The 113,992-nt window shown below is 72.8% G+C and carries 95 protein-coding genes and 1 pseudogene (1 of these 96 cut by a window edge); 46 read left to right on the forward strand and 50 right to left on the reverse strand.

The genetic code is table 11. The features are described from left to right. Nucleotides 1–295 precede the first annotated feature (295 nt). The 7 genes from ACFYUZ_RS17205 (at nt 296) to icmF (ending at nt 11,138) form a co-directional block, all read left to right on the forward strand. A complete protein-coding gene (locus ACFYUZ_RS17205) occupies nt 296–3,091 on the forward strand; it encodes an alpha/beta hydrolase family protein (RefSeq protein WP_389309889.1) in 2,796 nt (931 codons plus the stop codon). 300 nt (nt 3,092–3,391) lie between these two features. Beyond that, nucleotides 3,392–3,907: a hypothetical protein gene (locus tag ACFYUZ_RS17210; RefSeq protein ID WP_389309892.1), complete on the forward strand. Its 516-nt coding sequence runs from the start codon at nt 3,392–3,394 to the stop codon at nt 3,905–3,907. A 96-nt stretch (nt 3,908–4,003) separates the two neighbouring features. Then, complete coding sequence (locus ACFYUZ_RS17215; RefSeq protein WP_389309895.1) at nt 4,004–4,846, forward strand: DUF4097 domain-containing protein; 843 nt, start codon at nt 4,004–4,006, stop codon at nt 4,844–4,846. Nucleotides 4,847–4,922: 76 nt separating this feature from the next. Then, complete coding sequence (locus ACFYUZ_RS17220; protein ID WP_389309897.1) at nt 4,923–5,921, forward strand: ATP-binding cassette domain-containing protein; 999 nt, start codon at nt 4,923–4,925, stop codon at nt 5,919–5,921. Then, nucleotides 5,918–6,703, forward strand: a complete 786-nt coding sequence (locus ACFYUZ_RS17225) for an ABC transporter permease (RefSeq protein WP_389309899.1) — start codon at nt 5,918–5,920, stop codon at nt 6,701–6,703. Before ACFYUZ_RS17220 ends, ACFYUZ_RS17225 begins: the two co-directional genes overlap by 4 nt. 145 nt (nt 6,704–6,848) lie before the next feature. Then, nucleotides 6,849–7,679 (forward strand): glycoside hydrolase domain-containing protein, encoded by an 831-nt coding sequence (locus ACFYUZ_RS17230; protein WP_389309901.1) that lies wholly within the window; start codon nt 6,849–6,851, stop codon nt 7,677–7,679. A gap of 228 nt (nt 7,680–7,907) precedes the next feature. After that, complete coding sequence (gene icmF / locus ACFYUZ_RS17235) at nt 7,908–11,138, forward strand: fused isobutyryl-CoA mutase/GTPase IcmF (protein WP_389309904.1); 3,231 nt, start codon at nt 7,908–7,910, stop codon at nt 11,136–11,138. Between the two features lie 81 nt (nt 11,139–11,219). Here the strand turns inward: icmF and ACFYUZ_RS17240 are convergent, their stop codons facing one another. Then, nucleotides 11,220–12,401, reverse strand: a complete 1,182-nt coding sequence (locus ACFYUZ_RS17240; protein ID WP_389309906.1) for a low temperature requirement protein A — start codon at nt 12,399–12,401, stop codon at nt 11,220–11,222. 173 nt (nt 12,402–12,574) lie between these two features. Between ACFYUZ_RS17240 and puuE the strand changes: the two genes are divergently transcribed. After that, nucleotides 12,575–13,483, forward strand: a complete 909-nt coding sequence (gene puuE, locus ACFYUZ_RS17245; protein ID WP_389309908.1) for an allantoinase PuuE — start codon at nt 12,575–12,577, stop codon at nt 13,481–13,483. A 51-nt stretch (nt 13,484–13,534) separates the two neighbouring features. On the opposite strand, the gene ACFYUZ_RS17250 is transcribed toward puuE, so the two are convergent. The 3 genes from ACFYUZ_RS17250 to ACFYUZ_RS17260 form a co-directional block, all read right to left on the reverse strand. After that, nucleotides 13,535–13,720: a CsbD family protein gene (locus ACFYUZ_RS17250; protein ID WP_389309911.1), complete on the reverse strand. Its 186-nt coding sequence runs from the start codon at nt 13,718–13,720 to the stop codon at nt 13,535–13,537. A 120-nt stretch (nt 13,721–13,840) separates the two neighbouring features. Continuing rightward, entirely contained in the window at nt 13,841–14,722 is an 882-nt protein-coding gene (locus ACFYUZ_RS17255; protein ID WP_389309914.1) for a diacylglycerol/lipid kinase family protein, read from the reverse strand. Between the two features lie 73 nt (nt 14,723–14,795). Next, the gene (locus tag ACFYUZ_RS17260) at nt 14,796–16,391 is read right to left on the reverse strand and encodes an FAD-binding oxidoreductase (RefSeq protein ID WP_389309916.1); all 1,596 of its coding nucleotides are present in this window, start codon (nt 16,389–16,391) and stop codon (nt 14,796–14,798) included. A 74-nt stretch (nt 16,392–16,465) separates the two neighbouring features. Between ACFYUZ_RS17260 and ACFYUZ_RS17265 the strand changes: the two genes are divergently transcribed. The 3 genes and pseudogenes from ACFYUZ_RS17265 to ACFYUZ_RS17275 form a co-directional block, all read left to right on the forward strand. Next, nucleotides 16,466–17,065, forward strand: coding sequence for a TetR/AcrR family transcriptional regulator (locus ACFYUZ_RS17265; RefSeq protein WP_389309919.1), 600 nt, complete (start codon nt 16,466–16,468; stop codon nt 17,063–17,065). Further along, nucleotides 17,062–18,630 carry a glycerol-3-phosphate dehydrogenase/oxidase gene (locus ACFYUZ_RS17270; protein ID WP_389309922.1) on the forward strand — a complete coding sequence of 523 codons (1,569 nt, stop codon included), beginning with the start codon at nt 17,062–17,064 and terminating at the stop codon, nt 18,628–18,630. Before ACFYUZ_RS17265 ends, ACFYUZ_RS17270 begins: the two co-directional genes overlap by 4 nt. Before the next feature lie 165 nt (nt 18,631–18,795). Next, a pseudogene (locus ACFYUZ_RS17275) lies at nt 18,796–19,079 on the forward strand (VOC family protein); the annotation flags it as partial. A gap of 252 nt (nt 19,080–19,331) precedes the next feature. On the opposite strand, the gene ACFYUZ_RS17280 reads toward ACFYUZ_RS17275, so the two are convergent. Together ACFYUZ_RS17280 and ACFYUZ_RS17285 are read right to left on the reverse strand one after the other, a co-directional pair. Next, nucleotides 19,332–19,751, reverse strand: a complete 420-nt coding sequence (locus tag ACFYUZ_RS17280) for a molybdopterin-binding protein (protein ID WP_389309925.1) — start codon at nt 19,749–19,751, stop codon at nt 19,332–19,334. Between the two features lie 159 nt (nt 19,752–19,910). Then, complete coding sequence (locus ACFYUZ_RS17285) at nt 19,911–20,444, reverse strand: DUF3291 domain-containing protein (protein ID WP_389309927.1); 534 nt, start codon at nt 20,442–20,444, stop codon at nt 19,911–19,913. Between the two features lie 277 nt (nt 20,445–20,721). Here ACFYUZ_RS17285 and ACFYUZ_RS17290 point away from each other — a divergent pair, with 277 nt between their 5' ends. Continuing rightward, entirely contained in the window at nt 20,722–20,952 is a 231-nt protein-coding gene (locus ACFYUZ_RS17290) for a hypothetical protein (RefSeq protein WP_389309929.1), read from the forward strand. Between the two features lie 176 nt (nt 20,953–21,128). After that, nucleotides 21,129–21,326 carry a hypothetical protein gene (locus ACFYUZ_RS17295; RefSeq protein ID WP_389309932.1) on the forward strand — a complete coding sequence of 66 codons (198 nt, stop codon included), beginning with the start codon at nt 21,129–21,131 and terminating at the stop codon, nt 21,324–21,326. Nucleotides 21,327–21,473: 147 nt separating this feature from the next. On the opposite strand, the gene ACFYUZ_RS17300 is transcribed toward ACFYUZ_RS17295, so the two are convergent. Continuing rightward, on the reverse strand, nt 21,474–23,162 hold the full coding sequence (locus ACFYUZ_RS17300; RefSeq protein ID WP_389309935.1) for a protein kinase: 1,689 nt from the start codon (nt 23,160–23,162) through the stop codon (nt 21,474–21,476). Nucleotides 23,163–23,398: 236 nt separating this feature from the next. Then, a complete protein-coding gene (locus tag ACFYUZ_RS17305) occupies nt 23,399–24,322 on the reverse strand; it encodes an NADP-dependent oxidoreductase (protein WP_389310292.1) in 924 nt (307 codons plus the stop codon). Nucleotides 24,323–24,451: 129 nt separating this feature from the next. Between ACFYUZ_RS17305 and ACFYUZ_RS17310 the strand changes: the two genes are divergently transcribed. Both ACFYUZ_RS17310 and ACFYUZ_RS17315 read left to right on the forward strand, forming a co-directional pair. Continuing rightward, nucleotides 24,452–25,516 carry a GlxA family transcriptional regulator gene (locus tag ACFYUZ_RS17310; RefSeq protein ID WP_389309938.1) on the forward strand — a complete coding sequence of 355 codons (1,065 nt, stop codon included), beginning with the start codon at nt 24,452–24,454 and terminating at the stop codon, nt 25,514–25,516. Nucleotides 25,517–25,755: 239 nt separating this feature from the next. Next, the gene (locus ACFYUZ_RS17315) at nt 25,756–26,748 is read left to right on the forward strand and encodes a glutathione S-transferase family protein (RefSeq protein WP_389309941.1); all 993 of its coding nucleotides are present in this window, start codon (nt 25,756–25,758) and stop codon (nt 26,746–26,748) included. A gap of 37 nt (nt 26,749–26,785) precedes the next feature. Here ACFYUZ_RS17315 and ACFYUZ_RS17320 read toward each other — a convergent pair whose 3' ends face one another. Next, nucleotides 26,786–28,063, reverse strand: a complete 1,278-nt coding sequence (locus tag ACFYUZ_RS17320; RefSeq protein WP_389309943.1) for a geranylgeranyl reductase family protein — start codon at nt 28,061–28,063, stop codon at nt 26,786–26,788. Between the two features lie 224 nt (nt 28,064–28,287). Between ACFYUZ_RS17320 and ACFYUZ_RS17325 the strand changes: the two genes are divergently transcribed. Beyond that, a complete protein-coding gene (locus tag ACFYUZ_RS17325; RefSeq protein ID WP_389309946.1) occupies nt 28,288–29,481 on the forward strand; it encodes a hypothetical protein in 1,194 nt (397 codons plus the stop codon). 123 nt (nt 29,482–29,604) lie between these two features. Here ACFYUZ_RS17325 and ACFYUZ_RS17330 read toward each other — a convergent pair whose 3' ends face one another. Then, entirely contained in the window at nt 29,605–30,570 is a 966-nt protein-coding gene (locus ACFYUZ_RS17330) for a pirin family protein (protein ID WP_389309949.1), read from the reverse strand. Nucleotides 30,571–30,674: 104 nt separating this feature from the next. On the opposite strand from ACFYUZ_RS17330, the gene ACFYUZ_RS17335 reads away from it, so the two are divergent. From ACFYUZ_RS17335 to ACFYUZ_RS17345, 3 genes are all read left to right on the forward strand, one after another. Further along, nucleotides 30,675–31,019: a tetratricopeptide repeat protein gene (locus ACFYUZ_RS17335; protein WP_389309952.1), complete on the forward strand. Its 345-nt coding sequence runs from the start codon at nt 30,675–30,677 to the stop codon at nt 31,017–31,019. 51 nt (nt 31,020–31,070) lie between these two features. Continuing rightward, a complete protein-coding gene (locus ACFYUZ_RS17340) occupies nt 31,071–31,523 on the forward strand; it encodes a DUF6153 family protein (RefSeq protein WP_389309955.1) in 453 nt (150 codons plus the stop codon). A gap of 98 nt (nt 31,524–31,621) precedes the next feature. After that, nucleotides 31,622–32,275: a DUF305 domain-containing protein gene (locus tag ACFYUZ_RS17345; protein ID WP_389309958.1), complete on the forward strand. Its 654-nt coding sequence runs from the start codon at nt 31,622–31,624 to the stop codon at nt 32,273–32,275. Between the two features lie 239 nt (nt 32,276–32,514). Here the strand turns inward: ACFYUZ_RS17345 and ACFYUZ_RS17350 are convergent, their stop codons facing one another. After that, nucleotides 32,515–34,176, reverse strand: coding sequence for an amidohydrolase (locus ACFYUZ_RS17350; RefSeq protein WP_389309961.1), 1,662 nt, complete (start codon nt 34,174–34,176; stop codon nt 32,515–32,517). Nucleotides 34,177–34,298: 122 nt separating this feature from the next. Beyond that, complete coding sequence (locus ACFYUZ_RS17355) at nt 34,299–35,702, reverse strand: purine-cytosine permease family protein (RefSeq protein WP_389309964.1); 1,404 nt, start codon at nt 35,700–35,702, stop codon at nt 34,299–34,301. Nucleotides 35,703–35,863: 161 nt separating this feature from the next. Between ACFYUZ_RS17355 and ACFYUZ_RS17360 the strand changes: the two genes are divergently transcribed. After that, nucleotides 35,864–36,490 (forward strand): TetR/AcrR family transcriptional regulator, encoded by a 627-nt coding sequence (locus tag ACFYUZ_RS17360; RefSeq protein WP_389310294.1) that lies wholly within the window; start codon nt 35,864–35,866, stop codon nt 36,488–36,490. Nucleotides 36,491–36,497: 7 nt separating this feature from the next. Here ACFYUZ_RS17360 and ACFYUZ_RS17365 read toward each other — a convergent pair whose 3' ends face one another. Further along, on the reverse strand, nt 36,498–37,940 hold the full coding sequence (locus tag ACFYUZ_RS17365; protein WP_389309967.1) for a dihydrolipoyl dehydrogenase family protein: 1,443 nt from the start codon (nt 37,938–37,940) through the stop codon (nt 36,498–36,500). Between the two features lie 113 nt (nt 37,941–38,053). Here ACFYUZ_RS17365 and trxA (ACFYUZ_RS17370) point away from each other — a divergent pair, with 113 nt between their 5' ends. Continuing rightward, on the forward strand, nt 38,054–38,422 hold the full coding sequence (trxA, locus tag ACFYUZ_RS17370) for a thioredoxin (RefSeq protein WP_389309970.1): 369 nt from the start codon (nt 38,054–38,056) through the stop codon (nt 38,420–38,422). Between the two features lie 133 nt (nt 38,423–38,555). Here trxA (ACFYUZ_RS17370) and ACFYUZ_RS17375 read toward each other — a convergent pair whose 3' ends face one another. Then, nucleotides 38,556–38,723: a hypothetical protein gene (locus tag ACFYUZ_RS17375; protein ID WP_389309973.1), complete on the reverse strand. Its 168-nt coding sequence runs from the start codon at nt 38,721–38,723 to the stop codon at nt 38,556–38,558. Between the two features lie 158 nt (nt 38,724–38,881). On the opposite strand from ACFYUZ_RS17375, the gene ACFYUZ_RS17380 reads away from it, so the two are divergent. Then, a complete protein-coding gene (locus ACFYUZ_RS17380; RefSeq protein WP_389309975.1) occupies nt 38,882–40,882 on the forward strand; it encodes a hypothetical protein in 2,001 nt (666 codons plus the stop codon). A gap of 55 nt (nt 40,883–40,937) precedes the next feature. Here the strand turns inward: ACFYUZ_RS17380 and ACFYUZ_RS17385 are convergent, their stop codons facing one another. Next, nucleotides 40,938–41,147: a hypothetical protein gene (locus ACFYUZ_RS17385; protein ID WP_389310312.1), complete on the reverse strand. Its 210-nt coding sequence runs from the start codon at nt 41,145–41,147 to the stop codon at nt 40,938–40,940. On the opposite strand from ACFYUZ_RS17385, the gene ACFYUZ_RS17390 reads away from it, so the two are divergent. Next, a complete protein-coding gene (locus ACFYUZ_RS17390; protein WP_389310296.1) occupies nt 41,056–41,574 on the forward strand; it encodes a DUF6479 family protein in 519 nt (172 codons plus the stop codon). The genes ACFYUZ_RS17385 and ACFYUZ_RS17390 overlap by 92 nt on opposite strands. A 387-nt stretch (nt 41,575–41,961) precedes the next feature. On the opposite strand, the gene ACFYUZ_RS17395 is transcribed toward ACFYUZ_RS17390, so the two are convergent. Further along, nucleotides 41,962–42,468, reverse strand: coding sequence for a TspO/MBR family protein (locus ACFYUZ_RS17395; RefSeq protein WP_389309977.1), 507 nt, complete (start codon nt 42,466–42,468; stop codon nt 41,962–41,964). Nucleotides 42,469–42,728: 260 nt separating this feature from the next. Between ACFYUZ_RS17395 and ACFYUZ_RS17400 the strand changes: the two genes are divergently transcribed. The 3 genes from ACFYUZ_RS17400 (at nt 42,729) to ACFYUZ_RS17410 (ending at nt 45,197) form a co-directional block, all read left to right on the forward strand. Continuing rightward, a complete protein-coding gene (locus ACFYUZ_RS17400; protein ID WP_389309978.1) occupies nt 42,729–43,367 on the forward strand; it encodes an RNA polymerase sigma factor in 639 nt (212 codons plus the stop codon). 37 nt (nt 43,368–43,404) lie between these two features. Next, complete coding sequence (locus ACFYUZ_RS17405) at nt 43,405–44,106, forward strand: SDR family NAD(P)-dependent oxidoreductase (RefSeq protein WP_389309981.1); 702 nt, start codon at nt 43,405–43,407, stop codon at nt 44,104–44,106. An 86-nt stretch (nt 44,107–44,192) separates the two neighbouring features. Then, the gene (locus ACFYUZ_RS17410; protein ID WP_389309984.1) at nt 44,193–45,197 is read left to right on the forward strand and encodes a MerR family transcriptional regulator; all 1,005 of its coding nucleotides are present in this window, start codon (nt 44,193–44,195) and stop codon (nt 45,195–45,197) included. A 58-nt stretch (nt 45,198–45,255) separates the two neighbouring features. On the opposite strand, the gene ACFYUZ_RS17415 is transcribed toward ACFYUZ_RS17410, so the two are convergent. Together ACFYUZ_RS17415 and ACFYUZ_RS17420 are read right to left on the reverse strand one after the other, a co-directional pair. Continuing rightward, a complete protein-coding gene (locus ACFYUZ_RS17415; RefSeq protein WP_389309986.1) occupies nt 45,256–46,065 on the reverse strand; it encodes an anti-sigma factor domain-containing protein in 810 nt (269 codons plus the stop codon). Nucleotides 46,066–46,255: 190 nt separating this feature from the next. Then, complete coding sequence (locus ACFYUZ_RS17420) at nt 46,256–48,511, reverse strand: glycosyltransferase (protein WP_389309989.1); 2,256 nt, start codon at nt 48,509–48,511, stop codon at nt 46,256–46,258. 228 nt (nt 48,512–48,739) lie between these two features. Between ACFYUZ_RS17420 and ACFYUZ_RS17425 the strand changes: the two genes are divergently transcribed. From ACFYUZ_RS17425 to ACFYUZ_RS17435, 3 genes are all read left to right on the forward strand, one after another. Beyond that, nucleotides 48,740–50,137, forward strand: a complete 1,398-nt coding sequence (locus tag ACFYUZ_RS17425) for a glycosyltransferase (RefSeq protein WP_389309992.1) — start codon at nt 48,740–48,742, stop codon at nt 50,135–50,137. A gap of 356 nt (nt 50,138–50,493) precedes the next feature. After that, nucleotides 50,494–51,672: a lycopene cyclase family protein gene (locus ACFYUZ_RS17430; RefSeq protein ID WP_389309994.1), complete on the forward strand. Its 1,179-nt coding sequence runs from the start codon at nt 50,494–50,496 to the stop codon at nt 51,670–51,672. Nucleotides 51,673–51,690: 18 nt separating this feature from the next. Next, nucleotides 51,691–53,250 (forward strand): FAD-dependent oxidoreductase, encoded by a 1,560-nt coding sequence (locus ACFYUZ_RS17435; protein ID WP_389309997.1) that lies wholly within the window; start codon nt 51,691–51,693, stop codon nt 53,248–53,250. A gap of 78 nt (nt 53,251–53,328) precedes the next feature. Here the strand turns inward: ACFYUZ_RS17435 and ACFYUZ_RS17440 are convergent, their stop codons facing one another. The 4 genes from ACFYUZ_RS17440 to ACFYUZ_RS17455 all read right to left on the reverse strand — a co-directional run bounded on the left by ACFYUZ_RS17440 (nt 53,329) and on the right by ACFYUZ_RS17455 (nt 58,260). Beyond that, nucleotides 53,329–54,306: a DUF5914 domain-containing protein gene (locus ACFYUZ_RS17440; RefSeq protein ID WP_389310298.1), complete on the reverse strand. Its 978-nt coding sequence runs from the start codon at nt 54,304–54,306 to the stop codon at nt 53,329–53,331. A 248-nt stretch (nt 54,307–54,554) separates the two neighbouring features. Continuing rightward, on the reverse strand, nt 54,555–55,604 hold the full coding sequence (locus ACFYUZ_RS17445; RefSeq protein WP_389309999.1) for a phytoene/squalene synthase family protein: 1,050 nt from the start codon (nt 55,602–55,604) through the stop codon (nt 54,555–54,557). Beyond that, nucleotides 55,601–57,091, reverse strand: a complete 1,491-nt coding sequence (gene crtI, locus ACFYUZ_RS17450; RefSeq protein WP_389310001.1) for a phytoene desaturase family protein — start codon at nt 57,089–57,091, stop codon at nt 55,601–55,603. The genes ACFYUZ_RS17445 and crtI overlap by 4 nt, the downstream gene beginning before the upstream one ends. Further along, complete coding sequence (locus tag ACFYUZ_RS17455) at nt 57,088–58,260, reverse strand: polyprenyl synthetase family protein (RefSeq protein ID WP_389310004.1); 1,173 nt, start codon at nt 58,258–58,260, stop codon at nt 57,088–57,090. The genes crtI and ACFYUZ_RS17455 overlap by 4 nt, the downstream gene beginning before the upstream one ends. Before the next feature lie 199 nt (nt 58,261–58,459). Between ACFYUZ_RS17455 and ACFYUZ_RS17460 the strand changes: the two genes are divergently transcribed. After that, the gene (locus ACFYUZ_RS17460) at nt 58,460–59,188 is read left to right on the forward strand and encodes a class I SAM-dependent methyltransferase (RefSeq protein WP_389310007.1); all 729 of its coding nucleotides are present in this window, start codon (nt 58,460–58,462) and stop codon (nt 59,186–59,188) included. Between the two features lie 14 nt (nt 59,189–59,202). On the opposite strand, the gene ACFYUZ_RS17465 is transcribed toward ACFYUZ_RS17460, so the two are convergent. Then, on the reverse strand, nt 59,203–59,550 hold the full coding sequence (locus ACFYUZ_RS17465) for a DUF3140 domain-containing protein (protein ID WP_389310010.1): 348 nt from the start codon (nt 59,548–59,550) through the stop codon (nt 59,203–59,205). Continuing rightward, nucleotides 59,547–59,798 (reverse strand): DUF2945 domain-containing protein, encoded by a 252-nt coding sequence (locus ACFYUZ_RS17470; protein WP_389310012.1) that lies wholly within the window; start codon nt 59,796–59,798, stop codon nt 59,547–59,549. The genes ACFYUZ_RS17465 and ACFYUZ_RS17470 overlap by 4 nt, the downstream gene beginning before the upstream one ends. A 181-nt stretch (nt 59,799–59,979) precedes the next feature. Here ACFYUZ_RS17470 and ACFYUZ_RS17475 point away from each other — a divergent pair, with 181 nt between their 5' ends. The 3 genes from ACFYUZ_RS17475 (at nt 59,980) to trxA (ACFYUZ_RS17485) (ending at nt 62,390) form a co-directional block, all read left to right on the forward strand. Next, nucleotides 59,980–60,465, forward strand: coding sequence for a hypothetical protein (locus ACFYUZ_RS17475; RefSeq protein WP_389310015.1), 486 nt, complete (start codon nt 59,980–59,982; stop codon nt 60,463–60,465). A 174-nt stretch (nt 60,466–60,639) separates the two neighbouring features. Beyond that, nucleotides 60,640–61,758, forward strand: a complete 1,119-nt coding sequence (locus ACFYUZ_RS17480) for a spore photoproduct lyase family protein (protein WP_389310300.1) — start codon at nt 60,640–60,642, stop codon at nt 61,756–61,758. Between the two features lie 266 nt (nt 61,759–62,024). Next, a complete protein-coding gene (gene trxA / locus ACFYUZ_RS17485; protein ID WP_030692309.1) occupies nt 62,025–62,390 on the forward strand; it encodes a thioredoxin in 366 nt (121 codons plus the stop codon). A gap of 133 nt (nt 62,391–62,523) precedes the next feature. Here trxA (ACFYUZ_RS17485) and ACFYUZ_RS17490 read toward each other — a convergent pair whose 3' ends face one another. From ACFYUZ_RS17490 to ACFYUZ_RS17500, 3 genes are all read right to left on the reverse strand, one after another. Continuing rightward, nucleotides 62,524–63,711 (reverse strand): thiolase family protein, encoded by a 1,188-nt coding sequence (locus tag ACFYUZ_RS17490; RefSeq protein ID WP_389310018.1) that lies wholly within the window; start codon nt 63,709–63,711, stop codon nt 62,524–62,526. A gap of 153 nt (nt 63,712–63,864) precedes the next feature. After that, entirely contained in the window at nt 63,865–64,134 is a 270-nt protein-coding gene (locus ACFYUZ_RS17495; protein ID WP_389310021.1) for a hypothetical protein, read from the reverse strand. 155 nt (nt 64,135–64,289) lie between these two features. Further along, on the reverse strand, nt 64,290–65,324 hold the full coding sequence (locus tag ACFYUZ_RS17500) for a LacI family DNA-binding transcriptional regulator (protein ID WP_389310023.1): 1,035 nt from the start codon (nt 65,322–65,324) through the stop codon (nt 64,290–64,292). 155 nt (nt 65,325–65,479) lie between these two features. On the opposite strand from ACFYUZ_RS17500, the gene ACFYUZ_RS17505 reads away from it, so the two are divergent. The 4 genes from ACFYUZ_RS17505 to ACFYUZ_RS17520 all read left to right on the forward strand — a co-directional run bounded on the left by ACFYUZ_RS17505 (nt 65,480) and on the right by ACFYUZ_RS17520 (nt 69,296). After that, nucleotides 65,480–66,760, forward strand: coding sequence for an MFS transporter (locus tag ACFYUZ_RS17505; RefSeq protein ID WP_389310026.1), 1,281 nt, complete (start codon nt 65,480–65,482; stop codon nt 66,758–66,760). A gap of 79 nt (nt 66,761–66,839) precedes the next feature. After that, nucleotides 66,840–67,547 (forward strand): alpha/beta fold hydrolase, encoded by a 708-nt coding sequence (locus tag ACFYUZ_RS17510; RefSeq protein ID WP_389310029.1) that lies wholly within the window; start codon nt 66,840–66,842, stop codon nt 67,545–67,547. A gap of 14 nt (nt 67,548–67,561) precedes the next feature. Further along, nucleotides 67,562–67,792: a hypothetical protein gene (locus ACFYUZ_RS17515; RefSeq protein ID WP_225802569.1), complete on the forward strand. Its 231-nt coding sequence runs from the start codon at nt 67,562–67,564 to the stop codon at nt 67,790–67,792. An 82-nt stretch (nt 67,793–67,874) separates the two neighbouring features. Continuing rightward, a complete protein-coding gene (locus ACFYUZ_RS17520) occupies nt 67,875–69,296 on the forward strand; it encodes a flotillin family protein (protein ID WP_389310031.1) in 1,422 nt (473 codons plus the stop codon). A gap of 64 nt (nt 69,297–69,360) precedes the next feature. On the opposite strand, the gene ACFYUZ_RS17525 is transcribed toward ACFYUZ_RS17520, so the two are convergent. Continuing rightward, nucleotides 69,361–69,531, reverse strand: a complete 171-nt coding sequence (locus ACFYUZ_RS17525) for a hypothetical protein (protein WP_177181548.1) — start codon at nt 69,529–69,531, stop codon at nt 69,361–69,363. A 77-nt stretch (nt 69,532–69,608) separates the two neighbouring features. Then, complete coding sequence (locus ACFYUZ_RS17530; RefSeq protein WP_389310034.1) at nt 69,609–70,439, reverse strand: TIGR02452 family protein; 831 nt, start codon at nt 70,437–70,439, stop codon at nt 69,609–69,611. A 210-nt stretch (nt 70,440–70,649) separates the two neighbouring features. Between ACFYUZ_RS17530 and egtA the strand changes: the two genes are divergently transcribed. From egtA to egtD, 4 genes are read left to right on the forward strand one after another with little or no spacing between them, the layout of a single operon-like run. After that, complete coding sequence (gene egtA / locus ACFYUZ_RS17535) at nt 70,650–71,909, forward strand: ergothioneine biosynthesis glutamate--cysteine ligase EgtA (protein ID WP_389310036.1); 1,260 nt, start codon at nt 70,650–70,652, stop codon at nt 71,907–71,909. Beyond that, complete coding sequence (gene egtB, locus ACFYUZ_RS17540) at nt 71,906–73,225, forward strand: ergothioneine biosynthesis protein EgtB (protein ID WP_389310039.1); 1,320 nt, start codon at nt 71,906–71,908, stop codon at nt 73,223–73,225. The genes egtA and egtB overlap by 4 nt, the downstream gene beginning before the upstream one ends. After that, nucleotides 73,225–73,977: an ergothioneine biosynthesis protein EgtC gene (egtC, locus tag ACFYUZ_RS17545; RefSeq protein WP_389310041.1), complete on the forward strand. Its 753-nt coding sequence runs from the start codon at nt 73,225–73,227 to the stop codon at nt 73,975–73,977. The genes egtB and egtC overlap by 1 nt, the downstream gene beginning before the upstream one ends. Next, nucleotides 73,974–74,939 carry an L-histidine N(alpha)-methyltransferase gene (gene egtD, locus ACFYUZ_RS17550; RefSeq protein ID WP_389310044.1) on the forward strand — a complete coding sequence of 322 codons (966 nt, stop codon included), beginning with the start codon at nt 73,974–73,976 and terminating at the stop codon, nt 74,937–74,939. Before egtC ends, egtD begins: the two co-directional genes overlap by 4 nt. Here the strand turns inward: egtD and ACFYUZ_RS17555 are convergent. The 3 genes from ACFYUZ_RS17555 to ACFYUZ_RS17565 all read right to left on the reverse strand — a co-directional run bounded on the left by ACFYUZ_RS17555 (nt 74,834) and on the right by ACFYUZ_RS17565 (nt 78,069). Beyond that, nucleotides 74,834–75,883: a lysophospholipid acyltransferase family protein gene (locus tag ACFYUZ_RS17555; RefSeq protein ID WP_389310046.1), complete on the reverse strand. Its 1,050-nt coding sequence runs from the start codon at nt 75,881–75,883 to the stop codon at nt 74,834–74,836. The genes egtD and ACFYUZ_RS17555 overlap by 106 nt on opposite strands. Continuing rightward, the gene (locus tag ACFYUZ_RS17560) at nt 75,880–76,680 is read right to left on the reverse strand and encodes a GNAT family N-acetyltransferase (protein ID WP_389310049.1); all 801 of its coding nucleotides are present in this window, start codon (nt 76,678–76,680) and stop codon (nt 75,880–75,882) included. Before ACFYUZ_RS17560 ends, ACFYUZ_RS17555 begins: the two co-directional genes overlap by 4 nt. Before the next feature lie 138 nt (nt 76,681–76,818). After that, complete coding sequence (locus tag ACFYUZ_RS17565) at nt 76,819–78,069, reverse strand: extracellular solute-binding protein (protein ID WP_389310052.1); 1,251 nt, start codon at nt 78,067–78,069, stop codon at nt 76,819–76,821. Between the two features lie 281 nt (nt 78,070–78,350). On the opposite strand from ACFYUZ_RS17565, the gene ACFYUZ_RS17570 reads away from it, so the two are divergent. Beyond that, on the forward strand, nt 78,351–78,575 hold the full coding sequence (locus tag ACFYUZ_RS17570) for a dodecin (RefSeq protein WP_190156326.1): 225 nt from the start codon (nt 78,351–78,353) through the stop codon (nt 78,573–78,575). Between the two features lie 212 nt (nt 78,576–78,787). Here the strand turns inward: ACFYUZ_RS17570 and ACFYUZ_RS17575 are convergent, their stop codons facing one another. After that, nucleotides 78,788–79,276 (reverse strand): hypothetical protein, encoded by a 489-nt coding sequence (locus ACFYUZ_RS17575; protein ID WP_389310055.1) that lies wholly within the window; start codon nt 79,274–79,276, stop codon nt 78,788–78,790. 331 nt (nt 79,277–79,607) lie between these two features. On the opposite strand from ACFYUZ_RS17575, the gene ACFYUZ_RS17580 reads away from it, so the two are divergent. Next, on the forward strand, nt 79,608–80,276 hold the full coding sequence (locus ACFYUZ_RS17580) for a deoxynucleoside kinase (RefSeq protein ID WP_389310058.1): 669 nt from the start codon (nt 79,608–79,610) through the stop codon (nt 80,274–80,276). 297 nt (nt 80,277–80,573) lie between these two features. Here the strand turns inward: ACFYUZ_RS17580 and ACFYUZ_RS17585 are convergent, their stop codons facing one another. From ACFYUZ_RS17585 to ACFYUZ_RS17605, 5 genes are all read right to left on the reverse strand, one after another. Next, nucleotides 80,574–81,272, reverse strand: coding sequence for a transcriptional regulator (locus ACFYUZ_RS17585; protein WP_389310060.1), 699 nt, complete (start codon nt 81,270–81,272; stop codon nt 80,574–80,576). A gap of 61 nt (nt 81,273–81,333) precedes the next feature. Further along, nucleotides 81,334–82,758 (reverse strand): nucleobase:cation symporter-2 family protein, encoded by a 1,425-nt coding sequence (locus ACFYUZ_RS17590; RefSeq protein WP_389310063.1) that lies wholly within the window; start codon nt 82,756–82,758, stop codon nt 81,334–81,336. 1,052 nt (nt 82,759–83,810) lie between these two features. Further along, nucleotides 83,811–86,438, reverse strand: coding sequence for an RICIN domain-containing protein (locus ACFYUZ_RS17595; RefSeq protein ID WP_389310066.1), 2,628 nt, complete (start codon nt 86,436–86,438; stop codon nt 83,811–83,813). Nucleotides 86,439–86,477: 39 nt separating this feature from the next. Next, nucleotides 86,478–88,847, reverse strand: coding sequence for a non-reducing end alpha-L-arabinofuranosidase family hydrolase (locus ACFYUZ_RS17600; protein WP_389310069.1), 2,370 nt, complete (start codon nt 88,845–88,847; stop codon nt 86,478–86,480). A gap of 399 nt (nt 88,848–89,246) precedes the next feature. Beyond that, nucleotides 89,247–90,827 (reverse strand): sigma-70 family RNA polymerase sigma factor, encoded by a 1,581-nt coding sequence (locus ACFYUZ_RS17605; protein ID WP_389310072.1) that lies wholly within the window; start codon nt 90,825–90,827, stop codon nt 89,247–89,249. A 300-nt stretch (nt 90,828–91,127) separates the two neighbouring features. Here ACFYUZ_RS17605 and ACFYUZ_RS17610 point away from each other — a divergent pair, with 300 nt between their 5' ends. After that, the gene (locus tag ACFYUZ_RS17610; protein WP_389310075.1) at nt 91,128–91,490 is read left to right on the forward strand and encodes a DUF1304 domain-containing protein; all 363 of its coding nucleotides are present in this window, start codon (nt 91,128–91,130) and stop codon (nt 91,488–91,490) included. A gap of 474 nt (nt 91,491–91,964) precedes the next feature. On the opposite strand, the gene ACFYUZ_RS17615 is transcribed toward ACFYUZ_RS17610, so the two are convergent. Together ACFYUZ_RS17615 and ACFYUZ_RS17620 are read right to left on the reverse strand one after the other, a co-directional pair. Beyond that, nucleotides 91,965–92,417 carry a hypothetical protein gene (locus ACFYUZ_RS17615; RefSeq protein ID WP_389310076.1) on the reverse strand — a complete coding sequence of 151 codons (453 nt, stop codon included), beginning with the start codon at nt 92,415–92,417 and terminating at the stop codon, nt 91,965–91,967. A 32-nt stretch (nt 92,418–92,449) separates the two neighbouring features. Further along, nucleotides 92,450–92,731, reverse strand: a complete 282-nt coding sequence (locus ACFYUZ_RS17620) for a restriction endonuclease fold toxin-2 domain-containing protein (protein ID WP_389310079.1) — start codon at nt 92,729–92,731, stop codon at nt 92,450–92,452. A 202-nt stretch (nt 92,732–92,933) separates the two neighbouring features. On the opposite strand from ACFYUZ_RS17620, the gene ACFYUZ_RS17625 reads away from it, so the two are divergent. Next, nucleotides 92,934–93,461: a DUF2398 family protein gene (locus ACFYUZ_RS17625; RefSeq protein WP_389310081.1), complete on the forward strand. Its 528-nt coding sequence runs from the start codon at nt 92,934–92,936 to the stop codon at nt 93,459–93,461. Nucleotides 93,462–93,911: 450 nt separating this feature from the next. Here ACFYUZ_RS17625 and lepB read toward each other — a convergent pair whose 3' ends face one another. The 3 genes from lepB to ACFYUZ_RS17640 form a co-directional block, all read right to left on the reverse strand. Further along, nucleotides 93,912–94,571 carry a signal peptidase I gene (gene lepB, locus ACFYUZ_RS17630; protein WP_389310084.1) on the reverse strand — a complete coding sequence of 220 codons (660 nt, stop codon included), beginning with the start codon at nt 94,569–94,571 and terminating at the stop codon, nt 93,912–93,914. 15 nt (nt 94,572–94,586) lie between these two features. Then, nucleotides 94,587–95,102: an SMI1/KNR4 family protein gene (locus ACFYUZ_RS17635; RefSeq protein WP_389310087.1), complete on the reverse strand. Its 516-nt coding sequence runs from the start codon at nt 95,100–95,102 to the stop codon at nt 94,587–94,589. A gap of 85 nt (nt 95,103–95,187) precedes the next feature. Beyond that, the gene (locus tag ACFYUZ_RS17640) at nt 95,188–103,887 is read right to left on the reverse strand and encodes a DNRLRE domain-containing protein (protein ID WP_389310089.1); all 8,700 of its coding nucleotides are present in this window, start codon (nt 103,885–103,887) and stop codon (nt 95,188–95,190) included. 332 nt (nt 103,888–104,219) lie between these two features. Here ACFYUZ_RS17640 and ACFYUZ_RS17645 point away from each other — a divergent pair, with 332 nt between their 5' ends. Then, a complete protein-coding gene (locus tag ACFYUZ_RS17645; protein ID WP_389310092.1) occupies nt 104,220–104,660 on the forward strand; it encodes an MmpS family transport accessory protein in 441 nt (146 codons plus the stop codon). 276 nt (nt 104,661–104,936) lie between these two features. Here ACFYUZ_RS17645 and ACFYUZ_RS17650 read toward each other — a convergent pair whose 3' ends face one another. From ACFYUZ_RS17650 to ACFYUZ_RS17680, 7 genes are all read right to left on the reverse strand, one after another. Further along, on the reverse strand, nt 104,937–106,187 hold the full coding sequence (locus ACFYUZ_RS17650; RefSeq protein ID WP_389310094.1) for a recombinase family protein: 1,251 nt from the start codon (nt 106,185–106,187) through the stop codon (nt 104,937–104,939). 84 nt (nt 106,188–106,271) lie between these two features. Continuing rightward, on the reverse strand, nt 106,272–106,694 hold the full coding sequence (locus tag ACFYUZ_RS17655) for a YjbQ family protein (RefSeq protein ID WP_389310097.1): 423 nt from the start codon (nt 106,692–106,694) through the stop codon (nt 106,272–106,274). Between the two features lie 68 nt (nt 106,695–106,762). Further along, a complete protein-coding gene (locus ACFYUZ_RS17660) occupies nt 106,763–109,699 on the reverse strand; it encodes a type 2 lanthipeptide synthetase LanM family protein (protein WP_389310100.1) in 2,937 nt (978 codons plus the stop codon). Between the two features lie 183 nt (nt 109,700–109,882). Continuing rightward, nucleotides 109,883–110,086, reverse strand: coding sequence for a DUF6229 family protein (locus ACFYUZ_RS17665; RefSeq protein ID WP_389310102.1), 204 nt, complete (start codon nt 110,084–110,086; stop codon nt 109,883–109,885). 616 nt (nt 110,087–110,702) lie between these two features. After that, nucleotides 110,703–111,872: an agmatine/peptidylarginine deiminase gene (locus ACFYUZ_RS17670; RefSeq protein WP_389310104.1), complete on the reverse strand. Its 1,170-nt coding sequence runs from the start codon at nt 111,870–111,872 to the stop codon at nt 110,703–110,705. A gap of 59 nt (nt 111,873–111,931) precedes the next feature. Beyond that, nucleotides 111,932–113,383, reverse strand: coding sequence for a purine-cytosine permease family protein (locus ACFYUZ_RS17675; protein ID WP_389310107.1), 1,452 nt, complete (start codon nt 113,381–113,383; stop codon nt 111,932–111,934). Nucleotides 113,384–113,578: 195 nt separating this feature from the next. Next, nucleotides 113,579–113,992, reverse strand: partial view of an agmatine deiminase family protein gene (locus ACFYUZ_RS17680; protein ID WP_389310109.1) — the 3' portion only. It continues 330 nt past the right edge of the window; 414 of the gene's 744 nt are visible here — the last part of the coding sequence; its start codon lies off the right edge, out of view; the stop codon is at nt 113,579–113,581.

Consider the following 113,992-nt stretch of genomic DNA (forward strand, 5'->3'; position numbering starts at 1 on the left):
CCCCGGTTTGTTTATTTTGTTTTTGGTTTTGTTGGGGGGGGGGTAATTGGTTTTCACCGTGCCCGGTTACGAAAGCGCTTTACCCCCCCGGCCCCCGGGGGCGGGCGGGGGGGGCTCCCCCCCCCCCGGGCCCGGCCCCGTTCGTGACGACACCGTTCCCCGTCTCCTTTCTGACGCCGCATGAGACAACCGACGGGTGTCCGTCACCGTCCTCACGGAACGAGAGGGGCAGCGGGGAGGACCGGAATCCGGCCTCCCCGTCGCCCCGACGAGACCGATCGTGAGGAAGACCGCTTTGATACGTGTCACACGCGGCGTGACCACCGCCGTGGCGTTACTCGCACTGACCGCGGCGTCGCCCTGGCCGGCGTCCGCGCAGCCCTCACCCGCGTCACCGCGGGCCGGATCCCCGGAGAGCCGGTCCGGCGACCTCACCCTCCCCGAGGGCTGGCAGGTCACCGGGGACGGCGCGGGCAGGCAGCTGGTCTGGACCTCGCCCGAGCGCGTGCCCGCGGGCGACGCCCGGATCGAGTTCCACGCCGGCGAGCGGCTCCTCGGCCGGCCGCTCCCCCGGCCGGACGGCCGCTCCTTCGCCCTGCCCCTCGGCGGCCTCCGGCTCGAAGAGAGCATGGAACTGCGGGTGACGGCCGGGGGCCGCCGGCTCGACGCGGCCGGACGCGCCGGCGCCGCGCGCGAGCGTCCCCCCGTCCCCGCCGCCGTGCCGGAGGCGCCGCTTCCGGCGAACCCGGTCGACCCGGGGGCGCCGGGCCGCTACCGGACCGTCAGCGGCGAGTACGCCCTCAGGTCCGTACGCCTGCCCGGCCTCCCGCAGCCCGTCGAGATGCGCGCCACCGTCGTCGGCCCGGCCGGAGCACCCGGCAGGCGGCCGGTCGCCCTCTTCCTGCACGGCCGCCACGACACCTGCTACACCCCCGGGACGGAGGACGTCCGGATCACCTGGCCGTGCCCGGCGGGCACCCGGCCGATCCCCAGCGAGCAGGGCTATCTGCGCGCCCAGCGGCTCCTGGCCTCCCAGGGGTACGTGACGGTGTCCATCGCCGCGAACGGCGTCAACGGGCAGGACGGGAACCTCGAGGACGCCGGCGCCCAGGCCCGCTCCTCCCTGGTCCGGCTCCACCTCGCCCGCTGGGCGGACTGGTCCGCGCACCCGGCCTCCGCCCCGGCGGCCGTACGGAGGACCGCGCCCGCCGACCTCTCGCGGGTCCTCCTCGTCGGGCACTCCCGGGGCGGCGAGGGCGTCAACCGGGCCGCGCTCGACAGCCTGAACCCGCCGCCCGCCGCCCAGGACGGCTACCGGGGTCCCGTGCGGTGGAAGATCCGCGGCAACGTCCTGATCGGGCCCACCGTGTTCGGCCAGAACCCGGCCCCCGACGTGCCCTCCACCACCATCCTGCCGGGCTGCGACGGCGACGTGTCCGACCTCCAGGGCCAGATCTACGTCGACGGCACCCGTGGCGTCAGCCGGGGCACCGCCCTGCACAGCGCGGCCTACGTCGTCGGCGCCAACCACAACTTCTTCAACTCCGAGTGGACTCCGGGGCAGGCGAAGGCACCGGCCATCGACGACTTCTCGTCCGACGACGGGACCGACCCGGTCTGCTCCCCCGGCACGGCGACCCGTCTGACGGCGACCCAGCAGCAGGCCGTCGGCGCCACCTACGTCGCCGCGTCCGCCCGGCTGTTCGTCGGGGGCGACGACGCGGTCCGGCCGCTGCTCGACGGCACCGGCCGCCGGGCGCCGTCGGCGGGACCGGCACGGGTCCTCACCCACGCGGTCGGCGCGCACCGCACGCCCGCGTTCCTTCCGGGCCCCTCGGTCACCGTCACCGGCGGCGGCCGGCTGTGCGCCCAGATCGACCCCGACGCCGCCCGCGCCTGCCTGTCGCCCGAGGAGGGGTGGTCGCCGCACTTCGCGTTCTGGGAGACCTCCCCGGAGCCCGGCCGCGACGCCGTCGCGATGAAGTGGACGGGCCGGGGAGGCCCGGTCGCGGTGCGCCCGGCCCGGCCGGTCTCCCTCGCGGGCGCCGGGTCCCTGGCCCTGCGCGTGATCGTCCCGCCCAACAGCAGCGGCACCGAGCTCGACGTCGCCGTGACCGACGCCTCGGGCCGCCGTGCGCACCTGGGCCGTGCCCGCGTCGACGGACTGCCCGGCAGCCCGCGCACCACCGCGTACTGGAGCCGCGAGCTCCGCGTACCGCTGGCCGCCGCCGTCCGGGCGGGCCTGGACCTGAAGCGGATCGGCACGCTCGAACTGACCCCGCGCGGCGGCGTCGGCCGCGCCTGGCTGATGGACGCCTGGGGCTGGCGCCCCGGCACCCCGGCGGCGGCCCCCGCACCGCTCGCGCGCGTCGACATCGGCCGCCTGACGGTCGCGGAGGGCGACTCCGGGGTCCGGACCTACCGGGTGCCGGTGACGGTCTCCGGCCGGGGCAGCGGCCAGGTCCGTCTGTTCGTCCCCGTACCCGGCACCGACGGGGTCACGTCCCGCACGGTGACGGTGCGTCCGGGACGCCACGACATCGACGTGCCGGTCGAGGTGCGGGGCAACACGCGCTACGGCTACGACGTGACCCACGACGCGTTCGTCAAGGCGGTCCGCGGCACGGTGGTCGGCTCGCACCGGGGCGGCGTGACCGCGCGGAACGACGACGCCATGCCGACCGTGCGCCTGACGCCCGTCGCGGACGACGTGGCCGAGGGCTCCGCGCTGGTGTGGCGGGTGACGCTCTCCGCGCCGGCCGACGCAGAGATCTCCGGCGGGATCCGCCTCGAGGCGGTGACCGACGGTCCGGAACTGTCCACGACGGATGTCGACCGGGCCTGGCTGGAGGCGCAGTTCGGCGAGGTGACGGAGCCCGGCAGGCCGCTGTCCGCAACGCTGGAGGGCGGCACGAACCTGTGGTTCTCCGTCCCCGCGGGCCGGACGACCACGGAGGTGACCGTCCCCACGGCCCGGGACGGGCTGGCGGAACCGACGGAGCTCCTCCGCGGCTCGTCGTACACGTACGACGGGTCCTGGGAGCCGGTCCCGGGCCCGGAGGTCACGGGCAGGGTGCGGGACGCGTCGTGAGCTGACCCGAGGTGACGGAAGCGGGGCGGCCGGCGGATTCCTTCGGGGGCGCCGGTCGCCCTGCGCCACGCCATGGCACCGCGTGGCACCGCGTGGCGCCGCGTGGCACCGCGTGGCACCGCGTGGCGCCACACGGTGCCACGTAACACCGGCCACCACGGCAGGCCCCACCTGGCACCATGCCCACCCCGCAAGACACCACGAAGTTTCCGCAGTTCACAGGCGGTTCAGCCAGGAAAGGCGCCACCCCCTCCCCCGCGGCGCTTGCGCATGGCGCCATAGTGGTGCCATCATGACGTCATGGACCTCACCCCGTATGTCGAGAACCTCCGCCGCGAGCTCGCGGTGGCCGCCGAAGCCGGCGGCGAGGAGGCGCGCGAGCTGGCCGAGCGGCTCACCGCCCCCCTGGAATCGGCGGCCCGGCTGACCCTGCTCAACGCGCTCTCCGCCGCGACGGACGAGATCACCCGTGAACTCGCCCCCGGTTCGGTCGACGTACGGCTCCGGGGCCTCGACCCCGACTTCGTGGTGACGCCCCCGCCCACCACTGGTGGCACCCCGAAGCCGGACGCCGCCACCGAACCGCTCCCGGCCCCGGCACCCGGCGAGGGCGACGAGGGCGGCACCGCCCGCGTCAACCTGCGCCTGCCGGCCCACCTCAAGACCCGCGCCGAGGAGGCGGCGGCGCGCGAGGGCCTGTCGGTCAACGCCTGGCTGGTGCGGGCCGTGTCGGCCGCGGTCGGCGGCGGCACCCGGCCGCGTACGCCGGAGAGGCCCCAGAGCGTCGGACAGAGCATCACCGGCTGGGTGCGCTAGCCGCACCCCGGGCCCCGCCGCTCCACCCGCACCACCTCACCCACACCGCGTCCCACCTGCGGGGACGACCTGAAGACTCAAGAGGACGGGACAGCCATGCCTTCTTTCGACACCCCCGAACCGATCTCGGCCACGGCGCGCGTGGAGGCCGGTTCCATCCAGTTCATCGCGGGTGACCGCACCGACACCGTGGTCGAGGTGCGGGCGCGCAACCCGCAGAAGGACCTGGACGCGCGGACCGCGGACCAGACGGAGGTCACGTACGCGAGTGGCGTGCTGACCGTCAGGACGCCGAAGTCCACCATGTTCGGCCGCACCGGCGTCGTCGACGTCACGGTCGAGCTGCCCGCCGGCTCGCGGATCGACCTGACCGGCGCCTGGACCCAGGTGCTCGGCGAGGGCCGGCTCGGCGAGGTCCGCGTGAAGACCTCGGCGGGCGACGCCCGCTTCGACACCACCGGCCCGCTGCACCTGACCGCGTCGCACGGCTCGATCACCGTGGACCGGGTCGAGGGCAAGGCCGAGATCACCACGAGCTCCGGCAGCCTGCGGGTCGGCCTCGTCGACGGCCCCGCCGTCCTGAAGAACTCGCACGGCACCACGACCCTCGGTGCCGCGACCGGCGACCTGCGGGTGAGCGGCGCCAACGGCGACATCGAGATCGGCCGCGCCGAGGCCTCGGTCGCCGCCACGACCGCCCACGGCACCCTGCGCGTCGGCGAGGTGGCGAGCGGCACCGTCCAGCTGGAGACCTCGTACGGCGCCATCGAGGTCGGCATCCGCGAGGGCGTGGCCGCCTGGCTCGACGCCCACTCGATTTCCGGCCAGGTGCGCAACGGGCTCACCGCGTCCGAGGCCCCCGGGAAGGCGGAGGACACCGTCGAGGTCCGCGCCCGCACCCGCCACGGCAACATCGACATCCGCCGCGCCAAGGCCTGAGCGCCGGCTCCGCACCCAGTCGCACCCCTTCTCCCCTCCTCCCCTCCTCCCCTTCCCCCTTCGATCGGAGGGCCCCATGCCTTCTTCTGTCATGCCCATGACCAATCAGACGGACGGGCGACCGCCGTCGGCCGCCATCACCGCCGTCGGCCTGCGCAAGTCCTACGGAGACAAGACCGTCCTGGACGGCATCGACCTGCACATCCCGACCGGCTCGATCTTCGCCCTGCTGGGTCCGAACGGGGCGGGCAAGACGACGGCGGTGAAGATCCTGTCCACGCTGATCACGGCGGACGGCGGTCAGGTGCGGGTCGGCGGCCACGACCTCGCCACCGAGGCCCAGGCGGTACGGGCCGCGATCGGCGTCACCGGCCAGTTCTCGGCGGTGGACGGCCTGATCACGGGCGAGGAGAACATGCTCCTGATGGCGGACCTGCACCACCTGTCCAAGCAGGAGGGCCGGCGGGTGACCGCCGAACTCCTTCGGCGCTTCGACCTCACCGAGGCGGCGAAGAAGCCGGCGTCCACCTACTCGGGCGGCATGAAGCGCCGCCTGGACATCGCGATGACCCTGGTCGGCAGCCCGCGGATCATCTTCCTGGACGAGCCGACCACCGGCCTGGACCCCCGCTCCCGCCACACCATGTGGGGCATCATCCGCGAGCTCGTCACCGGCGGGGTCACGGTCTTCCTCACCACCCAGTACCTGGAGGAGGCCGACCAGCTCGCCGACCGCATCGCCGTCCTCAACGGCGGGAGGATCGCCGCCGAGGGCACGGCGGAGGAACTCAAGCGCCTGATCCCCGGCGGGCACGTGCGGCTGCGCTTCACCGACCCGACCGCGTACCGCGCCGCCGCCACCGCCCTCACCGGCGCCGCACGCGACGACGAGGCCCTCGCCCTGCAACTGCCCAGCGACGGAAGCCAGCGCGAACTGCGCTCCGTCCTCGACTGGCTGGACTCCACGGGCATCGAGGCGGACGAACTCACCGTCCACACGCCCGACCTGGACGACGTCTTCTTCGCCCTCACCGCCACCACCGTTCCCGCCCAGCCGAAGGAGTCCGCCCGATGAGCACCCTGTCCCTGGCCGTCCGTGACACGACCACGATGCTGCGGCGCAACCTCCTGCACGCCCGCCGCTATCCCTCCCTCACCCTGAACCTGCTGCTCACCCCGGTCATGCTCCTGCTGCTGTTCGTCTACATCTTCGGCGACACGATGAGCGCGGGCCTGGGCGGCGGCGACCGCTCCGACTACATCGCCTACCTCGTCCCCGGCCTGCTGCTGATGACGATCGGCTCCACCACCATCGGCACCGCCGTCTCCGTGTCCAACGACATGTCCGAGGGCATCATCGCCCGCCTGCGGACCATGGCCATCCACCGCGGCTCGGTCATCACCGGCCACGTCATCGGCAGCGTCCTGCAGTCCGTGATCAGCGTGGTCCTGGTCGGCGCGGTCGGGGTGGCCATCGGCTTCCGCGCCACGAACGCCACCGCCGTGGAATGGCTCGCGGCCCTCGGTCTGCTGGTCCTGTTCGCCCTGGCGCTGACCTGGATCGCGGTCGGGATGGGCATGGTCAGCCCGAACGCCGAGGCCGCCAGCAACAACGCGCTCCCGCTGATCTTCCTCCCGCTCATCTCCAGCACCTTCGTCCCCATCGACGCCATGCCCGGCTGGTTCCAGCCCATCGCCCAGTACCAGCCCTTCACCCCCGCCATCGAAACCCTCCGCGGCCTGCTCCTGGGCACCGAGATCGGCCACAACGGCTGGCTCGCCCTCGCCTGGTGCCTCGCCCTCGCCGTCCTCGGCCACCTCTGGACCAAGAAGGTCTTCAACCGCGACCCCAAGTGACCGGGACACACCGAGCGGGCCGCTCCCCCGGGCGGCGCACACCGACACCCCGTCGGCGTGCGCCGCCCGTTCGGTCCCGCCCGGCTCCCCCAGTAGAGTGAGCGGGCTCCGGGAGGCCGGAGCCCGATCGTGTGTGGGGTGGGGAATGGCGAAGCACCGGCTGTCCAGGAAAGGCCGTCGCATGGCGCTGGCGACGACGGCCGTCGCGGTCGTGGCGGGTGCCGGGGTCGCGGCGCAGACCTCGATGGCGGCCACCGCGTGGCCGGCCCAGCGGACGTACACGGGCCGGGCGTTCGACGCCTGCACGGCGCCCTCGCTCACCGCGATGAAGGCGTGGAAGAAGGACGCGTACTACGGCGGCGTCGCGGTCTACGTCGGCGGGAAGAACCGCGGCTGCGCCCAGCCCAACCTGACCAGGTCGTGGGTGAAGTCGGTCGACACGCTCGGCTGGCGGGTCATCCCGCTGTACGTCGGCGCCCAGCCTCCCTGCCAGAAGAGCGGGAACAAGGAGAGGTTCACCGCGGCCACCGCGGTCTCGGTCGGGGCGAGCAACGCCGACGACGCGGTCGCCAAGGCCTCGGCGCTCGGCATGAGGCCCGGCAGCCCGGTCTACCTCGACATGGAGCCGTACGACACCGCCGACAAGGCGTGCAACGACGCCACCCTCGCCTACGTGCGGTCCTTCACCAAGACCCTGCGCGCCAAGACCTACCGCGCCGGCCTCTACGGCTTCAGCAGCTCCAGCGCCAAGGCGGTCGCCACGGCCAAGGACCGCACGGACCTGCCGGGCAACCTCTGGTACGCCCTGTGGAACGGCCAGGAGACCACCACCAAGGACTGGCCCTGGGACCCGAAGCTGTACACCGACCACAGCCGCGGCCACCAGTACAAGGCGAACAGCAGGGAGACCCGCGGCGGCCACACCATCACCGTCGACCGCAACGCCTGGGACGCCCCGGTCGCCATCGTCGGCTGACCGGCCCCGGGGGCCCGACACCCCCGTCCCCGCACGACACGGGCGTCCGCCACCCACCGGCGGACGCCCTTCTGTTTCCCCAGGTGGACGGCGTGTTCCCCGCCCCGCGCCGATCTCCGGGACCGCCCCCGCCGGTGTGCACCCGGTCACACCGGTCTCACCTTCTGCGAAACTAGTAGGACGTCCTACTATCTGTGGGGTCCCACTTACCTCCCCGGGAAGGTCCACATGACCGCTCTGCACCGGCCCGTGCACCCCGTCCGTCTGGTCACCGCCTCGGCGCTCTTCGACGGACACGACGCCTCGATCAACATCATGCGGCGGATCTTCCAGTCCCAAGGCGCCGAGGTGATCCACCTCGGGCACAACCGGTCCGTGCAGGAGGTGGTGGACGCGGCGCTCGAGGAGGACGTCCACGGCGTCGCGGTCTCGTCCTACCAGGGCGGGCACGTGGAGTACTTCGAGTACCTGGTCCAGTCGCTGCGCGAGCGCGGCGCGGACCACATCCGCGTGGTGGGCGGCGGGGGCGGCGTCATCGTGCCCGAGGAGATCACCCGGCTCCGCAACAGCGGGGTCACCATCTTCTCCCCCGAGGACGGCCAGCGGATGGGCCTCGCCGGGATGATCAACTCGGTGATCGAGCAGTGCGACTTCGACCTCTGGGACGGCGGTCCGGCCGACGCGGCGGCGGTCCTCGCGGGCGACCGGTTCGCGATCGCCCGCGCCATCACCGGCGCCGAGCTCGGCAAGCTGTCCCCCGACTTCCTGGACCGGCTGCGAGCCGCCGCGGCGGCTCGCGTCACGCCCGTCCTCGGCATCACCGGCACCGGCGGCTCCGGCAAGTCGTCCCTGACCGACGAGCTCGTCCGCCGGCTCCGCGTCGACCAGCAGGACAAGCTGCGCATCGCGGTGATCGCGGTCGACCCGACCCGCCGCCGCGGCGGCGGCGCGCTGCTCGGCGACCGGATCAGGATGAACTCCCTCGACGGGGACCGGGTCTTCTTCCGCAGCCTGGCCACCCGCGGCAGCCACGAACTGCCCGAGCACCTGGCCGACGTGATCGACGTCGTCAAGGCCGCCGGATTCGACCTGGTGATCGTGGAGACGCCGGGCATCGGCCAGGGCGACGCGGCGATCGTTCCGTTCGTCGACACCTCGCTGTACGTGATGACGCCGGAGTTCGGCGCCGCCTCGCAGCTGGAGAAGATCGACATGCTCGACTTCGCCGACGTCGTGGCCATCAACAAGTTCGAGCGGCGCGGTGCCAAGGACGCCCTGCGCGACGTGGCCCGTCAGCTGGTCCGCAACCGCGAGGCGTTCGACAAGCGGCCCGAGGACATGCCGGTCTACGGCACCTCGGCGGCCACCTTCAACGACGACGGCGTCACCGCGCTCCACCAGCACCTCAAGACCGCCCTCGCCGAGAAGGGGCTCACGCTCGCCCCGGGCACGCTGGCGCCGGTCGACGTGCGCCACTCCTCCGGCATCCGGCAGGTCGTGCCCGCCGACCGGGTCCGCTACCTCACCGAGATCAGCGAGACCGTCCGCACGTACCACTCGGAGACCGAGCGCCTCGTCGAGGCGGCGCGCCGGGTGCAGCGCCTGGACACGGTCAAGGCCGAGCTCGCCCGGGCCGAGTACGACGAGGCCGGCGTGGACGCGCTGCTCACGGACGCCCGCAAGCGGCTCCCCCACGAGGTGGCGGACCAGATCGAGAAGTGGCCGGCCGTCGTGGAGTCGTACTCCGGCGACGAGCAGGTCGTGCGGATCCGGGACAAGGAGATCCGCACCAAGCTGACCCGCGAGTCGCTGTCCGGCAACAAGATCCCGCGCGTGGCCCTGCCCCGGTTCGCCGACCACGGCGAGCTGGTGCGCTTCTGGCGCCGCGAGAACCTGCCCGGTCACTTCCCCTTCACCGCCGGGGTGTTCCCCTTCAAGCGCGACGGCGAGGACCCCGCGCGGATGTTCGCCGGCGAGGGCGACCCGTTCCGCACCAACCGCCGGTTCAAGCTGCTGTCCGAGGGCCAGCCGGCCACCCGGCTCTCCACCGCCTTCGACTCGGTCACGCTGTACGGCCGCGACCCCGGCGAGCGCCCCGACATCTACGGCAAGGTCGGCACCTCCGGCGTCTCGGTCGCGACCCTCGACGACATGAAGACGCTCTACGACGGCTTCGACCTGATCGCGCCGACGACCTCGGTGTCCATGACGATCAACGGGCCGGCCCCGACGGTGCTCGCGTTCTTCCTCAACACGGCCGTCGACCAGCAGCTCGACCGGTTCCGCGCCGCCGAGGGCCGCGAGCCGTCCGCCGAGGAGGCGGCCGAGCTGCGCGCCCACGCGCTCGCCACCGTGCGCGGCACCGTCCAGGCGGACATCCTCAAGGAGGACCAGGGCCAGAACACCTGCCTGTTCTCCACCGAGTTCTCGCTGCGGATGATGGCCGACATCCAGGAGTGGTTCATCGCGAACAAGGTCCGCAACTTCTACTCGGTGTCCATCTCCGGCTACCACATCGCCGAAGCCGGCGCGAACCCGATCAGCCAGCTCGCCTTCACGCTCGCCAACGGCTTCACCTACGTCGAGACCTACCTGGCCCGCGGCATGGACGTCGACGACTTCGCCCCGAACCTGTCGTTCTTCTTCTCCAACGGCATGGACCCCGAGTACTCCGTCCTCGGCCGCGTCGCCCGCCGCATCTGGGCGGTGGCGATGAAGGAGAAGTACGGCGCCAACGAGCGCTCCCAGAAGCTGAAGTACCACGTCCAGACCTCCGGACGCTCCCTGCACGCCCAGGAGATGGACTTCAACGACATCCGCACCACCCTCCAGGCGCTCATCGCCATCTACGACAACTGCAACAGCCTGCACACCAACGCCTACGACGAGGCCGTCACCACCCCCACCGAGGAATCGGTCCGCCGCGCCCTGGCCATCCAGCTGATCATCAACAGGGAGTGGGGCCTGGCGATGAACGAGAACCCCCTGCAGGGGTCGTTCGTCATCGACGAGCTCACCGACCTGGTCGAGGAGGCCGTGCTCCAGGAGTTCGAGCGCATCAGCGAGCGCGGCGGCGTGCTCGGCGCGATGGAGACCGGCTACCAGCGCGGCCGCATCCAGGACGAGTCGATGCTCTACGAGCAGCGCAAGCACGACGGCACCCTGCCCATCATCGGCGTCAACACCTTCCGCAACCCCCACGCGGACACCGCCGAACCCGGCACCGTCGAACTCGCCCGCGCCACCGAGCACGAGAAGCGGTCCCAGCTGGAGCGGGTGCAGGACTTCCAGACCCGCCACCACGACCAGGCCCACACGGCCCTGGCCGCCCTCAAGGAGGCCGCGGTCAGCGGCGAGAACGCCTTCGCCGTCCTCATGGACGCGGCCAGGGTCTGCACCCTCCAGCAGATCACCGAGGCGTTCTTCGAGGTCGGCGGCCAGTACCGCCGCAACGTCTGACGCGCTCCCGCGCCGCACGCGGGTGCGGCGGTCCGGTCCGGCGGAGCACCGCCGGACCGGGCGGCGGTCGGGTCGGACCGGCTACGCGGTGCCGGCGGCCCGACGGCGGGACAGCACGGTCCTGGCGTACAGGAGGTGGGCGATGGCCTCGGCCGCGAGGAGGAGGACCACCAGCCACGGGGCGAGCACGTCCGTGCCGAGAACGACCAGGAGGGGGACCGCGACTCCGGGCAGCGCCCAGACGGCCACCTGACGCGGCGGACGGCCGAACCGGAGCGCGATCAGGGCGTGCGCTCCGTGGTAGACCGCCAGCCCGCCGGCGAGGGCCCAGACCGCGCCCCGCGCCAGGTGCTCGTGGCCGGACTCCTCCACGGCCGTGGCCAGCCCGGCGGCCATGGAGATGACGGCGGCGGTGACGAAGAAGTGGAGGAAGCCGCCCACGTCCCGGGCGAGGAAGTAGGCCTCGCGGGTGCCGGCGGCGCCCATGACGCGCTCCGCCGCCGTCGAGGCGAAGTCGAAGTAGGACCACCAGAGGGCGGCCAGCAGGACGAACCCGAGCAGCGCCACGACCCCGGCCCGGGCGGTCCACGTGTGGTCGGTGGACGTGATGAGGGCCAGCACCGACTCGCCGAGGACGATGATCACGAACAGGCCGACCCGCTCGACCAGGTGACCGGTGTGGACCCGGCCCGGGAGGCCTCGCCCCCGGGCGGTCAGCAGCAGGACCGTCTCCGCCAGCAGCAGGGCCGCCCACATCCCGTAGCGCCAGGGAGCGGGGACCGCCGCCGAGCCGGCCCAGAGCGCCCCGGAGAGCAGGCAGTAGGTCAGCGGCCGCCAGCGGGGCAGCGTGCGGGGCGCGGGATAGCGCGTGGCGGGCCACCACAGGGCGAGCAGGACGAGGCGGGTGCCCGCGTAGCCGAGGGCGTAGGCGGGGGCACGGTCGCCGTCGGCCTCGGGCACCGCGGCGGCCATCACGGCGAGGCACAGCATCGCCGTCAGCATGACGAGGCGGCGGCGGGCGCTGTCGTCCTGGAAGAGGTTCGCGGAGACCGTGAGGTTCGCCCACATCCACCAGGGCGGGAAGTAGAGGCCGAGGAAGACGGCGAACTCGCGCGGGCCGGGATCGCCGTGGAGGCCGTGCGAGAGCTGGGCGACGACGGCGACGAAGACCAGGTCGAAGAAGAGTTCCAGCCATCCGGCGTGCCGGGGCTCCGGCTCCGGCGTGCGCGACGGCGATGACGCCGGGGTGTGCGGAGTGCTCATCGGGCCATCCGAGGGGATTCGACAACGGCACGGGCTGGGTGCATCAGATCACGGATCCGGGCCCGCGCCGCCGAGGCGGGGGCGGCCCGGGGGGTCGTGCCGCCCCCGTCTCCGCCGAGGCGGCTTCGCCGCGCCTCGGCGGGAGGGCGGCCGTCCGGCGGTAGGGTGCCGCCGTGTCCGAGCAGCAGCGCGACCTCGTCGGCTACGGCGCCGAGCCGCCGCGTGCCGCCTGGCCGGGCGGTGCCCGTGTGGCCGTCAGCCTCGTCCTCAACTACGAGGAGGGCGGCGAGCGCAACGTCCTCGACGGCGACCCGGCCTCGGAGGGTTTTCTGCACGAGGTCGTCGGCGCGCCGCCGGTCACCGGCGGACGTGATCTGAACGTGGAGTCGATGTTCGCCTACGGCGCGCGGGCAGGGTTCTGGCGCGTCCACCGCACGGTCGTCGCGCACGGTGCGCCGCTCACCGTGCACGCCGTGGGACAGGCCCTCGAACGCCATCCGGACGCTGCGCGTGCGATGGGCGCCGCCGGGTGGGAGGTGGCCGGCCACGGCTGGCGCTGGATCGACTACCGCGACGTGCCCGAGGATGTCGAGCGCGCCGACGTCGCGCGCACGGCCGCGACGATCGAGCGGCTCGTCGGACGCCGGCCCGTGGGGTGGTACACCGGCCGGACGAGCTCCGCCACGCGGCGCCTCGTCGTCGAGGAGGGCGGTTTCCTCTACGACTCCGACGACTATTCGGACGATCTCCCCTTCTACGTGGAGACCGCCGGGCGCCCGCACCTCGTGGTGCCGTACAGCCTCGACGCGAACGACTTCAAGTTCTTGATCGTCCACGGGTTCACGACCGCGGACGACATGCTCGCCTATCTCGTCGACACGTTCGACGCCCTGCACGCGGAAGGTGCCGAGCGCCCCCGCATGATGAGCGTCGGCCTGCACTGCCGGATCATCGGCAGGCCCGGCCGCGTCCGCGCCCTCGACGGATTCCTTCGGCACGTCGCACGGCGCGGCGGCGCGTGGGTCGCCACGCGCGAGCAGATCGCCCGGCACTGGCTGGCCACTCACCCTCCGTCGTCCTGAGCCCCGCGGCGGGGCGTCGGCGCGGACGCCCCGCAGGCATCCGTGCCCGCCCTAGGAACGGTCGTGTCTGAACGAGTCCCTGATGCCTTCGGCCCGACGACGAACGCTCGTCGCCTTCTGACGGATCTTGGCTCTCACCTGGTCCGTCCTGCCCTCGGCCTCGAGGCGCTCGTGGCCGGTGATCTTTCCGGCGATCTCCTTGAGCCTGCCCTTGGCCTTCTCCACTCCGGCGTTCATGCCCGTGGTCCCTCCGTGACGTCGGTTCCCACCCCTCCACGCTAGGTTCGCGCGGCCCGGGGTGCTCGTCGACGCCCGGCCCCGGCGTCCCCACCGGTCGGGGGAGGTCCCGCGCCGTGCTCAGGCCAGCACGCGGAGAGCGGCGGGCCTCACCCTGAGGGTCACCGGCAGGGTCGCGTCGACCTCGCCGTCCGCGCCGTACGGGAGGGGGCGGTCGGCCTCGATGCGAATCTCCCTGCCCCGCAGGATCTCGATCTGGGGGCGGTTCACGTGCGCGCCCGTCTTCAGCTCGTTCATCATGGCGAAGAAGAGACGCTTGGGCGCCTCCTTGATGACCACGACGTCGAGGAGGCCGTCGTCGACCCGGGCGCCCGGTGCGACGTTCCTTCCGAATCCGTAGAAGCCGGAGTTGGCCGCGACCACGGTGTAGCCGGTGCGCTCGTGCCGGATCCCGTCGATCGTGATGCGGTACGCGGCGGGCTTCCAGGCGAGGACCGCCCGGAGGCCGCCGGCGTAGTAGGAGGCCGCGCCGCGCAGCAGACGGGAGGCGTTGGCGTGGCGGTTGGCCACCGCGTCGACACCCGCGTACACGCTGCCGAGGACGTGGGTCCCCGTGTGCCCGGCGGACTCCACCTCGATGGTGTCGACGGCCCGCGGTTCGCCGTCGAGCAGCACCTTCGCGAGGCCCGGGGCGTCCGTGGGAAGCCCCAGGGCGCGCGCGAAGTCGTTGCCGCGGCCGGCGGGGACCAGGCCGAAGACCGTGTCCGTGCCGCTGAGCGCGCCGCCGACGGTGCCGGCCATGCCGTCACCGCCGACGGCGAGCACGACGTGCCCCTTCGCCCCGGCGTCCCGGGCGAGTTCCCGTGCGTGTTCCAGGCTGCGGCTGTAGACGGTGTCGAGCCGCGCGCCCGCCTCCCGCAGCAGCCGGGCCAGCGGGAGCAGACCCGCCGTGCCGCTGGAACCCCCTGCGGTGGGGTTGACGACGGCGGTGAACTGTCGCATGGATCTGGCCTCCGGGCGGCAGAAGAAGGAGTTCGGGAGGAAGGGGTTCAGCGGGTGGGGTTCAGCGGGAGGATCAGCGGACGGGGATGAGGACCCCGGGGCTGAGCACGCCGGACGGGTCGATCTCGGCCTTGACCGCCTGGAGCATGCGGATGCCGAGGGGACCGACCTCCCGGGCGTACCAGTCGCGGTGGTCGGTGCCGACGCCGTGGTGGTGGCTGATGGTGCCGCCCGCCGCCAGGATCGCGTCGTTGGCCGCCCGCTTCGCCGGCGCCCAGTGCGCGACGGGGTCCTCGCCCTGTGCGGAGACGACGGTGAAGTACAGCGAGGCGCCGTTCTCGTAGGTGTGCGAGATGTGGCACATGACGAGCGGCGGGGTGCCGGCCTCGGTGAGGGTGCGGGTCAGCGTGTCGCGTACCGCCGCGTACAGGCCGGGGATCGCGGACCAGAAGGCGGCCGTCTCCAGCGTCTCGGCGAACGCCCCGGCGTCGAGCAGCGCGTCGCGCAGGTAGGGCGCGTCGTAACGGCCGTGCTCCCACTTGTCGCCGGCCTCCTCGCCGAGGAACTCGCCGTCGCAGGCGAGGAGGACCTCGCGGGCGGCGGCGCGGCGGGCGGCCGTGTCGGCCTCGGTGCCCTCGAAGCCGACGACGGCCATGCAGCCGGGGTTCTGCGGGAGCTCGGTGTCGCCGATGGCATCCGGCTGCGCCAGTCCGATGAAGGTCTCGGACTCGTCCGACAGCCGCAGCACCGTGGGGCGCGGGCCGTCCTGGGCGAGTCGGCGCAGTGCCGCCGTGCCCGCTTCGAAGGAGGCGAAGCGCCAGGCCTCGTAGATCCGCTTCTGCGGCAGCGGGCGGATGCGTACGGTCACCGAGGTGATCACGCCGAGGGCGCCTTCGGAGCCGAGGATCAGCTGGCGCAGGTCGGGGCCGGCCGCGGAGCGCGGGGCCCGGCCGCTCCACAGCGTGCCTTCGGGGGTGGCGACCTTCAGGCCGAGGACCATCTCGTCGAAGCGGCCGTAGCCGGCCGAGGCCTGGCCGCTGGAGCGGGCCGCGGCGAAGCCGCCGATGGACGCCCATTCGAAGGACTGCGGGAAGTGGCCGAGCGTCCAGCCCCGCTCGTTGAGCAGCGCCTCGCACCGGGGGCCGCGCAGGCCGGGGTGGAGGGTGGCGGTGCGCGACACCTCGTCGATGGCGAGGAGCTGGTCGAGGCGCCGCAGGTCGAGGGCGACGAAGGGCCGCTTCGTGGTGGGCGCGAGGCCGCCGACGACGGAGGTGCCGCCGCCGAACGGGACGACGGACAGGCCGTGCTCCGCGCAGGCCCGCAGCACGGCGAGGACCTCGTCGTGGCCGGCGGGCAGGACGACGGCGGCCGGGATGTCGTCGACCTCGCCCGCGCGGATGCGCAGGAGGTCGGGGGTCGACTTGCCGCGGGTGTGCCGGATGCGGCTCTCGGCGTCGTCCCGCAGGGCGTCGGGGGCGGCGACGGCGGCGCGCAGCGCCCTGGTCGCCTCGTCGGTCAGCGCCGGGGCGGGCACTTCGATGTCGGCGAGGTCGGACGGGCCGCTCTCGCGCGGCGTGACACCGAGCAGGTCCCGCAGCAGGCCGGTCACCGATTCGGGCAGGGGCGCCGCCTTGGCCGGGTCGCCCCAGCCACTCCACAACATGTCCACTTCGAGAGGTTCCTCACGGTCTGTTTCACGGACAGCGCTGCCGCTCGGCCCGCACTGGCATTACACTGTGACAGATGACGCCCATTCGTCACAACCATGCGGACGCAGATCCCGTACTCGACGCCGCACGCGACTGCGTGCTCGCCGTCGGCGTGCGGCGAACCACCCTCACCGACGTCGCCCGGCGCGCCGGCGTGTCCCGGATGACGCTGTACCGACGCTGGCCCGACGTGCGCACCCTCGTCGGCGACCTGATGACCCGTGAATGGATCGCCGTCGCCGCCGACGCCATGCCGCCCCCCGGGGACGACCGCCCCGAACGGGCCCGGATCGTCGAGGGACTGGTGGCGGGAGTCGCCGCGTTCCGGTCCCATCCGCTGTTCCGGAAGATCCTCGACGTCGACCCCGAGCTGCTGCTGCCGTACGTCCTCGACCGGCGGGGCGCCAGCCAGGACGCCCTGCTCGGGCTCCTCGTCACGGCACTGGACGAAGGACACGAGGACGGTTCCGTACGACGCGTCCACCCCGACCTGCAGGCCCGGTCCCTGCTGCTCGTCGTCCAGTCCTTCACGCTCTCCCTGCGCACCATGGCCGACGAGGACGATCCCGAACTGAGCGAAGCCGCCTTCCTCGAAGAGCTGCGCACCCTGCTGGAGAGGACCCTCGCCCCATGAACCCCACGAGCAGCACCGCCCTGCCCGGCTCCTCGCTGAACGCCGAGCGGCGCCGGCGCGCACTGGACCGGCTCGCCGACGGCGACACGGTCGACGTGCTCGTCGTCGGGCTCGGCGCCACCGGAGCCGGAGCCGCGCTCGACGCCGCGACCCGCGGGCTCAGCGTCGCCGCGATCGACGCCCACGACCTCGCGTTCGGCACCTCCCGCTGGAGCTCCAAGCTGATCCACGGCGGACTGCGCTACCTCGCGTCCGGGCAGCTCGACGTCGCCCACGAGAGCGCCGTCGAGCGCGGCATCCTCATGGAGCGCACCGCCCCCCACCTCGTCCGCGCCCAGCCCTTCGTGCTCCCCCTCACCCCGCTGGTCAGCCGCGGCCAGGCCGCCCTCGCCCGCGCCGGATTCGTGGCGGGCGACCTGCTGCGCGTCGGCGCCCGCACCTCGCGCCGCACGCTGCCGCAGCCGCGCACGCTGTCCGCCGTCGAGACCCGCCACCTCGCCCCGGCCCTGCGCCCCGTCGGCCTGCGCGGCGGACTGCTCTCCTGGGACGGACGGCTCTCCGACGACGCACGCCTGGTGACCGCGATCGCCCGCACCGCGGCCGCCTACGGCGCCCACGTCCTCACCCGCGTCCGGGCCCTGGAACTCCGCGGCGACGGCGCGCTGGTGCGCGACGAGACCACCGGCCAGGAGCTGCGCGTCCGCGCCCGCACCGTCGTCAACGCGACCGGAGTCTGGGCGGGCGGCCTCGTCGACGACGTGCGTCTGCGGCCCTCGCGCGGCACCCACCTCGTCCTGCGGTCGGAGACCCTCGGCCGCCTCTCCGCCGGACTGCACATCCCGATCCCCGGCGAGACGAACCGCTTCGTCCTGGTCCTGCCCCAGGGCGACGGACGCGTGTACGTCGGCCTCACCGACGAGCCCGTCGACGGCGACGTCCCCGACGTTCCGGAGGTCCCCGAGACCGACATCGGTTTCCTCCTCGACGTCCTCGGCTCCGCCCTCGACGTCACCGTCCACCGCTCCGACGTGGTCGGGGCCTTCGCCGGACTGCGGCCCCTGCTCGACACCCGGGACCCGGAGGGCCGCACCGCCGACATCTCGCGCAAGCACGCCGTGCTCACGTCGCCCGACGGCGTCGTCACCGTCGTCGGCGGCAAGCTGACCACCTACCGCCGCATGGCCCAGGACGCCGTCGACGCGGCCGTCGCCGTCCGCGGCCTGACCGCCGGCGCGTGCCGCACCGCGTCCGTCCCCCTCGTCGGCGCGGCCCGCCCGGAGACCCTCGCCGGTCTCGACGTCCCGCCCCGCCTCGTACAGCGCTACGGTTCCGAGGCCCCGGCCGTCCACGCCCTCGCTCTCGAAGACCCCGCCCTCGCCGAGCCCGTCGTGCCCGGCCACCCCGTCACGGGCGCCGAACTGGTGTGGGCGGTCCGCCACGAAGGCGCCCTCGACACCTCCGACCTCCTCGACCGCCGCACCCGCATCGGCCTGGTCCCGGAGGACCGCGCCCTCGCCGAAGAAGCGGCCCTGGACGCCCTCGCCCGTACGGCCCCGGTGGGGTGAACGGCACGGGGCCCCGTCCGGCCCCGTGATCGGCGGAGCCGCCGCACCCGCCCTCGGCGGGAGGGTGCGGCGGCTCCTCGTGCGCGGAACGAGCGGAACGCGCCCTACGGTGCGACCAGGGCCCAGCCCGATGGAGGCGCCAGGAGATGCCCTTGGAGGCGTTCCTTGTCGGTCGAGTTGGATCACACGATCGTCCACGCCGGGACAACCGGGAGTCGGCGGAGTTCTTCGCCGACCTGCTGGGCCTTGAGATCACCGCCGAGGGGGGTCCGTTCGTCGCGGTCGACCTGAGCAACGGCGTCACGCTGGACTTCGCCACGGCCCCGGCGGACAGGACAACTCCCCAGCACTATGCCTTCCTCGTCTCCGAGGAGGAGTTCGACTCCGCGTACGCGAAGATCGCACAGCGCGGCATCGAGCACTACGCCGATCCCGCCGGAAACGGCCCGAACGAGACGTTCGGTACGGCCTGGCGCCGGCACAAGCGGATGTCCGGTCCGGACCGCACATCCTGCTCCCCTACGAGGCGAGCCCGCCGGGCCGCATCACCGGGCGGCGGTTGTACGCGGAGGTCGGGCGCGGCGCGGGACGGGTCCGGCAGGGGGCGGTCGAGGGCAGGGCCCTGGCACGCTTCGCCGAGGAACGAGGGAGGGCCGCGCTCTTGTCCTCGGGAGCGCGGCCCTCTCGCGCGGCGCGAGTGATCAGGCGGCGGAGAGGGAGATCTCGGTCGACTTGATCAGGGCGACGACGGACGTGCCGGCGTTCAGGCCGAGCTCCTCGACGGCGTCCTTGGTGATGGCCGCGGTCAGCTCGCCGCCCCCGACGGAGACCTTCACCGAGCCCATGGCGCCGCCGGTCGACACCTCGGTGACGGAGCCGGCGAGCTGGTTGCGGATGGAGATGCCCTCCACCGGGCCGGTCGCGAGGGCGACTTCGGTCGACTTCACCAGGGCCTGGACCGCGGAGCCCTCGGCCAGACCCAGGTCCTTGACGGCGTCGGCGGTGATGGCGGCGGTGATGTCCTGACCGCCGGCCAGGCGCACCTTCACCGACGCCATGGCCTCGCCCGTGGTGACGGCGGTGACCGTGCCGGGGAGCCGGTTACGAATGGACAGGGTCATGGGAACACGCCTCGCAAGAACCGGGAATGAGCAACCGTCACTTCTGTGACCTGCACTGTCGCCGACGCTACCCGAGGAAAATCCCCTGTCGTCATCATGCGTCGCATCCACCAGCCGAACGGACGAATTCCCTCGCCCGTTCCAGGAGGGCCCCCGACGTCAGTCTTTCAAGCCCGTACGCGGAGTTCCGTCCGGGGCGAACGCGTGGTGGAAGGTGAAGGCGTGCGGCGCGGAGCCGTGGTCGTGGAGGTGTTCCAGCCTGGAGACGCCGTCCTGCCAGGTGGGTGTCACGCCGTCGGAGACCCACCAGAACACGTGACTCGGGTGTCCCGTCCTCTCGAACCAGTCGTAACGCCGGTTCAGCGCCTCACGGTGCAGACCGGTGTAGACGGCGTCGAAGGCGGAGCGCAGGTCGGTCCAGAGCGAGAGGGTCGTGGCCAGGGCGGTGGTTTCCACCGTACGGCCCTTGTCGTACCACGTCGGTACGGCGAACTCTCCCCATGCGCCCCAGTCGGCGTCGAAGAGCCGGCCCCGGTCACCGCCCGCCGCTTCGGCACGAGCGAGGTACCCGGGGTGCCGGCCGATCTTCCGGTAGACGGCCTCACCCCTCTCGTAGAACTCGCGCGTGAGGGGTCCGGGATCGGAGAGGGGCGACTTCAGGACGCCGAACGTATACAGGGCAAGAAAGGGCATGCGTCTCTTCCTGGTGGGGGTGCCTGGTGCGGATCCGGTTCGGTGGCTTGGGCATGGGCGAGGATTCGTGGGGCGCGGCCGGCTCGTCCCGTCGCGGACGACTCGGCCTGAAGGAACTCCCGTACGACCGTGGGCGATCGCCGAGGACCAGGTGAAGGTAGCCGCCTCCGCGGTCCCTGTCGAACTTGCGTTTTCCCTGCCCAAGTGGCCTCTCGCACAGGTCATCACGGGGCTGGGGCGGTGACGGGCGGGCATGCTGCGAGGGGCCGCTCGCCGCGTGGTCCTCGGTCGGTACCTCGGTTTCGCGACCTTCCTGGCCGTCGCCGTGGCGGCGGCGTCCGGCGCCGGCGCGATGGCGGTGTACGTGGCCGTCTTCCTCGTCCTGATCGCGATCGGGCCGCTGATCCTCGTCGAGGGCGGAGCCTTCGGCATGTGGCCGGCGTGTCGGACCGCTCGACACGAAGTCGCATGCACCAGACCTGATCTGGCGCACACCTCGCAGATGTGACCCTCGCCCTTTGATTTCCTCTTGGATGATCATCCGTACCCAGGCCGCCCGCGAGGGTCCGTTTCCGTGTCTCGGTCCCATCGCCCTTCACCGCGAAGCCTGTTTGACTGCTCACACCGGCCCAGCGCGGAGGAGTGGCTCTCGCCGCGAAGGACAACCGGCCAGGAGGCCCCCGCGTGCCGCTCGCGGTGTTCGGCGCGCGGGGGCCCTGCCGTGGCCGCGCCCCGTTCCGCGCGCCTGCCGTCCCCGCGTCTCACGACCACCTCCTCGCCGAGAACGACCTCCGTCCCGCCCTGGAGACGACGGGCCGGCACCTGGACGAGCACGAGGACGCTCCCCGCCGCTTCCCGGTCAGGACCGTCCTGGGCGGCTGACACGCCCGCGGGCGTGCGACGCCTGCCACTGGGCCACGCCACGGGGGCATCCCCTTGGACGCCCGCTGGACGCCTGCGCACGTGACCGGCCCGCAGAGGGCGTCCCCGCACGGGGCGTCGGAGGCGGATGGCGCCGCAGGCGAGCGGTCAGGGCTGTTGCGTGATCGGCCGGCGTAGGTCGTCGCGGATCTTGCGGGTCTCCGCCGCGGCCACTTCCAGCGAGCTGGTCGGGGTGAACGCGATCGCGACGGTGGTGTTGTCGTCGCCCCAGCCGCACACGGTCTCGTCGTCCACCGTCGTGCAGCGGAAATCGACGTCCGAGCCGGGAGGGCGGATCGTCCTGGGCGGCTCGCCGACGGTCTCGCTGCCCGTGACGGTCATGGCTCTCATCAGGCCGTCCCGGTCCCCCTCCGGATCCTTGTACCGTCCGGACGAGCCGTACACCTGCACCGTGCGGAACACGACCCCCTTCTCCCTGCCGGTACTGGTGACGGTGTAGTCGGCGGAGTAGTGCGTCGAGCCCCTCTGGCCTCCGTTGTCCGGCTGCGGGTCCGGGGGGAGGCGGTGCTCGATGTCGCGCCCGTACGCGCCGTCCACCATCGACTCGGGAAGGACGAGTTCGTGCGTGGCCCTGGGGAAGGACGCGTCCGAGCCCGAGCCCCGGCCCGAGGCTCCGGACGCGTAGACGCCGTAGCCCGCGCCGCCGAGCACGAGCAGGGCCCCGGCCACCACCGCGACTGCCCGTCCGGTGGGCTTCCTCCCCGGCGGTGCGGTCTCCGCCTCCCGGCTCGGGGACGGTTGCCGCGGGAACCCGGACGGGGAGTCGGCGTGCGGGGACCCGGCGCCTCGGGACTCGGCGTGCGGGGCCGCGGCGACGGTCGCGGCACCGGCGACGCCCTCGGCGGTCGGTGCCGCGGCCGACACGACGGTCGGCGTCGGCACGGACGGGGCGGACGGAGCGGTCGGGGCAGGCAGGACGGACGGGGCGGGCGGGGACGCCGTCGTCGGCGGGTGGGCGGGCGCGTCGGCCGCCGGCTCCCCGGCGGTGCGAGGGGCCAGCAGGTCCAACAGCCTTTGGGCGGTCGGCCTTCGCGCCGGATCCTTGGCCAGGCAGGCGGCGACCACCGGGCGGACGCCCTCGGGCACGGCGGACAGGTCCGCCGGCTCGTGCACGGCCCGGTACATCAGCATCATCGGGGTGCCCTCCCCGAACGCCTGCCCACCGGCCGCCGCGACCAGCACCGCGCCCAGCGCGAACACATCGGCGGCGGCGCCCACTTCGAGGCCCTGGGCCTGCTCGGGGGCCAGGAAGCCGGGGGTGCCGAAGGTCGCGCCGGTTGAGGTCAGCCGGGTCGCCTCCAGGGCCCGGGAGATACCGAAGTCGAGCACGCGCGGACCGTCGTCGGCCATGATGATGTTGCCCGGCTTGAGGTCACGGTGGACGAGGCCGCAACCGTGGATGGCCTGCAGCGCCTCCGTCAACGCCGCGCCGAGCAGCCGCAGTCGGGCCTCGTCCATCGGCCCCCGCTCGGCGAGCAGTCCCGACAGCGTCGGCCCCGCGATGTAGGCGGTCGCCAGCCAGGGGGCCGGCGCGTCGGGGTCGGCGTCCACGACCTGCGCCGTATGGAACCCGCCGACCCTGCGCGCGGCGTCGACCTCGGCGCGGAACCGGGCGCGGAAGTGCGGATCGGCGGCCAGCTCGGGACGGGCCACCTTGACGGCCACGGTACGTCCGCCCCGGGACCGCGCCAGGTACACCGTCCCCATGCCACCCGCGCCCAGCGCACGCTCCACGGCGTAGTCGCCGATGCGTTCCGGCAGGTCCACGCCGTCCACGCTCCACCCCCTGTGTCGCACGTCCCCCGCTGAAATGCCGCGGATCAGTATGGCCGCCCTCTCCGCCGCGCGTCACGCGCGGACCCGCACCCGGGCGCCACCTCGTGGATCATGTGATTCCCGGGGTCGCGGAAGGCGCGGCCGCGCGCCGTGCGAGCACGCCCGCCGACCGCGACCGGGAGGGGGCGCGGTTCGCGCGGGCCGCCCGCGGGCGGCCCGCAGGGCGGGGGACGGGGTCAGGCGACCGACAGGACGATCTTGCCCGTCGTACGGCCCCGCTCACCGATCGCGTGGGCCTCCGCGGCCTCGGCGAGCGGCAGCACGGTGTCGACCACCGGCCTCAGCGCGCCCCGCTCCACCAGGGCCGCGATCTCGCGCAGGCCGAGGTGGTCGGGTTCGACCAGGACCCACGCGGCCAGTACGCCGTCCCGGGCGGCGGGCACGTCGTCCGGGCCCGGCAGCGTGATGAGCCGGCCGCCGTCACGGAGCACCTTCAGGGAGCGCTCGGCCGTCTCCCCTCCGAGACCGTCCAGCACGACGTCGATGTCGGAGACGACGTCCTCGAAGCGGGCCGCGCGGTAGTCGACCACCTCGTCGGCGCCCAGCTCCCGCACCAGGTCGTGCTTGGCCGCGCTCGCGGTGCCGACGACGTACGCGCCGCGGGCCTTGGCGATCTGCACGGCGAGGTGCCCGACCCCTCCGGCCGCGGCGTGCACCAGTACGCGCTCGCCGGGGCGGACGTCCGCCGCGTCGACGAGAGCCTGCCAGGCGGTCAGGGCGGCGAGCGGCAGCGCGGCCGCCTCCACGTGCGTGAGGGACGACGGCTTCGGCGCGAGATGGCGCGCCGGTGCCACCACGTACTCGGCGTATCCGCCCGCCTGGCGCGGGAACAGCGGCATCCCGAAGACCTCGTCGCCGGGGCGGAAGATCCCCACGCCGGGGCCGACGGCCTCGACCGTGCCGGACACGTCCCAGCCGAGGACGGGCACGTCGCCCCATCCTATGAGGGCGCCGCTCGCGCGGGTCTTCCAGTCCACCGGGTTCACCCCCGCCGCGCGCACCCGCACCAGGACCTCGTTCAGGCCCGGCTCGGGGCGCTCCACCTCGCGCTCGACCAGGTTCTCGGGTCCGCCCCACTGCTCCACGACCACCGCACGCATGCCGTCCGCCTCGCTTCCGTCTCTCATCGGGATGCCGCCGGATCCCTTCCGGCGGCGACCGCTCCACGATCGGACATTCCGCCCCGGCGAGGTGTTGGCCTCCTAGCCACTATGTGACAGGATCTGGCCATGGGTGAGATTCCGGTGACGACCGGGGGAGACGAGCGGGCGGAGGAACGGACGGGCCCGCACCGCATCGCCGTGCTCGCCCTCCCGGGCGTGCCCCCCTTCGAGCTGGGCATCCCCTCCCGGGTCTTCGGAAGCGTGGAGGACGCCGAGGGCGGGCCCCTCTACGAGGTCACCGTCTGTACGGCCGACGGCGCCCCCGTCCTCAGCGACGCCGGTTTCACCGTGCAGCCCGCGGCCGGCCCGGAGGCGCTCGCCGAAGCCGACACCGTGATCGTCCCGCCCACGCACGCCATGCCCGAGCTGAGCCGCGGAGGCCCGCTGCCGCCCGAGGTCGGCGCCGCCATCGCCGGGATCAGGCCGGGAACCCGACTGGTGTCGATCTGCTCCGGGTCGTACGTGCTCGCCGCCGCCGGTCTCCTCGACGGCCGGCCGGCCACCACCCACTGGAACCTGGCCCCGGAGTTCCGCCGGGCCTTTCCCGGGGTCAAGCTGGACGAGGAGGTGCTGTTCGTCGACGACGGCGACGTGCTCACCTCCGCGGGCGTGGCCGCCGGTGTCGACCTGTGCCTGCACATGATCCGCCGCGACCACGGCGCGGCGGCCGCCAACCGCGCCGCCCGCATGTGCGTCGTACCGCCCTGGCGAGACGGCGGGCAGGCCCAGTTCATCGACCGCCCGGTCCCCGAGCCCACCCTGGCCAGCACCACCGCCACCCGTGCCTGGGCCCTCGAACACCTCGCGGAACCGCTCACGCTGGCCCGGCTCGCCGAACACGCCCGGATGAGTCTGCGCTCCTTCACCCGCCGGTTCCGCGACGAGGTCGGCGTGACGCCCGGGCAATGGCTCACGGCCCAGCGGCTCGAACTCGCCAAGCAGCTCCTGGAGACGACCGACCTTCCGATCGACCTGGTGGCGCACCGTGCCGGGCTCGGTTCCGGGAACTCCCTGCGCGTCCACATGAGGACCGCGTTCGGCATCTCCCCCACCGCCTACCGCCGTGCCTTCGGCGGCGACGGCGCCGGCGACGAGGTCGGCGTCGTCGGGGCAGGGGCCTCCCGCCCCTGACGTCGGGGCTCTCCGGTGAGCCGGCCGGAGCCGGGCGAGGCCCTCGCCGCCGTGCCGGGGCGGCCTACTCGGTCCGCGACCGGTCGTCTCGCGCCTCGGGGCGGGCGTAGTACGGGCCGGCGCGGGTAATCGCCGGTGCATGGCCCGTCGAGAAGCCCCTCATGGAGACCGTGCGGCAGCCGCCGCAGCCGTCCGCACCCCCCGAACGGCTCCGCGGCACACGGGGAAGGTCTGGAACGATGACCGGTGACGGCGCCTTCGAGCGCGACCGCACGTACCTCACGACCAGGATCACGGCCGACGGGCGCGACGGCTATCCCGTGGAACCCGGGCGCTACCGGCTGGTCATCGCCCGGGCCTGCCCCTGGGCGAACCGCAGCGCGATCGTCCGGCGGCTGATGGGCCTGGAGGACGTGCTCTCGATGGGACTCGCCGGGCCCCTGCACGACGAGCGCAGCTGGTCCTTCCACCTGGACCCGGGCGGCCGGGACCCCGTCCTCGGCATCGAAAGGCTGCAGGAGGCGTTCTTCCGGCGCGAACCGGGCTATCGGAGCGGCATCACCGTGCCCGCGATCGTCGACGTCCCCACCGGCGAAGTGGTGACCAACGACTTCGAGCAGATCACGCTCGACCTGGGCAGCCAGTGGGCGGCCCATCAGCGGGACGGCGCGCCGGACCTCTACCCGGAGAGGTGGCGCGACGAGATCGACGACGTGGCCGCCAAGGTGTACCGGGACGTCAACGACGGCGTCTACCAGTGCGGTTTCGCCGGCGGCCAGAAGGCGTACGACGAGGCGTACCGGCGCCTGTGGGAGCGGCTGGACTGGCTGGAGCGGCGGCTCGGCGGCCGGCGCTACCTGGTCGGCGACACCCTCACGGAGGCCGACGTCCGCCTCTTCCCGACCCTCGTGCGCTTCGACGCGGTCTACCACGGCCACTTCAAGTGCAACCGGCAGAAGCTGACCGAGCTCCCGGCCCTGTGGGCCTACGCCCGGGACCTGTTCCAGACGCCGGGCTTCGGTGACACGATCGACTTCGCGCAGATCAAGGCCCACTACTACGTCGTCCATCACGACATCAATCCGACCGGGATCGTTCCCCGGGGCCCGGACACGCGGGACTGGCTCTCGCCGCACGGACGGGAGGAGCTCGGCGGCCGGCCGTTCGGCGACGGCACCCCGCCCCCACCGCCGCCCCCGGCCGAGCGCGTGCCGCCGCTCATCGGCGCCTGACCCCCGCGCGGAAGCCCGGCCGGTGCGCCCGCCCGGGTCAGGCGGCGGGGACCGCGCGCTGAAGGGCGGCGATGACGCGGTCGAGGGCGTCGGGACTGTACGGGTCCGTGAGGTTGGCCCAGAGCTTGAACATGAAGCGCTGCGTCACGGGCCGCCTCAGGCTGTGGGTGGCGACGAGCCGCATGACCTGGGGGTGGTTCAGGGCGCGCACGACGAGCCGGCCCACCGTGAAATAGCGTCCGTAGGCCTCGCGGATGACTTCGGGGTAACGCAGCAGGGCCTCCTCGCGGGTGTGGGCGGTGGGACGGGCGAGGGCACGGGCCACGGTTTCCGCGGCCAGACGGCCGGATTCCATCGCGTAGTCGATCCCCTCACCGCTGAGTGGATTGATCATTCCGCCGGCGTCGCCGGTCAGGAGCAGACCGCGGGTGTACTGCGGACGCCGGTTGAGCCCGGCGGGAAGCGGTGCGCCGCGCAGCGGGCCGTCGGCGTGCTCCTCGTCGAAGTGCCAGGCGGCGGGGAGGCGGGCGGTCCACTGCCGGAAGAGCCGCCGGTGGTCGACGTCGGGCCGGCGCCCGACGTGGAAGGTGCCGAGACCGACGTTGAAGCCGCCGTCGCCGACGGGGAAGACCCATCCGTAGCCGAACGGCATGGAGGCCCGCCCGCGACCGTCCCGGGTCTCGAGGTCGATCCAGGCCTCGAGGTGATCCCGGTTCCGGTGCGGTGAGGTGTAGTAGCGGCGTACGGCGACGCCCATGGGCCGGTCGGTGCGCTGGTGGATGCCGAGAGCGACGGCCGATCGGCTCGACGCGCCGTCGGCGGCGACCACCACCGGCGCGCGGAAGGTGCGGCGGGCGCCGTCCCGCTCCGCGACGACGCCCCCGACCCGGCCGGTGGCCGGGTCGAAGACCGGCCCGGTGACCTTGGTCCCCTCCAGGAGACGCGCCCCGGCGGCCACGGCCTGCCGGGCGAGCAGCCGGTCGAGGTCCTGCCGGGTCCGTACGAGGCCGTAGTCGGGGCAGGACGCGACGACGGGCCACGGCATCTCCACCGTCGTGCCGGAGCCGTGGACCCGCAGACCGCGCGTTCTCACCCAGCCGTCCCCCTCCACGTCGACGCCCATGCCGAGGAGTTCCCTGACGGCACGCGGTGTGAGGCCGTCCCCGCAGACCTTGTCTCGGGGGAAGACGGCCTTCTCGACCAGCAGAACGTCGTGCCCCGCCCGTGCCAGGTGGTAGCCGGCGCTGCAACCGGCGGGGCCCGCGCCGACGACGATGACGTCGGCCTCTTCGTCGCGGTGGGGGGACGGGTCCATGGGATCTTCCTCTGCTCGGCTCGTCGGAAGCGGAACGACTCCTCATCCGTACCCACGCACCGGGGATTTCGCTCGCCCCTCTTCGGAGTGACGCCGCCCGTGGGAGGGAGTGCCCGCCCCGGCGGCCCGGGATCCGGTTCACGACGGCGAGTACGGGGTACCGCTTCCCTCGTTCGTGCCGCGGACCATACTGGTCGGGCCCTGATCGCCCACTGAATGGTTCCATGGCCAAGAACAGCGCTTCATCGACCACCGTCCCCGACACCGTCTGGCTCGGGCGCGGGCGTCACCTCGGGCCCGAGCCCGAGCAGGACGTCCGGCGCAACCTGCTCGCCCTCAAGGCGGCCCGGGTGATCGACGACTTCCTGGAACTCGACCCCGTCGAGGCGGCGCGTTCCACCGACCTGTACCCCCGGGACGAGTCCGCGGACCCCGGCCCGTCCGCCCGCCGCCTCTTCGAGGCCCGCTGGTGCGTGGCCGACGGCGTCACGGTGCGCGCGCAGCTGACCACGTACGACCCCGAGTCCCGCCGCACGAAGAGCGAGGGCGTCACCTGGGTCCTCGCCGCCGAGGCCGAGCGGGCGTGGGAAGCGAGCTGGCCGTCACCCGCCACCGTGTTCTGGCCCGACAGCGACCGGGTCGCATGGGACCACGAGACGGTGCCGGGCGTGCGCCTGCGGACGGCGAACCACCTGCCGAAGGACGACGACGAGTTGCGCCGCCTGCTGCGGGCCTGCACCCGGCAGAGCTGGTTCATCCATGTCGTGGTGCACGAGGCGATGACGCCGGACGTCCTGGGACGCCGGCCGGTCACGGCGTTCCTGCCACCGAGCCTGCGGCACCGGGTGGTCGAACACCGGGCCACGCCGGAGCAGGCGCTGATCGCCGACTTCGTGATGAAGCGTGAGCTGGGTGTGGGGATACCGCGCGGCGGCGCCGTCGTCCTGCCCCCGACGCCTCAGGCCCTCGACGACGACGCGGAGCGCTTCACGGTGCGCAACGTCTTCCTGGACGGCACGGAGCCCACCGAACTCCTCCGCAAGATCGTGGAGTTCGCCTCGCTGCCCCAGCCGCTGCCGGCCGACGCCGAACCGGTCCTGACACGGCTGCGTCAAGGCTGGCACCTGTTCACCCCCGCCGAGGAACTGGCCCACGCGCGGGCCATGGTCACCAAGTACGCCAAGGCGCTCGAAGCCATGACGGCCTCCTGCGACCTGTACCGGGAGGCCGCCGAGGCGGCGCTCGAAGCCCTCGCCGAGGCGACCGGCGGCGACGGCACACCCCGGACGGCCCCGCCGACGGCGGCCAAGGAGGACTCCTCGCCCTGGAGGACCCTCACGAAGACGCTCACCCGCTTCCGGGGCCCGAACCCCCAAGCGCCGGACGCGGAGGTCCAGCAGCGTCCGCACGGCCAGTGAGAGGTACGGGAGGACGGACCGACCGGGCTCCGCGCCCGGTGCGGCCAAGTGCGGCGCCGGCGCGCCGGCGGGCGGGACGAGCAGACCTCCTGCCGGCAGCGGCCGGCAGGAGGGAAGGCCGGGTCAGCGCACCCGACCCCGCGCCTTCAGCTGGGTCGGGGGGACCTCCGGGGCGTCGAGGCGGTCGCCGTCGTAGCCCTTGACCTCGCCGAAGCGGTCGGAGGTCATCCAGTCGTCCCTCGCCTTGCGGATCTCCTCGTCCGTGCGGCCCACGAAGTTCCACCACATCACGATCTCCTCCTCGAAGGGTTCCCCGCCGAGGAGCATCAGGCCCGCGTCGGAGTCGGCGCGGAGGGGGAGTTCCGTGCGGCCGCAGCCGAGGTAGAGCATGGAGCCGGGCAGGACGGGGACGCCGTCGACGTGGGCCTCGCCGGACATGCCGAGGACCGCGTACTCGAAGTCGGGCTCCAGGGGCAGGCTCGTCTCGGCCCCCGCCGTGAGGGCGAGGTCCGCGCCGATGAGCGGGGTGTACGTGGTGCCCGGCGAGGCCGCTCCGTCGAGGGCGCCGAGGATCACCGTGGCGGTGAGGCCGGGCGCGGTGACCCGGGGCAGGTCGGCGTGGTGCTGGAAGTGCGGCTCCACGTGCCGGTGGGCGTCGGGGAGGGCGACCCAGAGCTGGGCGCCGTGCAGGAAGCGGGCGTGCGGCCGGGGGCTCTCCTCCGAGTGGGAGATCGCGCGGCCCGAGGTCATGAGGCCCAGTTCGCGGGGGCGGATGGTCTGCAGGCTGCCGGTGGAGTCGCGGTGGAGCACCTCGCCCTCGTGGAGCCAGCTGACGGTCTGCAGGCCCATGTGCGGGTGGGGCGGGACCTGCATGCCGGGCTCGTCGGCGATGTCGTCGGGGCCGTAGTGGTCGACGAAGGCCCAGGCTCCGACCATGCGCCGGCCGAGGTTCGGGAGCAGTCTGCGGACCTCGGTCGACTCGCCGAGCCGGACGCGGCGGGGGCTGAGCAGCTCCCGTACCGGTTCGGCGACGACGAAGCCGCGGCCGCCGCACACGGACAGAGTGGCCTGACGATCGAGATTGCTCATGACGCTCAACCCATCCTTGATGGAATGTTCAACTAACCGGCGGTGTTGACGTGGTCGACCACCTCCCAGGGTGGCAGATCGGAAGCTCTGGAAAGGGAGCGCAAGTGAGCGACACGTACTACGAGTTCGGCACGGCCGGGGAACGCTGGGAGCGGGCGCAGCTGTTCTTCGACGCGAAGGAGTACGGAACCGCCGTCCGCATCCTGCGGGGCCTCGTCGCCGAGCACCCGGAGCAGACGGCCCAGCGCCTCCTCCTCGCCCGGGCCTACTACCACTCCGCGCAGCTCTCCCGCGCCGAGTCCGAGCTGCGCGCCGTCCTGGAGCGCGACCCGGTCGAGCACTACGCCCGTCTGATGCTCGGGCGCACCCTGGAGCGCCTGGGCCGCCGGGACGAGGCCGCGCCGCACCTGCGGATGGCCGCGGCCATGACGGGCGAGAGCCCGTCCTGACGCGCCGCTGATACCCCCGCGCGGTATATTCGCCGCCAGGAGGTCCTGGCTGTGCGTACACACCGAGCGGAACGCGGTGAGCGAGCGGGAGGTGCCATCGGGCACCTCCTGCTCGTCGTCGTGCTCGCGCTCGGGGTGTTCCTGATGCACGCCGTCGGCCACCCCGAGGGCTCCGGCGGAGGCATGGACACGGGCACGGGCACGGATGCCGTGTCCGTCCCGCACCATGGCTCCCCCGCGCACGACCCCGCGCCGCACGCCGGCTCGTCGCACTCCGGTGGGGGCTCCGACGCCCGGCACGAACCGGGTACGGGGATGGACATGACCACCCTCTGCGTGGCCGTCCTCGGCGCCTGGCTGCTCGCGGGACTCGTCCGGGCCGCGCTCGGACGCCGCCCCGACCGGCTCGCCCTCCCCCTCGCGCGGCTCGTCCGCGCCGTCGGGCCGCACGCCCCTCCCCCAGGGCCTCCCGACCTCGCCCAGCTGTCCGTGCTGCGGATCTAGACCGAACCCGACGCGCCCGGGCCGCTCCACGCCGCCCCCGCGCGCCGCCGGTCGTTCCCTTCTCACCCGTACGTACAGACAGCACACGAGGTGTCCCCATGCACGCCTTCACGCACCGCACCATCCGCAAGCTCGCCCTGGCCGGGGCGCTCGCCGGGGCCGGACTGCTCCTGACCGCCTGCGGCACCGACGCCGGCATGAACGGGATGGACCACGGCGGTACGTCCGCCACGTCCTCCGCCGCCCCTTCCGCCGTCGCCTCCGCTCCCGCCGCCGGCGCGGACTCCGCCCCCGGGCGCTTCAACGACGCGGACGTCATGTTCGCGCAGATGATGATCCCCCACCACGAGCAGGCCCTGGAGATGGCGGAGCTCGCCGACGGCCGGGCCGAGGACCCCGAGGTCAAGAAGCTGGTCGCCGCGATCGAGGGGGCCCAGGACCCGGAGATCCGGAAGATGAGGACCTGGCTGAAGGGCTGGGGCAAGCCGGAGTCCGCCGGCCACGGCTCCGGGCACGGCATGGCCGGGATGATGTCCGACCAGGACATGAAGGACCTGGCCGCCACGAAGGGCAGGGCCTTCGACCGGAAGTTCGCGGAGCTGATGATCGCCCACCACGACGGCGCCGTCGCCATGGCGAAGGACGAGCAGAAGAACGGCGCCAACGCCACGGCCAGGGAGCTCGCCGACGACGTCGTGCGGACCCAGTCCGCCGAGGTCGACCAGCTGCGGAAGATCCTCGACCGCCTCTGAGGCCGTCCGGCGCCGGGGCGGCCCGTCCCTCCTCGGACGGGCCGCCCCCGCCGTCGTGCCCGCGCCTCCCCCGCCTTCGACCGGACGGCCCCGGCCGGAAGCCGTGGAGGCGCGGTACGAGCGGTACAGGGTCCCGGCGGCCGTTCCGTCACACCCGTCGGGACCTTCACACCGGTCGGGATCCGTCGTACCGGTCGGGATCCGTCACGCTCCGGCCGCCGGCCCTGGAGCGCGGATCGTCACGCCCCCGGTCGCCGGTCCACGACCACCTCGCCGCCCACCACGACCGTCTCTGCCACCGTGCCCGGGATCTCCTCGGGGGCGATGCGGAGGATGTCGCGGGAGAGGACGACGAAGTCGGCGAGCTTGCCCACCGTCAGCGAGCCGCGCTCGTGCTCCAGGAAGTTGGCGTAGGCCGAGCCCATCGTGTAGCCCTCGACGGCGGTGGCGACGTCGATGGTCTCGCCGGCCGTCCAGGCCTCGCCGCCGCCGGGCGGCCGGCGGGTGACGGCCGCGTGGATGCCGACCATGGGGTCCATCTCGGCGACGTTCCAGTCGCTGGAGAGGGCGAGGACGGCGCCGGCCGCGTGCAGGCTGCGCAGCGGCCAGGCCTTGTGCCAGCGCTCGGGGCCGACGTTCTCGGCCCAGTCCTGGCCGGGCCCGGCGATGTCGGGGGCGGCGTGCCGGGGCTGCATGCAGGCGACGACGCCGAGCTCGGCGAAGCGCGGGGTGTCGGCCGGGTCGAGGCACTCGACGTGGACGACCTGGTGGCGGGCGTCGCGCGGCCCGTTGACGGCGCGGGCCCGCTCGACGGCGTCGAGGACGGTGCGGATGCCCCGGTCGCCGGTGGCGTGGACGAAGCACTGGAAGCCGCGCGCGTCGAGCCGGGTGAGCAGCTCGGCGAACTCCTCGGGCGGGTAGAAGGTGTCGCCGCGGTGGTGGGAGCAGCCGGCGTACGGCTCCAGGAGGGCGGCGGTGCGGGGCTCGACGACGTCGTCGATGTACAGCTTGAGCGGCCCGACCCGCAGCCGGTCGTCGGCGTACTCGTCGGCCGCCGTCTCGAAGTCGTCCAGGTCCGCCTCGGTGGTGCCGCGCGGGTGGAAGAGCGCGGCGACGATCCGTGAGCGGAGCCGGCCCTCGGCGCGGGCGCGCTCGAAGAGGGCGAGGTCGTCGAGGGAGTTCTGCGGTTCGACGACGGTGGTGATGCCGAAGCCGATGGCGTCGTCCAGGCTCTTGGCGAGCCGCCCGTACTGCCGGTCGGGCGAGGCCCAGGGCAGGCCGAGCTCGCGCAGGGCGCGGTGGCCCTCGCGGGAGAGGCCCTTGACGGCGAAGTCCTTGACGAAGCCGGTGGGCTCGCCGGTGGCGGGGTCGGTGACGGCCCGTCCGAAGGGGAGGTCGGTGTGGTCGCGGTCGACGCCGAGTCGGCGGAGGGCGGCGGTGTTGAGCCAGGCGGTGTGGACGTCGTAGCTGAGGACGAGGGCGGGGGTGTCCCCGGTGGCCGGGTCGAGGTCGGCGGCGGTGGGCATCCGCCCGTCGGGGATCGCGGAGTAGTCGAAGGCCTCGGCCTCGATCCACCCGGCGTCCGGGTGGGCCGCGTGCCAGGTGCGGACGCGCGTGTGGATCTCGTCGAGGGTGCGGGCTCCGGCGAGCTGGACGCAGGCGTCGTCGGAGCCGAGGCGGACGTGGTTGTGGGCGTCGACGAAGCCGGGCAGGACGAGTCGCCCGCCGGCGTCGAGGATCCGGGTGTCGGGGCCCGTCCAGTCGGCCGCTCCGGCGGCGGCGCCGATCCAGACGACGCGTCCGGCGCGGACGGCGAGGGCTTCGGCCTCGGGGAGCGCCGGGTCGACGGTGTGGATGCGGGCGCCGGTGAGGACGAGGTCGGCGGGGGCGGTGGGGTTCATGGGGCGGTGCTCCGTGTCGTGCGGGAGGAGGGTCAGGGGGGAGGGGGACGGTTACTGGGCGGGGGCGGTTACCGGACGGGGAGCCGGTTACCGGACGGGGAGCCGGTTACCGGACGGGGCGGTCACCGGACGGGGGTCACGGTGCGGCGGGCGAGGAGCACGTACACCAGGGCGGAGACGACGGCGCCGAGGAGCGTGAGGTCCGCGCCGCCGAGCGGGGCGACGAGGGGGCCGGTCCACAGCTCGGAGTCGCAGGTGAGCGCGGAGAAGAGGAGGCCCGCGAGGAGGGCGGTCATGCCGGCCGGGTGCCAGCCGGAGCGGTACCAGTAGGCGCCGCCGGTGTCCGCGTGCAGGGCGGCGGAGTCGTAGGTGCAGCGGCGGAGCACCATGTCGGCGAGGAAGACGCCGCCCCAGGGGGCGAAGACGATGATCAGGAGGGAGAGGAAGGAGAGGAGGGAGGTGGTGAAGTCGGTGAGGAAGAGGGCGCCGAGGGAGCCGGCGGCGGTGACGGCCGCGCTGATGACGATGGCGCGGGACCGGCTCCAGGGAATGCCGAGGACCTGGAGGTTCAGGCTCGACGAGTAGAGCGTGATGATCGAGTTGGTGACGGAGCCGCCGAGCACCAGGGCGAGGAAGAGCGGCTGGAACCAGCCGGGGAGGAGGCTCTCGGTGCCCGCGACGGCGTCGGTCATGTCGACCTGGGTCGCTGCGGCCACCCCGGCGACGCCGAGGGCGACGGAGGAGACGAAGCCGCCGAGGGCGCCGCTCCAGGTGACGGCCCTGAGGCTGGTCGTGCGGGGCAGGTAGCGGGTGTAGTCGGCGGGCATGGGGAGGTACGAGAAGGGGCCGGCCAGCATGACGACGAAGGCGAGGCTCCAGCCGGAGGCGCCGGGCGCGGCGGCGGGGGCGGAGGTGTCGGCGCCGGGCAGGACGAGGACGAGCAGGGCGGCGAAGCCCGCGGCGAGGACGTACGCCATCCAGCGCTCGGCGAACTGGACGGTGGCGTGGCCCCAGAGGGCGACGGCGAAGGTCAGCGCGAGGGTGACGGCGAGCGCGAGGGCGCGGGCGGTGTGGCCGCCGTTCCAGCCGAGGTCGGTGAAGAAGGCTTCGAGGGCGAGGGTGCCGACCACGGTGTTGACGATGGTGTAGCCGATGCTGACGATCCAGTTCAGCAGGCCGGCGGGCCAGTTGCCGCGGCGGCCGAAGGCCGCGCGGGAGATGACGAGGGTGGCGGTGCCGGTGCGCACGCCGCTGAGGCCCGCCGCCCCGATGGCGGCGAAGGAGAGGCCGCCGAGCACCACGACGGCGGTGGCCTGCCAGAAGGAGAGTCCGAAGGCGACGGCGAGGGCGCCGTTGATGACGTAGGTGAAGGTGAGGTTCGAGCCGAACCAGAGCCAGAAGACGTCCTTGGCCCCGCCGTGCCGTTCGGCGTCGGGGATGGGGTCGATCCCGTGCTCCTCGACCTGGAAGACCTCGTCGGTCGCCGGCCGGCCCGTGGTCACGGGCGCCGTCTCGTGTTCGAGCACATCGCACTCCTGTCATGGATGCCGTCTTGAATGCCGTTCTAAATTTAGAACGGCATTCAAGATGGGCGAGGGGCCCGGGCCGCGTCAAGACCTCCGGAGGTTGCGGTTAGGGTCGACCCCGGACACGGGACGCGATGGAACGGCAGGACGGGACGGCAGCGGTGGCAGGCGCGGCACGACGGCGGGACGGGAACGTCACCCAGGAGCGGATGCTGGAGGAGGCCATGGCGGCGATCGCCGAGGACGGCCTCGCCTCCCTCACCATGTCGGCGCTCGCCGAGCGGCTCGGCACCAGCGGCGGCCACATCCTGTACTACTTCGGCAGCAAGGACCTGCTGCTGCTCGCCGCCCTCCGGTGGAGCGAGGCCGCGCTCGCCGAGGAGCGGCGCGCGCTCCTCGGCCGGCGGATCACGGCCGAGCGCAAGCTCGACCTCTTCCTGCGGCTCTACCTCCCGCGCGGCCCGCGCGATCCGCGCTGGACCCTGTGGATCGAGCTCTGGGCCCGCACCCCCGGCAACACGGCGCTCCGCGAGGCACAGGCCGAACTGGACACGGGCTGGCAGGAGGACCTGGAGGCCCTGCTCACGACGGGCGCGGCGCGACGGCGTTTCGCCCCGCTGGACGCCGCCGCCCGCGCCTCCGAACTCCTGGCCCTCCTCGACGGGTTGAGCACCCGGGTGGTCCTCGGCCAGGAGCCGGGCCGGGACCCCCGGTCCGCCGTCGAGGCCGCTCGTTCGGCGGCGCGCGCCCTGATCCCTCCGTACTCCCCCGATTCCACGACCGGTTGACGGAGCATCAGCCCCGGTAGGCCTCCAGGAGGCGCAGCCACGCCTCGCTCAGCGTCGGATAGGCGGGGACGGCGTGCCACAGCCGGGCGATCGGCACCTCGCCCGTGACGGCGACGGTCGCCGAGTGGAGGAGCTCCCCGATGCCGGGCCCCACGAAGGCGGCGCCGAGGACCACCTCCCGGTCCAGGTCGACGACCATCCGGGCGTGCCCCCGGTACCCCCGGGCGTAGAGTCCGGCCCCGGCGACCTGCCGCATGTCGAGGTCCACGGCCCGGACCCGGTACCCGGCGCGCTCCGCCTCGGCGAGGGTGAGCCCGACGGAGGCCGCCTCCGGGTCGCTGAACACGACCTGCGGCACGGCGGCGTGGTCGGCGGTGGCCGCGTGCGCGCCCCACCGCCCGGTGTCCAGGGAGGCGTCGCCCCGCGCGCGGGCGGCGATCGCGGCACCCGCAATGCGGGCCTGGTACTTGCCCTGGTGGGTCATGAGCGCGCGGTGGTTGACGTCCCCGACGGCGTAGAGCCAGTCGCTCCCGGTGACCCGGAGGCTGTCGTCGACGTCCAGCCAGGAGCCCGGTGTCAGACCGACCGTCTCCAGGCCGATGTCCTCGGTGCGCGGCCTGCGGCCGGTCGCGAAGAGGACCTCGTCGCCCTCGACGTGGTCGCCGCCCTCCAGGACCACGGTGACCGGGCCGGTGCCCCCGTCGCGCACCACCGCGCTCACCGTCACGCCCGTCCGGACGTCCGCGCCGCGCGTGCCGAGCGCGGCGGCCACGTGCTCGCCGAGGAACGGCTCCATGCGCGGCAGCAGCCCCCCGCCCCGTACGAGCAGGGTCACCTTCGACCCGAGGGCCTGCCAGGCGGTGGCCATCTCCACGCCCACCACTCCCCCGCCGACCACGACGAGCCGCTCGGGCACCCGGTCGGAGCTGGTCGCCTCCCGGCTGGTCCAGGGATGCGCCCCGGGCAGTCCCGGCAGCTCCGGCAGGAGGGCGCGGGTGCCGGTGCAGACGGCGACGGCGTGCCGGGCGGTGAGCACGTGCCGCTCGCCCTCGGGGCCCGCGACCTCGACCCGGCGCGGCCCGAGGAGCCGTCCATGGCCCCGGAACACCCGGACGCCCACGGAGTCCAGCCAGTCGAGCTGCCCCTCGTCCTTCCAGTGCCCGACGACCTCGTCCCGGTGGGCGAGGACCTCCATCGCGTCCAGCGGGCCGTAGACCGACTCGCGCAGCCCGGCGACCTTGCGGGCGTCGGAGCGGGCGATCGCGGGGCGGAGCAGCGCCTTGCTGGGCATGCAGGCCCAGTAGGAGCACTCGCCGCCGATCAGCTCGCTCTCGACGATCGCCGCGGTGAGGCCGCCGGCCCGCACGCGGTCGACGACGTTCTCGCCGACCGGGCCCGCGCCGATCACGACGACGTCGTAGGTGTGCTCGTCTTCCACCGTTCGTGTCATGGGTCCCAGTCTGGTGCCGGAGGCACGGAATAGCGCGGCTCGATACGCCGTTGTGCCGGGCGAGTCCCCGGGGGACCGTGAGGACACGCCAGGAGACCCGAAAGGCAGGCAGCATGAGCACCGTAGAGCTCACCAAGGACAACTTCGACGAGATCGTGAGCGGGAACGAGTTCGTGCTCATCGATTTCTGGGCTTCGTGGTGCGGCCCCTGCCGTCAGTTCGCCCCCGTCTTCGAAGCGGCCTCCGAGCGGCACCAGGACCTCGTCTTCGCCAAGGTCGACACCGAGGCCCAGCAGGAACTGGCGGCGGCGTTCGAGATCCGCTCGATCCCGACCCTGATGATCGTCCGCGACAACGTGGCCGTCTTCGCACAGCCCGGCGCCCTGCCGGAGACCGCACTCGAAGACGTCATCGGACAGGCCCGACAGCTGGACATGGACGAGGTCCGCAAGTCCATCGCGGACGCCCAGCAGCAGAAGTGACCCACCACGGGAGGGGTACGGGAGACCCTCCCGCACCCCTCCCGCCGGTCCGAACCCCGCCACGGGACCCGTCACAACCCCTGACCGACCCGCCACCGCTCTTCGCGGGCCCGCCACGGCTTTCCGCGGGCCGTCAGCGCTCCAGAACCAGCGCGAGGCCCTGACCCACGCCGATGCAGAGCGCCGACGGGTACGGGGTGCGGTCCGACAGGGTCGTGGTCGCCCCGGGCAGCGGACCGCGGCGGAGCTGCTTCCGGGCCCGCGCGTTCCGGACGGACGGACCGTCAGCACGCCGCACCACGCGGTCGACCGGTCCCGTCGCTCCCCCGCGACCGGACGTACGCGCGTCGGGTCACGCGTCCGGGCCGGACGGGGCCCGGACGGGGCCCGGACGGGGCCCGGACGGGGCCCGGTCAAAGATGCGAGGTGACACCACCCTCGCGGGGTCGTTCCCCCTGTATGCGGTCCCTTCAGACGAACGGCTCATCCGACCTCACGGCCCCCATACCCGCCCGGCGTGCCTCCTCCCGCACGGTCGCGGAGGCGGTCCTCGTCGAGCAGTACCCCGCCCTGGTACGGCTGGCACACCTGATCCTGCCGCCGGACCTCGGCCGTCACGGCAGGGTCCTCGCCGCCCACGCCGTCGTACAGCGCAGCCTCACCGCCGGAGGCGGCGCGGGGCGTCCGCGGTTCCCCGGGCGCGGTGCCGGAACGGATCCCGGCTCCGGCGGCGGCGTGCTCCGGTTCCCCGCACCACGATCCGGGGAGACGCCCGGGCGGTCCGCTCACGACCGGCTGCGCGCCGGCGTCGTGCGCGCCGCCCTGCGGCCGCCGCTCCGCGTGTCGTGGGGAGCGGCCCTGCCGAAGGCTCTCGGACTGCGGATCTTCCCCCCGGCCGGGGGGACGGACGAGCTGGCACTGGACCGCGCACTCTCGGCGGCGGCGCCCGCGACGCGCGCGGCGCTGGCCCTCACGGCATGGGAGGGCCTGGCCCGGGAGCCCGTCCTCGCCCTGCTGCGCGAGGCCCGTGCGGCCGATCCGGAGCGGGCCGTGGCTGAGGCGGAACGGCTGCGCGCGGCCGCCGCTTTCGATGTGGCCGAGCTGCTGCGGCGGCCGGAGTTCGACCCCTGCACGGTCCATCTGCGGCCCACCGATCTGCTGCGCCGTCGTCGGCGCACCCGGGTCGCCGCCCTCTGCGGCGTCCTGGCGCTCCTCACCGGAACGATCGGGGGCGCGCTGGTCCGGGAGCACGAGACCCCGCGCCCCCCGATGTCCGCGGCCCCCGGCGGGACGACGCCGGTGCGCGTCCCCGCCGAGCGGTGGGCGGACACCTCACGCGTCGACTTCACGGCCTGGCCCGCCCGCGGCGACCGGTCCTCCGACCGGCCCCTGCTGCGGCGCGCGGTCACCGCATGGACGCGGGGCGCGCCCCTCGGGCCGGGATCCGGGGCCCGGCGGCCGTCGCTGCTGTTCGCCGGCACCGTGGACGGCGCGTCCGTCGTCCTGCTGCACACGGGCCTGACCCTGGTCCGCTACACCGAACCGGGCACCGGGCGGGGGCGCCCCTCTCTGGTGGAGACCCGCGCCGACGACAGCGACGTGACGACGGCGGCGGCCGTCGTCCTCACCCGTGAGGACCATCTGACCCGCTATCTCCTCGCGCCCTGGATCGCCGAGGCGGGGGTGCGTGATCTGCGCGCTCCCGGTGCGGCCGCGCGGCCCCTTCCCGTGACCGCGGACGGGGTCACCGGGCCGGTGGCCGGCTCCGGGCCGGCGGGTGGAGCCGGCCCCGGCACCACGGCCGGCTCCTGCGGCGAGGTGCCGGCCCTCCGGCTGCGGTCCTCCACGAGGATCGTGGAGGACCACGCGTTCCTCGTCGCCGATCTGGGCGGGCTCGTCCCGGCTCATCTGACCTGGACTCCCCTGCCGACGCCCGGAGACCCCGCGCGTCGCCCGCGGGAGGCCACGGGTCCCCTCGGCCTCGCGGCGTGGGCGCGCTCGGCGTGTTCCCTCGCGGCGCTGCGGGACGGCGGTGTCCGCTCGGTCAACCGCTGGGAGTTCGCGGCCCAGCGGCTTCCGGAGGGTGCGGGACGAGCGCTGTGGGTGTGTGCGCGCGCCGACACCTGGGAGGGCCGCGGCCGGGCGGACGTCACCCTGGAGGCGGCCGGCCGCTCGGTCCCCGTCACCACGGTGCGGAACACCGGCGCCTGCGGACGGTTCGGTCAGGACGTCCTCGCCGGAACGGTCTGGTCCGCACCGAGCGGGGCGCGCCACCTCCTGGCCGCGGGCAGCCGGCGGGTCGTGGGCGTGACCGCCGCCGGCGCCGTGGACGCCGCCGCGCGGGGGCCCGTGCTCGCCGCGCGCGCGGGAGCCGCGGGACGGGTGCGTCTCACCGGCAGGCTCGTGGACGGCTCGTCGCTGCCGGGATGGACGGCCCGCACGGGCGAGGGCGGAGGGTGAGCGGTCCGGCTCGGCTCTGCGCCGAACCGGATCCGCACGGCGGGCCCGGCGCGACTCAGGGGAGCGGATCGGACTCGGTGCCCGCGGGCTCCGGGGCGGTCGCGTCCCGCTCCCGCCACGAACGACCGGAACAGCCGGGCGGGAAGGCGGGAAACAGATGGCCGGCGATGTCGATGCGCCAGAGGTGGGCGCTGGAGCAGTCGCAGACGAAGGTTCCGGCCTTCGGCGTGTACGCGCCGGGTGTGTGCTGCTCGGTGGGGGTCACGGGGATCACCTCGTCGAATCGGAGGGTGCGGTTCGACACTGATTGGCCGGGTTCCGACCGCCCGGATGCACGGTGCGCCCGAACGGGTCCCTTTTCCGGCAGGCGCATCCACGGGGGGCGGGAGAAGCGGAATCAGCCGGGCAGAGCCACCCCCTACGAGGAGGCAGTCATGCAGATCCTGATCGGCGTGGTCGTGGTCGCCGTGCTCATCGGTGCCTTCGTGCTCGGATCCAAGGTCCGGGACGGCGAGAGCGGGCCCCCGTCCCCCTCGTCCCATCCGCTGCGGCCCTCCACGGACAGGCTGCCGGGCAGGATGTCGGAGTACCGTCGGCCGGCCGAAGTGCCGCGTACCGACGGAACGCGTCGGCTCCGCCCGTATCAGCTGAGGGCCGGCACGGAGACCTCCCCGGTCCCCCCGCGGGAGTAGGCGCCGCACCCGCCCCCGGGGCGGGGCGCGCCGTCCGCGCCCGTGTCGGTTCGGTCGCCGCGGGGCATCGGGCCGGCGGTGGGTGTCCCCGCGGCTCGTCGCCCTCCCCTCAGCGGAGCGGGCGACGAGCGGTGGCCTCGATTCCCCCGGGCGCGACACGGGAGCGCCCCCGTTCCGGGGACGTCGGTCACCCGTGCGAGCCGCTGCCGACCCGGAGGTCCCGCCCCGTGACCAGGCTCCCGCCCGGACCCTTCGGGCGGGAGCCCTCGGGTGTCCGGGCGGGGCGAGCGTCTGCTGCTCGGGGGGTCACAGCACGCTCGACGTCCCCTTCCGCCGCCGGTGCCCGTGCGGATGCACGCGGAGGACACGCGCCTCCGCCGCCACGGCTCATCGATCGAGGCGGACGAGGGAGGCGTTCAGCACGGTGGCGAAGGCGCACCAGGCCGCGTAGGGCCACAGGGCGCGTGCGGCGACCGGGTCGGTGCGGGCGGTGCGGCGGATGAGCTCGGCGTTGCCCAGGTCGAGCAGCACGGTGCCGACCAGGCCCGCCCGGGGGCTGCGCAGACGGAAGAACAACCAGTTCCAGGCGGCGTTGAGCGTCAGGTCGACGGCCAGGCTCACGGCGAGCCGGCGTCGCTCACGGCCGTGGGCGCGGCCTGCGGCATGGCCGCCCGCGAAGGCCACGGACGCGTACAGCGGGGTCCACACGGCACCGAAGACCCACGCGGGCGGCTGCCACGCGGGCTTGCGCAATGAGCGGTACCAGGGGGTGTCCGGATCGACGGCGGCGGCACCGGCCGCCGCCGCCGCGGCCACCGCGATCGCGGCCGCCGCGTAGCGCCGTGCCGGTGCGTCCGCCGGCCGGTGGGCGGGGCCGCCGCTGGTGAGCCTCATGGGGAGGTCCTTCCTGCCGCGTCGCCCCGCCGGGCCTTCCGTCCGACCCGGGTGGCGGGGCGCGCCTGCGCGTTCGCGTTCGTGGAGGCGCTTCCTGTCCTCGTGTACCCCTGCCCCGGCTTCGTACCCCGTCGCCCGGGACGACGGGGGCCCTGCGCACGGACATCGGACAAGCCAATGCAGAAACGATGCGTGTTGCCCCCCCGCGTCGTTTCTTCCATTGTCGGGAGGGCGGCGCACCAGCCACTGAGGAGTACGCCATGAACGCTGTTCTGCAGGCCCCTTCCACCGCACCCGACCGGCTCGCCACCCCGCAGGCGCCCGCCTGGCCGTCGTCCCCCGAGGTGACGGGCACCGAGCAGGACGACGCGGCGCTGGCCGCCAGGTTCCGCGACGGCGACGAGGACGCGCTGCGGGAGACCTACCACCGCTGGGCTCCGACGGTCCACGCGCTGGCTCGGCGATCACTGGGCAACGCACAGGACGCCGAGGACGTCACCCAGCAGGTGTTCCTGTCCGCCTGGCGCAGCCGGGAACGTTACCGGCCCGATCGCGGCGCCCTCGGCGGCTGGATCGTCGGCATCACCCGGCACGTCGTCTTCGACGCGATCTCCGCCCGGGCCCGCCGCTCCCGCATCGAGCAGTCGGTCGCCCGGACGCAGCACGACGACATCGAGCAGCACCACGCCGACGAGAGCCAGAACGCCGTGGACCGGATCCTCGTCCAGCACGGGCTGGCCGAGCTCTCCCCGGTGCAGCGGCGACTCCTGGCGCTCGCCGTCTACGACGACCTCACCCACGCGCAGATCGCCGAACGGACCGGTCTTCCCCTGGGCACGGTCAAGAGCCACATCCGCCGCGGCCTCCTGGCGCTCCGCCGCATCCTCCAGGAACGCTGAAAAGGCCGGTGCGGGATTTCTCGGACGGGAGGACGTCATGACGCACGGCACGACGGCGGGCAGCACGGACGGCCCGACGGGTGGCGGCAGAGTGCTCGTCGTGGGCGCGACCGGTGCCGTCGGAGGCCTGGCGGCCGGGATGCTGGCCGACCGCGGGGCGTCCGTCGCGCTGGCGGGCCGCGACCGGACCCGCCTGGAGGAGCGCTCCGGCCGGCTGGGAGGCTGTCCGGCGCGCTCGTTCGACGCCTACGACCTCGACGCCTGTACGGACCTGGCGCCCTGGGCGGCACGGTCCCTTGGCGGTCTCGACGCCGTGGTCGTCGCCGTGGGCGTCGCGGGTTTCGGCCCGGCGGAGGACGTCCCCGACACGGCCGCCGAACATCTGATGACGGTCAACGCGCTCGCGCCCATGGCCGTGGCGCGGGGAGCCCTCCGGGTCCTCGGGGCGGCGAGCGCCCTCGCGGTCGTCACCGGCGCCGTCGTCGACAGGCCGATGCGGGGCACGGCCGACTACACGGCCGCGAAATCCGCGCTCGCGGCCTGGCTCGGAGTGGTGCGCCGGGAGCAGCGCGGCCGGGGGATCTCCGTCATGGACGTGCGCCTGCCCCATCTCGACACGGGCTTCGCCGACCGCGCGGTGATCGGCAGACCTCCCGTGCTCCCCCCGGGGCTCGACGCGGCCGCGGAGGTCGACCGGCATCTCGTCACGCCGGTCCTGACCCACGAGGAGCCGAAGTGACGGACGCCCCGGCGCCGCACGCGCCCCTGCCCCCCGAGCGCATCGAAGAGCCTCTCGCGTCGTTGTCGCGTCCTATGGTGGACGACATGGCCGAAGTCGAAGCTGCCCATGGCATCACCACCGGCGCCGTCGCCCGTCGCCTCGGGGTCTCTCCGACCACGGTGCGCTCCTGGGAGCAGCGCTACGGAATCGGCCCCGCCGTTCGGAGGAGCGGGCGGCACCGGCGGTGGATGCCGCAGGACATCGCCCTGCTCGAGGAGATGTGCCGCCTGACGGCGACCGGCGTGCCTCCCGGCGAGGCCGCGCGCGCGGTCCTCGGGAGCAGCCCCTCCGCGGCGGGCGACGGAGCCCCGCCTTCCGCCGCGGAGCCCTGGGACGGGCCCCGTACGGACGGACGCCAGCCCGGCTCGGGCAACGGGCTGCCGCTCGGTGACGTGCGTCAGGAGTGCCGCGGTCTGGCCCGGGCGGCGGTCCGGCTCGACGCGCCGTCGATGGAGACGCTGCTGGACCAGGTCATCCGGGACCACGGCCTCGTCACGGCGTGGGAGGAGGTGATGGTCCCCACCCTGCACGCCGTCGGACGCAAGTGGGAGTCGTCGGCCGACCGTTACGTGGAGGTGGAACACCTGCTGTCGTGGCAGGTGTCGACCGCCCTGCGGCGCGCGACGGTCACCGCGCCCTCAGCGGCGAAGCAGCCCCCCGTACTGCTGGCGTGCATGCCCTCGGAGTCCCACACCCTGCCGCTGGAGGCGCTCGCCGCCGGACTGGCCGAACGGGGGCTGCCCCTCAGGATGTTCGGGGGCGCGGTTCCCGCCGAAGCCCTGGACGCGGCGGTACGCCGGTCGGGCCCCGCGGTGGTCGTGCTGTGGTCGCAGGCGCGCTCGACGGCGAGCCAGGCGTTGGCACTGCACGTGGCCGGCACCGCGTTCGGGACCCGAGGCGCCCGGACGACCCCCCTCGTCCTGCTGGCGGGCCCCGGCTGGGCGGGGCCCGTACCCGGCGGCGGCCTGCTGAGGCCCGGAGGCCTGCGGGAGGCGCTCGACGTGATCTCCGGCGTGTACGGGGAGGCCGCCCGCCCCGGCGAGAGGTGAGCGGCACCGTCCGGCGAAGCGACGGACGCCCGGGGCCCGCCCGGTCCGGCGGGCCTGACTATCCGTCGAGGTCGCCCCGGGCGACGCTCGCGCCGGAATGGGCCGGGTTTCCGTCGTACCGCTGTGCCGAGACGTCGATCACCGGGTAGCCGGACAGGTCGACGCCCTCGGGGAGGGGCAGGGTCGCGCCGCCGTCGGGTCCCAGTGTCCCGATGGCGATGAGCTTCTTGTGGCTCCGGTCCATGAGCCACACCTCGAAGTACCCGTCGGTCACGGGCAGTCCGCTGACGGACACCCGCACCTCGCGCCCGGTGTCGGGACCCCCGACCACCTGCGCCGTACCGGTGACGGCCGGCGTTCCCGGGGAGGTGAGCCGGCTGAGCGGCGCGGCGGCGACTCCCGGCCGGTCGTCGTCGAGCTGCCACCGGGTCGTGGCGCTTCCGGCCGCGGCCCCCACGGCCAGGCACACGGCGGCCGGCAGGAGGGCCCGGCGGGACAGCCACGTCCTTCGGCGCCGGGGCGGGAGACCGGTGCCGGGCGGCCGGTCGCGTGCGGTGTCCACCGGTGTCGGCTCCTCGTCCCGGCGCTTCTTCCGCGGGTCGGCCGGGTGCGGGTTCGACGGTCCGCGGCGGTGCGCCGCGCCGAGGTCCAGTTCGGCGGCGATGGCCTGCCACACCCGATCGGGCGGGGGCGCCAGGACGTCCTCGGTCGCCACCGCCCGTGCCGCGCGCACCACCCCGCGCAGCTCGTCGAGTTCACGACGGCAGCGCGGGCACCGGTCGAGGTGTTCTCGTGCCCGCGGGAGAAGCGGGCCGTCCGGCGCGAGCACGAGGTCGATGAGTTCGTCGGCGCCGAGGTGTTCGGCCATGTCCGCCTCCTGGGAGCCTTCGGCCTTCCTGTCGGCGGACTACAGGGGGACCGCCGTGACGACGAGGTTCTTCGGGTGGCCGCCGGCGTCGGGGCCGTACGGCGGCGCGCAGGTGACGAGCGTCAGCACCGGTCTGCCCCTCCCGGCGAGGGCGGACGGGGAAGGCGTTCCCCGTCCACCCGGGCACCGCTCACCACGCGGTGGAGGACGGACGGCGCACCGGTCCCGTGGACCACCCTCCGGTCCCCGGGCCGGACGCCGACGAGCGCGGCGGAGGCTCCGGGGTCTCCCGTGCGCGGGTCGACGTGCCCCGTGAGGACCGCGGGCCCCTCGGGGCCGCCCGGGGCGGCGCCGCCCTCCCGGAGAGGGACGCCGGGACCGGTGGAGCACCCTCGCGCGCGTCCTCCCTCCGGTCGGCCGTGTCGCGGTAGTGGTCGCCGAGCGCGCGGGCCATGGCCCCCACCGAATAGGAACTCCCGACCAGCAGCCTCGCCCTGCGGGCGAGTTCCGCGGCGCGTCGATCGTCCGTCCTCACCAGACGTGTCAGACCGGCGCCGAGCGACCGCACGGAAGAGGTGTCGATCAGCAGGCCGTTGTGTCCGTCGACGAGGTAGTGCGGAACTCCGCCGCGCAGGGGACCCGCGACGAGCATTCCGGCGTCCATGGCCTCCAGGACCGCCAGCCCGAATTCCTCCTTGGCGCTCGGGCAGACGTACCGTGCCCGGATTCCGCTCGACGGATCGGCGAGGGTCCGTTCGAGCAGCCGCACATCGGAGTTGGACAGGGCGGGCAGCATGAGGATCCGGTTCCTGGCGTCGGGGCAGGAGGCGAGGGCCTCCTCGACGCCGGTGCGCACGCGGTCCTCCGCCGGCCCCGGCGTCCCCGGGCTCCCGCCCACGAGGACGAGGAGCGATTCCTCGTGGCAGCCGGACTCGATCCAGGCACGGACCAGGACGTCCTGCTGCTTCACGGGATGCAGCCGTCCGACGCTCAACAGCACGGTCGGCGCCGGCACGCGGGCGTCCTCCAGGGCGGCCGCGATCGGCTCGACCAGCCGCCGGCAGCGGGCATCGGCGCCGGGCCCGGGCCGGTACGGCGCAATGCCCTCGGGCGGCGCGCCGATGCCGGCGGTTCCCCGGCCCCCGGCCAGCTGGGGAAAGTGGGACAGCAGCTCGGCCGCTCCGCCGTCGCGTCCCGCGATGCCGACCACGCGGTCGGCCCGTGCGACCAGGCAGTCCCCCAGGAACACCCGGTGCAGATCGTGCCGGACGGCGACGGGATCCGCGCCCGGCGCGCCGTGGCGCTCGGTCATCTGCCGGTGCGGGTCGGGAGTGGCGGTGAAGACCAGGCGGGCGCCGATCCTCCGGGCGGCTTCGGCGAGGGCGAGGGAGCCGTCGTCGGAGTAGCGGACGTGCAGGACGTCGATCCGGGGCCGCAGGGAGCCGAGAAGCCGGGCCGCCCACCACGCCGTCTCCTCGCGGTGGCCCCCCATGTCCTCGGGACCCGGCGGGCGGTCGCTGTCGACCGGCAGCCTCAGGATCCAGTGGCCGCGCGACCGCCGGCGCAGCAGCACCGGGTCGGCTTCGAGTTCCGGTCGGCACGCGGTGACCGCGGTGACGACTCCCGCGATGCCGTCGGTGCGGGCGAGGGAGTCGCCGAGCGCGCCGAGGAGGACGCCCAGCCCGCCGCTCAGCCCCTCTCCCGGCCGGTCCAGGCTGCCCATCAGCATGGCCTGGGCGACGAGGACGCCGGGCCGCCCGCCCGTCGTTCCGGGCCCGGCCGCACCCGGGTGGCGCAGGGCGTCCAGGAGCAACCGCTCGTAGGCGTCGTGCTCCCCCGCGGCGGACGTCGGCTCGGGCAGCTCGTGCCCGGAGGAGACGAGCAGACGCCACGCGGCGTGCCGGACCCGCCGGTGCGGGCTGCGGGCGAAGCGTGCGAGGTCCTCCCCCGGCAGGGGCAGAAGGCGTCCGACGGCGGCCAGATCGAGCAGGAACGACGTCGTCTCCGGGTCGCGGCCGCGCGACAGGCCGCCGCGGAGGGCGGCGGTCGCCCGGTGGACCCCGTGCCGCCGCAGGCTGTCCGGCCAGACCGCCGCCACGGCGCTCCTCGCGTGGGCGCCTCCGGCGATCGCCCGGACGCACGTCTCGGGCGAGGGGACGTCTCCCGTCCGTATCCCGCTGCGCAGCCGGGCGAGGGCGACGTCGTGGACGGAGGCCGACCCGGGGCGGGGCGGCGGGTCGAACAGCGCGTACTCCGCCTCGACCAGCTCGGTCAGCAGGCCACCGGTCGCCGGGCTCCGCCGGACCGGTGGCGCGTGGCGGCCCGCGCGGACCGCGTGCCAATAGCGCTGCCGGGCCGCCACGAAGGGATCCCGCCTCTCGGGGCGGCCCGGCGCGCTCGGACGGCGTTCCGCCGGGGTCGGGACGTCCGGGCCTGGACGGTTCATGGGGACTCCTGGTGACGAAGGGCGCGGCCTGCTGTGTTTCGCCCGTGCCGCGACCCGTGGATGCGGCACGGGGTCGCGCACCGTCCCCTTCGGGGCGCGCGGACCGGACGCGACCGGTCCGCGGGACCCCGCTCCTTCGCCGTGCGTCCCGCATCCGTCCGACGTCCCGCGGGGGAATCCAGGCGGTGTGAGGGGCTCGGTGCGGTCCCCGTCCGACAGGAGGCAGGCATGGCACGCGTCGTGGTGGTCAGTCCCCCGTTCCACTCCCACGCGCAGCCGATGTCGGTCCTCGCGGGCTCGCTGGCGCGGGCGGGCGCGGAGGCGTATCTGGCCTGCGGCCCGCCCTTCGCTCCCCTGGCCCGGGCGGCGGGGGCGCGCTTCGTCCCGCTCACCGTGACGCGGAACGCCAACACGGGCGTCGCCCGGAGCACCGCGCAGGGCGACCGGGAGGCGGCACGGCTCGAGGAGTTCCTCGCCTCGACCCGCGAAGGAGCCGTCGCCGCGCTCCTCACCCAGTCGCGGCACCGCCGCGAGGACATGCTGTCCGATCCTGATCTCGTGCTGGCCGGGATGCGGGCGCTGCACGAGCGTCTCGCCCCGGACTGGTACGTGGTCGACCAGCTCAGCTATCCGGTGACGCTGGCCCTGCACTGCCTGGGGCTTCCGTTCGCGACCTTCTGCCCCGGCCACCCGACGTATCTTCCGCACGGTCCGGAGGCGCTTTTCGGCGTCCCGTACGCGTGGCCCTCGGCGGCCCGCCCCGAGGACGACGAGCTGGCGGAGCTCCGGAGGGCCGCCCGGGCCACCGAGAGGGCGTTCACCCGCGAGTTCGCGCGGGTGGCGCGGCGTCACGCTCCGGAGCGCGAAATGCCGGGCCGGGCCTTCGCCCTCGCCTCCCGGCGGGCGGTCGTGTTCAACTACCCGCCGTTTCCCTGGCTGCCGGAGCGGAAGGGGCCGGGGCCCCGGTACGTGTACGGCGGACACTGCGTCGTCCGGGAGCCGCACGGTGCGGACGGCGGCGGGGAGGACGGCTGGGAGAAGACCCTCGGCGCGCTGCGGGCGCGGGCCCGGCACGTCGTCCTGGTGGCTCTCGGCACGTTCCTGTCGGCCCGGGACGACGTCCTGGAGGTCGTGGTCCGCGGAATCCTCTCCGAGGTGCCGGACGCCGCGGTCGTGGTCGCGGCGGGCGACGGGGTGGAGTCCCTGGCACACCTGGCAGGGCCCAGGGTGCACATCGCGCGCACCGTCCCCCAACGCCGGCTGCTCGGGCACGTGGACGCGATGGTGCACCACGGCGGCAACAACTCGTTCACCGAGTGCGTCGCCTCGGGCGTCCCGGCCCTCGTGCTGCCCTTCTCCAGCGACCAGTTCTCCATCGCCCACGACGCCGAGCGGGCCCGGGTGGGCGTCTGTCTCGACCCGGCGCGCCTGACCGGGGCCGGGGCGGGCGCCGCGGTGCGGCACCTTCTGCGGGAGAGGCCCCGGGGCCTGGGCCGCTGGACGGCGGCCCTGTCCGGGCGGGGGCCCGACTGGGCGGCCCGGCGGCTCCTGCGGGCGATGCGGGAGCCGCCGGACGGAACCGATCCCTCCCGCGCACCGGCGCGATCCGCCGGGGAGCACGCGTGAGCGCTCCGCGCCGGACCTCCGGGGACCGGTCGCGGCCCCCGTCCACGGCCCCCGCGGAGGACGGTCCGGCACGCGACCGCCCGGGGCGGTGACCGAGTCGCGCGCCGTGTTCCGGCGTCGACGGTGGCACCGGGCCGAGGCGTGCCCGGTGCTCCCCGCGATGCGCCGTCACGCGGCCGGGACGGCTCGCGACGGCTCGCGACGGCGAATTCGGCGCGCCGCCACGGCGCGGCTGCATCCGTGGGGAGCCCCGCGGGGGAAGCCTGGTGCGGACGGTCCTTCGCCTGTGGCGGGTGTACCGGGGCGGGGCCGGGCGGCCGGCCGGCCGACGTCGAGAACGGAGCGGGCCGCTGACCATGACGCACAGCAGCGACATCGTCGTCGTCGGCGCGGGAGCCGCCGGTCTCTCGCTGGCCTGGCGGCTGCTCGACCCGCCGCCCGGAGTCCGGGCCCCGGAGGTGGTCCTCGTCGAGGCGCCCGCCGGCCTGCGGCCTCCCGAACGCACCTGGTGCTTCTGGGAGGCCGGAGCGGGCGACTACGATCCGCTGCTCACGGCGAGTTGGCGACGGCTCCGGGTCCGCGCCCCCGACGGCGGCGGTCCCGCCCGCGACCTCGGCGGGCTGCGCTACAAGATGCTGCGCTCCTCCGCCTTCGAGCGGGGGCTGCGGGCGCGCCTGGCCGGAGTGCGCAGGATCGAGGCCGTCGTCGAGCGCGTCGCCGACGGGCCGTACGGCGCCGAGGTGGTATGCCGCACCTCCGACGGCGCCGTGCGCACCCTGCGCGCCCGCTGGGTCTACGACTCCCGTCCCCCCTCCGTACCGCCGCCCGCGCGGGTGGCGCTGCTCCAGCACTTCCGGGGCTGGTTCGTCCGCTGCGAGCGCCCCGCGTTCACCCCAGAGACCGTCGAGCTGATGGACTTCCGCACGCCCCAACCCGAGCACGGGCTCTCCTTCGGGTACGTCCTGCCCCTCGGTCGGCACGAAGCGCTCGTGGAGTACACCGAGTTCGGCCGGGCGCCCCTTCCCCGGCCGTCGTACGACGAGGCGCTGCGCCACTACACGGAGCGCGTGCTCGGCCTGGGACCGTACCGGGTGACGGCCACGGAGCAGGGGGCCATCCCCATGACGGACGGCAGGTACGACCGCCGGCCGGGCCGGCACGTCTTCCGCATCGGCGCGGCCGGCGGGGCCGTGCGCCCCTCGACGGGGTACGCCTTCGCCGCGATCCAACGGCAGTCCCGCGCGGTGGCGGACGCCGTGCACAGGGGCCGCACGCCCGTGCCGCCGCCCGCCCATCCCGCGAGGATCCTCGCCATGGACGCCGTCCTGCTGCGGGGGCTCGACACCGGCCGCATCGACGGGCCCGCCTTCTTCACCCGGCTCTTCGACCACGTGCCCGCCGCCCGCCTGCTGCGCTTCCTCGACGGCACCACCCGGCCCGTCGAGGAGTTCGCCATCGGCCTGCGCACCCCCGTGTCCACCATGCTCCGCACCGCCGCCGAGCTGCCCCTGCTCGCCCGCCGCACCCGACCGTGAACTCCGAGGAGAACTCCCATGAGCGCCCACGACCGCGCACCGGCCGCCCGTCGCGGCCGCGATCGCAAGGCCGTCGTCCTCCCCGCGCCCCCGGGGCGGCCCTCCGCCGAAGGCCCTCGGCCCCGGTGCGCGGTCGTCGGCGGCGGCATCGCGGGCATCGCCGCCGCGACGGCACTGGCCGAGCGGGGCGTCCGCGTCACCCTGTACGAGCGGGAGACGGCCCTCGGCGGCCGGCTGGCGGGCTGGCCCACCGAGCTCGCGGACGGCTCCGCCGTCACCATGAGCCGCGGTTTCCACGCGTTCTTCCGCCAGTACTACAACCTGCGCGGCCTCCTGCGGCGGGTCGACCCCGGACTCGACAGGCTCCGCCCGCTGCCCGACTATCCGTTGCGGCACCGCTCCGGGCTGCACGACAGCTTCGCCCGGGTGCCGAGGACGCCGCCGTGGAGCGCCGTGGGCTTCACGGCGCTCAGCCCGAGCTTCGGCGTGCGGGACCTGGCGCGGATGAACCCCCGGGCCGCGCTCCCCCTGCTCGACGTGCGGGCGCCCGAGATCCACCGCCGCTACGACGACGTCAGCGCCCTCGAACTGCTCGACCGCATCCGCTTCCCCGCGGCGGCGCGCCACCTCGCCTTCGAGGTCTTCTCCCGGAGCTTCTTCGCCGATCCGGCCGAACTGTCCGCCGCCGAACTCGCCCTGATGTTCCACATCTACTTCCTCGGCTCGTCGGAGGGGCTCCTCTTCGACGTGCCGGACGAGCCCTACCCGCAGGCGCTGTGGGACCCCCTCGGCCGCTACCTCGAGGGCCATGGCGTCGACATCCGTACGGGCACCGCCGTGACCGGCCTTCGTCCCGCCCCGCGGGGCGGCCATCTGATCGACACCGCGCGGGCCTCCGAACACGCCGACGCGGTCGTCCTGGCCCTGGACACCGCGGGGCTGCGGACCCTCACGGCCGCCTCTCCCCGCCTGGGCGACGAGGCGTGGCGCGCCCGGGTCGGCCGGCTCCGCACCGCGCCGCCCTTCCTCGTGTCCCGGATCTGGCTCGACCGTCCCGTCGCCGCCCACCGCCCCGGCTTCCTCGGCACCAGCGGCTACGGGCCCCTGGACAACATCAGCGTGCTCGACGCGTGGGAGGGCGAGGCCGCGCGCTGGGCGGCGAAGACGGGCGGAGCCGTACTCGAACTCCACGCCTACGCCGCCGATCCGGCCACTCCCCCGGAGACGCTCTCCCGCACCCTGTCCGAGCAGCTGCACCGCGTCTATCCGGAGGCGTCCGCCGCGCGCGTCGTCGACCGGCGGGACGAGTGGCGGCAGGACTGCCCGCTCTTCGCGGTCGGCGGCGGCGCGGACCGGCCCACCGTCGACACCCCCGACCCGACCGTCACCGTCGCCGGCGACCTGGTCCGCACCGACCTCCCGGTCGCCCTCATGGAACGGGCCGCCACCACCGGCTTCCTGGCGGCCAACGCCCATCTACGGCGCTGGGGTCTGCGCGGGCAGACGCTGTGGACCGTTCCCGACCGGGGCCGGTCCGGACTCCTGCGGCTCCTGGCCCGCCACTTCTCCGAGGGCTGACGGACGAGCGCCGGCAGGCCGGCGCCGGGCACGACCGGTCCCGGGCCCCCGGCCCGGCCGACCGGTCCTCCGAGCCGCTCAGCCGGGGAAACGGCCGTCCCTGCGCAGGGCGAAGCGGCGTTCGGCGTACGCGAGGTCGTCCCGCCACAACCGACCCGCGGTGGCCCGCATGGCGGGCCGCAGCAGCGGGGCGAGCGCGCGGGCCAGCGCGAACCCCCGCCGGTCCGAGCCGGCGACGACGGCCTCCACCACGGCGGTCCTCGGGCGCCGGGCGCCGGGCGGGGTGAGCGGGGTCGCGTGCGTCTCCACCACCGAGCCCTCTCCCTCACCGGCCACGATGCGCATGACGACGGTGCGCGCGTCCGGCGCCTCGAAGGCCGCTCGCACCGGGACCACGACCCGTCCGGCCACCTTGAACGACACGTCCACCAGCAGGACGTCGTCGGTGTCGCCGTCGCCGGGAGCGTCCAGGACGGTCAGGTCCACGAACGAGTACGGGTGCAGCCAGGCGCCGTGCCAGGGGTCGAGACGGTTCGCGACCACGTCCTCCGGTTCGCAGCCGCCCACGCCGGTGTACACCGCGGCGACCGCCCCGCCCGCTCGCGGCCGGGCCGGCACGGCGGGGCGCTCGGTCGGCGGCTCGCCGCCGGCCCGGTCGAGCCGTACCCACAGCAGGACCCCGTCGTCGTGCACCGGCCACGGCGCCCACCCGGCGAACGGCGCGCCGTCGAGGGCGAGGCCGTGCCAGTGGCAGATCAGCCGACCGCACCGCACCGTGCCGTCCTTGAGCGGAGCGCCGAGGTGCGGGCAGGCCCCGGGCCCGGCGTGGGGCACGCCGTCCTCGTCGCGCCACAGCACGGTCTCGGTGCCGGCGACGGTCCGGCCGAGTGGCCCGCGGGCCGTCAGGTCCGAGGCGGCGCCGACGACGAACCAGTTCCCCGTGGGGCGGGCCCGGGCCCGGTCGAGTACCTCCGCGATGCGCGCGGGTCGGGCGTCCTGCCAGGTGGGGCGCTGGCGTTCCCAGGCGACGCCGTTCCGGCGCAGCCGCAGCGGCAGTACCGCCCTCCGCTCCGGGCGCCCGACGGACCCGGTGGGGGTCCGCTCGGCCGGTCCGCCGCCCCGCCGTCCGGTCCGCCCGCCGGACTTCCCGGCGACCGGTCCGCCGGGGTTCCGCGCGTCCTGCCCGTCGGTCCTGCCCCCGTCCTGCCCGTCGGTCCTGCCCCCGTCCCGCCCGCCGGTCCTGCCCCCGTCCCGCCCGCCCCGCGTACGCCCGTCCCGCCCGCCGTGCGTCCCGTTCTCCGTGCTCACGTCCTGTCCTTTCCCTGACCCGCCGTCAGCACTTCCTCGTCCGCCGTCGCGACGGCCGCCCCGCCGTGCGTCCCCCCGGCGCCGTTCCCGGCGTGGGCGGTCCGGCCCGAGCGCCGGACGGCGGTGCGCGCGGCGAGGGCGCCGGCCAGACCGCGCAGCGCCACGGCCGCTCTCCGGCGCCGTCCCACGACGGACCTGCGGTGCACCACCGCGTAACCGTCCTCCTCGATCGCCGCCAGGATGTCGCGGTACAGCACGAAGGCCGTGCGCACGCACGGCGCCGACACGGGGTCCAGCCGTCCGATCCCCGGCTCGGCCGTTCGGTAGACGTCCCGGGTCAGGGCCGCGGCCGTGCGCAGCGCCGAGTCGATCCGCGCGTCCCTGAGCCCGGTGCGCCTGCTCCAGAGCAGCAGCTCCCGGTCCACCCCGTGCGCCGCCAGCAGGTCGAGGGGCAGATAGACCCGCCCCCGGTCGAGGTCCTCGCCCACGTCCCGGAGGAAGTTCGTCAGCTGGAAGGCCACCCCGAGCGCGGCGGCGTACGGCTCCGCCTCCGCCCGGGGCACCACGGTGCCGAGCACCGCCGTCATCTGCAGCCCGATGACGGCGGCCGACCCGTGCATGTAGGCCCTCAGGTCGGCGTAGGTCGGGTACTCCTCGACCCACAGGTCGCTGCGCATGGACGCGAGGAAGTCGGTGAAGTGGCGGGCGGGGATGCCGTACCGCGCCCGTGTGTCGGCCGCCGCCCGCACCACGGGTTCGTCGGTCTCCTCTCCCCGTACGGCACGCAGCCACTGCTGCTCCAACGCGTCGAGGGCGAGACGCCGTTCGGCCGTGGAGGCCGTGGTCCCCAGGTCGTCGACGATGTCGTCCGCGTACCGGGCGAAGCCGTAGAGGGCGTGGACGGGGGCGCGCCGGTCCACCGGCAGCAGCCGCGTGGCGAGGAAGTAGGTCTTGCCGTGCCGGGCGTTGAGCCGGCGTCCGGCGGTGTAGGCCGCCCGCAGCGACGGATCGGTGATGCCCGCAGCGTCGAGCTCCCGTGCCGTCATTCCGGCCGCCCCTTCCCCGTCACGCGGGCCGCGGCGAGCTTCCCGGAGATCAGCACGGTCGGCACGCCGACGCCCGGGGTGGTGCCGCAGCCGGCCAGGACGGCGTTCTCCGTGCCGGCCACGAGGTTCCGCGGCCGGAAGGGGCCGGTCTGGGCGAGGGTGTGGGACACGGAGAACGGGGTTCCGGCCGCGTGCCCCAGGGCCGTCCACTCCGCGGGCGTCACCAGGCTCTCCTCCTGGACGGAGGCTCCGAGTCCGGCCAGCCCCCGGCGCTCCAGTTCCCGCACCAGCTCGTCGCGGTAGCGCGGTCCGAGCTCGCCCCAGTGGGCGGCCCCGGGGCCGACGGCGGTGTTGGGACACGGCGCCAGGACGTAGTGCAGGTGCCGTCCCGCCGGTGCCAGCGACGGGTCGGTGGCGGTGGGTCGGGTGATGAGCAGCGAGGGGTCGCTCATCAGCCGTCCCTCGTCGATCAGTTCTCCGAACACGGTGCCCCAGGACCGTCCGAAGGACAGGGTGTGGTGCTCCAGTTGGGGCCAGGTGCGGTCCGTGCCGATGTGCAGCACCACCGCGCTCGGCGCGTGCCGCAGCCGGACGGGGCGCCGCGGGGACCGTCCCAGGAGCCGGTAGGAGGCCGGCAGTTCGGGCGTGAGGACGATCGCGTCGCAGGCGATCCGGTCGTGCTCGGTGACCACTGCGGTCACGCGCCGGCCGGCGCGCTCCAGCCGGGTGACCGGCTCGCCGTACCGGAACTCCACGCCCGCCCGGGCCGCCGCTTCCGCCATGGCCACCGGGACCGTGTGCATCCCGCCGCGGGGGAAGTGGACCCCGGCGACCGTGTCCATGTAGGCGATCACGGCGTACGCGGCCAGTGCGCGGGACGGGGCGACCCCGGCGTACAGGGCCTGGAAGGAGAAGACCCGGCGCAACCGCTCGTCGGAGAGGAACCGTCCGACGGCCCGGTCGAGGCGTCCGAATCCGCCGAGCGCGGCGAGCCGTGCCAGGTCCGGGTGGAGCAGGCGCAGCGGGGAGTCGAAGTTGGCGTCGATGAAGCGCCGCATCTGCACGGCGTACAGCTCGTGGAGCCAGCGGCGCAGTCTGCGGTATCCCAGTGCCTCCCCGGCGCCCGCGAAGGCGGCGACCTCGGCCTCCATGGCCTCGGCGTCCGTGTGCACGTCGAGGCGGCTGCCGTCGGCGAAGAGCGCGCGGTACGCGGGATGCAGGGGGACGAGGTCGACGCGTTCGGCCAGCGAGTCGCCCACGGCCCGGAACGCCTCGTCGAGGACGTCCGGCATGGTGAGGACGGTCGGCCCGGTGTCGACCCGGTAGGCGCCGAGGTGCAGCCGCCCCGCCCGGCCGCCCGGCACCGTGTCCCGCTCCACCACGGTCACCCGCCTGCCCGCGCCCGCCAGGTGCAGCGCGGCGGCCAGTCCGGCGAGGCCCGCCCCCACGACGACGACATGATCCGTAGGACCGGTCAGGGTCTTCAACGGGCTTCTCCGATCAGAACGGGGCCGGTGGTGTCGCGTACGGCTGCGGGCGCGACCGGCACCGGCCGCTCGACGGTGCCCGGGCCGCAGGCGGCGCGCAGCAGCCCGCCGATCCGGTCCGCCGCGTCCCGTGACAGGCCGGCGTCCCGGACCTCGTCGATCCCTCGGTCGCACAGCTCCCGCACACGCCGGGAGACCAGCTCACGCGCGCCGCAGGCGTCGAGGAGCTCCAGCACGCGCTCCACGTCCTCCGCCCGGGCGTGCGGCGAGCCCACCACCTCGTCCAGGAGCCGCAGTCCCGCCTGGTCGCGGTCGCGCGCGCACAGGTCCCGTGCGACGGCCAGCAGATAGGTCGCCTTGCCGTCCCGCAGGTCCTCACCGACCGGTTTCCCGGTCGACGCCGGATCCCCGAAGGCTCCTCGCAGGTCGTCGTGGAGCTGGAACGCCAGCCCCGCCGATCGTCCGGCGGCGCGCAGACGGCGTACGGTCGCCTCGGGCGCGTCCGCGAGCACCGCGCCCAGCGCCAGGGGGTGGGCCACGGTGTACCTGGCGGTCTTGAGCACGGCGGAACGCACCGCCCGGGCCGCCGACGTGGCGTTCGTGACCTGGCCGTGCATGTCGAGGTACTGACCGGCCACCATCTCCGTGCGCATCGCCCGCCAGACGTCCGCCGCCCGGCCCTCCGCCGGTGCCCCGCGCACGGCCTCCGCGAACGCGTCGTCGGCCCAGGCGAGGGCCAGGTCCCCCGCGAGCACCGCGGCCGCCCCGCCGAACGTGCCGCACGGCGACGCCCGTCCCGCGGTCCCGTACTGGTCGTCTATGCCGACGTGCACGGTGGGACGTCCCCGTCGCAGCGGTGAGCCGTCCATGACGTCGTCGTGGATGAGGGCGCAGGTCTGGATCAGCTCCAGCGCCGCCGCGACCCCCAGGGCCCTGGGCGTCTCGGAGGCGCCGCCCCCGCAGCCCCGCATCGCCCACCACAGGAACGCGGCGCGCAGCCGTCCGCCGCCGGTCAGCGAGAAGCGGGCCACGCGGTCGGCGATGTCGGCCGCGAAGACGGGATCAATGGCCTCGGCCTCCTCCAGCCGCCGCTCCAGCAGGTGCCCGAGGAACTCCCCGACGGTCGCGCGCACGTCCTGGTCGACGTCGAACGGATCGCATACGCGCATCGCAACTCCCCTGAGCGGCGGCCTGGACCGGGCGGCTCCCGGCTCGCCAGTGATTCGTTACCTCCTCACCTCGCGGATGCACCGCCCCTTGGGCCGTGCGGACCACACCACGCATCCGAAGGGCGTGCCGGACCGCGCCCACCGGTGAGCCGACGTGACACTGGGAGGGCACGCGCACTCACCCGTCGGAGGTACCGTCATGGTCCTGCTGAGAGACACCGCGCTCGCGGAGGCCTTCGACCACGCGTCCGGGACGTACGACCGCATGACCTCGGCCAGTCCCGGCTACCACCGGCACCTGCGCCGCTCGGCCCGGCGTCTCGCCCTGCCGGGCCGGGGCGCCGGGCGGACCGTGCTCGACCTCGGCTGCGGCACCGGTGCCTCGACGGCCGCCCTCCTGCGGGCCTCGCCGTTCGCCTCCGTCACCGGGGTCGACGCTTCCGGCGGCATGCTCGCCCGGGCGCGGAGCAAGCCCTGGCCCGGGCGGGTGACCTTCGTCCACTCCCCTGTCGAGGACATGGCCCGGGCCGGTGTCACCGGACCCTACGACGCGGTGTTCGCCGCCTACCTCTTCCGCAACGTCGCGGATCCCGATGCCGTCCTCGGCCGGGCGCGCGAGGTGCTGCGCCCCGGCGGGCGGCTCGCCGTCCACGAGTACGCCCTGAGCGGCCGCGCCGTCGACCGCGTCCTGTGGTCGGCGGTCATGGCGGCCGTGGTGCTGCCCTGGGGCAGGAGCCACGGCGACGGGGCGCTGTACCGGCATCTGTGGCGCAGCGTGCTCGACTTCGACACGGCGGGCGCGTTCGCGGACCGGATCCGCCGCGCGGGGTTCACGGACGTCCGCGTCCTGCCCCAGCCCGGCTGGCAGACCGGCATCACCCACACGTTCGTGGCGACCCGGCCCTCGACGCCGCCGTCCCGGCGCTGACGGCGCGGAGGCGGTCAGCGCCGCCCGTCGGCCGACGGGTCGTGGCCCCAGTTCATGAGGGAGTGGCGCCATCGGGTGTCACGGACGTCCCCCGAGGGCCGCTGGGCCAGATGACGGCGGATGTAGCCGTTCACCTTCGCCATGTGCCGGTAGTCCGCGTCCGTCAGGTCGCCCTTGTCCTTGCGCAGGATGCCGACGATCGCGCGGCCCGAGGCGTGTCCGGTCGACTCGCCGCCGTCCTTGTGTTCGCCCGCCTGCTCCGACTCCGTGGTGGCGAGCCATTCCTCCAGCTTCGCGGGCGTCATGTTGACCAGGTCCCGGAAGGTCTTCCAGGTGTCGCGCCGGTCGCCCTCGTCCGTCATCGCTGCCCTCCCCGGCGCTTCTTCTTCAGCGCGCCGGGCTTGTGGACGGCCGTCCGGCCGGAGGCGTCGCTGCGCACCTCGTACTGGGGGTCGTCCGGCGAGGCGTCGACCGTGCGGCCGGCCGCACGGGTCCGTTCGGTGATCCTCCGCTCCACCGTGCCTTCGGTCTCGGTGCCGTGGCTGTGCCACGCGACCTCGTCGCCCCGGGACGGCTCCTGCTTCTTCGAGGGCTTCTTCCGCTCCGTCACGGCCTGCTCCTTCCCGGCCCGTACGGCTGCCGTACGGGACCGGTCTCCACCCTGCGGCCGGGACCGGCGGCCCGCATCCTCACCGGCCCGTGCCCGGCCGGTGCATCCGGGGACCCTCCCGCGGCGGAATGCGGACACGACGCACATGATGGATTCCATCCGCCCGGAGAAGAGGTGTTCCATGTGGCCCGGTGACGAAGCGGGACCGTACGACGGCGCCCCGCGCCCCGCGGACACGGGTGCGGGCGTGAACGGCGACCACCGGACGCCGGCCGACGTCGACGACGCCACCGTGGAGGCGCTCGGGTCGCTGTCCAAGGCCCTGGAGACGGTCGAGCGGGCCCGCGGCGCCCTCTACGGGTTCCACCAGCTGACGGGCACGGCCGACTTCGAGCTGGACCGCGCCGTGAGGCTCCTGCGGGAAGCCGGCCACGACGACTGGGCGGATCGCGTGGAGGAGGAGATCCTCGGACGCAACGTCATCCCCGGACACTGGACCTTCCAGATCGTGGAGGCGTACGACCGGACCTACTACGAACCGTTCAAGGACCTGGAACGGCTCGCGACCTCCGCCCTCGCCGGGGGCCGGCAGCACCTGTACGAAGCCCGGCTCAAGGCGGCGCGGCGCACCTCGGGTCACCCCGACCACACGCCCGGCCCCGCCTGACGGCGTACGGCCGGCGCACCCGGTGCGGGAGGGTGCCGCCTCCGGGCAGCGGGCCGGGGAAGCAGAACCGGGCGGCACTGAGGGATCGGGACGGAGGGGAGCGAAGTGGGCAGGCGACGAGGCACCGGGGAACCGGAGCGGCAGCCCGAGGGACTGTTCGGGGTGGAGGACCTCATGGCCGCGGCCGCGCCGGCCGCGGCGGAGGCGGACCGCCCGTTCCGTGACGGACCGGAGGCACGGCGGCTCCTGCGGGTGACCGAGATCCACGCGGAACCCGCCGCCGCCGCTTCCTGGAGGGGACGCCAGATCATCGCGCGCTTCCCCGACGCCCGGCTCGTCGAGACGGACTCCCACTGGCGCATCCCGCACCTGCACGGCAACGAGGGGAACGTGCAACGCTGGGTGCGGACCAAGCGGGAGACGCTGGTCCTCGGCGAACGCGCGTCGTTCGCGATCCGGCCGAACGGACGGTCCGCCGACTGGATCGCGCCGGGCCTGTCCAACGGCTGCGCCATGGCCTGCGCGTACTGCTACGTCCCCCGGCGCAAGGGATTCGCCAACCCCGTCACCGTGTTCACCAACGTCGACCGCGTCCTCGGCAGCCTCCGGCGCCACATCACCGCCACCGGCCCGAAGACCGAACCCAACCAGTGCGACGAACGGTCCTGGGTCTACGACATCGGGGAGAACGGCGACTGCTCGGTGGACGACCTGATCAGCGACAACACCGCCGACCTCGTCCACGCCTTCCGCCACTGGCCCACGGCCAAGGCCTCCTTCGCGACCAAGCTGGTCAACCCCGACCTGCTGCGGCTCGATCCCCAGGGCCGCACCCGCATCCGGTTCTCCCTCATGCCGCCCGGGGACTCCCGCCTCCTCGACATCCGGACCAGCCCCGTACCCGACAGGATCGAGGCGGCCGCGGACTTCGTGGACGCCGGGTACGAGGTGCACTTCAACCTCTCCCCGGTCGTGATCCGCCCCGGATGGCGGCAGGCCTGGGACGAGCTGCTGCGCATGATGGACGACGTGCTGCCGCGGCGGGTGAAGGAGCAGAGCGCGGCGGAGATCATCATGCTCACCCACAACCAGGGCCTGCACGAGGTCAATCTCGGCTGGCACCCCCGCGCCGAGGACGTGCTGTGGCGGCAGGAGCTCCAGGAACCCAAGCAGTCGGAGAACGGCGCGTGGAACGTGCGGTACCGCACGGCGGTCAAGCGTGAGGCCGTCGAGGCCCTCTCCCGCATGATCGGGGCCCGCGCGCCCTGGCTGCGCGTGCGCTACGCCTTCTGATCCGGCCGGCGAAGGGGCGGCCGACGCCCACGGCCCATCGGTCGGTTCCTGCCGACGCACCTGCCGGGCGGAGGCGATCCGGACGACGGCGGAAGGAAGCGCTCCGTCCGTCCGTCACCGTCCGTGCGCCGTTTCGCTTGATGGCTGATCACGACGCAGTCCTCGCGCGTTCGCGAGGTTAGGCTCGCCATGACGCCACAGCGTTCCCGTGCCGTCTCGGGCATCAGCCGGAATCCCATCATTCACGCACGTCGGAGGCAGACAGCATGAGCACCGTAGAGCTCACCAAGGACAACTTCGACGAGATCGTGAGCGGGAACGAGTTCGTGCTCATCGATTTCTGGGCTTCGTGGTGCGGCCCCTGCCGTCAGTTCGCCCCCGTCTTCGAAGCGGCCTCCGAGCGGCACCAGGACCTCGTCTTCGCCAAGGTCGACACCGAGGCCCAGCAGGAACTGGCGGCGGCGTTCGAGATCCGCTCGATCCCGACCCTGATGATCGTCCGCGACAACGTGGCCGTCTTCGCACAGCCCGGCGCCCTGCCGGAGACCGCACTCGAAGACGTCATCGGACAGGCCCGACAGCTGGACATGGACGAGGTCCGCAAGTCCATCGCGGACGCCCAGCAGAAGTGACCCACCACGGGAGGGGTACGGGAGACCCTCCCGCACCCCTCCCGCCGGTCCGAACCCCGCCACGGGACCCGTCACAACCCCTGACCGACCCGCCACCGCTCTTCGCGGGCCCGCCACGGCTTTCCGCGGGCCGTCAGCGCTCCAGAACCAGCGCGAGGCCCTGACCCACGCCGATGCAGAGCGCCGCGAGGCCCGTGCCGGAACCGGCCGCGGCGAGCTGGTGCGCCACCGAACCGGCCAGACGGGCACCCGACGCACCCAGCGGGTGCCCGATCGCGACCGCTCCGCCGCGAGGATTCACGATCTCGGGGTCGAGTTCCGGCCATTCCGCGAGGCAGCCGAGCGACTGGGCCGCGAAGGCCTCGTTGAGCTCGAAGGTCGTCAGGTCCGCGAAGGAGCGTCCGGCCTTCTCCAGGGCCCGGCGGACCGCCGCGACCGGGCCGAGGCCGAAGAGCTGGGGCTCGATCCCGGTGACCGCGGAGGTGCGGATCCGGGCGAGGGGCTCCCGGCCGGTCTCGCGCAGTCCGTCCTCGTCGACGAGGAGCAGCGCCGCCGCGCCGTCGTTGAGCGGCGAGGAGTTGCCCGGGGTGACCGTGCCGCCCTCGGGGCGGAAGGCGGGCTTCAGCTTGGCGAGGGCCTCCATGGACGTGTTGTCGCGGATGCACTCGTCGCGGGTCAGCTCCACGCCGGGGTAGGGGACGACCTCGTCGTCGTACAGCCCCTTCGCCCAGGCCTCGGCCGCCTTGCGGTGGCTGGCGAGGGCGAAGGCGTCCTGCTGCTCGCGGGTGATGCCGTGCTTGTCGGCGACGAGTTCCGCGCCCTCGCCCAGCGCGACCGTCCACTCGGCGGGCATCTTCGGGTTCGTCATGCGCCAGCCGAGGGTCGTGGAGTGGAGCTGCTGGTGGCCGGCGGGGAAGGCCCGCTCGGGCTTCTGCAGGACCCAGGGAGCGCGGGACATCGACTCGACGCCGCCCGCGATCGCCACGGAGGCGTCACCGAGGGCGATGGCGCGGGCGGCCTGTATGACGGCCTCCAGGCCGGAGCCGCAGAGGCGGTTGACGGTGACGCCGGGGACGGTGACGGGCAGTCCGGCGAGGAGGACGGCCATGCGCGCGACGTCGCGGTTGTCCTCGCCCGCGCCGTTGGCGTCGCCGAAGTAGACGTCGTCCACGCGCGCGGGGTCGAGCGCGGGCGAGCGGTCGACGAGCGCGCGGACGACATGGGCCGCGAGGTCGTCGGGGCGCACGGAGGCGAGGGCACCCCCGAACTTCCCGATCGGAGTGCGGACGGCGTCGACGATGTAGACGTCGCGGATGCTCATCGGTTCTCTCTCCCACGTGACCTGCGAACGGCTCTGTTCGCCTGGTGAAGCAGTCTTCGCCCCATCGGGCGCGCAGAGTCTCTGCCCGGCGGCCCCCCGTGTCAACGGGCCGTTTCGGGACGGACCGGGCCGACGGCGGGGAAGTGCGCGGGTTCAGCCGCGTGCGGCGGGGCGCACCAGGGCCGTGAGGCCGTAGTCGAGCTCGCGGCCGTCGACGAGGAGCGCCTCGACGGTGCCCGTCTCGAGGTCGATGTCGGCCCGGATGCCGTGTCCCTCGTAGATCGGGTAGCCCGACTCGCCGTGCCGTCCGGTGGCCTCGACGACGGCCGAGCGGACGGCGCTGTCCGCGACGGCGGCGCCACCGCGGTCCTCGACGTGCTCGGGCACCAGCAGGATCTCGAACCGCTTCGGAACAGTGCTCATGCACCGAAGCTAAGCGCTGGGCGGGACTCGCGCCGGACGACGCCCCTGGAGGACGGTGACTCGGCCGGCGCCGGACGACGTCTTGGGGGGGGCGGTGGCTCGGGCTCGCACCGGACGACGTCCCGGGTGCCCGGGGCTCTCGGACGGCCGGGGCCTCAGCTCGACTCCCGTCGCACGACCCGGGAGTCCAGCAGGGAGCGGGAGACCGGCGGGGCGTCCGGTTCCCGCACGGCGCGGTCGACCAGTTCCGCCAGCTCGCGGCCGAGCACCATGTCGATCCGTACGGTGCTGAGCCGGGGCCGCAGCAGCCGGCCGAGGAGCAGGTCGTCCGCGCCGACCACCGCGGTCTCCCCCGGTACGGAGATCCCGGCGTCCTGGAGCGCCCGCATCAGGAGCATGGCGTACTCGTCGTTGTACGCGAAGACGCCGTCGAGCCCGAGCCCGCGCCACCGTGCGGCGAGCTCGGCCGCCGGCTCCTCCTCGTACCGCAGCGGCAGGGGCACGACGGTGGCGCCGGCCTCCTCGGCCGCGCGGCGCGCGCCGTCGAGGCGGGGTCCGGAGAACATCGCGAGGCCGGGCTCCTCGGGCACGACGACGCCGATCCGGCGCCGGCCGGTCTCCAGGAGGTGCTCGGCGGCCACCTCGCCGACCCGCCCCTGCTCCAGGACGAGGGCGTGGGTGCCCTCCACGCGCTGGGTGCCGAGGGTGATCACGGCCCGGGCCCCGGACCGCTTGAGGATCTCGACGCCCTGCCCGGTGAGCTCGACCTCGCCGAGGGAGACCACGGCCACCGGCCGCAGCTCGGCCCAGGCGCGGGCGGCCTCCTCGCCCTCCAGGCCGACGCTGCCGTACTGCACGACCGTGTAGTCGAGGCGGCGCAGGGCCCACTGGAAGTCGTTGAAGAACTGGCTGTAGAGCGGCCCGACGGGGACGTGGGAGCTCGGGATCAGCACCATGCGGCTGTGGCCCGCGCGCAGGCTGCGGGCGGCGGCGTGCGGCACGTAGCCCAGCTCCTCGGCCGCCTCGCGCACCCGCTGCCGGGTGGGCTCGCTGATGCGGACGGCCGAGGTGTTGTTCAGGACGTACGAGACGGTGGCCCGGGAGACGCCCGCGAGGCGCGCGACATCGGCGCTGGTGGGGACCGCCCGCCCGGAGGGGCGTTCGGGGGAGTGTTCGGTTGGCTGGCTCATCGATCCGGCATCTTTCCAGAACAATCCGGCGCAGGGTCTGGCGGATGGCCGGATTTGAGTGCTACACAGTGCCCACACGTGTCACTGACACGTGTAACCCTACCGCTCCATCCGCTTCTCGCCCCCGCATCGGGCGATCTCCTCAGGAGGGCAAAGTGGCCCTTTCCTCCCCCGGGACCGGCCCCGACACGGGCGTCCCCGGCCCCGCCACCGACCCGGCCGCCCCCGGCTCCCCCACGGCCCCCCGGCCGACGCGCGGCCTGCTGCCCCTGCTGCTCACCGGCAACACCGCGATGTACGCCCTGTACATCGGCGTCCCCGGCATGCTCCTCGCGCTCCAGATCGAGGCCATCGACCCGGCCGACAAGGTGGCGAACTTCGGCCTCGTCTCCGGCATATCCGCGATCTTCGCCACGGTCTTCAACCCGGTCGCGGGCGCCCTCTCGGACCGTTCGGGCCGCCGCAACCCCTGGATCCTCGCCGGCGGCCTGCTCGCCCTCCCGGTGATGCTGCTCCTCGGCAGCGTCCACACGATCCTGCTGGTCGCCATCGCCTGGTGTCTGGGCCAGGCCGTCATGAACGTCTACCAGGCCGCCCTCACCTCCGTCGTCCCCGACCGCGTGCCCCTGGCCTCGCGCGGCAAGGCCTCGGCCGCCGTGGGCCTCGGCCTCCCCGTCGGCTCCACGATCGGCGCCCTCGTCGGCGCGGCCTTCTCCGAGCACTACCGCACCGGCTACCTCGTCTTCGGCGCGATCGTCGCCGCCACCGCCGTGCTCTTCACCGCCTGCGCCCGCGAGGAGCGCATGCCCCCCAGGGCCCCGATGCCGGTCAAGGAGCAGATCGCGGCCTTCGGCAGCGCCCTCGGGAGCCACGACTTCCGCTGGGCCTTCATCGGCCGCGCCCTGCTCATCCTCGGCTACTTCGCCGTGGCCGGCTTCCAGCTGTACGTCCTCAAGGACCACACGGACCTCCCCACCGGGCTGAGCCCCGAGGAGGCCGTGGCGATCCTCACGCCGCTCAACTCGGTCGCCATGGTCGTCTCCACCGTCCTCGGCGGCTGGCTCTCGGACCGGTTCGACCGCCGCAAGCTCTTCGTGGGCGCCTCCGCGGCGCTCGCCGCCCTGGCGCTGCTCGTCCCGGCCCTCTCCGCGAGCTGGACCGCCATGCTGGCCTTCTCCGTCGTCAACGGGCTCGGCTTCGGCTGCTACATGGCCGTCGACACCGCCCTGGTGACCATGGTCCTGCCCAAGGCCGAGGACGCCGCGCGGGACATGGGCGTCCTCAACGTCGCCAACGCCGGCCCGCAGATCGTCGCCCCCTTCGTGGCCTCGCTCATCGTGTCGCTGAGTGGCGGATACACGGCGCTCTTCCTGGTCGCGGCCGTACTGTCGGTACTCGGCGCGCTGGCCGTGCGCCCCATCCGCAGCGTGCGCTGACCCCGCGTCGGCCGCGCCCCGTCCGCAGCGTGCGCCGGCTCCGTCGGCGCCCGCCGAACACCGCAGGAGAGGCGGCACCGTGCGCCTGCACACGACCACGTGGGGATCCGGTGACCGGACGGCCCTGCTCGTCCACGGCATCATGGCCGACCACCGCACCTGGCGCCGGGTCGGGCCGGCCCTCGCGGAGCGCGGCTACCGGGTGATCGCCGTGGACCTGCGGGGGCACGGGGCGAGCGACCGGGCCGCGGGCCCGGAGGCGTACCGGCCGGAGGACCACGCCGACGACCTCGTCGAGTCCCTCCCGGCCGGTGCGGAGCTGGCGATCGGCCATTCGCTCGGCGGGCTCGTCCTGGCGCGGGCGGTGGAGCGCCTGGCGCCGGCCCGAGCGGTGTACTCCGACCCGGCCTGGCACCTGGCGGCCGGCCCCTGCGGCTACCGGGCCGAGCTCTTCGTCCGGGGCAAGGCGATGACCCGGGAGCAGATCAGGGGGTTCAACCCGCACTGGTCGGACGAGGACGTCGACGCCGAGATGGCGTCGGTGCGGGACTGGGACGAGCGGAGCGCCCACGGCCTCACGGAGTTCGTGGGAGCCGATCTGTGGCCGGACCGGCCCGTGGTGCCCTCCCTCGTCACCCTCGCCGATCCGAGCACGCTGGTCCGGCCGGAGCACGCCCGGATGCTGGCGGCCCGCGGATTCGAGCTCCGCACGGTGAAGGGGGCGGAGCACACGATCCACCGGGAGGACTTCGACGGGTTCATGTCCGCCCTGGACGGGTGGATCTGACGTACCGTTCAGCCATGGACGACACGTCGATGGACAGCTCGATGGTGGGACTGCTCGGCCGCGTGACCGGCACCGTCGGTCCCGGCCTCGTCGGCGAGGTGATCGTCCGGATCCGCGGCGGCGCCGAGCACTTCCTCGCGTATCCCGCCTCGCCGAAGGAGCGGATCGAGGTCGGCACGGTCGTGATGGTCATGGAACATCTCCCTCCACGCACCGTCTATGTCACAGCCGCGTACGACAGTTGACCGAACCGTTGAGCCGCGCCCGCCACGGGCGCACACTCCCTTCACCGGATCCGCACGGCTCCGGTGAAGGGGGACCTTGTCCATGGGCATCGGCATTCTGGCGGGGGCCGTCGTCGGCGCCATCGCCGTTCTGATCGGTGTGTTCAAAATGATGTGGCGCGTCGCGGAACCCAACGAGGCGCTGATCATCTCCGGTTCCAACCACAAGAACGAGGGCCTCGGCGACGGCATGGGCTTCCGCATCGTCACCGGCCGCGGCACCCTCGTGCTCCCCGGCGTCCAGGCGGTGCGGAAGCTCTCGCTGGACCTGAACGAGACGCAGCTGTCCGTCGAGTGCGTCACCCACCAGGGCATTCCGCTCAAGGTCCGCGGTGTGGTGATCTTCAAGGTCGGTGACGACTTCGTGTCGATCGCCAACGCCGCGCGCCGCTTCCTCGACCAGCAGAAGCTGATGAGCGAGCGGGTGCACATCGTCTTCGCCGGTCATCTCCGCGCCATCGTCGGCGGGTTGACCGTGGAGGACATGATCCGTGACCGGGAGAAGCTGACCGGGCAGGCGCGTTCGGCCTGTGGCACGGAGATGGAGAAGCTCGGTCTGATCGTCGACTCGCTGCAGATCCACGAGATCGAGGACCCCACCGGGTACATCAAGAACCTGGCCGCCCCGCACGCGGCCGCCGTCCAGCGGGACGCGCGGATCGCGCAGGCGGAGGCGAACCGGCGGGCGACCGAGGCCGAGCAGCAGGCCGCGGCGCGCATGTCGGAGGCGACCCGCGACAGCGAGATCCTCCAGGCGGGCTACCAGGCCGAACGGGACCAGGCCTCCGCCCGGGCCCGGCAGGCCGGCCCGCTCGCCGACGCCGCCTCGCGCCAGGAGGTCGTCGTCCAGGAGACCCGGGTCGCCGAGCTGGAGGGCCTCCGCAAGGAGCAGCAGCTCCAGGCGGAGGTCCGCAAGCCGGCCGACGCCATGGCGTACGAGACCCGGACGCTGGCCGCGGCCGAGCGCGACGCCCGGATCTCGGCCGCCGAGGCCGAGGCGAAGGAGACGGAGCTGGCGAGCGCGGCCAAGGCGACGGCGACCCGGCTCACCGGTGAGGCGGAGGCGGCGGCGCAGCACGCCAAGGGACTCGCGGTCGCCGAGGCCACGCGCGCGAAGGGCCTGGCGGAGGCCGAGGCCATCAAGGCGCGGGCGGCGGCGCTCGCGGAGAACCAGGAGGCGGTGGTCGCGCAGCAGCTGGCCGAGAAGTGGCCGGAGATCGTCTCCGCGGGTGCCTCCGCCTTCGGGAACGTCGACCAGATGGTGCTGCTCAACGGCGCCGACGGCATGGCGGACGTCTTCGCCAAGGCGCTGACCATGGGCGGGACGGGTCTCGGTCTGGCCCGGCAGCTCCTCGCCACGATGAGCCCTGCCGCGCAGGAGAAGCCGGGCGGGGCGGCGCTGTCGGTGCCGCCGGCTCAGCGTACGGAGAAGAGCGTGGAGATCCCGGTCGCCGACGGGCAGTGAACCGCGTGCGGGAGGGCCCGGTGCCGTCGCGGCACCGGGCCCTGTCGTGCCATCCGCTCGGCCTCTAGTTGTGGCCGAACCTGCGTTCCTTGCGGTGGGACGCGTGCTCGACGAGGGGCATCGGTGCCGCTCTCGTGGGGGTCGGGGCGCTCTTCTCCTTCGCCGCCGCTTCGGTGCGGTGCTCATGGCCGCCGGTACGGGCTCCCCGGTTCGTCCGGGTCTGTTTCTTGCCCACGATCGTGCCTCCCGTGACGGGTTTCGGACGCTGGTCCGTATGTGCTCAGCCTGGCACGGGGGCAGGAGAGTCGCACGTCAGAGCGGGTGCGCGAGGACTTTCCGGAAGGCGGCGAGGGTGGGTGTGCCGGCGGAGCGGTCGAGGACGGCGAAGACGACCTCCTCGAAGTGCCCGGCGAACCGGCCGTCGCCGGTGAGCAGCGTCTTGAACGCGCCGGCGACGTCCTCCGGGGCGTTCTGGAACACCCCGCAGCCCCAGGCGCCGAGGACGAGCCGTCGGTATCCGGCCACGGCCGCCGTCTCCAGGACCCGCTCGGCGCGGGACGCGAGCGCGGCCGGCAGCCGGTGCGCGAGGCCGGGGGTGCGGCGGCGGACCACGCCCGCGTTGGGCGCGGGAGAGGTGAGGAAGCCGACCGTGAAGGGCTCGGCGAGCAGCGCGCCCCGGTCGTCGCGGAAGACCGGGACGCGGGGCGAGTGGATGACCCGGTCGGTGTAGAAGGCGTCCCGCTCCTCCCGGTGGTGGGCGTAGTAGTCGGGGGCGCGCAGCAGGGTCGCGTGGAGGGCGGAGGACCGGCAGAGCGCCTCCTCCTGCGCCTGGGCGCCGTTGAGGTAGCCGCCGCCGGGGTTGCGGGCGGAGGCGAAGTTCAGGACGGCGACCGGGCGGGCGGGGTCGGTCCCGGTCATCCGGCGGGCTGCCGCCAGGCTGCTCTCGGGGGTGACGTCGAGGGTGGGCGTCCGGTCGGTGTCGGGCGTGACGGCGATGGGCTCGGGGCCGTGGAGGCGGGTTCCGGCCAGGGCGGCCTTCAGGTCCTCGCCGAGGGAGACGGTCCGGCCGTCGGGGGCCCGGTAGTGGCCCGCGGCAACGATCTCCTCGGTCTGCCGCGCGAGGGCGCGCAGTCGTGCACTCATGGTCTCAGGATGATCGTTTCGCCCCGGACGGGACAACGGGATTTCCGTGGAGGCCCGCGAGGGCGGGGTATTTCGGCCGAGCAGGGGCACAAGGGGCGCGTGAGGGCCGTGCGAGGCGCTCTTGCACGGCGGTCGGTGGTGGCTTTAGGTGGAAGCAGCGGTTCACCGGGCGGGTCCCCGCGGGGACCCCGAGGACCAGGAGGTGCACGGATGTCGCCGAGCGGCATACGGCGCGGCGGCCCCCCTCTCACCGAGGCGGAGGCGGAGGACCTGCTGCGATGTATCTGCTTCAAGACCGGCCCGCCCCGCACGGTGGGGGTGGAGCTGGAGTGGCTCGTGCACGAGCTGCGGGACCCCCGGCTTCCCGTACGGCCGCCGAGGCTCGCGGCCGCGCTGGACACCGTACGGGCGCTGCCCCTGGTGTCCGCCCTCACGTTCGAACCCGGCGGGCAGCTGGAGCTCAGCTCGCGCCCGGCCGGCTCCCTCATGGAGTGCCTCGACTCGCTCGCCAGCGACCTGGCCGCGGTGCGGGCGGCGCTCGGGCCGCTCGGCCTGACCCTCAGCGGTTACGGGGTGGACCCCTGGCACGCGCCGCGCAGCCGGGTCCTGCACGAGCCGCGGTACGACGCGATGGAGATCGCGCTCGGCCGGACCGGGCCGGCCGGGCGGGCGATGATGTGCGAGTCGGCCTCGGTGCAGGTGTGCCTCGACGCCGGTCTGGAGGAACCCGGCCCGCTCGGTTACCACCGGCGCTGGCAGCTCGCCCATCTGCTCGGCGCGGTGCTGGTGGCCGCCTTCGCCAACTCCCCGGTGCACGGCGGTCGCCGGACCGGCTGGCGCTCGACGCGGCAGGCGCTGTGGGCGGAGCTCGACCCCCGCCGGACGCTCGCGCCGCCGCCGGACGGGGAGCCGCGCGCGGAGTGGGCGGCGCACGTCCTGGACACCCCGGTGATGTGCGTACGGGCCGAGGAGGGTCCGTGGGCGGTGCCGGAGGGGCTGACGTTCCGGCAGTGGCTGCGGACGGGCCTTCCCCGGCCGGCCGACGCCGACGACCTGCGCTATCACATGACGACCCTGTTCCCGCCGGTGCGGCCGCGCGGGCACCTGGAGCTGCGGATGATGGACGCACAGCCCGGCCCGGACGGCTGGATGGTGCCGGTGGCGGTGACGACGGCCGTCTTCGACGACCCCGAGGCGGCGGAGACCGCGTACCGGGCGGTGAAGCCCCTCGCCGAGCTGGCGGCCCCGGGGCCCGCCCCGCGCAATCCGCTGTGGCTGGCGGCGGCCCGTGACGGTCTGGCCGATCCCGAGCTGCACGCCGCCGCCCGCGCGGTGTTCTCCGCCGCGCTCGACGCGCTGCCCCGGATCGGGGCGAGCGAGGGGGTGCGGCGGGCGGTCGCCGCCTTCCACGAGCGGTACGTGATCCCCGGCGGCTGCCCGGCCGACGACCTCCAGGTGGTGACGCCATGACCGCGACCGACACCGGGCCCGAGGCCCTGCGGCGGCGGGCCCTCGACGCCCTCACCGCCGCGCGGGACCGTACCGCGCTCCTCACCTCCTGCGTGGAGGACGGCGAACTCACCGCACAGCACTCGCCCTTGATGTCACCGCTCGTCTGGGACCTGGCGCACATCGGCAACCAGGAGGAGCAGTGGCTGTGGCGGGCCGTCGCGGGCCGCGAGGCGCTGCGGCCCGAGATCGACTCGCTGTACGACGCCTTCCAACACCCGCGCGCCTCCCGTCCGTCGCTGCCGCTGCTCGCCCCCGGCGAGGCGCGGGCCTATGCCGCCGACGTGCGGACCCGGGTCCTCGACGTGCTGGAGAGCACCCCGCTGGAGGGGCGGCCGCTGGTGGACGCCGCTTTCGCGTTCGGGATGATCGCGCAGCACGAACAGCAGCACGACGAGACGATGCTGATCACCCATCAGCTGCGGAAGGGGCCCGCCGCCCTGACCGCTCCCCCGCCGCCCGCCCCGCGGTCCGGCCCGCTGCCCGCCGAAGTGCTGGTGCCCGGGGGGCCGTTCACCATGGGCACGTCGGACGAGCCGTGGGCCCTGGACAACGAACGGCCGGCGCACCCCCGTCTCGTCCCCGCCTTCCACATCGACACCACGCCCGTCACGAACGGCGCCTACCTCGCCTTCATGGCCGACGGCGGCTACACGGACCGGCGATGGTGGCGGCCGGAGGGCTGGGCGCAGATCCGGGAGCACGGCATCACGGCCCCGCTGTTCTGGCGGCGGGACGGCGGGCAGTGGCTGCGCCGCCGGTTCGGGGTGACGGAGCCGGTGCCCGAGGAGGAGCCGGTCCTGCACGTCAGCTGGTACGAGGCGGACGCCTACGCGCGCTGGGCGGGGCGGCGCCTCCCGACCGAGGCGGAGTGGGAGAAGGCGGCCCGCCACGACCCGGTCACCGGGCGCTCCCGCCGTTACCCGTGGGGCGACGCGGATCCCGGCCCGGAGCACGCGAACCTCGGGCAGCGGCACCTGCGGCCCGCGGCGGCGGGCAGCTATCCGGCGGGCGCCTCGCCCCTCGGCGTGCGGCAGCTCATCGGGGACGTGTGGGAGTGGACCGCCAGCGACTTCCTGCCGTACCCGGGGTTCACGGCCTTCCCGTACAAGGAGTACTCGGAGGTGTTCTTCGGGCCGGAGCACAAGGTGCTGCGCGGCGGTTCGTTCGCGGTCGACCCGGTCGCCTGCCGGGGGACCTTCCGCAACTGGGACCTGCCGGTGCGGCGCCAGATCTTCTCCGGCTTCCGGACGGCGCGCAGCGCGGAGCTCGACTGATGTGCCGTCATGTCGCCTACGTGGGCGGGCCGGTGGCGCTGGGAGAGCTGCTGGTCCGGCCGCCGCACGCCCTGCTGCGCCAGTCCTGGGAACCCCGTACGCAGGACAGCGGCGTGGTGAACGCCGACGGGTTCGGCGTCGGCTGGTACGCCGAGGGGGACCCGGTGCCGGCCCGGTACCGGCGGACCGGCCCGATCTGGGGCGACCTGTCCTTCGCGGACCTCGCCCGGGTGGTGCGCGCCGGGGCCTTCCTCGGGGCGGTCCGGGGGGCCACGTTCCCCGGCGCCGACGGGGAGGCCGCGGCGGCGCCGTTCGCCGCCGGGCCCTGGCTGTTCAGCCACAACGGCGCGGTCGACGGCTGGCCCGACTCCCTCACGGCGCTCGCCGGGACGCTGTCCGCCGGTGAGCTGCTGCGCCTGGAGGCGCGCACCGACTCGGCGCTGCTCTGGGCGCTCGTGCTGCACCGGCTGCGGGCCGGGGACGCGCCGGGGGCGGCGCTCGCCGAGACCGTGCGGGAGGTCGCGGCGGTGTCGCCCGCCTCCCGGCTGAACCTGCTGCTCACCGACGGCGAGCGGATCGCCGCGACCGCCTGGCGCAACAGCCTCTGGTACCTGGCGGGCCCCGGCCTGGTGGCCGTGGCCTCCGAACCGTACGACGACGATCCGCGCTGGCGGGAGGTGCCGGAGCACACGCTCGTCACCGCCGACCGCACGGATGTCACCCTCACCCCGCTCAAGGAGCCGCCCGCGTGAGCCCGTTCCAGCTGACCCGCACCCTCGCCCCGGACGCCGCCGGCGCCGATCTCCGTGCCGACGTCCTGCACGGTCTGACCCGCTCCCCCAAGGAGCTGCCGCCCAAATGGTTCTACGACGCCCGGGGCAGCGAGCTCTTCGAGGAGATCACCCGGCTGCCCGAGTACTACCCCACGCGCGCGGAGCGGGAGATCCTGGTCGCGCGGGCACCGGAGATCGCCACCGCGACGGGGGCGCGGACCCTGGTGGAGCTGGGGTCCGGTTCCTCCGAGAAGACGCGGTTCCTGATCGACGCGCTGCTGCCGGGTCTGGAGGCGTACGTGCCCGTGGACGTGAGCGAGTCCGCGCTGACCGGGGCGGCGGAGTCGCTGCTCGCGGACCGGCCGGAGCTGGGGGTGCACGCGCTGGTCGCCGACTTCACGCGGGGGCTCGCGCTGCCGGGGACGCCGGGGCCGCGCCTGGTGGCCTTCCTCGGGGGCACGATCGGCAATCTGCTGCCCGCCGAGCGCGGCACCTTCCTGCGTTCGGTCCGCGCCCTGCTGACGCCGGGTGACGCGCTGCTGCTCGGCACGGACCTGGTGAAGGACGAGGAGACGCTCGTGGCCGCCTACGACGACAGCGCCGGGGTGACGGCCGCCTTCAACAAGAACGTGCTGTCCGTGATCGACCGGGAGCTGGGCGCGGACGCCGATCCGGCCGCCTTCGACCACGTGGCGGTGTGGGACGCCGAGCGGGAGTGGATCGAGATGCGGCTGCGGGCCCGCCGCGCGCTGACCGTGAAGATCCCGGAACTGGATCTCGTGGTGCCGTTCGCGGCGGGCGAGGAGATGCGCACGGAGGTGTCGGCGAAGTTCCGTCAGGCGGGTGTACGGGAGGAGCTGGCGGCGGCGGGCCTCGAACTGGCCCGCTGGTGGACGGACGACGAGGGCAGGTTCGCCCTGTCCCTGGCCACGGTCGGCTGAGCGAGGGCCGGGGCGGCCTGCGGAGCCGCCGTGGGCCGGGCGGCGGCTTCTCGGGTGACTCGTCGGGCGGCGGCTTCTCGGGTGACGGCTCGTTGGGCGGCGGCGGCCAGGGCCCGGCGGTCTGGATGCTCACTACTGGCTATCGGATCCAGTAGTCGAACACGGGCGACGATCCGCCGCGCGGTGACGACCCGCCACAGGGACGCGCCCAGCGGATCGTCCCCGACGTACGCGGCGGCCCGGGTGGGCCGGTAGTCGATCCGCACCGGCAGCACGGCGCAGCCGCTGTCCAGGGCGGCCTGGAACGCCGCCGGGCGGAAACGCCCCCCGGCCCGCCCGCACCAGGTCGATCCCTCGGGGAAGACCACCACCCGGCCCCCTCCGGCGAGCACCGCGGCCATGGCCCGGACGGTGCCGGGCAGGGCCCTGAGCCGGTCGCGGTCGATGAAGAAGGTGCCGCCGAGCGCGGCGAGCGGGCCGAGGACGGGCCAGCGGCGGACCTCCGTCTTGGCCACCATGCGGCCCGGCAGCACGGCCGCGAGGAGGGGGATGTCCAGCCAGGAGACGTGGTTGGCCACCACGAGGAACGGTCCCGTGACCGCGCCGGCCGTCCCCTCGTACCGTGCGCGCACCCCGAAGGCGCGGACCACCGCCCGCACCCAGCCCCGGACGAGGGCGAGCCGGACGGCCGCGGGGAGCAGCCCCGCGGCCGGGGCGAGCAGGACGCCGAGGAGGACGGTGCCGGTCCCGGCGGCCAGCCGGGCCACGGCGAGGACCGTACCGGCCCGCTCGTCCGGACCGCCGGGCCCGGGCTCGGGCTCGGGCTCGGGCTCGGGCTCGGGCTCGGGCTCGGGCTCGGGCTCGGGCTCGGGGTGGGCCGCGCAGCGGCCCGGGGTGCAGGGCGCCGTGGGGAGCCACGGCGTGAGGGCCGGGAACCCGTTCACCGCGCCGGGACGAGCGACAGGAAGTGGTCGAGGTAGCGCGGGTTGGTGCGGCGCAGCGAGAGCAGCACGTAGAGGTCGGCGACGCCGAAGTCGGGGTCGTGCGCGGGGGCGCCGCAGACCCAGGCGCCGAGCCTCAGGTAGCCGCGGAGCAGCGGCGGGAGTTCGGTGCGGCCCTCGGGGCGGGCGATGCCGTCGGGGCTCCACAGCTTGTGCGGGGTGACCCAGTACTCCTCGGGGGCGAGGTGCTTGGCCTTGACGGTGTCCCAGGTGGCGGCGGCGAGGGTGCCGCCGTCGGCGAGCGGGACCGAGCAGCAGCCGGCGAGCCAGTCGTGTCCGGTGCGGGTCATGTAGCGGGCGAGGCCGCCCCAGATGAGGGCGATCACGGCGCCGTTGCGGTGGGCGGGGTGGACGCAGGAGCGGCCGACCTCCACCAGGTCGTGCCGGACGGGGGCGAGCCTGGTGAGGTCGAACTCGCTCTCGGAGTAGAGGCGCCCGGCGACGGCGGCCCGGTCGGGCGGCAGGAGCCGGTAGGTGCCGACGACCTCGCCGGTGCTCTCCTCCCGTACCAGGAGGTGGTCGCAGTACGCGTCGAAGGCGTCGGTGTCGAGGCCGGGCTCGGGGCCGTCGAGCCGGGCGCCCAGCTCGCCGGCGAAGACCTGGTGGCGCAGCCGCTGGGCGGCCCGGACGTCCTCCTGGTCCCGGGCGAGACCGACGACGTACCGGGGCGTGGGCTGCTCGGCCGGGACCTGGGGCTGTGCGGGCGCGGCCACGGCGAGCGTGGGCGTCGGTGCGGACATGGCGGGCTCCTCCGGCGGGACGGAAGGGTGAGGGCGGGACCGGGCCGCGTGAGCGGTGGCCCGGCTCCTTGTTTCTTCCGTCACCGGCTGGATTCGACATGACCGTCCGGGGGCTCGCGGATGTGCGAACGCTGAATGCTATTCGGCGAGGGTGTCCGTGATCGCGGTCGAGGCCTCCTTCGCCGCCTTGACGGGGTCCTCGCCCTGGAGGACGGCCGTCATGTACGGCTTGATGGGGTTGTCGGCCTCGACGTCCGCCCACTGCGGGGAGTTGGGGGTGGCCCGGCCGCGTGCGGCGCCCCTCGCCATGACGGCGGTGGCCTCCTGGCCGGCGACGACGGAGGCGAGGCTCTTCTTGTTGGGCACGTAGCCCATGGCGCGGGCGAGTTCGGTCTGCCACTTCTCGCCGGCGAGGGCCTTGACGACGTCGAGGGCGGCGCCGCGCTGGGGGGCGTTCTCCGGGATGATGAGGTCGGAGCCGCCGGTGAAGACGGCGCAGGGGCGGCCGGGCTCCTTGCCGGGTATCGGGAAGTAGCCGAGCTTGTCCTTGAGACCCGGGTCGGCCTTGAGGATGGCGGCGACGGCGCTGGGCGTGGCGATGAGCTGGGCGACGTCGCCCCTGGCGAAGACGTCGGTCTGCGGCGGGGTCTGCTCGTCGGCGTTCTTCGGGCCGGAGCCGAGGGCCTGGAGCTCCTTGTAGAAGGCCATGCCGCGCCGGGCGGCCGGGCTGTCGAGCGCGCCGGTCCACTGGCCGCCCTTGTCGACGGCGAGTTCGCCGCCCTCGTCCCAGATGAAGCCGGCGAGGGTGTACCAGTCCTGTCCGGCGAGGTAGATGCCCTGGGTGCCGTTGGTGTTGAGCTTCTCGGTGTCGTCGAGCCACTCGGCCCGGGTGGCCGGGGGCTTGTCGATGCCGGCGTCCTCGAAGAGGTCCTTGTTGTAGATGACGATGCGGTTGGCCGCGTACCAGGGGATGCCGTACTGGGCTCCGGCGATGCTGCCGGGCTCGGCGAGACCGGGCAGCCAGTCCTCGCTGCCGAGGTCGCGGACCGACTCCAGGGTGAGGTCGAAGAGCTTCTCGGTGTCGGCGTACTGGGCGACCTGGGTGTTGCCGACCTCGATGACGTCGGGGCCGCCGGAGCCCTGGATCGCCTCGGTGACCTTCTTCCCGATGCCGGTCCACTCCTGGATCGTGAACTCGAGCTCGACTCCCTTGTGCTCCTGCTCGTACGCCTCGGTGAAGCGCTTCAGGAAGTCCTCGCTGACGCTGTCCCGCATGAGCCAGACGTTCACGGTCCGCGTTCCGCCGTCGCCGCCCGGCAGCATCCCGCAGCCGGTGAGGACGAGCGCGGTGGCGGCTGCCAGGGGACAGGCGAGATGGCGGTTCTTCACGTGGGTCACCTTCTGCTCAGGCTCAGCACAGGGTCGTGCGCATGGGGGGCTGACCCGGCATGGGGGGACCGAACGGGGGCGTTCGCGCGGGTATGTGGCCTGGATTCTGGTCTGGACCAACGGGATGGTCAAGTCCTTGACGATCCCGTCGCGCACCCGGAGGGAGGATCCGCTCCCTCACCCCCGGTGGTTACTCGTGAGTCGCCCGGCCTCCGTCGTGTCGCGCGCCGACGCGCCCTGGGGCACCGTGGAGGGACCGCACCGAGAGGAGTTCGGCCCCCATGTCGAATCACACCTACCGCGTCACCGAGATCGTCGGCACCTCCACCGAAGGCGTCGACGAGGCCATCCGCAACGGCATCAACCGCGCCTCGCAGACCCTGAGGGGACTCGACTGGTTCGAGGTCACGCAGGTGCGCGGCCACATCGTCGACGGCGCGATCGAGCACTACCAGGTCGGGCTGAAGGTCGGCTTCCGCCTGGAGGACGGGGAGACCCTGTCCTGACCTCCGCCCGGTCGGGCCGAGGACACGTCCGTCCTGACCTCCACCCGGGCGGGCCGGGGACGCGCCCGTCCTGACCTCCGCACGGCCGGGTCCAGGGCGTGTCGTCCTGACCTCCACCCGGTCGGGCCCCGGCCCGGGCCCGACCGGGTCCGGGCCGGCGCGCTCCGCCCCCGGCCGGCTCCGCCCGGGCCTGACCCCGTGTGCGGGCGCCCTCAGGTGCGGCCCTCCTCCTCCTGAGCCTCCCTCAGCGCCTCGGAGGGCTCCGCCCAGCGGGCCCGTACGACACGGAAGCCCGCCGCCTCCGCCGCGTCGCACACCGCCAGGTCGTCGTCGACCAGCACCCTGACCGTGCGGTCGGCGGCGAGACGGCGCAGGATCTCCACCTTGGTCACCCTGGCCGGCCGGAAGTCGCGGTTGCGCCGCATGTGGACGGCCCCCTCCGGCAGGCCCTGTCCGGCCAGCCACTCCACGGTCGCGCGACGGCAGCGCTCGGGCCGGCCGGTGAGGTAGACCACCTCGCACTCCTCGGCCGCCTCGCGGCACAGCGCGACGCCCTCCTCCAGCGGCGGATCGTCGGGCGCCGCCGCGAAGAAGCCGTCCCAGTCCTTGGGCCTGCGCTCCAGGAAGTGCTGGCGGTGCGCGGTCGCGGCGAGGGTGTTGTCGAGGTCGAAGACGGCCAGGGGCCTGTTGTCCGATGTCACGGGCCCCAGCGTAGGAGCCGCATGACGGGGGGCGCCCCGGGATCGCGCGCGGGGCGGCCGGGCCGGAGGGCACGGCGGGGCGGGGCGCCGCGCCGGGACCCCGCCGAGCCGCCGGTCCCGCAGGACCGGGCGGCCCGGGTCGGATCGTCACCTAAGATTCAAGGCGGCCGAGGCGAGCGGTCCGGCTCAGAGCAAGCTTCAGGGCCGGACGGTCCTCATGATGTCGATCACGAGAATCCCGGGAATCGCGGGACCACCGGCGTGCGTCTCAGTGGTGCGGGAGGCCCCGCTCCCCGCCCACGAGAAGAAGAGCCCCAGGGAGAAGTGAGGTATGTCGGTGATCTGCGTCGGAGGCATGATCGGGATCGGCAAGACCAGTGTCGCCGAACTGCTCGCCAAGGAGCTGGGCAGCGAAGTCTTCTACGAGAGCGTGGACGACAACCCGATCCTTCCGCTCTTCTACTCGGCGAGCCCCGAGGAGATCCAGGCGAAGCGCTACCCCTTCCTGCTCCAGCTCTACTTCCTGCAGACGCGGTTCGCCGCGATCAAGGAGGCGTACAAGCAGGGCGACAACGTGCTCGACCGCTCGATCTACGAGGACTGGTACTTCGCCAAGGTCAATCACGACCTGGGCCGGATCAGCTCCCTCGAGATGCGGGTGTACGAGGGGCTGCTCGACGAGATGATGCGCGAGATCGACGGCCTGCCGTACCGCAAGGCACCCGACCTCATGGTCTACCTCAAGGCGGACTTCGAGACGGTGCTGCACCGCATCGGGCTGCGGGGGCGCGACTTCGAGCAGGACGAGGGCCTCGTCGAGTACTACCGGACGCTGTGGTCCGGCTACGACGACTGGGTGCACAAGCACTACTCGGCCAGCGAGGTCCTCGTCATCGACATGAGCAGCACGGACGTGGTGAACAACCCCGACGACGCGGACCGCGTGGCGCGCGAGGTCAAGGACGCCCTGGTGGCGGCCGGACGTCGTGCCCGAGCCTGAGCTCGCGGTGTCGCCTTGCGTGGGCAGAGGGTGAGACCGGGGACGCGAGGAAGGCCGGCAGGCGGACAGAGCCGGTGGTCGTCGCCGACGACGGACCCTCGCCGTCCCCCTTGAGCCGGGGGACGCGCCGCTTCAGCCTCCCGAGCCACCCCGAATCCGCCGGGGTGTGGGTGTCGCCCGGGACGACCGCTTCACCGGCACGGCGGACGCCCGGAACACGAGGGAGGTCGGCGCGGCGCGGGTGGTCCTCTTCCCGTGGGGCCCCTGATCGCACCCCGCCCCGCGCGGATCGTGACCTCAGGTCGAGGAGTCATGGGCGACGAGGTGGAGGAAACGGTCCGACAGAGCGTGCAGCCACTCGGTCCGTTCCGTGGCGATCTCCTTCAGTCGTGCGCTGTCGCTGCGGGCTACGAGATGGCCCATGTAGCGCTCGTTGAAGCGGGCGTACTCCTGGTGCAGGGTGCGCAGCGCCCGCGCCACCGTGCGCTCAGGTGCGCCGACGAGCCGCGCGAGCGGGGTGGCGTGTTGCTTCCACCGGCCTTCGACGGCCTGGCGGAGCCGACCGTCGAGGTCGCCGGCCCGCCCGATGGCCCCCAGCAGTTCGCCCGGTTCGACACCCAGGGCGTCCGCGAGCAGCAGGGCCTGCCGGTCGGTTCCGCTCCAGTGGTGGTCGCTCTCGGCGCGGGCGTATTCGTGCACGTCCATGCCGATGCGCAGGGCCAGCCGCTCGGCGCTGAACTGCCGGGCCAGGCGATGCTCGCGAAGAGATCTCGGCTTCCGGTCCATGAGCACCGGCACGGGGCACCACAGCGCGCTGGCCAGCGCGAAGAGTTCGGCCTCCGAAGGCGCCATCGCCCCCGACTCCCAGGACACGAGGGCCTCCACCGAGCGGTACAGCCCCAACTGCGCCATGCCGGCGACGACCTGTTCATGTGTCAGGCCGATACGGAAACGGGCGGCCCGGGCCTGGGCGGGAGAGAACGGAGGGGTGGGCATGTGCAGATCACCTCGGTGAGCGGCTCCGCGGAACGCCGGGCTCGACGGAGCGGGAAGGGGGTCAGCGGGCCGTGGCGGTCTGCGTACCCGTCCCGTCGTCGTACGCGGCGAGGCCGTCCCAGTCGATGTCCTCCCGGTTCCCACGACTCTCGAAGACGTGGAAGAACAGGTTCAACAGGACCGCCGTCAGCGTGCCGAGCGTGATGCCGCTGCCCAGGACGGCCCGCACCTCGGTCGGCATGCGCTCGAAGAAGGGCGCGACGGCCGTCGGGAGCATCGCGGTGCCGAGACTGACGGCCAGGATGACGGCGTTGCGTTCCTCCCGCAGGTCGACCTTGCCGAGGATCTGGATGCCGACGGTGGCGACCATGCCGAACATCGCGACGGCCGCCGCGCCGAGCACGGGGTGGGGGACGGAGGCCACCAGGGCTCCGGCCTTCGGCACCAGGCCGAGAAGGATCATGAAGGCGCCGGCCGCGACGACGACGAACCGGCTGGTGACGCGGGAGATGCGCACCAGACCGATGTTCTCCGCGAACGCCACGTACGGGAAGGAGTTGAGCACCCCGCCCAGCACGGTGGCGACGCCGTCGGCGCGCAGCGCGCGGCTGACCGTGTCACCGTCGACCCTCCGTCCGGTGATCTCGCCCATGGCGTACACGTCCCCCGTGGTCTCCACCATGGTGATGAGCATGACGACGACCATCGCCAGCATGGGGAAGACCGAGAAGTGCGGCAGACCGTAGTGGAAGGGGGTGCTGACGCCGAGCCAGTCCGCCTGGTCGACCGCCCCGAGGTCGGCGTCGCCGAGCAGCCAGGCGACGGCGGTTCCTCCCACCAGTCCGAGCAGGATCGCGACGCTGCGCAGGGGCGGACCGCCGAACCGCATCACCAGCAGGATGAACAAGAGGGTTCCACCCGCGTACGCGAGGTTGACCGGGTCCCCGTAGTGGGGCCCGTCCATGAGCGCCGAGCCGCCGCCGACGTCCTGGAGCGCCACCGGGATGAGGACGACGCCGATGACCGTGAGGAGGGTGCCGGTGACGATCGGGGGGAAGTACGTGGTCAGCCGCCCGGCGAAAGGGGCGAAGAGGAAGGCCGCGACTCCACCCGTGATCACGGCGCCGTACACCACGAGGAGGCCCGCGGTGCCACCGCCCGCGCCCTGTCCGATGGCGATCATGGGCGAGACCGCGGTGAAGGTCGCGCCCTGAACGAGCGGTAGCCGGGCCCCGATCCGCCAGAAGCCCCACGCCTGGATGATGGTGGCGATCCCGGCAGTGACCAGGTCGGCGTTGATGAGGTAGACGAGCTCCTGCCCGGAAAGGCCGAGGCTGCTGCCGAGGATCACCGGTACGAGCACCGCACCGGCGTAGAAGGCCAGGACGTGCTGGAATCCGTAGAGCGCGAGGGTGGGGAGTGGAAGTACCTCGTCCACCGGGTGCGGGGTGGTGAGGGATCGTCGGCGCGAGGCCTGTGGTGCCATCTCTGCCTTGCCTTGAGGGTAGGTGAATGAGAGGGAGCGCGACGCCGGGTCGCGCGGAGAGCCTCGAAGGAGGGGTCCGGGCGGCCGCGCGGATCAGGCGGTTCACCGGCTGGCGGCACGGGGTCACCGGCGCGGCCAGGCGTCCAGACGTGGAGGCGTGAGGGAGCCGGGGCGAAGGGCCCGGTCCAGGCACAGATCCTTGCGGACAGACAGGCCGTCACGCAAGGTAGCAGCCATGGTTTTTTAAGCAAAACCCCTCGGTAACTTATGATTCCATGGACATCGACCGCATCAAGTACGGATTTCGTTGCCCCTCGCCAGCCCAAGAAGGGCGCGCACCCCTCAGTCGCAGCACCCCCGTGCACGCACCCTCGACGAGGATGTCGTACCGCCCGCCCCCTCTCGGCCCCGGCTGTTCCACCGAAGCCGAAGCCGAAGACGCGCACGCGCGTCCGATCCACTCCCGAGGGAGACGATCGGGTGGCGGTCGGCGGCCCGGACCGTATCGGACGGCTGCTCCGGGCCTCGCCGTCTCTGCCTGGCTCGGCTCGGCTCGGCCTACGGCCTGACCGGCACGACACCGCCCTCTCCGAGATCCGCCGTCTCGGCGAGCAGGCCGTGGCCGCCCTCAAGGGGTGGCGCATCCGGTCGAGGTGGTCCGTCCCGGGCCGACGACGTCGCCTCCAGGTGGATGCTCTCCCGACTGCGGGGCGAGCCCGTCCCCCAGGCTCTCGCACCGTCCTCAGCACCTCGGCCAGGGGGACGGGCTCGGGGTCGCGTTCCGAGAGGCAGCTCCGGCTGCGTCGGACGAGTGGTGTTCAGGCGGGTCGGGCGGGGGCCCGGAGTCCGACCTCGTACCCGCCCTGTGGGGTGGGTACGGCGGTGAGCGTTCCGTGGCGTGCGCAAGGACGACGCGCCGTCTGCGAATCCCGGCCGCTCCACAGCGGAAAGCCGCCCTCCCACCGCGATGTCTCATCGGCCGGGAAGGGCGGCTTCCCTCGCTGATGTCACGTCAGCTCAGGCGCACACGTGCGTCCGCTCAGGCGTCGGGGTCAGGACGGGTCGCCGTACTGGAGGCCGCGTCCGTTGGTGCCGACGTACACGCGGCCGAAGGTGTCGGGGTCGCCGGTGACGACGCCGACCCCGCCGATGCCGCCCCACTGGTGGGCGTCGTCGTTGACGCGGAGCCAGGTGGCGCCCTTGTCGGTGGAGCGGAATACCCCGGTGACATCCTTGACGGTGCCGATCAGGTACAGGGCCTGGTAGGAGGCGCCGGGTGCGGCCTTGCCGAAGCCGAGGGCGGAGGCGGAGTTCACCGTGGTGAGCCGGGTGAAGGTGCGGCCGCCGTCGGTGGAGTGCAGCAGCCCCTGGCCACCGCCGGCGATCCACAGGTCCCCCTCGACACCGGGGACGGCCGTGAGCCGGCCGTCGGCGGGAAGGCCGGTGGCCCGGGCGGTGAAGGTCGCGCCGCCGTCGGTGCTGGCGTGGAGCGTGCCGCCGGCCAGTGAGTAGAAGGTCCTGGCCGAGGAGCGATCGGCGACGACCACGGCGTCGGTGCCCAGGCCGCCGGCCTTCGACCAGCTCGCCCCCCTGTCGGTCGAGCGGTACGGGACCTGACCGGCCTCGGTCCAGACGATGGTCGAGCCGTCCGCCGAAAGCGCGACACGGCCGTCCTGGGCGCCGGCCACCGGTTCTGCCTTGAAACCGTTCCAGCTGGCGCCGCCGTCGGTGGAGTAGGCGCCGTCCTGCGCGCCGCCACGGCCGACGCGGACCATCACCGAAGGGGCGGACTGCGCGAAATCGATGTCGGTGCTGTTGGTCATCATCGGGTTGTTCAGCCGCCCGGCAGGCACCTTGGTCAGGTCGTCGTGGCGGAAACCGCCCTGGTCGCCCATGGCGGTGATGACGGTGGCACCACCGGGCGGGGCGATCGCGTCCATCAGCGCGGTCTCCTCGAGGCCCCGCGCCCCCGCGGTCCAGTGGCTGGTGCCGCCGCTGTCGGTGGCGTCGGCGTCCTTGCTGCGCCAGATGCCGTTGCCGGTGCCGTACAGCACATGTCCGGAGTCGAAGGGGTCGAGGGCCAGGGCGGTCATCCAGTGCCCGCTGTGGGTGCCGACGTAGGGAGCGGCGGAGGCGTTCCGCACCGACTTGTCCGCCAGTGCCTTCCAGGTCGTGCCGCCGTCGGTGGTGCGGTAGACCTCGTCCTCGGGCCACCAGCGGTCGAGGGTGGTGACCATCACCGTGGACGGCCGGCGCGGGTCGACGGCCAGGCCGGAGAACCCGTAGCCGCCCTGGGACGGGGAGACGTTCTTCCACGTTCCGCCAGCCGGTGCGTACTTCCAGACCGATCCCGCCGTCACGCCGTTGGGTCCGAGGACGTCGGTGTACGTCAGGTACAGCGAGCCGTCACCGGAGAGCACGCCGTGCTGTGGCAACTGGCCCGTGGGCTGCCCGGGGACCGCCTGCCAGGTGCCGCCGCCGTCGGTGGAGCGGTACAGGGAGGTGGACTTGTCGGCGACGCCGACGTAGACCGTGCTGCTGCCTGCCGGGCCGTACGTCACGAAGGAGATGCCGCCACCGCTGCTCGCCCCGTCCTTGACGGGGAACGAGGAGACCTGCCGCCACGTCGCACCGCTGTCCGTGCTGCGCCACAGGCCGTTCTTGCGGGTGCCCAGCAACAGGGTGCGGTTGTCCGAGGGGTCGATCACGAGCCGTTCGCCCGCCCCGCGGCCGTCCTCGTTGCCGCCCAGCTTGAACGGCAGGTCGGTGCGCTGGAAGGTGCGGCCCCGGTCGGTGGAGCGCAGGATCGCGCCGTTGCCGGCCCAGTCGTTGGTGTAGGTGCCCGTCGCGAGGTAGAGCCGGTCGGGGTCGACGGGATCGGTGGCCAGCGCGTCGATGCCCAGCAGGTTCCAGTCCTTCTCGCCGAGCCAGTCGGTCAGCGGGATCCACTGCTCGGCCGCGGCGTCCCAGCGGTAGGCGCCGCCCATGTCGGTACGCGCGTACAGCAGCCCCCTCTCCCGGGGGTTGAACACCAGGCCGGTGACGTAACCCCCGCCCACCACTTGGGCGTTCTTCCACGCGTACGGTCCGGTCCCGGTGGCCGGGGCCCCGGCCGTCTTCACCAGCTTCCACTGCTGGTTGGTGCTGCCGTGGCCGCCGTACTGGATGACCGCCGCGCCGTCGGCCGTGGAGCCTCCGGAGACGTCCAGGACCTGGCCGCTCCTGCGGGAGGTGAAGGTGACGGCGTCGGAACCGCTCACCTCGTCGATCCGCCACTCCTGGGAGGCGGAGGAGCTGTCGGTCTGCTGCTCGGCGGCAGCCGCCTGCGCGGTCGAACCGCCCGCTATGCCGAGCACTTTGCCGCTGTTGCGGTTCACCAGCTCGTAGTAGCCGTCGCCGGTGGACCGCAGCCGCCACTGCTGGTTGGCCGTGTTCTGATCGGTCCACTGCTGGATGCGGGTGCCGTCGGCAATGGAGAAGGCGTTGACGTCCAGCACCTTGCCGCTGCGCACCGAGACCAGCTTGTAGTAGGCACTGTCGTCGACCGTCGCGGCCTGCGAGTCGTCCTGCACGAACAGGAGGTACGGCACGACGGTGGCGGGCACACCGAGCAGCAGAACGGTGGCGGTCCTGCGACGGCGGTGACGTCCGCGGCGTCCGGCGTTGATGGGGTTGTTCATGGGGGGTGTTTCTCCTTGTGCGGCCGTGGATCGGGCAGGTCAGCGCTGCAGGGTGAGGACGCCCGGCCGGTAGGGCAGTTGGTCGTAGGGTCCGCCCGCGGTGGGGGACTTGCCCTGGTACAGGAACTGCAGGTTGCAGGGGTCGATGGTCATGGTCTGGTCGGGGTCGGTGCGGATCAGGTCACCGTGGCTGATGTCGTCGGTCCAGGTGGCGCCGCTGTTGGCCTTGCCCGCGAAGGGCCTGCTTTCGCTGCCGGCCTGCGGGGTCCACGCACCGCTCAGGCTGGAGGCCGTGAACGAGCGGAAGTAGCGCCGCTCGTTGGCGCCCCGGGCCTCGACGATCATGAGGTACTGGTTCTGGCCCTGGACCTTGTAGACCTGCGGCGCCTCGAAGAGGTTCTTCGCCGTGTCGCTCATGACCGTCGTGTACGACGAGCCGAAGTTGCCCGGGAAGTTCCCGATCGGCATGCTCGCCCGGTAGATCCTGCCGTTGTCACCGGCGAAGAAGAGGTACATGTTCCGGTCGTCGGCGATCAGGGTCTGGTCGATCGGGCCGGTGCCGGATTCGGTGCGGGGGATGCTGCCGGTGAAGAGCGGCCGCGGCGCGGACCAGCTGTGGGGGTCGGCGGGATCGCTGGACGTGCGGTAGCTGAAGGGGGACGCACCCCACTGGTACGCGAGGACCCAGATCTTCTTGGGCGCGAAGTAGAACAGTGTGGGCGCCACCGCGTTCTGGCTCATCCTGGTCTGGCCGGCCGACGCCATGTCCGACCAGTTCGTGAAGGGGCTGAACGCCATCGAGCCGTACGAGGTCCCCGACGCGCTCGACGCGTAGACCAGGTGCTTGCCGCCCAGCACCACGTGGGTGAAGCCCTTCACCGCGGCCCATCCGTTCGACGGCTGTGCGAGGGGACCCGTGGAGCTCCACTCGTACGTCGTCGGGAGATCACACGTGCCGCTGCCCGTCCCGGACGGGGCGGTCCAGGTCCACTTCTGGTTGCCGACGGAGGCGCAGGCGTACAGCTGGATCCTGGTGCCGTTCGCGGTGGCGGCGCCGACGGCGTCGAGGCACAGACCGGACTGGATGCCGGTGATCGTGCCGTCGGTGTTGATGTTCCACTGCTGGTTGGCGCCGCCGTTGCAGTCCCAGACGACCACCGGGGTGCCGTTGGCGGTGCCCTTGCCCTTGGCGTCCAGGCACTTGTCGTCGTGGACCTTCAGCTGCTTGGCGGCGGTGTAGGTCCAGCGCTGGCCGGCTCGTCCGCCGCAGTCCCACAGTTGCGCCTGGGCGCCGTTGGCGGTGGCGGAGCCGGGGATGTCGACACAGCGGCCGGAGGCCAGGCCCTTGATCTTCCCGGTGCCGTCGGTCGGCTCGGCCGGGGTGGTACCGGGTCCGGACTTGAGGGCGTTCATGACGGCGGTGTACGCGGGCTTGGGCTTGCCGTCGCCGTCGAACAGCAGGGGGTTCTCGCCGCTGCGCCAGGAGTCGCCGTCACGGACGCCCCACACCGTGACGCCGGTGCACCGGGCCACGGACAGACAGGCGCTGACCGCGTTCGCGTAGTGGGTGGGTGATGCCTGGGCGATGTCCAGCTCGGTGATCTGGACGTCGACGCCCAGGGCGGCGAAGCCGGCCAAGGTGGTCCTGAAGGACGCCGGCGGGCCGCCCGCTCCGAAGTGGCTCTGGAACCCGACGCAGTCGATCGGCACGCCGCGGGACTTGAAGTCCTTGACCATGCGGTAGACGCCCTGGGTCTTGGCGTCCGACCAGTTCTCGATGTTGTAGTCGTTGTAGCAGAGCTTGGCCGAGGGGTCGGCCGCGCGGGCGGTGCGGAACGCCTCCTCGATGAAGCCGTCGCCCAGCACCGTCTGGAAGACCGAGCCGCGGAGCCGGCCGCTGCCGCCGTCGGCGAACGCCTCGTTGACCACGTCCCAGGCGTAGATCTTGCCCTTGTAGTGGGCCATCTCGGTGGTGATGTGGTCGTTCATCACGCTGCGCAGCGTTTTCGCGTCCCGGATGGAGCCGACCCAGGAGGGGAGCTGCGAGTGCCAGACCGTGGTGTGGCCGCGCAGTCGCTGGCCGCGTGCCAGGGCACGATCGACGATCCGGTCCGCGGGGCCGAAGTTGAAATTGCCGCGGGACGGTTCGACGGCGTCCCACTTCATCTCGTTCTCCGGGGTGATCATGGTGAACTCCCGGTCCGCGATCGCGGTGTACGCGGAGTCCCCGAGCCTGCCGGCGGCCACGGCCGTGCCGAAGTACCTGCCCGAGGGGCCGGCCTGGGTCCCCAGGCCGGCGGCTCCGGCGGAGCCGGGGAGGAGCGTCACGACGCCGGCCACCAGCGCCGTGGCCGACAGGCCTATCGCCCATGTCCGGCGACGCCGGCGGAGCCGGTGCAGGCCCTTCACGATTCTCCTCGGGAGTCCTGCGCACCGGTCGCCCGGAATTCATGGATGTGCTGCGTCATGGGAGGAACCTTCTTCAGGGGATACGTCAGTCGGGGAAGTCGCCTGCCGCGCCGGCACGTCATGGCGGGCAGCAGGAAGGACGCCCCTGAAGAGGAGGCTTCCGAGCGCGCGGGCTCGTAACGGAAAAGTCGCGCCGCCCGCAGAATCGCCCGGTGATGCATCTCGCAGGCAGAAAGCGTTATGCCGAGCGCCGCGGTCCGGCCGCGCCCGCGAAGAGGGCACGGCCGGACTCATCCACGGTGAACGCCGGTCACGGCATGGTGCGGGAGCCGGCCGGAGCGTTCGGGAGGATCACCGGCTGTCCCGCTCACGCGGCCGGATCGCCCGAGGGGCGGGTGCTCAGGCCCACGCCCTGCGCACGACGAAGGAAGCCTGGCCCGCGAAGGCCCGAGTGCCGTCGGAACCGTCGAGCCAGACGCCACCGTCTCGGTGGCGGAGGACCGACCCGGGATAGTTGTGCGCGTGCAGGGTCACCGACCCGGCGACCGTCCCGGGGCGCGGACAGAAGGTGGCGTCCTCACGGAACAGCTCGCTGCCGTCGTCGGGGCTCAGCCGTAGCCGCAGGTACTGATGGCGAAGATACCGGCCGTCCGCCGCGCGGAAGGTGACGCACCGTGAGTCGGCCAGCCCCCCGAGGACCGTGAGGGTGACCCGTCGCCGTCCCTGCGCGCTGCTGGACGCGGAGACTCGGCCGAGCATCGCGAAGTCGTCGGCGTACGTGACGAACAGGCCGGGTCGGTCCACGGACTCCAGCGACTGTGCACCCAGGGGAACGGTGCCCGCGACGGCGGACGGACCCGCCGGAGACGGGCTCACCGGAGACGGGCTCACCGGAGACGGTTCGGCCGACGTGGTGGTGCGCGACGGGATCGGCGTGGGAATGCCGACCGCAGGGGCGGCGACGACGCCGGGCTCCCGGGGCGCCGGTTCGGGCCAGGTCGCGTAGGTGGCGGTCCCGGCGATGAGCACCGCGCCGGTGGCGAGGCTCACCAGCGGATGAGCGGTCACCGCCTGGAGTTTGCCGATCAGCGCGCCGTGCAGACCGCCTCCCCCCGCCGCCGTGCCGACGGCGACGTGTGCCGTGGCCAGCCCGGCGGCGCCGGCGGCCGTACCGGACAGCAGGCCCTTGGCGGCCAGCGCGGCGATGAGTCCGGCCGGGACGGCCAGCGTCGTGAGGCTGAGGGGCAGCAGTTCGGCCGGAACCCGTTCCGTCGTCGTCGCCCTGCAGACCGGGCAGTCACGGGTGTGCCGCGCCATCCGCTTGCGCCACACCGACGCAGGGTGACCGTCCCAGCCGGCGACGGTCTCGTCCAACTGCGGACAGCGCGGGGCGGCCTCGAGCGCGGCGACGATCGTCCGGCACAGCTCCAGCTGCTCACGCATGCGCTGCAGGCGCACTCCGACGTGGGCGACCGTGAGCCCCGTCGCGGCGGCGATGTCGTCGCGGCTCAGCAAGCCGGCGCATTCCTGCCACCACAGCGACAGCAGCATGCGATGGTCCGGGTCGAGCCACCGGCCGGCTTCGACGACCCGACGGCGCTCGTCCGACACGTGCAGCCGCAGGATCGTCACGTCCACGGGCTCGGCGCCGACGTCCGGTATCTGGTGTGCCTCGTCGAGGACCGTGGTCCGGTCGGCGAAGACGTGTTGCCGGTGCCAGTGGGTGTTGATCTGGCGGAGCGTGATCGACACCAGCCAGGACCGGAAGCTCTCCGGGGCACGCAGGGAGGGCAGGTCGCGCACCACGCGCAGCAGGGTTTCCTGGACGACGTCGTCGACGTCGGCGTGTCCGCTCAGCGCGCGCCCGACGATGTTGTAGACCAACGGCAGGTACGCGGCGATCAGCTCCTCGCGCGCCCGATCGTCACCGGCCTGCGCCGCGACGACCAGTTTCGCGTGGTCCGCATCCATGAGCCCCATGCCCACCTTCTTCAGGGGAGTGATCCGCCGAGTCGGCGGCGGCATACCTTAGCCTCGGCGAAGCTACACGGCCAAAGCCCGTGTCTCGGGTGGACGGAGCGGGCCGTGCCGACTCGGAGGGCCCGGTGCCGCGGGTGCGTTCATCGGCCTCTCCCCCTCCCCCTCCCCTGCAGACGGTCCACGCCGGTGCCGGCCGGGGCAGGAGGGGACCCGGCCCCGGGAGTGATCGGGCGGGACGCCACGCGTCGGTGTGAGGGGCGGGCGAGCGGGGCGCGGGTGCCGTGTGTGAGTCTGGTGTCCATGTCGATCATCGCAACCGTCGTGGTGCTGCTCATCGCCGTGCTCCACGTCTACATCCTGGTCCTGGAGATGTTCTTGTGGACCGGTCCGCGGGCCCGGGCCGCGTTCGGGACCAGTGCCGCGTTCGCCTCCGAGACGAAGGCGCTCGCCGCCAATCAAGGGCTGTACAACGGCTTCCTCGCCGCCGGGCTGGTGTGGGGCGCGGTGGCCTCCGACCCCGTGGGCTTCCAGGCGAAGGTCTTTTTCCTGGTGTGCGTGGCCGTGGCCGGTGCGTACGGTGCCGCCACGGCCAGCCGGAAGATCCTCTTCGTACAGACCGTTCCGGCGCTGATCGGTCTGGCCCTGGTGCTGGCCGCCCGCTGAGCGATGCCGGCGAACCGACCGGGGCTGACGGACCGCAGGGAAGAGCGCTGCTCCACTGGCCGCCCTTCCGAGGGACCGTGACCAGACCCCGGTTCTGCGGTACGTGGCGCGTGGTCTTGTTTCGCCGGAGCGCAAGGAGATTCGACGGCTCCACCCGGCACGATCTCGACCGGCTCGATCAGCCCGGGAAGCTCAACCGCACCCGCCGTTGCGGATTGTCCTTGTTGGTGCCCGACAACCTCCGTTAGGACAACCCAGCCTGTCCCTACTGCACGGCGCACTGACCCAGTCGCTGAACTTCAGCAAGCCGGCGATCTTGTCGGCGCTCGGCGCAACCGGTTTCCATGGCGCCACCTGCGGACCTCAGCAGGCTTGTCGGTCAGTGGCGCCGCGCGTCGGACAGTGCGGCAGCAGCTTGTCCAGGCCCTTCGCACGTCGCTCATGTGGCCGTGATCCCCGTGGGCACGCCCGCTGTCAGTCCAGCTCCAGCCCGCCGGTGGCTTCGAGATGAGCGAGGAAAGCGGCCACCAGGCGGGGGCGGGGAACGTGGGGGACGAGCGCGTCGGGCAGGTCGGCTTCCAGGCCCCACTCCGTGTTGAAGGTGATGCCGCTGCCGTCCGGGACGATGCTGCCCCACAGCCACTGGACGAACTCCGCTGCGGCAAGTGCCGTGCAGTCCTCGATGGCGATGCCTTCCGGGGACAGCTTGGCCGTGCCCTCCAGCTCCTCCTCGCCGAACGTGATGCCGAAATGCATGACGGACCCGCGGACGGGTCCCTCGTCCCCCTCATCGATACGGATGAACGTGTCCGTCTTGCGTTCACGCAGCCTGGTCTCGATCCCCTCGTAGGTCAGGCCCCAGGTGGAACCCTCGGCGGGCCCGAAGACGTACACAGTGCGGAGTTCGGCCAGTTCGGACGCGTCCACGCGCTCGCTCCCTCATCGTGTGCTGCCGTTGGTCAGGGTGCGTACCGGGCGTAGCCCTTGACGCCGTAGGCCGCCATCATCACGCGCCAGTAGGCAACGAAATCAGCGTGGTTGGTGACCGTATCCACACCGCGCATCTCCTTGTTGCGCGGGTCGTTGAGAGCGGCGTCGTACTTCATCAACTCTTTGCGGTCCTTGTCGTACAGGAAGTCCTTCTTGCCGGACTGGTGGTTCGCGCGGAGTTCGTCGAGCGAGCGGTAGCACGGCTTGTTCGGCTTGTTCGGCTTGTTGACGTACTTGGCCTCGATCGCCATACCGTCTCGGTTCCGGAAGCCGTCGACCATCAGCGTGCTGTGGGGCTGATGCCGGGCGGAAGCGGGGCGAGGAAGGGTGGCAAGGATGGAAGCGGTGCGTCTTGCACTCGACCGACGGCGACCTGCTGCTGGACGACCTGGAACTGGACGTCGGCCGCGCCTCCTCCAACCCTGCCGACGGCGATGCGGAGGTGAGCGTGTCATGACCCTCCCTTCGGCACACGACGTCGCGCTGGCCGCCGGGCGCCGCTGCGCCGCCCGGCTGCTGCTCGCCCACCCGCTGGTCACCTCGGACGGGCCGCACTCCGAGCTCTTCCCGCTGATCCGCAGGCATGCCGACTGGCTGGGAAAGCGGTTCCAGCAGGTGCTCGGCTACCGCCTGATGGTCGACAGCTCCTACACCCGGTTGTTCAAGGCGGGGCTGGGGACAGACGCCGGCCACCGTATGAAGCGCTCCACCGGCACCTCCCTCACCCCGCACACGTACGCCTGCCTCACGGTGGCCCTGTCCGTGCTGGTGACGGCGCCCGAACAACTGCTGCTGTCACAGCTGGTGGCTGATGTCAGGGCCGCCGCGGCCGACGCGGGCATCGAGCCGGAGGAGACAGGGAGGGCAGCGCGAACCGGCCGGTGCCCGGTTCTCCGTGGCCCTCAGAGGACACCGGTCCTTAGCGGCCCTCGCGGAATCCAGCGGAACGAGAGCAGAGATCATCGCGGCTTCACATTGTGATCACTACCACATCCTCATGGATCAGGCCCGCCGTGCAGCACCGGGGCGCAGGCCCGCAGGTGGTACCGAGTGCAACCAGCGGTCGACAGTGGAACGCACGTCGACGGCTGAGGGCCGGGGGCCCTTGGTCATCGGAGGCCGACGCCGGGCGGAGGGGGGCGAAACCCCTCTTTGCTGGAGCGGCCCGCAACTGACACCGCCGGGCACGCCTTCGGAACGTGAGGGTCTCCACGAGCGATCGCCCCAGACCGACACCGGGGGCCGGCTCACCCGCCGCTTGACCCGGTCGGCAAGCTCCATGGCGAGACCGCCGAGGCTGCCGAGAAGACCGAACAACGCTGTCGCAGGATCCTCGGTCTGGCCCACCACCTGCCCCGAAAGCCGGAAAGGTCCGCCGACTCCGTCGGCGGACCCTCCCGCAAGATCCAGGCCAAGCCACGGACCGTGTCGTTACCACTGCGCCAGGGAACGCCGCCTGTTCACGTACCCCCAGATTCCCAGTCCGATCCCGACCAGTGCGAGCAGGGCTCCGCAGGCCACCAGTGCCGACAGCGCCGGCGGCACGGCCCATTCCGTTCGGACACGACCGCGCACGTCGGAGGCCGCGACGCTGCCCGACTGCTCGTCGAGGAAGTAGCGCGAGTCGTTCGCGGCCGGCCGGTTGTCGCCCAGCAGGAACAAACGCCCTTCCGGCACGGTCACGTCGTACGGCGGGCCCGCCGAACCGAACGGGTCACGCATCACGTACGGCTCGTCGATCCGCTCGCCGTTCACCGCGACCCGCACGCCGTCGCGGGACTCCACGTGGTCCCCGCCCAGGCCGATCACCCGCTGCAGGACCGGCGCGTTCCCGTACCGTCCGGGCACACCGACGAGGACGACGTCGCCCCGGCGTATCTCCCCTTCACCGACCCGCGTGACGGTCAGCTGCTCGCCAGGACCGTACGTGGGTCGCATCGCGTCGCCCCTGACAGTGATCCGCTCGCCTTCCAGGCCACCGCCGCGCACGATGCCTCCGACGGCGCCCAGCACCAGGACCACCCCCAGAGGAACCAGCACCCATGCGGCGATTCTCAGTCCGCGGCCCGCGCTCTGCTGCTGCGTCGACACGCTCCCCGCCTCCCGTCAGCTGCCGTCGGCCCCGGGGCCCGGCCGGAACGTCGGGTCGAGCCCGTGCCGAGCGATGCCGAACGGTTGGAAATCCTTGTCCGCCAGGACCCTGTAGAGGAATTCCGACGTCGACATGTCGTACTCGCACCACTCGCCGGCTTCGCCCCGGGCGAGGACGGGATATGCACCGGGCTGTTGCGCGTCGACAAGCCAGCAGTATTCAGTGCCCCATTCCGACGAGGCCCATTTGATGTACCCCTTTCCGCCCGGCGTGTACTCCTGGTACTGACCGCTTTCCGCAGGAAGAGGCGGAAGGGGCGCCTGCCACGGCAGGAGGAAATTGAAACGAAAACCCTCCGTCCTGCCGTAAAAGGCGACGGAGTCGCAGAAGGTTCCCCCGCCGAAGCCTTCACACAGTTGCTTGAAGTCCGGCGGCAGAGGAACACGAAGCTCCTCCTCCACCGCCGCCCAGTCGACGGAGTGCGCCGACGGCTCCCAGCCGGTGAATTCGAGTAGACGTTGCACCCACATGTAAGGACCTTTCACAGAAGGGCGAGGTGCAGGCGGACATCAGGTTCGATGTCCGCCTGCACCTCCGGTGATCCAGCTTACCGACCTACGGCTTGAGCCCCGTCGGTGTGTTCCAGATCGTGATGGGCTCGCTTGGCATTTCTCCCGTGTCCAGGTTCTGCCACTTGATGGTCAGGCTGTCGGGGACGGCGTTCTTCCCCGTGTAGTTGGCGGTCACCTCGTAGTAGACCGTCTGCCCCTTGGCCACCATGGCGGCGACCTGGTTCTCGTACGCCGCCATCACCCTCTGATTGGGCGTGGCGTACAGGCTGACGAGATTCCGCATCTCGGTACCGCTACCACCCAGCTGGTTTCCCAGCAGGTGACCGCGGTTCATGTCCTCACCGGGCTTGAAACCAGGGGTCACGGTCTCGGGGAAGTTCCGCATGGGCCGCGGAACCTGAGTTCCCTGGATCATGGACTGGGGATTTCCCTTGACGGTCTTGTTCTCTCCGCTCTCCCAGCTGAAGTCACCGGCGTTCAGGCAGGCCCGCGCTCCCTGCGCCCGGTCGTACTTGTCGAGAGCCTGATAGAAGACCACGCTTTCGTCGTCTTCGCAGTAGTCCTGCCCGAACGGGAAGAGCGTGTCTCCCCCGACCCAGTCCCACTGCCCGTCGGGCTCGACGAGCCGTCCCTTGCTGCGGTCGCCCGTGTACTCGGACTCGTACCCGTTGGGGGCGGTCTCGTTGTACCAGCCGATTCCCGTGAGGAAGGTGTCGACGACGGTCTTCCAGCCACCCCCCGCCTTCTTCACACCGCCGGTGGCGACGTCCCCGATCGTGTCGAGGACGTCGTCGCACCAGTCACAGCCGAATATGTGGCCGTCCAGCTCGACGAAGCTCGTGGGGTTTCCGCCGGTGAAGGCGTAGCGGTTTCCGGTGTACGGATCGGAACCGAGCCCCATGTCCGCGAGGGCACCGTTGTACATGTCCCGGCTGGTGAACCGGTTGAGACCGGGGTTGTAGTCCCGGAAGCCCATGTCGTAGGTGCCGGCGTGGGAGTCCCACCGCTTCGAGTTGTAGCGGTAGGGGTTGTAGGTCTCCTTGGTCGGGTCGCCGGCGTCGGGCTTGTCGATGCCGGTGAACTCGGACTCGTCGTCCGACCCGTAGGCGGTGTAGCCGTAGGTGGCCTTGGAGTTGCCGTCCTTGTCGGTCAGCGTCTCGACGTCGGTGTGCGAGTTGTAGCCGTAGTAGCCGTCCTCGCTGGTGCCGTCGGTGTTGTGCTTGACCTGCGAAAGACGCTCGCCCCACGGACTGTACTGGTACGACTTCGTCAGCTCGCCGACGACCTCTTCACTGAGCACCTCGGACGACAGACCGAGGTAGGTGAAGTCGGTGGTCTTGCCGTCGGCCGTCTTGGACGCCGTGCGGTCGAGCGGGTCGAAGGTGTACGTGGTGGACTTCAGCGAGCCCGCGTCGTCCCTCTTCTGGGACTCGACGACATGGTCGAAGCCGTCGTACACCGAGCGTTCGAGGACCTGGCCACCGCCGGTGACGGACTCCTGACGGCCGAACGGGTCGTAGTTGTACGTGGCCGCCGAACCGCCGACGGTCGCGGAGACCAGCCGGTTGCGGTCGTAGGTGTACGTCGTGGACGTGCCCTTGACCGTCTGGCTGACGACGTTCGCGTTGTCGTCGTGGACGTACGTCTCGGTGCCCGCACCGTTGCCGGTCTTGACCGACTTGGCGAGCCGGTTCGCGGGGTCGTAGGTGTAGTCGGTGGTCGACTCGAGATAGGCCGAGCTGCTGTCGGCGTTCATCTTCTTCGCGACGTCCTGCGCCTTGTTCCCGTTGGGGTCGTAGGCGTAGGTGTGCGAGGAGACGAGGGTGCCGTTCGGCTTCTTCTCGACGCTCGTCCTGACGGCACCGTTGAGGTAGTAGGTGTAATCGACCGTGTTCTTGTTGTTCTTGGTCTCCTGGAGCTTCAGGCCACGGTCGGTGTACGTGTACGAGGTCACCTTCGGCGAGGCGTCCGTGGACGACTTGCCGACCGATGCCGTCCTGACCAGATCCCGAAGGTCGTAGGTGTACTTGGAGAACTGGTCGGGGTGGGTGATGGTCTCCGGCTTGCCGTTGGCGTCGTACGTGTACGACGTGGATTTCTTCTCCGTCCCGGCGAGCGCTTCGGTGACCTTGGTGACCTGGTTCAGGCCGCTGTAGACCATGGTGTAGGCGTCGACCCTGGCGCCCGACGAGGTGTCGTCGATCGAGGTCAGGTTGCCGTTCACGTCGTAGGCGTAGGCGAAGGACTTCTTCTCGGAGTCGGTCTCGCCGGACGTGTCACGCACCAGCTTCACACCGTCGGCGACCACGATGCCGCCGCTGTTCTGGTCGAGCTTCAGCTTGGCGTCGTTGCCCTGCTTGAGGGTGTACGCGCCGAGCTGCACCCAGGTGCCGGTGGCGGCGTTCTGGTCCTTGGTCACCGCGGGATGCGTGGTGGCACCCTGCGACAGCGTGTACCTCGCCGTGGTCGCGGCACCCGTCACCTTCGGGTACTTCACGTACGCGGTGTACGTGCCGTCCTTGGGAACGTTGAGCGTCCACGTGAAGGCGTCCGTGCCCGTACCGGCCGCGTGCGTGCGGTGGTCGTAGCCCTGCTGCCCGGCGATGTCGCCCACGGCCCACGTACCCGTGGCCGAGGTGTGCTGGCTGTCGGAGTTGTCCACCAGGACCACCGACTTGCCCACCGGCACGCCGTCGTCCGCCTTGGACTTGAGCTTGCCGTCGGGGTAGTACGACCAGGTCATCGTGCGGTCGGAGGAGCCGCCCGCCGACGTCAGCGTGCGGGCCTTCTGCTGCCCGAGCTCGGTGTAGTCGTACGTGGTCGTGATGTCCCACGGATCGGTGGACTTCCGCGTCCAGCCGTTGTCGAAGTACTCGATGACCGTGTCGTTGCGGACCGTCTGGCCCTCCGACGGGGGCATCGACCTCTTCGTCACGCGGCCCACGGCGTCGTACACGGTCTGCGTGTAGACGTTGGGGTCGTTGTAGCGCGGGTCCGCCGGGTCGTACGGCTGGTACTGCTTGACCGGACGGTTCAGCGCGTCGTACTCGGTGCGCGAGGTGAAGTCGTCGGCGGTGGCCGTGGCCGCACCACGGGGGGAGACGACCTTGGTGGTGTTGCCGACCTGGTCGTACTCGTACTGGGTCTTGCGGAACGTGGTCCCCTCGTAGGGGGTCCGGACCTCCTTCCGCTGCCCTCGCTCGTCGTAGTCGACGTAGGTGATGTTGCCCTCGGCGTCCTTGGTCTGGATGACCAGGGAGTCCTTGTCGTAGGTCGTCGTGACGGACTTGCCGACGGGGTCCGTGACCGTGGTGACCCGGTGGTTCAGGTCGTAGGCGGTCTTGGACAGGTAGTCGGTCGTGTCCGCGGTGGCGTTCCGCTTCGGATCGACGATCCGGACGACGTTGCCGACGTTGTCGTACTCGTACGAGATCTTCTGCTGCGCGGAGTTCACCACGGCGGTCAGCTGGTAGATCTCGTCGAACGTGTTGGTGACTACGTGGTCGGTGGCATCGCCCGTGGTGAGCACGCCCTTGGGCTCGGTCCTCGTCCGGAGATTGCCGACCCGGTCGTAGGTGTAGACCGTCTTCCGCTCTGCGGAGGTGGCCGTGTCCTTCGGCACGGTGTCCGAGGTGATCTGGTCGGCCGCGTCGAAGACCGCGGTCGAGACGGCGCCGTTCGGCGCGGTCGCCTTGGTGACGTTGTCGTTGGCGTCGTACTCGGGCGCCGACAACGTGATCAGGTCTCCGGCGGCCTGGTCCTTCGGCACGACCTTGGTCAGCGGACGTCCGAAGGTGTCGTACGTCTGCGTGGTCTTGGTGCCCAGCGCGTCGGTGGTCTCGAGGACCTGACCGCGCTCGTCGTAGACGAACGACGAAATCTTGCCCAACGCGTCGGTGATCTTGGCCGGGTAGCCCGTCGGACCGAACTCGCTGTTGGTCGTCGGGTTGCCGTTGGCGTCGATCGCCTTGGTCAGCTGACCGTACGCGTCGTATGCGTACGTGGTGGTGTAGTCGCCCGCCGTCGCGGTCGCGACGCCCTTGGGGTCGGTGACCGTCTTCAGGTTGCCGAACGAGTCATAGCCGAACTGCCACGTGCGGCCCTCGGGCGAGGTCTTGGTGAACAGGTCGGCGGAGAAGCCGTCCAGGCGGGTCTGGTAGCTGTACTGCTGCGAGTTCGCCGGGTACGTGCCCGGGGCACAGTCCGAGGACGGCGGGACACCGCCCTTGTTGCTCTCCGCGTCGCGCGACCAGAGGGGGTAGCCCGTCTTCTGGTCGTAGCAGTACGCGGCCTTGGCCCCGTTGGCCTCCTCCACGTACGTGACGTTGTTGTCGGCGTCCCACGACATCTCGGCGACCTGGGACTTGGCGTTGGTCGTCTGGACCGGGCGGCCGAAGTCGTCCGTCACGTAGTCCGTGGCGTGTGCCTCGGCGTCGGTGACCTTGGTGTCGGTGAACGCGGGATTCGCCGTGTTCGCCTTGTACGCGAAGCCGGTGAGGAAGCCGAGACGGTCGGTGATCGTCTTGGTCCACCAGTGGTACTTCGGGTCGTCACCGGCCTGCGGCGCGTAGTACGCGAACTGCGTACTGCTCCCGCGGGGGTCGGTGGCCTTGACCAGCTTGACGTTCTTGTTGCCCTGCGTGGCGTCGTAGGTGAACTTGAACACCTTCGGCTGCGTCGAGCCCACGCCGTCGGTGAACTGCCCGAGCAGGCCCTTGGCGGTGTAGTGGAACTCAATCTTCCGACCGGAGACGTCGGTCACCGAGCGGACGTGGTCGTAGATCTTCGAGTTGTTCAGCGCACCGGCGTCGGTGGTGAGTACGCCGGAGTCATTGACGTACTGGTAGCCGGACTGGCCCTTGGTCCAGTAGTCGACGGTGAGGGTCTGTCGGCCGGCCGGGTCGGTGATGTACCTGAGGAACTTGGTCGGCTTGTTGTTGGACTTTCGCTCCTCGTAGGTGAACGTCTGCGTGTTGCCGTTCTTGTCGACGGTGGACGTCAGGTAGCCGTCGCAGCCGAAGAGGAACCGCGTGCCGTCCGGTCGGGTGAGCGTCCAGGCTTCGGGGATCGGGTCCTTGGTGGGCTTGCAGTCCAGGCCGGCCTTCATGGTGGCCTTGTAGTGGACGCCCGCGGGGGCCTTCCAGGTGCCGTCGGCCTGCTTGCGGAAGACGTGCGTGGTGCCGTCGCCGTCGGGGAGGCGGATCTCGGTCGGGTTGGGGTTGGGGTGGAAGTCCAGCGGCGCGCCGAGCCGGATGGGGCCCGAGAGCTGGAACGACCAGCCGTGGCCGGCGACCGTGTCCGAGGTGTCCTGGCTGTTGTAGGCGAAGCGGGCGAATGTGCTCAGTCCGCGGCCGGGGTTGGTGATCGCGTTGTACTGCCAAACGCCGTTGCCGGAGGCCAGGTTGTTCATGAAGTTCGAACCGGCACCGGTGTTCTTGCCGGTGTAGGAGTAGAACTTCTCCATGCCCAGCGTGTTGGAGGTGGGGTCCTCCACCGCGACGTTCTGCTTCAGCGAGGGGATGCCGCCGGTGCCGACGGACAGCCAGGTGCCGTCGGCGACCTTCTTGATGTCCCAGCCGAGCACGTACTCGGTGCGCTTGTTGCCCTCATCGGAGTTGATGGGGGTCTTGACCTGTGCCTGGATCGTCGTCGACTTGCCCGGCAGCAGGGCCGGGATCGCGGTGGACAGCTGGTTGCCACCCGTGGTGACGTCCGTGCCGTCGGGCAGCTTCCAGGTGTACGAGAGCACCCGTTCGCCGGCCGCCCACGCCGTGGACGTGGTGTTGGTGACCGTGAACTCGACCGTGTACTGCGAGTTCGGCGTCATACGGGCCGGGGTGGTCGGCGCGTAGTAGGTGTCCTCGGTGGTCGCGTCGACGTAGATGACCTGCATGTACGGCCGCAGCTGGGGGTCGGAGGCCTCGGCCGACAGGAACAGGGTGCGTTCCTGCGGGCCGGTGGTGGTCTCGTCCTTCAGCTTGACCAGGACGCCCTTGTTGTTGGCGGGGGTGCGCACCCAGGACTGCATGAGTCCGGTGGCGTCCCACCAGTGGCGGCCGACCTCGTCGGTGATCTGCGGGACGGTGTCGGAGACGGTGGCGGAGAAGTCACCGCCGGCGGTGGTCCACGGGGTCGTCGAGGCGGCGTTGTTCCACGTGGCCTGGGTCTCGGTGAAGTCCCGGGTCAGGGAGTGGAGTTCGTAGATCGCGCCGTTGGTGGTGCTGGTGGTCTCCGCGCCCCACATGTACATCTTGTTCTCCAGCACCGTGGCGGTGGTGGGGATGGATGTGGTGGGGAACTTCAGGACCGCGCGGGTCTTGCCGTAGGTGCCGGAGTTGTTGCCGACGCTGAGCCAGGTCTGGGCCTTGCCGGATACCAGACCGTCGTGGTTGACGGTCGGCTGCAGCGAGGAGAGCGTGGTGTCGGTCTGGCCCGCCTGGATGATCTTCATCGTCCGGCCGGCCTTGGGGATGCCCACGATGCGGGTCGGCGACCCGAGGAGCTGGCCGTTCTTTGTCTTGACCGCGAGCTGGTAGTAGTACGACTTCCCGATCTCGCTGGAGGAGGAGTCGGGGGTCGGTACCGCCGTGGTGTCCGTGTACGCGGTCGTGCCCGCCGGGATCGGCGCGATCAGCGTCGCCGCGGAGGGGGTGAAGACCTGCTGCGTGGAGCGGTGCAGCTGGTACTCCACGATGTCCAGACCGGTGTCACCGCTGCCGTTGGCGTACGCGGGCCAGGAGAGTTCCGGGCCGGTGGAGTGGACCACGGTCGGTGAGTTCAGCGAGGTGCCGACCGCCCCGTAGGTCACCGTCAGGCGCGGGTAGGTGGAGGTCTCGTCGCCGTAGGCGTTGCCGTCGGCCGCCTCGTAGCGCGGGCCGCCGGTCGGCGCGGTGCCCGATTCGTCCTTGGCCTTGAGCACGAAGCCGTGGTTGGCCGCCGTGCCGGAGACCCACTTCTGGACCGTGTCGGCGACCGGGAAGTCGTGCCACTTGTTGTAGTCCCAGGCGGCCTTGGTGATCTCGGCCGGGTTCACCAGCCGCACCGAGTCGGCCAGCGCCCGGGTCGTGGAGGAGCCGGTGTCACCGAGGACGATCTTTCCGGTGTTGCCCTTGGCGAAGCTCAGCTCCGCCGCGTCCAGGGTCTTCCAGACGCCACCGGTGCCGGTCTGGTTGACCGTGTAGTTCTTGGTGCCGCCGTTGTGGGTGACCGTGTACGGGGCGGCCGTGGCCGCGTCCGCCGCGGCCGGGTAGTGCACGTCCACCCGGTACGTGTCGGTCTCCGGGACCCTCGGCTGCCAGGCGTACGACTCGCCCGTGAGCGCGTTCTTGTTGGAGGCGTAGTCGTCGTTGGTCGCCGCACCGCCGGTCGTGGTGCCCTTCGGCCACTCGCCGACCGCCGCCGTACCGGCGTCGCCGTCGTCCAGCTGCACGGTGGTGCCGGACAGTTCGCCCACCAGCGCGCTGGTGTTGGACCAGGTCGCGGGCGTCGCGCCCGCCTCGCTCCAGGCCCCGGTGGCCCGGTGCGCCTCGAGGGCGACCGCGTTGGCGTTGGTGGTGTGTGACTGGTCGTAGTACAGACTCAGCCGGGCCGCGTCGACCTTCACTCCCGCCGGGATCTCGTCCAGGGGGAACTTGATCAGCGAACGGGAGATGCCGGTGTCGGTCTTGCCGACCGACAGCTTCCAGGTGTTGTTGAAGTTCACCCCGGGCTGGTCCGAGAGGACCATCGTGTCCTCGGAGTCCGAGGCGATCGGCGTGATCGTGATCGTCGGGTCGATGACGACCGGGTACTGGCGTTCCTTCGCCGCGAGCCACGTGGCATCGGGCGTGAGGGTCAGCTTCCAGCCCTTGCCGTCGGCGTCCCGGACCAGCTTCTGGGCGACCTCGGTGCTGTACGTACCGCCGGTAACCGACTGCGGATCCTTCTTGGCATCCGTCATGTACGGAGCCGGGATCACCATGACCGGGGTGCCCGGGGCCTCGCCGAAGAAGGCGATCGAGCCGTCCTTGCGGGTCTTGGGAGTCAGGCCGCCCTCGGTGTCCAGGGTGAAGGTGAACGACACCGGACCGGCCGGGCGTTCGGCCAGGACGATGTCCTCCTTCACCTGACCGTTGCCGACCCGGTACGACAGGTCCGCGCCGGCGACGGCGTCCTTGTAGAGGACCCGGTCGCCCTTCGCCTCCGGCTTGAGCGCGCCGGCGCCGGACAGGCCGAACGTGACCGCCCCGCCGCTCTCGGCCTCGAAGCGCATGAACCGGCCGGCGTCGGAGCCGAACCAGCTCTTGCCGGTGTTCGCCGTGTTGGCGAAGTCGAAGCCCTTGTCCTGGGTGGTGCGGACCGTGGTCTCGACCGGCTTCCAGGACTTCCCGGACCGGTACGACGTCGGCACCGCCGTCAGCTCGGCCTCGACCCGGCCGTCCGACAGCTGCCAGAAGCGTGCCTGTGACGTGCGTCGGCCGGTCAGCTCCTTGACCCGCTTGGCCTTCGGGAGCTTCTCGCCCTTCGGGAGCTTCTCCCGGCTGGGTATCTCCAGGTTCCCGCCGGCCGGGGGCTTCGTCCCGCCCTCCTCGTCCGAGAACCAGCCCGCGATCGTGTCGAAGACGCCCGTGTCGTCATCGTTCTTCGCCGGTGATTGCGGAGCCGCATAGGCGACCTGCGGCAATAGCGAGCCCGCTATCGCCGACACGACTAGACAGGAGAGATATCTCCTGTACGGAACTTTCACTTCAATACCTTTCGGCATCGACGCACCCGTATCGCGGCACGCGAAAAGGGCACGCCGAACGAGCCGGCGCGGAGGTTTCCGGCCAGCTTGGCGCAATGTGGAGTGATCACATGGAAGATGCGAACCATGAGGTCACGGGCGCTGCAGCGGGCTTTCTAACCACTCTCGCGAGGCCCGGTCAACCCCCAAGACATAAAGGGCAATCGGCGAGTCGGAGGGGGTATGGTTCGCCCGATTCTTCCGCTCACTCGCGCTCGGCCGGCGGTGTGGTGTATAACCACCCGGTTCATCTGCCGACCAAGCGAAAGCCGGGCTCTCTCATGTCGTCCAACGAAATTACGGAAAGCGCGGTGCTAGAGGAGAAAGGAAACGAGAGCACGGGGGGCTCGCCGGACCGGCTGGGGTTCCTGATCGGCGGCATCGCCCTGCTCGCCTGCTTCGGACTCGTCGGCTACGGCATCCTCGACACCGACGAGCAGCCGAAGCCGCGCGCCGCGCCGACGGCCGAGGTGACGTACGAGGTCACGGGAACGGGGACCGTCGAGATCTCGTATCTCGCCCGGAACGAGGCCGGTACGGCCACGGTCGAGAAGGCCGTCACCCTTCCGTGGACGAAATCGGTTCAGGTACCCCTCGGCAAGGCCCCGACGATCGCCCTCGTGCTTGACGGGAAGGGCGGACAGGCATCCTGCGCACTGGCGATCCGCGGCAAGCACGTCCAGCGCGCCACCGCCATGGGCAAGTTCGGGCGTGCCACGTGCACCGGCGAGCTGCCCGAGGGTGATGGGTGACGCTCGCCGCCTCCGATATCAGTGTGTGGACCAAGGGTCAGGCCGGCCACTCCGACTGGGACAGATGCCGAGAACACCGTCACCCTGACCCGGAAGTCCAGCAGGATCTCCTTACAGGCCTGCACGTCTGGAGCGTTCGTCCACCGGTCCGCCACGGTCTCTCCGGTGGGGCGCTGGACCATGTCGGGCGGTCGCTGCGGTTCGTTCTCCAGCTCCCGGAGCTCGCGGGAGAGCTCGCTGTACCGTTCTCGGTACCACTGAGCGTCGTCGGGAGCGTCATAGAGGCCGGCCTCGCGGTCGCTGCGCAGCCGCTGCCGGCCGGCCTCGACGTCGGCGATGCGGTCGGCGACGCCGTTGCCGGAGTCGTAGACCGTCTCCATGATCGCGCCGTGCCCGAACTTCTCCAGGAACCACGCCTCGACCAGGGCGTCCAGGTTGGCGACGCGCATGTTGGGAGCCGGACGGCAGTGCTGCGCGTTCCTCCAGCCCTTGTTCCGGACAGTGCAGGCGTAACGAGGCGGGGCATCGGCGGATGTCTGGGTGGAGAGACGGTTGTGGCACTGGCCGCACACGGCCACTTCCGTCAGGGAGGTACGGCCTGTTGGACTTGCGGCCCCGGAACGGGGTGTCACGAGCGCGGAGGGCCTCCTTCAGCGCGTTGTGCGTGGTGCGGTTCCACAGCCCCTCGCACAGACGCACCGGTTTCCCTGCCCGATCGATGACGGGCTTGCCCTGGTGGACGAGGTAGCCCATGGCCGCCTCGGACAGCAGCATGTTGCGCAAACTTGTGGGATACCAGGGCCGGCCAGTCGCCACCTTGCCGTACATGACGGCGAGGTGGTCGACCGGCGCCGGCTCCCCCAGCCGGTTGAGGCGAGCGGCCTCGCTGCTGGGCGACACGTTCTCAGGATCGGCCCGGATACGGCCGGCGACGGTTCGCAGGACCTCGGCCGCGTGAGGATGCAGCTCGACACGCTCGAACCGGCCGTTGGGCACGGTGCGGACATACCGGAAGCCGTAGGAGGGCTTGCCCTTGGGCCGGCCAGCCGCGCGTATCTTCTTGGTGGCGTCACGGTTGCGCCGCTGGATGGCGCGCAGTTCCATCTGCGCGCCCCACGCCTCCATCGTGAAGCGGTTCTCGTCGTTCGGGTCGTCGAGGTTCCAGACGCCCTCGTGTCCGTAGGAGACGAGGAGCTTGCCCTCGTCGCGCATCTTGTAGCCGGTGTTCAAGCAGTCGACCACGTTGCGGCCGAGCCGGTCGACGGCGGCGGCGACGAGTCCGTCGTACTTGCCCCGCTCGTCGCGGAGCCACGGGCCGAGCTTCGGGCGGGTGATCGGATCGGTGGCGCCGGAGACCTCCCAGTCGTCCGCCCAGTCGATGATGTGGCCGCCGACGGCCGCGGCAGCCGTCAGCACGTCCTCCCGCTGTCGCTCCGGCGAGGTCGTGGCAGCCTTGACCCGCGACAGTCGGCGTACGCCGAGCAGGCACTTTCCGCAACCGTCGTACGGCCGCTCGGCTTCGTTCATGGTGGTACCGCGCATCTTTCTCCCGTTTCGCCGGAGCGTAGGGAGAATCGGCGGCCACACCCAGGACGATCTTGATCGCCCCGATCAGCCCAGGAAACTCAACCGCACTTGACGGTTGGCATTGTCTTTATTGGTGTCCACCAGGCACACCGACTGCCAGGTGCCCAGTGCCAGTTCGCCGCCGATCACGGGGATCGTCGCGTGGGGCGGAACGATGGCCGGCATCACGTGGTCACGGCCGTGTCCCGGGCTTCCGTGGCGGTGCTGCCAGCGTTCGTCCGCGGGGAGGAGCTGGTGCAGGGCGGCCAGAAGGTCACTGTCGCTGCCCGCACCCGTTTCGATCAACGCCACGCCCGTGGTCGCGTGCGGCGCGAAGACGTTCAGGAGCCCGTCTCTGCCCTGTGCCACCTCGGCCAGGAAAGAGGAGCACTCCCGGGTCAGGTCGTAGACCGTCTCCGCTGTCCCCGTGGCGATGTCAAGGGTACGGGTCTCGAATCCATGGCTCATGCCCCCATGGTGGGCGGGCGGAGCCTCCCGCTCAAACTTCACACGCGGAGGACGCGCCAGCGCCCGGGTCACGGTCCGGGAGGAAGAGGCGGGTCGGGTGGGGACGGAGACCGGTCGGGGTGCTCTCCTTCCGCCGGGTGCCTCCCGCGCGAAGCTCCGGTCGGCCCCGGGCCCGGGGGGAGGGCCAGGAGGAGCGGAGAGCTCAGCCGGGCGTCCGGGTGCATCCGCAGGAGGTGGTGGACCACCCCGGACAGGCCCGGGAGCAGCCCCGGTGCGAACGCCTCCTTGGCGAGGCCGCCGACCGGGCCGCGCTGCTCGATGCCGGTGAGCAGCTCCGCGTCGGCCTCCGCGGCGGACGGCCCCTCGTACCCCTGCAGACCGCGCAGGCGGTGGAGGACCTCCCAGAGTCCGAGGTCGCCGTGGCAGAGGGTGTGGCTCCAGCCGAAGCCCTCGCGCAGGCCGGCCGGCCCCGAGCGGAGCGCGGTGTCCAGATGGCGCGGGTCGCCGGTCCGCTCGTGGAGGTCGACGGCGGCCAGGCCTATGCCCGTGCTGCCGTGGCACCACGCCGTGGGGTGGTCGATCTCCCCTCCGACCCGCGCGTCGGCCCAGGCGCGTTCCCCGGGCGAGTACAGGGACTCCTCGAAGTCATGCGCCAGGGAGCCGAGTTCGTGCCACCGGCGCCGGTCGGCCGTGCTCCCGGCCGTGGAGAGGGCGAGCCTGGTGAGCGCCCAGCCGGCGCCGGTGGCGCCATGGGCGAATCCGCCGATGCCCTCCGGGAACATCACCGTGGACCATCGGGCTCCGCGGTCGTCGACGACCGCGGTCCGTTCCAGCCGCCGTCCGGCTTCGGCCGCGACGTCCACCCACCTCGCCCGGCCGGTGAGTTCGGCGAGGCCGAGGAGGGGGACGATCACTCCGGCCGCACCGCTGAGCACGTCGAGCGCCCGGTCCTCGGCGATGAGCTCCGGGGTCAGCAGCGCGGCCCTGGCGCGGGCGCGGTCGAGCAGTCCGGGCGTCCCGAGGACGCGGTGCAGGGCCGCCCAGGTCCACACCTGCGAGGCGATTCCGGTGAATCCGCCGAGCTGGCGGGTGGGGGTGGTGTCCTCGGTGGCGGCCAGCACCTCCAGCGCGCCGGCCAGCACGGACTCGGCGCCCGCCACCGGGTCGGCCCGCCCCGCCCGCTGCTCCCGCAGGTACTCCGCGAGGGCGAGGGCGACGCCGCCCTGGCCGGTGTAGAGGTCCGCGCCGAGCGGGCGGACCGCCCAGCCGTAGTCCGTGAGCACCGGGCTGATCCAGGTCGCGGTGGCGTCGGTGCCGCGCACGGCCGCCGCGCAGATCGTCTCCACGGCCGCGGCCGCCAGTGCCCGGCGGCGCCGGTCCAGGTCCTCGGCGCGCGGGGACCGGGCGGGCGTGCGCACCCGGTCGGGGAGCTGCCGTTCGTTCAGGTAGGCACCGACCAGCGCGCTGCGGATGGTGTCACGCTCACGGGTGAGGTCCGCCTGCCGCCACCCGGCCAGGAAGGCGGCCGGCCGCTGTCCGTCCACCCGGTCGCCGAAGACGGGCACGTCGCCGATCAGCAGGTCCGCGATCTCCCCGTCGATCACCGCGGGGTCGCGGGGTGCGCCCGGGGCGGCGAGGGCGTTGCGGTGGAGGATGTCGCGGGCCCGCGCCAGGGCGGTGTCGGGGTCGTGCAGCGAGGCCGGGTGCCAGAGCATCCTGCCGATGTCCGTGTACGTCTGCGTGGGGCGTCGGATCCTGCGGACCCGGCATCCGTCGAACACCTTCATCAGCGTGCCGAGTTCACCGGTCGCGTCGAGCTCCGCCAGCGCGCCGGTGAGCCCGTCGAAACCGGTCAGCACCTGGTCCCAGTGGCGGATCAGCACCGGCTCGGGGCTGGGGTGGTTGCGGGCAGGAGGCAGGTCCACCACACCGATCTCCATGCGGGCGGTGTCCAGCCCTCCGTCCGCGATGACCGGGACCCGGATCCGCGGCTGCTGGCCGGGCAGACCGCCCGCGGCCGAGAGGTCCACCCCGGCGAGGGCGTAGCCGTCGGTGCGGAGCGGCAGGATGCCGGTGCGCAGCACGGTGTTGCGGATCGTCCGGGCCGCCCGGTCCACGGCGTCGCCGCGCCCGCTCGGCGGCACCTCGACATCGGGCGTGAACAGGGCCTCGGCGTCGACCACGGCGGGCACCGGGCCGTGGGCCACCAGGTTCTCGGCGTGCAGGTCGGTCCCGCCGAGGAGTCGCATCACCGCCAGCCATCCGCCCAGGGCGCGGTAGAAGCGGGCGAGTTCCGCCTCGTCCCGGCAGTAGCGGTGGCCGAGGTGCTCGGCCCAGCCGTATCCGTCCCGGACCACCACCCTCGGCACCCCGAGGTCCTCGGCGCCGGGGACGGCGGCGAGGAAGGTGCGCAGCGCGGCGTCCACCTCCACCGGCCGCGGCTTGTACATGACGCTGCCCGTCTCGAAGAGCACCCGGGCCACCGCCCGCCCCCCGTGGTGCGTGTCCCCGCGGGCGAGCTCCAGGGCGCGCAGGGGGCCCGGATCGTCGCCGAGCAGGCGGGCGACGGCCTCCCGGTCCGCGGCGAGCCGTGTGCCCAGTTCCAGCGCGCCCTCGATCAGGAGGCGCCCGGAGGCGAAGGCCCGTTCGCGCAGCGCCGGGTACCGCCGGTGCAGGGTCTCGGCGAATTCGGGGGCGGAGGCGTGCCGGAGGAAGGCGCTCCAGCGGGCGGCCGGGTCCGCACCGGGCAGTTCGCCGGCCAGGGCGGCGGCCCTCAGTTCCAGCAGGAGGACGCGGTTGAGCCGGAGCTGGAGGGTGTGGCCGAGGGCCTCGCGGGTCGCCTCGCGCAGGACCGCCCGCTCGTCGGCGGCCAGCCCGGCGACCTTCGGGATCCGTTCTCCCAGCTCCGCGAACAGCGGGCTCGCGAAGGCGTCCACCGGTGCCGCGAACCAGCCCTCGGGCGGCGTTCCGTCGGCCGGGCGGGCCGCTGCCACCGGTTCCACCATGCTGAGTCCTCTCCTGACGACTGGTGCGCGTGATCTGGCCTGAGGTGGTGGCGCGTCGCCGCGGGCCGGACGCGTCCGGGCGGCATCGTGCGGGGTCCGGCCGTGCCGGACCGGGGCGGCTCCGCGGGCCGGGGAACCCGTGCGGGCTCCCCGGGTGTCACGTGCGGTGCCGTACGGGGTGCGTCAGCAGCAGTAGCTGTGCCACGAGCCGGTACAGCTGCTGCACCCGGTGAGCAGCGCCTCGGTGGCGTCGGTCAGCGCGGCCTCTCCGGCCGCGCCGCCCACGTAGAGCGGTCCGGCCGGGTTGTCGGCGCCGAAGGCCGTCTCGGCGCCCTGGAGCCAGGCGGTGACGATCTCGTCGGTACGGGTGGTGGACATGACGGGCATGCGGTTCCTCCTACGAATCGCCGGGGTTGCGCGGAGCTACAGAATCCACCGGAGGATGTCCGTCCGAGACCTGCCAGAACCGGTCAATCTTCAGCCGGGCGTTGGGCCGTGTCCGGCCCGGCCCGGAAGCCGTCGCCCCGCTGCCGGCCCCGTGTCCGCCGGCCGCCGCGCCGGAGCCCGGGCCGAGGTGGGCGACGGTGGCCGCCCCGGACGGCCGGGTCCGGCGACCGCGCCCGGACGGAGACGCGGCGGACGGCGACCGCGCCCGTCAAGTGGGGCGGTCCGCCCACATCCGGCCATGCGCCGTCCGCCATGCGAACGCCTCGTGCCGCACCGCGAGACCGCGCCGAGGCGTTCGTCACGGGCGGCCCGCCCGGTGTTCGACCGGCGTTCGACCGGCTTCGGCGCGCGAGTCCGCCGTTCGTCGTCCCGTGCGCGAACCCGTCGTCCGTCGTTGCGTGAGCGAGTCCCTCATCCGTTCGGACCGCGCTCGACCCCCGCGTCGACGATCCGGTGCGGGACGGCGACGTCGCCGAGGACCTGTGCGTACGATCGAGGTCCGCCGTCGGCCGCTCGGAACGGCCCGGGCCCCGCGGGCGGGACCCGGGCCCGTGGTTCAGCGGTTGGGCTCCTGCATGGTGACGCAGTGGGCGCCGCCGCCGCCGTTGCCGTAGAGGTTGTCGAGGTTGAGCTGGACGACGGGGCGGCCGTAGGCGGCGGCGATGGCCGACTTGGCCGCCGCGTCCTTGGCAGTGTCGCCGAACTGGGTGGTGATGATCGCCTGGTTGGTCACCGTCCAGTTCATGTAGGAGCTGAGGAAGTCGGCCCGCTTGCCCGCCTGGACGCGGGGCAGGGTGTCGGGTCCTTCGATGGTGAGGACCTGGAGCCGGCGGCCCCTGGCGTCGGTCGCGGCGACCAGGGTGTCGCGGATGGCCCGGGCGTTGGCGGTCCAGACGTCAGGGCGTACGGCACCGGCCAGCTGCACCATGACCACGCCGGGTCTGATGTAGCGGGCGGTCCCGTCGATGTGGCCGTCGGTGACGTCCTGTCCGGTGACGCCGGGCAGCCAGATCATCTTCGACGCGCCGAACCGGGACAGCAGTTCCGCCTCGACCTGGCTCCGCGGCCTGCCGGGGTTGCGGTTGGCGTTCAGCCAGCAGCTCTCGGTGGCCATCAGGGTGCCGTCGCCGTCGTACTCCACGCCGCCGCCCTCGCCGACCACGGACGCCTTCGCGAACGGGGCGCCGCTGTAGGCGGCGACCTTCGGCGCGACCGTGCGGTCCTTGTCGTAGGCGGAGGCGGGGAGGCCGTAGAAGGTCGTGGCGTTCTCGCCCCAGGCGTTGAAGTTCAGGCCGAAGGCGTCGAGGCCGCCCGCCCCGTCGACGCGGAACAGCGGGCCGGTGTCCCGCATCCAGCAGTCCGAGACCGGAATCGAGCTGATCACGGTGACCGTGGATCCGCACAGGGTCCTGGCCTGCGAGGCGGCGGACGAGCCGTCCGCACACATGATGACCGGCTCGTACTTGGCGACCTCCTTGGCGAGCTTGGCGATGTCGGCCTGGATCTTGGACAGCAGGTTGCCCCAGATCGTGTAGCTGGACGGCCAGGCCATCCAGGTCCGCTTGTGCGACTCGTCCTCGCCGGGGACCCTCCAGGAGGCGGCCATGGCGGGCTGGATCCCGCCGAGGACGGGTCCGGCCGCCAGGGCGGCCGCGGCCGCTCCGGTTCGGGCCAGGAGGGTTCTGCGGCTGATGCCCGGTCGTTCGCCGTCGTGCTCTGTCTTCACGTGGTGCTCCTTCTCTCAAAGGTTCTGTACGTGCGGGCGCGGGTTGCTCTGCGGGTCGCTCAGTGGAGTGGCTCCAGCAGTCCCTCCTCCCGGACCATCCGGCGTTCGGTGGCCAGGTCGAGACTTCGGGCGAAGGCCCGGTAGAGGCCTCCGGCCACCGGCAGGCCGACGAGGACCGAGCAGTCGACGCCGCCGAGGCGCTCCGCGACGGGCCCGACGAAGAGGCCGGTGATGACCATGAACGGGGCCATGCAGGCCAGTCCGATCAGGTAGGCGAGGTTTCCGCGCCAGCCCCACCGGCCGTAGATCCCGTGCGGGTTGAAGATCTCCTTGACGGCGTACTGGCCGCGCCGGACGAAGAAGAAGTCGACCAGGTTGATGGCCGTCCACGGGATGAACAGGTACGTCAGGACCACCACCACGTTGGCGAAGAACCAGTTGAACTGGTCGATGCCGACGAGGGTGGAGACCGTCCCGACGGCGGCCAGCATGATCCCGATCGTGGCGACCCGGATGGTCCGGGTCGGCTTGACCGGCCGGAACGAGTCGACGATGGAGATCATCGTGAGGCTGCCGCCGTACTGGTTGATCGCCATGATGGAGAGCAGCCCGACCAGCAGCACGACGACCGCGACCGTGCCGAACCCGCCGAACAGCCGGTCGGCCGAGAGCTTCAGGGCGGTGACCGGGTCCGTGCCCTCGGGGGCGCCGGCCGAGACCACGGCACCGAGGACGAAGACCCAGATCCCGGAGACCGCGCTGGGCAGGTAGGTCCACCAGAAGGTGCTGCGCACGGGGACGTCGGGTCTGAGGTAGCGCGAGTAGTCCGAGACGTACGGTGCCCAGCCCAGCTGGAAGCCGGCGACGAAGACGAACACGAGCATGAACGGCGCGAGCTCGAACGGCCCGGCGTTCCAGACGCCGTCCGGCAGCCCTCCGCCGAACAGGGCGGCCGCGGTGACGGCCGCGGTGATCACGACGAAGGGCCAGGTGAGCCACTTGTTGATCTTGTGGATCCAGTCGTATCCGAAGAGGGCGATCACGGTCGCCACCGCGGCGGCGAGGAGATAGCCGAGGGTGTTGGGCATTCCGGTGAGCAGGTTCACGGCCTGGCCGGACAGCAGGGCGTCGGACGTGTTGAAGGCCACGTAGTTGACCAGGGCGAACACCCACACGGTGAGCGCGGCACCCAGATAGCCGAACTGCGGCCGTGACTGTACGAGTTGGGGCAGTCCCAGCTGCGGCCCCTGGGCCGAGTGGAACGCCATGAAGAAGGTGCCGAAGAGCGAGCCGAGAACGGTGGCGGTCACCGTCCACACGAGGGAGGCCCCCATGGACAGCGTCACGACGCCGGTCGCCAGACCGGTGAGGTTGAGGCTGCCGACGAACCAGATGGCCCCGACGCTGGACGGTTTGCCGTGCCGTTCCGAGAGGGGCACCCAGTCGATCGAGTGCTGCTCGATCCCTGCGGCGGGGGCGGGATCATACGTCGGCGGGTCAACTGACCCCATGTGGGCTCCTGTTCACGGGTGCTTCCACGAATCCGCCCGGCGCCCGGAAATCCGCGGCGCCGTTCGGGTGCGCCCACCGTAGGGATTGACTCAAATTTCAGTCAATGACTTGGAGGAGCGAATTGACTAAAATTTCAGCGGGCGACGAGCTGCTCCGGCTTCCGGCCTGCTCCGCGGCGGGCGAGAACGTCGTTCTCAGGCGGCGGGCTGCTGCTGGGTGACGCAGTGGATGCCGCCGCCGCCCGTGCCGAGGCGGTCGATGTCGAGCTGCTCGACGTACCGGTCGGGGTAAAGGCGTCGCAGCGGCGCCCGGGCCGCCTCGTCCGCCCTCCGGTCCCCGAACCGGGCGGAGACGACGGCGTCGTTGCAGAGGTAGAGGTGGGCGTAGGAGGCGAGGAAGTCCCGGTCGGTGGAGCGGATCTTGCCGTACTCGGGGCCCTGGAGGCGCATCACGTCCATGGCTCGGCCGGTGGCGGTCGTCGAGGCGGTCAGGGTGCCGTACTGCCGGCGGGCGTCGCGGGCGTAGGCGTCGGTGCGGAAGACGGGGCCCGTGTCGCGCATCCAGCAGTCGTCGACGGGGATGGAGCTGATGACGGTGACGGTGGAGCC

It is taken from the genome of Streptomyces sp. NPDC004266 (assembly GCF_042874095.1).
GTDB lineage: Bacteria > Actinomycetota > Actinomycetes > Streptomycetales > Streptomycetaceae > Streptomyces.

Coding starts and splice junctions, on each gene's coding strand:
- ACFYUZ_RS17255 (WP_389309914.1), bottom strand. CDS start 14,722: ATGCGACAGTTCACCGCCGTCGTCAACCCCACCGCAGGGGGTTCCAGC.
- ACFYUZ_RS17530 (WP_389310034.1), bottom strand. CDS start 70,439: ATGAGTGCACGACTGCGCGCCCTCGCGCGGCAGACCGAGGAGATCGTT.
- ACFYUZ_RS17345 (WP_389309958.1), top strand. CDS start 31,622: ATGCACGCCTTCACGCACCGCACCATCCGCAAGCTCGCCCTGGCCGGG.
- ACFYUZ_RS17495 (WP_389310021.1), bottom strand. CDS start 64,134: ATGAGCACTGTTCCGAAGCGGTTCGAGATCCTGCTGGTGCCCGAGCAC.
- ACFYUZ_RS17400 (WP_389309978.1), top strand. CDS start 42,729: ATGAACGCTGTTCTGCAGGCCCCTTCCACCGCACCCGACCGGCTCGCC.
- ACFYUZ_RS17240 (WP_389309906.1), bottom strand. CDS start 12,401: ATGAGCACTCCGCACACCCCGGCGTCATCGCCGTCGCGCACGCCGGAG.
- ACFYUZ_RS17585 (WP_389310060.1), bottom strand. CDS start 81,272: ATGCCCACCCCTCCGTTCTCTCCCGCCCAGGCCCGGGCCGCCCGTTTC.
- ACFYUZ_RS17270 (WP_389309922.1), top strand. CDS start 17,062: ATGAACCCCACGAGCAGCACCGCCCTGCCCGGCTCCTCGCTGAACGCC.
- ACFYUZ_RS17640 (WP_389310089.1), bottom strand. CDS start 103,887: ATGCCGAAAGGTATTGAAGTGAAAGTTCCGTACAGGAGATATCTCTCC.
- ACFYUZ_RS17465 (WP_389310010.1), bottom strand. CDS start 59,550: ATGACGGACGAGGGCGACCGGCGCGACACCTGGAAGACCTTCCGGGAC.
- egtC (WP_389310041.1), top strand. CDS start 73,225: ATGTGCCGTCATGTCGCCTACGTGGGCGGGCCGGTGGCGCTGGGAGAG.
- ACFYUZ_RS17480 (WP_389310300.1), top strand. CDS start 60,640: ATGGCCGCGGCCGCGCCGGCCGCGGCGGAGGCGGACCGCCCGTTCCGT.
- ACFYUZ_RS17395 (WP_389309977.1), bottom strand. CDS start 42,468: ATGAGGCTCACCAGCGGCGGCCCCGCCCACCGGCCGGCGGACGCACCG.
- ACFYUZ_RS17285 (WP_389309927.1), bottom strand. CDS start 20,444: ATGCCCTTTCTTGCCCTGTATACGTTCGGCGTCCTGAAGTCGCCCCTC.
- ACFYUZ_RS17605 (WP_389310072.1), bottom strand. CDS start 90,827: ATGGGGCTCATGGATGCGGACCACGCGAAACTGGTCGTCGCGGCGCAG.
- ACFYUZ_RS17310 (WP_389309938.1), top strand. CDS start 24,452: ATGGGTGAGATTCCGGTGACGACCGGGGGAGACGAGCGGGCGGAGGAA.
- ACFYUZ_RS17635 (WP_389310087.1), bottom strand. CDS start 95,102: ATGTGGGTGCAACGTCTACTCGAATTCACCGGCTGGGAGCCGTCGGCG.
- ACFYUZ_RS17455 (WP_389310004.1), bottom strand. CDS start 58,260: ATGCGCGTATGCGATCCGTTCGACGTCGACCAGGACGTGCGCGCGACC.
- trxA (WP_030692309.1), top strand. CDS start 62,025: ATGAGCACCGTAGAGCTCACCAAGGACAACTTCGACGAGATCGTGAGC.
- ACFYUZ_RS17425 (WP_389309992.1), top strand. CDS start 48,740: ATGGCACGCGTCGTGGTGGTCAGTCCCCCGTTCCACTCCCACGCGCAG.
- ACFYUZ_RS17330 (WP_389309949.1), bottom strand. CDS start 30,570: ATGAGCAATCTCGATCGTCAGGCCACTCTGTCCGTGTGCGGCGGCCGC.
- ACFYUZ_RS17350 (WP_389309961.1), bottom strand. CDS start 34,176: ATGAACCCCACCGCCCCCGCCGACCTCGTCCTCACCGGCGCCCGCATC.
- ACFYUZ_RS17475 (WP_389310015.1), top strand. CDS start 59,980: ATGTGGCCCGGTGACGAAGCGGGACCGTACGACGGCGCCCCGCGCCCC.
- ACFYUZ_RS17380 (WP_389309975.1), top strand. CDS start 38,882: ATGCGGTCCCTTCAGACGAACGGCTCATCCGACCTCACGGCCCCCATA.
- ACFYUZ_RS17625 (WP_389310081.1), top strand. CDS start 92,934: ATGACCCTCCCTTCGGCACACGACGTCGCGCTGGCCGCCGGGCGCCGC.
- ACFYUZ_RS17650 (WP_389310094.1), bottom strand. CDS start 106,187: ATGAACGAAGCCGAGCGGCCGTACGACGGTTGCGGAAAGTGCCTGCTC.
- ACFYUZ_RS17430 (WP_389309994.1), top strand. CDS start 50,494: ATGACGCACAGCAGCGACATCGTCGTCGTCGGCGCGGGAGCCGCCGGT.
- ACFYUZ_RS17210 (WP_389309892.1), top strand. CDS start 3,392: ATGGACCTCACCCCGTATGTCGAGAACCTCCGCCGCGAGCTCGCGGTG.
- ACFYUZ_RS17365 (WP_389309967.1), bottom strand. CDS start 37,940: ATGACACGAACGGTGGAAGACGAGCACACCTACGACGTCGTCGTGATC.
- ACFYUZ_RS17620 (WP_389310079.1), bottom strand. CDS start 92,731: ATGGCGATCGAGGCCAAGTACGTCAACAAGCCGAACAAGCCGAACAAG.
- ACFYUZ_RS17580 (WP_389310058.1), top strand. CDS start 79,608: ATGTCGGTGATCTGCGTCGGAGGCATGATCGGGATCGGCAAGACCAGT.
- trxA (WP_389309970.1), top strand. CDS start 38,054: ATGAGCACCGTAGAGCTCACCAAGGACAACTTCGACGAGATCGTGAGC.
- ACFYUZ_RS17390 (WP_389310296.1), top strand. CDS start 41,056: ATGCGCCAGAGGTGGGCGCTGGAGCAGTCGCAGACGAAGGTTCCGGCC.
- ACFYUZ_RS17420 (WP_389309989.1), bottom strand. CDS start 48,511: ATGAACCGTCCAGGCCCGGACGTCCCGACCCCGGCGGAACGCCGTCCG.
- ACFYUZ_RS17590 (WP_389310063.1), bottom strand. CDS start 82,758: ATGGCACCACAGGCCTCGCGCCGACGATCCCTCACCACCCCGCACCCG.
- ACFYUZ_RS17215 (WP_389309895.1), top strand. CDS start 4,004: ATGCCTTCTTTCGACACCCCCGAACCGATCTCGGCCACGGCGCGCGTG.
- ACFYUZ_RS17325 (WP_389309946.1), top strand. CDS start 28,288: ATGGCCAAGAACAGCGCTTCATCGACCACCGTCCCCGACACCGTCTGG.
- ACFYUZ_RS17250 (WP_389309911.1), bottom strand. CDS start 13,720: ATGAACGCCGGAGTGGAGAAGGCCAAGGGCAGGCTCAAGGAGATCGCC.
- ACFYUZ_RS17320 (WP_389309943.1), bottom strand. CDS start 28,063: ATGGACCCGTCCCCCCACCGCGACGAAGAGGCCGACGTCATCGTCGTC.
- ACFYUZ_RS17520 (WP_389310031.1), top strand. CDS start 67,875: ATGGGCATCGGCATTCTGGCGGGGGCCGTCGTCGGCGCCATCGCCGTT.
- ACFYUZ_RS17405 (WP_389309981.1), top strand. CDS start 43,405: ATGACGCACGGCACGACGGCGGGCAGCACGGACGGCCCGACGGGTGGC.
- ACFYUZ_RS17500 (WP_389310023.1), bottom strand. CDS start 65,324: ATGAGCCAGCCAACCGAACACTCCCCCGAACGCCCCTCCGGGCGGGCG.
- ACFYUZ_RS17610 (WP_389310075.1), top strand. CDS start 91,128: ATGTCGATCATCGCAACCGTCGTGGTGCTGCTCATCGCCGTGCTCCAC.
- ACFYUZ_RS17435 (WP_389309997.1), top strand. CDS start 51,691: ATGAGCGCCCACGACCGCGCACCGGCCGCCCGTCGCGGCCGCGATCGC.
- ACFYUZ_RS17230 (WP_389309901.1), top strand. CDS start 6,849: ATGGCGAAGCACCGGCTGTCCAGGAAAGGCCGTCGCATGGCGCTGGCG.
- ACFYUZ_RS17415 (WP_389309986.1), bottom strand. CDS start 46,065: ATGGCCGAACACCTCGGCGCCGACGAACTCATCGACCTCGTGCTCGCG.
- ACFYUZ_RS17490 (WP_389310018.1), bottom strand. CDS start 63,711: ATGAGCATCCGCGACGTCTACATCGTCGACGCCGTCCGCACTCCGATC.
- icmF (WP_389309904.1), top strand. CDS start 7,908: ATGACCGCTCTGCACCGGCCCGTGCACCCCGTCCGTCTGGTCACCGCC.
- ACFYUZ_RS17220 (WP_389309897.1), top strand. CDS start 4,923: ATGCCTTCTTCTGTCATGCCCATGACCAATCAGACGGACGGGCGACCG.
- ACFYUZ_RS17280 (WP_389309925.1), bottom strand. CDS start 19,751: ATGACCCTGTCCATTCGTAACCGGCTCCCCGGCACGGTCACCGCCGTC.
- ACFYUZ_RS17655 (WP_389310097.1), bottom strand. CDS start 106,694: ATGAGCCATGGATTCGAGACCCGTACCCTTGACATCGCCACGGGGACA.
- ACFYUZ_RS17665 (WP_389310102.1), bottom strand. CDS start 110,086: ATGCCCGTCATGTCCACCACCCGTACCGACGAGATCGTCACCGCCTGG.
- ACFYUZ_RS17315 (WP_389309941.1), top strand. CDS start 25,756: ATGACCGGTGACGGCGCCTTCGAGCGCGACCGCACGTACCTCACGACC.
- ACFYUZ_RS17660 (WP_389310100.1), bottom strand. CDS start 109,699: ATGGTGGAACCGGTGGCAGCGGCCCGCCCGGCCGACGGAACGCCGCCC.
- egtA (WP_389310036.1), top strand. CDS start 70,650: ATGTCGCCGAGCGGCATACGGCGCGGCGGCCCCCCTCTCACCGAGGCG.
- ACFYUZ_RS17225 (WP_389309899.1), top strand. CDS start 5,918: ATGAGCACCCTGTCCCTGGCCGTCCGTGACACGACCACGATGCTGCGG.
- ACFYUZ_RS17460 (WP_389310007.1), top strand. CDS start 58,460: ATGGTCCTGCTGAGAGACACCGCGCTCGCGGAGGCCTTCGACCACGCG.
- ACFYUZ_RS17570 (WP_190156326.1), top strand. CDS start 78,351: ATGTCGAATCACACCTACCGCGTCACCGAGATCGTCGGCACCTCCACC.
- ACFYUZ_RS17305 (WP_389310292.1), bottom strand. CDS start 24,322: ATGCGTGCGGTGGTCGTGGAGCAGTGGGGCGGACCCGAGAACCTGGTC.
- ACFYUZ_RS17410 (WP_389309984.1), top strand. CDS start 44,193: ATGGCCGAAGTCGAAGCTGCCCATGGCATCACCACCGGCGCCGTCGCC.
- ACFYUZ_RS17675 (WP_389310107.1), bottom strand. CDS start 113,383: ATGGGGTCAGTTGACCCGCCGACGTATGATCCCGCCCCCGCCGCAGGG.
- ACFYUZ_RS17560 (WP_389310049.1), bottom strand. CDS start 76,680: ATGTCCGCACCGACGCCCACGCTCGCCGTGGCCGCGCCCGCACAGCCC.
- ACFYUZ_RS17515 (WP_225802569.1), top strand. CDS start 67,562: ATGGACGACACGTCGATGGACAGCTCGATGGTGGGACTGCTCGGCCGC.
- ACFYUZ_RS17445 (WP_389309999.1), bottom strand. CDS start 55,604: ATGACGGCACGGGAGCTCGACGCTGCGGGCATCACCGATCCGTCGCTG.
- ACFYUZ_RS17595 (WP_389310066.1), bottom strand. CDS start 86,438: ATGAACAACCCCATCAACGCCGGACGCCGCGGACGTCACCGCCGTCGC.
- ACFYUZ_RS17265 (WP_389309919.1), top strand. CDS start 16,466: ATGACGCCCATTCGTCACAACCATGCGGACGCAGATCCCGTACTCGAC.
- egtB (WP_389310039.1), top strand. CDS start 71,906: ATGACCGCGACCGACACCGGGCCCGAGGCCCTGCGGCGGCGGGCCCTC.